This is a genomic window from Streptomyces sp. PTL18 (assembly GCF_059510295.1).
Genome location: NZ_JCAJZO010000001.1, coordinates 281,319 through 393,277, shown reverse-complemented (window position 1 = coordinate 393,277; position 111,959 = coordinate 281,319). Strand labels below are relative to the sequence as shown.

The 111,959-nt window shown below is 71.7% G+C and carries 104 protein-coding genes and 4 pseudogenes (2 of these 108 cut by a window edge); 63 read left to right on the top strand and 45 right to left on the bottom strand.

Going from position 1 to position 111,959, the window contains the following annotated elements:
- Positions 1 to 514: the 3' portion of an ATP-binding cassette domain-containing protein gene (locus AC5WS8_RS01855; protein ID WP_496101458.1), read on the top strand. The gene continues 449 nt to the left of window position 1, outside the view; the window shows 514 of its 963 coding nt (coding positions 450–963); its start codon lies off the left edge, out of view; the stop codon is at positions 512 to 514.
- Positions 511 to 1,329 carry an ABC transporter permease gene (locus AC5WS8_RS01850; RefSeq protein WP_496101457.1) on the top strand — a complete coding sequence of 273 codons (819 nt, stop codon included), beginning with the start codon at positions 511 to 513 and terminating at the stop codon, positions 1,327 to 1,329. Before AC5WS8_RS01855 ends, AC5WS8_RS01850 begins: the two co-directional genes overlap by 4 nt.
- Before the next feature lie 118 nt (positions 1,330 to 1,447).
- Here AC5WS8_RS01850 and AC5WS8_RS01845 read toward each other — a convergent pair whose 3' ends face one another.
- Together AC5WS8_RS01845 and AC5WS8_RS01840 are read right to left on the bottom strand one after the other, a co-directional pair.
- Positions 1,448 to 2,665 carry an acyltransferase family protein gene (locus AC5WS8_RS01845; RefSeq protein ID WP_496101456.1) on the bottom strand — a complete coding sequence of 406 codons (1,218 nt, stop codon included), beginning with the start codon at positions 2,663 to 2,665 and terminating at the stop codon, positions 1,448 to 1,450.
- A 128-nt stretch (positions 2,666 to 2,793) separates the two neighbouring features.
- Positions 2,794 to 3,747, bottom strand: coding sequence for an SGNH/GDSL hydrolase family protein (locus AC5WS8_RS01840; RefSeq protein WP_496101455.1), 954 nt, complete (start codon positions 3,745 to 3,747; stop codon positions 2,794 to 2,796).
- A gap of 217 nt (positions 3,748 to 3,964) precedes the next feature.
- Between AC5WS8_RS01840 and AC5WS8_RS01835 the strand changes: the two genes are divergently transcribed.
- The 5 genes from AC5WS8_RS01835 to AC5WS8_RS01815 all read left to right on the top strand — a co-directional run bounded on the left by AC5WS8_RS01835 (position 3,965) and on the right by AC5WS8_RS01815 (position 10,830).
- Complete coding sequence (locus tag AC5WS8_RS01835) at positions 3,965 to 4,402, top strand: Fur family transcriptional regulator (RefSeq protein ID WP_496101454.1); 438 nt, start codon at positions 3,965 to 3,967, stop codon at positions 4,400 to 4,402.
- 50 nt (positions 4,403 to 4,452) lie between these two features.
- On the top strand, positions 4,453 to 6,675 hold the full coding sequence (katG, locus tag AC5WS8_RS01830) for a catalase/peroxidase HPI (protein WP_496101453.1): 2,223 nt from the start codon (positions 4,453 to 4,455) through the stop codon (positions 6,673 to 6,675).
- 265 nt (positions 6,676 to 6,940) lie between these two features.
- Positions 6,941 to 9,016, top strand: coding sequence for a SpoIIE family protein phosphatase (locus tag AC5WS8_RS01825; RefSeq protein WP_496101452.1), 2,076 nt, complete (start codon positions 6,941 to 6,943; stop codon positions 9,014 to 9,016).
- Positions 9,017 to 9,431: 415 nt separating this feature from the next.
- Positions 9,432 to 10,022: a hemerythrin domain-containing protein gene (locus AC5WS8_RS01820; RefSeq protein WP_496101451.1), complete on the top strand. Its 591-nt coding sequence runs from the start codon at positions 9,432 to 9,434 to the stop codon at positions 10,020 to 10,022.
- Between the two features lie 244 nt (positions 10,023 to 10,266).
- Positions 10,267 to 10,830 carry a hemerythrin domain-containing protein gene (locus tag AC5WS8_RS01815; RefSeq protein WP_496101450.1) on the top strand — a complete coding sequence of 188 codons (564 nt, stop codon included), beginning with the start codon at positions 10,267 to 10,269 and terminating at the stop codon, positions 10,828 to 10,830.
- Between the two features lie 12 nt (positions 10,831 to 10,842).
- Here AC5WS8_RS01815 and AC5WS8_RS01810 read toward each other — a convergent pair whose 3' ends face one another.
- Both AC5WS8_RS01810 and ku read right to left on the bottom strand, forming a co-directional pair.
- Positions 10,843 to 11,214, bottom strand: coding sequence for an ANTAR domain-containing protein (locus AC5WS8_RS01810; RefSeq protein ID WP_496101449.1), 372 nt, complete (start codon positions 11,212 to 11,214; stop codon positions 10,843 to 10,845).
- A gap of 101 nt (positions 11,215 to 11,315) precedes the next feature.
- Positions 11,316 to 12,401 carry a non-homologous end joining protein Ku gene (gene ku / locus AC5WS8_RS01805; protein ID WP_496101448.1) on the bottom strand — a complete coding sequence of 362 codons (1,086 nt, stop codon included), beginning with the start codon at positions 12,399 to 12,401 and terminating at the stop codon, positions 11,316 to 11,318.
- Positions 12,402 to 12,647: 246 nt separating this feature from the next.
- On the opposite strand from ku, the gene AC5WS8_RS01800 reads away from it, so the two are divergent.
- From AC5WS8_RS01800 to AC5WS8_RS01790, 3 genes are all read left to right on the top strand, one after another.
- The gene (locus AC5WS8_RS01800; protein WP_496101447.1) at positions 12,648 to 13,853 is read left to right on the top strand and encodes an EfeM/EfeO family lipoprotein; all 1,206 of its coding nucleotides are present in this window, start codon (positions 12,648 to 12,650) and stop codon (positions 13,851 to 13,853) included.
- Positions 13,854 to 13,876: 23 nt separating this feature from the next.
- Positions 13,877 to 15,097: an iron uptake transporter deferrochelatase/peroxidase subunit gene (gene efeB / locus AC5WS8_RS01795; RefSeq protein WP_496101922.1), complete on the top strand. Its 1,221-nt coding sequence runs from the start codon at positions 13,877 to 13,879 to the stop codon at positions 15,095 to 15,097.
- Between the two features lie 227 nt (positions 15,098 to 15,324).
- Positions 15,325 to 17,136: a phospholipase C gene (locus tag AC5WS8_RS01790; RefSeq protein WP_496101446.1), complete on the top strand. Its 1,812-nt coding sequence runs from the start codon at positions 15,325 to 15,327 to the stop codon at positions 17,134 to 17,136.
- Between the two features lie 59 nt (positions 17,137 to 17,195).
- On the opposite strand, the gene AC5WS8_RS01785 is transcribed toward AC5WS8_RS01790, so the two are convergent.
- The gene (locus AC5WS8_RS01785) at positions 17,196 to 17,990 is read right to left on the bottom strand and encodes an inositol monophosphatase family protein (protein ID WP_496101445.1); all 795 of its coding nucleotides are present in this window, start codon (positions 17,988 to 17,990) and stop codon (positions 17,196 to 17,198) included.
- A gap of 103 nt (positions 17,991 to 18,093) precedes the next feature.
- Between AC5WS8_RS01785 and AC5WS8_RS01780 the strand changes: the two genes are divergently transcribed.
- The 3 genes from AC5WS8_RS01780 (at position 18,094) to AC5WS8_RS01770 (ending at position 20,787) form a co-directional block, all read left to right on the top strand.
- Positions 18,094 to 19,071 (top strand): AsnC family transcriptional regulator, encoded by a 978-nt coding sequence (locus AC5WS8_RS01780; protein ID WP_496101444.1) that lies wholly within the window; start codon positions 18,094 to 18,096, stop codon positions 19,069 to 19,071.
- 137 nt (positions 19,072 to 19,208) lie between these two features.
- A complete protein-coding gene (locus tag AC5WS8_RS01775) occupies positions 19,209 to 19,610 on the top strand; it encodes an SseB family protein (RefSeq protein ID WP_496101443.1) in 402 nt (133 codons plus the stop codon).
- Between the two features lie 91 nt (positions 19,611 to 19,701).
- Positions 19,702 to 20,787 carry a hypothetical protein gene (locus tag AC5WS8_RS01770; RefSeq protein WP_496101442.1) on the top strand — a complete coding sequence of 362 codons (1,086 nt, stop codon included), beginning with the start codon at positions 19,702 to 19,704 and terminating at the stop codon, positions 20,785 to 20,787.
- 29 nt (positions 20,788 to 20,816) lie between these two features.
- Here the strand turns inward: AC5WS8_RS01770 and AC5WS8_RS01765 are convergent, their stop codons facing one another.
- The 4 genes and pseudogenes from AC5WS8_RS01765 to AC5WS8_RS01750 form a co-directional block, all read right to left on the bottom strand.
- Positions 20,817 to 21,695, bottom strand: a complete 879-nt coding sequence (locus AC5WS8_RS01765) for an aldo/keto reductase (protein ID WP_496101441.1) — start codon at positions 21,693 to 21,695, stop codon at positions 20,817 to 20,819.
- Positions 21,696 to 21,901: 206 nt separating this feature from the next.
- A complete protein-coding gene (locus AC5WS8_RS01760; RefSeq protein WP_496101440.1) occupies positions 21,902 to 22,291 on the bottom strand; it encodes a MarR family transcriptional regulator in 390 nt (129 codons plus the stop codon).
- Between the two features lie 81 nt (positions 22,292 to 22,372).
- Complete coding sequence (locus AC5WS8_RS01755) at positions 22,373 to 22,732, bottom strand: VOC family protein (protein WP_496101439.1); 360 nt, start codon at positions 22,730 to 22,732, stop codon at positions 22,373 to 22,375.
- A gap of 155 nt (positions 22,733 to 22,887) precedes the next feature.
- Positions 22,888 to 23,091: pseudogene (locus AC5WS8_RS01750) on the bottom strand (substrate-binding domain-containing protein); the annotation flags it as partial.
- Between the two features lie 253 nt (positions 23,092 to 23,344).
- On the opposite strand from AC5WS8_RS01750, the gene AC5WS8_RS01745 reads away from it, so the two are divergent.
- From AC5WS8_RS01745 to AC5WS8_RS01685, 13 genes are all read left to right on the top strand, one after another.
- Positions 23,345 to 23,632 carry an ArsR/SmtB family transcription factor gene (locus tag AC5WS8_RS01745; protein WP_496101438.1) on the top strand — a complete coding sequence of 96 codons (288 nt, stop codon included), beginning with the start codon at positions 23,345 to 23,347 and terminating at the stop codon, positions 23,630 to 23,632.
- 167 nt (positions 23,633 to 23,799) lie between these two features.
- A complete protein-coding gene (locus AC5WS8_RS01740) occupies positions 23,800 to 24,762 on the top strand; it encodes an SMP-30/gluconolactonase/LRE family protein (RefSeq protein ID WP_496101437.1) in 963 nt (320 codons plus the stop codon).
- A 191-nt stretch (positions 24,763 to 24,953) separates the two neighbouring features.
- The gene (gene crcB, locus AC5WS8_RS01735) at positions 24,954 to 25,430 is read left to right on the top strand and encodes a fluoride efflux transporter CrcB (RefSeq protein WP_496101436.1); all 477 of its coding nucleotides are present in this window, start codon (positions 24,954 to 24,956) and stop codon (positions 25,428 to 25,430) included.
- Between the two features lie 34 nt (positions 25,431 to 25,464).
- Positions 25,465 to 25,839: a DUF190 domain-containing protein gene (locus tag AC5WS8_RS01730; RefSeq protein ID WP_496101435.1), complete on the top strand. Its 375-nt coding sequence runs from the start codon at positions 25,465 to 25,467 to the stop codon at positions 25,837 to 25,839.
- 9 nt (positions 25,840 to 25,848) lie between these two features.
- Complete coding sequence (gene crcB, locus AC5WS8_RS01725) at positions 25,849 to 26,217, top strand: fluoride efflux transporter CrcB (protein WP_496101434.1); 369 nt, start codon at positions 25,849 to 25,851, stop codon at positions 26,215 to 26,217.
- A gap of 90 nt (positions 26,218 to 26,307) precedes the next feature.
- Positions 26,308 to 27,141 carry an undecaprenyl-diphosphate phosphatase gene (locus AC5WS8_RS01720; RefSeq protein ID WP_496101433.1) on the top strand — a complete coding sequence of 278 codons (834 nt, stop codon included), beginning with the start codon at positions 26,308 to 26,310 and terminating at the stop codon, positions 27,139 to 27,141.
- Positions 27,142 to 27,338: 197 nt separating this feature from the next.
- Positions 27,339 to 28,016 (top strand): FadR/GntR family transcriptional regulator, encoded by a 678-nt coding sequence (locus tag AC5WS8_RS01715; protein ID WP_496101921.1) that lies wholly within the window; start codon positions 27,339 to 27,341, stop codon positions 28,014 to 28,016.
- A complete protein-coding gene (locus tag AC5WS8_RS01710; RefSeq protein ID WP_496101432.1) occupies positions 28,013 to 29,455 on the top strand; it encodes an amino acid permease in 1,443 nt (480 codons plus the stop codon). The genes AC5WS8_RS01715 and AC5WS8_RS01710 overlap by 4 nt, the downstream gene beginning before the upstream one ends.
- A gap of 11 nt (positions 29,456 to 29,466) precedes the next feature.
- Positions 29,467 to 30,480, top strand: a complete 1,014-nt coding sequence (locus AC5WS8_RS01705) for an asparaginase (RefSeq protein ID WP_496101920.1) — start codon at positions 29,467 to 29,469, stop codon at positions 30,478 to 30,480.
- Positions 30,481 to 30,529: 49 nt separating this feature from the next.
- Positions 30,530 to 31,942, top strand: coding sequence for an aspartate ammonia-lyase (aspA, locus tag AC5WS8_RS01700; protein ID WP_496101431.1), 1,413 nt, complete (start codon positions 30,530 to 30,532; stop codon positions 31,940 to 31,942).
- A 146-nt stretch (positions 31,943 to 32,088) separates the two neighbouring features.
- A complete protein-coding gene (locus AC5WS8_RS01695; protein WP_496101430.1) occupies positions 32,089 to 33,021 on the top strand; it encodes a glutaminase in 933 nt (310 codons plus the stop codon).
- Positions 33,022 to 33,143: 122 nt separating this feature from the next.
- Positions 33,144 to 34,532 (top strand): polyprenol phosphomannose-dependent alpha 1,6 mannosyltransferase MptB, encoded by a 1,389-nt coding sequence (gene mptB / locus AC5WS8_RS01690; RefSeq protein ID WP_496101429.1) that lies wholly within the window; start codon positions 33,144 to 33,146, stop codon positions 34,530 to 34,532.
- Entirely contained in the window at positions 34,529 to 35,896 is a 1,368-nt protein-coding gene (locus tag AC5WS8_RS01685) for a glycosyltransferase 87 family protein (protein ID WP_496101428.1), read from the top strand. The genes mptB and AC5WS8_RS01685 overlap by 4 nt, the downstream gene beginning before the upstream one ends.
- A gap of 83 nt (positions 35,897 to 35,979) precedes the next feature.
- Here the strand turns inward: AC5WS8_RS01685 and AC5WS8_RS01680 are convergent.
- From AC5WS8_RS01680 to AC5WS8_RS01670, 3 genes and pseudogenes are all read right to left on the bottom strand, one after another.
- A pseudogene (locus AC5WS8_RS01680) lies at positions 35,980 to 36,804 on the bottom strand (D-alanyl-D-alanine carboxypeptidase family protein); the annotation flags it as partial.
- 121 nt (positions 36,805 to 36,925) lie between these two features.
- Positions 36,926 to 38,062 (bottom strand): transcription termination factor Rho, encoded by a 1,137-nt coding sequence (gene rho, locus AC5WS8_RS01675; RefSeq protein ID WP_496101427.1) that lies wholly within the window; start codon positions 38,060 to 38,062, stop codon positions 36,926 to 36,928.
- A 295-nt stretch (positions 38,063 to 38,357) separates the two neighbouring features.
- A complete protein-coding gene (locus tag AC5WS8_RS01670; protein ID WP_496101426.1) occupies positions 38,358 to 39,020 on the bottom strand; it encodes a protein-L-isoaspartate(D-aspartate) O-methyltransferase in 663 nt (220 codons plus the stop codon).
- Positions 39,021 to 39,097: 77 nt separating this feature from the next.
- On the opposite strand from AC5WS8_RS01670, the gene AC5WS8_RS01665 reads away from it, so the two are divergent.
- Complete coding sequence (locus AC5WS8_RS01665; protein WP_496101919.1) at positions 39,098 to 39,823, top strand: class I SAM-dependent methyltransferase; 726 nt, start codon at positions 39,098 to 39,100, stop codon at positions 39,821 to 39,823.
- A gap of 38 nt (positions 39,824 to 39,861) precedes the next feature.
- On the opposite strand, the gene AC5WS8_RS01660 is transcribed toward AC5WS8_RS01665, so the two are convergent.
- Together AC5WS8_RS01660 and AC5WS8_RS01655 are read right to left on the bottom strand one after the other, a co-directional pair.
- Positions 39,862 to 40,827 (bottom strand): acetylxylan esterase, encoded by a 966-nt coding sequence (locus AC5WS8_RS01660; protein WP_496101425.1) that lies wholly within the window; start codon positions 40,825 to 40,827, stop codon positions 39,862 to 39,864.
- Positions 40,828 to 40,924: 97 nt separating this feature from the next.
- The gene (locus tag AC5WS8_RS01655) at positions 40,925 to 41,509 is read right to left on the bottom strand and encodes an Rv1733c family protein (protein ID WP_496101424.1); all 585 of its coding nucleotides are present in this window, start codon (positions 41,507 to 41,509) and stop codon (positions 40,925 to 40,927) included.
- A gap of 390 nt (positions 41,510 to 41,899) precedes the next feature.
- On the opposite strand from AC5WS8_RS01655, the gene AC5WS8_RS01650 reads away from it, so the two are divergent.
- Positions 41,900 to 42,268 (top strand): alcohol dehydrogenase catalytic domain-containing protein, encoded by a 369-nt coding sequence (locus AC5WS8_RS01650; protein WP_496101423.1) that lies wholly within the window; start codon positions 41,900 to 41,902, stop codon positions 42,266 to 42,268.
- Positions 42,265 to 42,975 carry a GNAT family N-acetyltransferase gene (locus tag AC5WS8_RS01645; RefSeq protein WP_496101422.1) on the top strand — a complete coding sequence of 237 codons (711 nt, stop codon included), beginning with the start codon at positions 42,265 to 42,267 and terminating at the stop codon, positions 42,973 to 42,975. The genes AC5WS8_RS01650 and AC5WS8_RS01645 overlap by 4 nt, the downstream gene beginning before the upstream one ends.
- 81 nt (positions 42,976 to 43,056) lie before the next feature.
- On the opposite strand, the gene AC5WS8_RS01640 is transcribed toward AC5WS8_RS01645, so the two are convergent.
- On the bottom strand, positions 43,057 to 43,476 hold the full coding sequence (locus tag AC5WS8_RS01640; RefSeq protein ID WP_496101918.1) for a MarR family winged helix-turn-helix transcriptional regulator: 420 nt from the start codon (positions 43,474 to 43,476) through the stop codon (positions 43,057 to 43,059).
- Positions 43,477 to 43,798: 322 nt separating this feature from the next.
- Here AC5WS8_RS01640 and AC5WS8_RS01635 point away from each other — a divergent pair, with 322 nt between their 5' ends.
- Positions 43,799 to 44,620 carry a putative protein N(5)-glutamine methyltransferase gene (locus AC5WS8_RS01635; RefSeq protein ID WP_496101421.1) on the top strand — a complete coding sequence of 274 codons (822 nt, stop codon included), beginning with the start codon at positions 43,799 to 43,801 and terminating at the stop codon, positions 44,618 to 44,620.
- Here the strand turns inward: AC5WS8_RS01635 and AC5WS8_RS01630 are convergent.
- Positions 44,577 to 45,392 carry an alpha/beta fold hydrolase gene (locus tag AC5WS8_RS01630; protein WP_496101420.1) on the bottom strand — a complete coding sequence of 272 codons (816 nt, stop codon included), beginning with the start codon at positions 45,390 to 45,392 and terminating at the stop codon, positions 44,577 to 44,579. The genes AC5WS8_RS01635 and AC5WS8_RS01630 overlap by 44 nt on opposite strands.
- Positions 45,393 to 45,450: 58 nt before the next feature.
- On the opposite strand from AC5WS8_RS01630, the gene AC5WS8_RS01625 reads away from it, so the two are divergent.
- The 3 genes from AC5WS8_RS01625 (at position 45,451) to AC5WS8_RS01615 (ending at position 48,612) form a co-directional block, all read left to right on the top strand.
- The gene (locus AC5WS8_RS01625; RefSeq protein ID WP_496101419.1) at positions 45,451 to 45,924 is read left to right on the top strand and encodes a MarR family winged helix-turn-helix transcriptional regulator; all 474 of its coding nucleotides are present in this window, start codon (positions 45,451 to 45,453) and stop codon (positions 45,922 to 45,924) included.
- 97 nt (positions 45,925 to 46,021) lie between these two features.
- Positions 46,022 to 48,037, top strand: a complete 2,016-nt coding sequence (locus tag AC5WS8_RS01620) for an FAD-dependent oxidoreductase (RefSeq protein ID WP_496101418.1) — start codon at positions 46,022 to 46,024, stop codon at positions 48,035 to 48,037.
- Between the two features lie 29 nt (positions 48,038 to 48,066).
- The gene (locus AC5WS8_RS01615) at positions 48,067 to 48,612 is read left to right on the top strand and encodes a PadR family transcriptional regulator (protein WP_496101417.1); all 546 of its coding nucleotides are present in this window, start codon (positions 48,067 to 48,069) and stop codon (positions 48,610 to 48,612) included.
- Between the two features lie 245 nt (positions 48,613 to 48,857).
- Here the strand turns inward: AC5WS8_RS01615 and AC5WS8_RS01610 are convergent, their stop codons facing one another.
- From AC5WS8_RS01610 to dhaK, 3 genes are all read right to left on the bottom strand, one after another.
- The gene (locus AC5WS8_RS01610) at positions 48,858 to 49,274 is read right to left on the bottom strand and encodes a PTS-dependent dihydroxyacetone kinase phosphotransferase subunit DhaM (RefSeq protein ID WP_496101416.1); all 417 of its coding nucleotides are present in this window, start codon (positions 49,272 to 49,274) and stop codon (positions 48,858 to 48,860) included.
- On the bottom strand, positions 49,267 to 49,866 hold the full coding sequence (dhaL, locus tag AC5WS8_RS01605) for a dihydroxyacetone kinase subunit DhaL (protein ID WP_496101415.1): 600 nt from the start codon (positions 49,864 to 49,866) through the stop codon (positions 49,267 to 49,269). The genes AC5WS8_RS01610 and dhaL overlap by 8 nt, the downstream gene beginning before the upstream one ends.
- Before the next feature lie 71 nt (positions 49,867 to 49,937).
- Positions 49,938 to 50,930 (bottom strand): dihydroxyacetone kinase subunit DhaK, encoded by a 993-nt coding sequence (dhaK, locus tag AC5WS8_RS01600; RefSeq protein WP_496101414.1) that lies wholly within the window; start codon positions 50,928 to 50,930, stop codon positions 49,938 to 49,940.
- Between dhaK and AC5WS8_RS01595 the strand changes: the two genes are divergently transcribed.
- Both AC5WS8_RS01595 and AC5WS8_RS01590 read left to right on the top strand, forming a co-directional pair.
- A complete protein-coding gene (locus AC5WS8_RS01595) occupies positions 50,914 to 51,126 on the top strand; it encodes a hypothetical protein (RefSeq protein ID WP_496101413.1) in 213 nt (70 codons plus the stop codon). The genes dhaK and AC5WS8_RS01595 overlap by 17 nt on opposite strands.
- Positions 51,127 to 51,296: 170 nt before the next feature.
- Complete coding sequence (locus tag AC5WS8_RS01590; protein ID WP_496101412.1) at positions 51,297 to 52,937, top strand: APC family permease; 1,641 nt, start codon at positions 51,297 to 51,299, stop codon at positions 52,935 to 52,937.
- Between the two features lie 78 nt (positions 52,938 to 53,015).
- Here the strand turns inward: AC5WS8_RS01590 and AC5WS8_RS01585 are convergent, their stop codons facing one another.
- Positions 53,016 to 53,294, bottom strand: a complete 279-nt coding sequence (locus tag AC5WS8_RS01585; RefSeq protein ID WP_496101411.1) for a beta-xylosidase family glycoside hydrolase — start codon at positions 53,292 to 53,294, stop codon at positions 53,016 to 53,018.
- Positions 53,295 to 53,402: 108 nt separating this feature from the next.
- The gene (locus tag AC5WS8_RS01580) at positions 53,403 to 53,600 is read right to left on the bottom strand and encodes a hypothetical protein (protein WP_496101410.1); all 198 of its coding nucleotides are present in this window, start codon (positions 53,598 to 53,600) and stop codon (positions 53,403 to 53,405) included.
- Here AC5WS8_RS01580 and AC5WS8_RS01575 point away from each other — a divergent pair.
- Positions 53,599 to 54,954 (top strand): NAD(P)/FAD-dependent oxidoreductase, encoded by a 1,356-nt coding sequence (locus AC5WS8_RS01575; protein WP_496101409.1) that lies wholly within the window; start codon positions 53,599 to 53,601, stop codon positions 54,952 to 54,954. The genes AC5WS8_RS01580 and AC5WS8_RS01575 overlap by 2 nt on opposite strands.
- 15 nt (positions 54,955 to 54,969) lie before the next feature.
- Here the strand turns inward: AC5WS8_RS01575 and AC5WS8_RS01570 are convergent, their stop codons facing one another.
- Positions 54,970 to 55,290, bottom strand: a complete 321-nt coding sequence (locus AC5WS8_RS01570; RefSeq protein ID WP_496101917.1) for a DUF8129 domain-containing protein — start codon at positions 55,288 to 55,290, stop codon at positions 54,970 to 54,972.
- Between the two features lie 91 nt (positions 55,291 to 55,381).
- The gene (locus AC5WS8_RS01565; RefSeq protein ID WP_496101408.1) at positions 55,382 to 55,786 is read right to left on the bottom strand and encodes a ChaB family protein; all 405 of its coding nucleotides are present in this window, start codon (positions 55,784 to 55,786) and stop codon (positions 55,382 to 55,384) included.
- A 124-nt stretch (positions 55,787 to 55,910) separates the two neighbouring features.
- On the opposite strand from AC5WS8_RS01565, the gene AC5WS8_RS01560 reads away from it, so the two are divergent.
- Complete coding sequence (locus AC5WS8_RS01560; RefSeq protein WP_496101407.1) at positions 55,911 to 56,297, top strand: four-helix bundle copper-binding protein; 387 nt, start codon at positions 55,911 to 55,913, stop codon at positions 56,295 to 56,297.
- 135 nt (positions 56,298 to 56,432) lie between these two features.
- A complete protein-coding gene (locus tag AC5WS8_RS01555) occupies positions 56,433 to 57,611 on the top strand; it encodes an acyl-CoA dehydrogenase family protein (RefSeq protein WP_496101406.1) in 1,179 nt (392 codons plus the stop codon).
- Positions 57,612 to 57,911: 300 nt separating this feature from the next.
- On the opposite strand, the gene AC5WS8_RS01550 is transcribed toward AC5WS8_RS01555, so the two are convergent.
- The 3 genes from AC5WS8_RS01550 to AC5WS8_RS01540 form a co-directional block, all read right to left on the bottom strand.
- The gene (locus AC5WS8_RS01550; protein WP_496101405.1) at positions 57,912 to 58,583 is read right to left on the bottom strand and encodes a response regulator; all 672 of its coding nucleotides are present in this window, start codon (positions 58,581 to 58,583) and stop codon (positions 57,912 to 57,914) included.
- On the bottom strand, positions 58,580 to 59,659 hold the full coding sequence (locus tag AC5WS8_RS01545; RefSeq protein ID WP_496101916.1) for a sensor histidine kinase: 1,080 nt from the start codon (positions 59,657 to 59,659) through the stop codon (positions 58,580 to 58,582). The genes AC5WS8_RS01550 and AC5WS8_RS01545 overlap by 4 nt, the downstream gene beginning before the upstream one ends.
- Before the next feature lie 103 nt (positions 59,660 to 59,762).
- Positions 59,763 to 60,359 carry a hypothetical protein gene (locus AC5WS8_RS01540; protein WP_496101404.1) on the bottom strand — a complete coding sequence of 199 codons (597 nt, stop codon included), beginning with the start codon at positions 60,357 to 60,359 and terminating at the stop codon, positions 59,763 to 59,765.
- 811 nt (positions 60,360 to 61,170) lie between these two features.
- Here AC5WS8_RS01540 and AC5WS8_RS01535 point away from each other — a divergent pair.
- From AC5WS8_RS01535 to AC5WS8_RS01525, 3 genes are all read left to right on the top strand, one after another.
- Positions 61,171 to 61,857: a VC0807 family protein gene (locus AC5WS8_RS01535; protein WP_496101403.1), complete on the top strand. Its 687-nt coding sequence runs from the start codon at positions 61,171 to 61,173 to the stop codon at positions 61,855 to 61,857.
- Positions 61,858 to 61,918: 61 nt separating this feature from the next.
- On the top strand, positions 61,919 to 62,149 hold the full coding sequence (locus tag AC5WS8_RS01530; RefSeq protein ID WP_496101915.1) for a ferredoxin: 231 nt from the start codon (positions 61,919 to 61,921) through the stop codon (positions 62,147 to 62,149).
- On the top strand, positions 62,149 to 63,180 hold the full coding sequence (locus AC5WS8_RS01525; RefSeq protein WP_496101402.1) for an NAD(P)/FAD-dependent oxidoreductase: 1,032 nt from the start codon (positions 62,149 to 62,151) through the stop codon (positions 63,178 to 63,180). Before AC5WS8_RS01530 ends, AC5WS8_RS01525 begins: the two co-directional genes overlap by 1 nt.
- A gap of 197 nt (positions 63,181 to 63,377) precedes the next feature.
- Here AC5WS8_RS01525 and AC5WS8_RS01520 read toward each other — a convergent pair whose 3' ends face one another.
- The 3 genes and pseudogenes from AC5WS8_RS01520 to AC5WS8_RS01510 all read right to left on the bottom strand — a co-directional run.
- The gene (locus tag AC5WS8_RS01520; RefSeq protein ID WP_496101401.1) at positions 63,378 to 64,397 is read right to left on the bottom strand and encodes a Gfo/Idh/MocA family protein; all 1,020 of its coding nucleotides are present in this window, start codon (positions 64,395 to 64,397) and stop codon (positions 63,378 to 63,380) included.
- A gap of 52 nt (positions 64,398 to 64,449) precedes the next feature.
- Positions 64,450 to 65,211, bottom strand: coding sequence for an SDR family oxidoreductase (locus tag AC5WS8_RS01515; RefSeq protein WP_496101400.1), 762 nt, complete (start codon positions 65,209 to 65,211; stop codon positions 64,450 to 64,452).
- Between the two features lie 11 nt (positions 65,212 to 65,222).
- Positions 65,223 to 65,360 (bottom strand): annotated as a pseudogene (locus AC5WS8_RS01510) (phytanoyl-CoA dioxygenase family protein); the annotation flags it as partial.
- A gap of 220 nt (positions 65,361 to 65,580) precedes the next feature.
- Between AC5WS8_RS01510 and AC5WS8_RS01505 the strand changes: the two are divergent.
- The 7 genes and pseudogenes from AC5WS8_RS01505 to AC5WS8_RS01475 all read left to right on the top strand — a co-directional run.
- Positions 65,581 to 65,832: pseudogene (locus AC5WS8_RS01505) on the top strand (LacI family transcriptional regulator); the annotation flags it as partial.
- Between the two features lie 168 nt (positions 65,833 to 66,000).
- Positions 66,001 to 66,426: a hypothetical protein gene (locus tag AC5WS8_RS01500; protein WP_496101399.1), complete on the top strand. Its 426-nt coding sequence runs from the start codon at positions 66,001 to 66,003 to the stop codon at positions 66,424 to 66,426.
- A gap of 258 nt (positions 66,427 to 66,684) precedes the next feature.
- Positions 66,685 to 67,572, top strand: coding sequence for an oxygenase MpaB family protein (locus AC5WS8_RS01495; RefSeq protein WP_496101914.1), 888 nt, complete (start codon positions 66,685 to 66,687; stop codon positions 67,570 to 67,572).
- 58 nt (positions 67,573 to 67,630) lie between these two features.
- Positions 67,631 to 69,241 carry a phytoene desaturase family protein gene (locus AC5WS8_RS01490; RefSeq protein ID WP_496101398.1) on the top strand — a complete coding sequence of 537 codons (1,611 nt, stop codon included), beginning with the start codon at positions 67,631 to 67,633 and terminating at the stop codon, positions 69,239 to 69,241.
- A 62-nt stretch (positions 69,242 to 69,303) separates the two neighbouring features.
- Positions 69,304 to 70,413, top strand: a complete 1,110-nt coding sequence (locus AC5WS8_RS01485) for a nitronate monooxygenase (RefSeq protein ID WP_496101397.1) — start codon at positions 69,304 to 69,306, stop codon at positions 70,411 to 70,413.
- Positions 70,410 to 71,960, top strand: a complete 1,551-nt coding sequence (locus AC5WS8_RS01480) for an acyl-CoA synthetase (protein WP_496101396.1) — start codon at positions 70,410 to 70,412, stop codon at positions 71,958 to 71,960. The genes AC5WS8_RS01485 and AC5WS8_RS01480 overlap by 4 nt, the downstream gene beginning before the upstream one ends.
- Before the next feature lie 70 nt (positions 71,961 to 72,030).
- A complete protein-coding gene (locus AC5WS8_RS01475; protein WP_496101395.1) occupies positions 72,031 to 73,527 on the top strand; it encodes an acyl-CoA synthetase in 1,497 nt (498 codons plus the stop codon).
- Between the two features lie 7 nt (positions 73,528 to 73,534).
- On the opposite strand, the gene paaK is transcribed toward AC5WS8_RS01475, so the two are convergent.
- Positions 73,535 to 74,830, bottom strand: coding sequence for a phenylacetate--CoA ligase PaaK (gene paaK, locus AC5WS8_RS01470; RefSeq protein ID WP_496101394.1), 1,296 nt, complete (start codon positions 74,828 to 74,830; stop codon positions 73,535 to 73,537).
- Positions 74,831 to 74,977: 147 nt separating this feature from the next.
- Here paaK and AC5WS8_RS01465 point away from each other — a divergent pair, with 147 nt between their 5' ends.
- Positions 74,978 to 75,823 (top strand): alpha/beta fold hydrolase, encoded by an 846-nt coding sequence (locus tag AC5WS8_RS01465; RefSeq protein ID WP_496101393.1) that lies wholly within the window; start codon positions 74,978 to 74,980, stop codon positions 75,821 to 75,823.
- 9 nt (positions 75,824 to 75,832) lie between these two features.
- Here AC5WS8_RS01465 and AC5WS8_RS01460 read toward each other — a convergent pair whose 3' ends face one another.
- The 7 genes from AC5WS8_RS01460 to AC5WS8_RS01430 all read right to left on the bottom strand — a co-directional run bounded on the left by AC5WS8_RS01460 (position 75,833) and on the right by AC5WS8_RS01430 (position 84,951).
- The gene (locus AC5WS8_RS01460) at positions 75,833 to 76,429 is read right to left on the bottom strand and encodes a GTP-binding protein (protein ID WP_496101392.1); all 597 of its coding nucleotides are present in this window, start codon (positions 76,427 to 76,429) and stop codon (positions 75,833 to 75,835) included.
- Entirely contained in the window at positions 76,410 to 76,784 is a 375-nt protein-coding gene (locus AC5WS8_RS01455; protein ID WP_496101391.1) for a DUF742 domain-containing protein, read from the bottom strand. The genes AC5WS8_RS01460 and AC5WS8_RS01455 overlap by 20 nt, the downstream gene beginning before the upstream one ends.
- The gene (locus AC5WS8_RS01450; protein ID WP_200419577.1) at positions 76,777 to 77,208 is read right to left on the bottom strand and encodes a roadblock/LC7 domain-containing protein; all 432 of its coding nucleotides are present in this window, start codon (positions 77,206 to 77,208) and stop codon (positions 76,777 to 76,779) included. Before AC5WS8_RS01450 ends, AC5WS8_RS01455 begins: the two co-directional genes overlap by 8 nt.
- A gap of 60 nt (positions 77,209 to 77,268) precedes the next feature.
- On the bottom strand, positions 77,269 to 79,947 hold the full coding sequence (locus AC5WS8_RS01445; protein ID WP_496101390.1) for a sensor histidine kinase: 2,679 nt from the start codon (positions 79,945 to 79,947) through the stop codon (positions 77,269 to 77,271).
- 240 nt (positions 79,948 to 80,187) lie between these two features.
- A complete protein-coding gene (locus AC5WS8_RS01440) occupies positions 80,188 to 81,372 on the bottom strand; it encodes an FAD-dependent oxidoreductase (protein ID WP_496101389.1) in 1,185 nt (394 codons plus the stop codon).
- Positions 81,373 to 81,439: 67 nt separating this feature from the next.
- Positions 81,440 to 82,978, bottom strand: a complete 1,539-nt coding sequence (locus AC5WS8_RS01435) for an amino acid adenylation domain-containing protein (protein ID WP_496101388.1) — start codon at positions 82,976 to 82,978, stop codon at positions 81,440 to 81,442.
- Positions 82,975 to 84,951, bottom strand: coding sequence for a beta-ketoacyl synthase N-terminal-like domain-containing protein (locus tag AC5WS8_RS01430; RefSeq protein WP_496101387.1), 1,977 nt, complete (start codon positions 84,949 to 84,951; stop codon positions 82,975 to 82,977). The genes AC5WS8_RS01435 and AC5WS8_RS01430 overlap by 4 nt, the downstream gene beginning before the upstream one ends.
- Before the next feature lie 819 nt (positions 84,952 to 85,770).
- Between AC5WS8_RS01430 and AC5WS8_RS01425 the strand changes: the two genes are divergently transcribed.
- Positions 85,771 to 86,799 (top strand): GAF domain-containing protein, encoded by a 1,029-nt coding sequence (locus AC5WS8_RS01425; protein ID WP_496101386.1) that lies wholly within the window; start codon positions 85,771 to 85,773, stop codon positions 86,797 to 86,799.
- A gap of 290 nt (positions 86,800 to 87,089) precedes the next feature.
- Here the strand turns inward: AC5WS8_RS01425 and AC5WS8_RS01420 are convergent, their stop codons facing one another.
- Positions 87,090 to 88,715, bottom strand: coding sequence for an acyl-CoA synthetase (locus AC5WS8_RS01420; protein ID WP_496101385.1), 1,626 nt, complete (start codon positions 88,713 to 88,715; stop codon positions 87,090 to 87,092).
- Between the two features lie 187 nt (positions 88,716 to 88,902).
- Here AC5WS8_RS01420 and AC5WS8_RS01415 point away from each other — a divergent pair, with 187 nt between their 5' ends.
- From AC5WS8_RS01415 to AC5WS8_RS01385, 7 genes are all read left to right on the top strand, one after another.
- Positions 88,903 to 89,703 (top strand): crotonase/enoyl-CoA hydratase family protein, encoded by an 801-nt coding sequence (locus AC5WS8_RS01415; RefSeq protein WP_496101913.1) that lies wholly within the window; start codon positions 88,903 to 88,905, stop codon positions 89,701 to 89,703.
- A gap of 21 nt (positions 89,704 to 89,724) precedes the next feature.
- Positions 89,725 to 90,666: a Zn-ribbon domain-containing OB-fold protein gene (locus AC5WS8_RS01410; protein WP_496101384.1), complete on the top strand. Its 942-nt coding sequence runs from the start codon at positions 89,725 to 89,727 to the stop codon at positions 90,664 to 90,666.
- On the top strand, positions 90,663 to 91,712 hold the full coding sequence (locus AC5WS8_RS01405) for a thiolase family protein (RefSeq protein WP_496101383.1): 1,050 nt from the start codon (positions 90,663 to 90,665) through the stop codon (positions 91,710 to 91,712). The genes AC5WS8_RS01410 and AC5WS8_RS01405 overlap by 4 nt, the downstream gene beginning before the upstream one ends.
- The gene (locus AC5WS8_RS01400) at positions 91,709 to 92,875 is read left to right on the top strand and encodes a thiolase family protein (protein WP_496101382.1); all 1,167 of its coding nucleotides are present in this window, start codon (positions 91,709 to 91,711) and stop codon (positions 92,873 to 92,875) included. Before AC5WS8_RS01405 ends, AC5WS8_RS01400 begins: the two co-directional genes overlap by 4 nt.
- An 83-nt stretch (positions 92,876 to 92,958) precedes the next feature.
- A complete protein-coding gene (locus tag AC5WS8_RS01395; protein WP_496101381.1) occupies positions 92,959 to 93,201 on the top strand; it encodes a DUF397 domain-containing protein in 243 nt (80 codons plus the stop codon).
- Positions 93,202 to 93,330: 129 nt separating this feature from the next.
- Complete coding sequence (locus AC5WS8_RS01390) at positions 93,331 to 94,239, top strand: universal stress protein (protein WP_496101380.1); 909 nt, start codon at positions 93,331 to 93,333, stop codon at positions 94,237 to 94,239.
- A gap of 153 nt (positions 94,240 to 94,392) precedes the next feature.
- Complete coding sequence (locus tag AC5WS8_RS01385) at positions 94,393 to 94,890, top strand: hypothetical protein (RefSeq protein ID WP_496101379.1); 498 nt, start codon at positions 94,393 to 94,395, stop codon at positions 94,888 to 94,890.
- A 170-nt stretch (positions 94,891 to 95,060) separates the two neighbouring features.
- Here the strand turns inward: AC5WS8_RS01385 and AC5WS8_RS01380 are convergent, their stop codons facing one another.
- Complete coding sequence (locus AC5WS8_RS01380; RefSeq protein ID WP_496101378.1) at positions 95,061 to 96,200, bottom strand: aminoglycoside phosphotransferase family protein; 1,140 nt, start codon at positions 96,198 to 96,200, stop codon at positions 95,061 to 95,063.
- A gap of 234 nt (positions 96,201 to 96,434) precedes the next feature.
- Here AC5WS8_RS01380 and AC5WS8_RS01375 point away from each other — a divergent pair, with 234 nt between their 5' ends.
- A complete protein-coding gene (locus AC5WS8_RS01375; protein ID WP_496101377.1) occupies positions 96,435 to 97,934 on the top strand; it encodes a DNA-binding protein NsdB in 1,500 nt (499 codons plus the stop codon).
- 99 nt (positions 97,935 to 98,033) lie between these two features.
- Here the strand turns inward: AC5WS8_RS01375 and AC5WS8_RS01370 are convergent, their stop codons facing one another.
- On the bottom strand, positions 98,034 to 99,431 hold the full coding sequence (locus AC5WS8_RS01370; RefSeq protein WP_496101376.1) for a PP2C family protein-serine/threonine phosphatase: 1,398 nt from the start codon (positions 99,429 to 99,431) through the stop codon (positions 98,034 to 98,036).
- A gap of 659 nt (positions 99,432 to 100,090) precedes the next feature.
- Here AC5WS8_RS01370 and AC5WS8_RS01365 point away from each other — a divergent pair.
- Both AC5WS8_RS01365 and AC5WS8_RS01360 read left to right on the top strand, forming a co-directional pair.
- Entirely contained in the window at positions 100,091 to 100,699 is a 609-nt protein-coding gene (locus tag AC5WS8_RS01365; RefSeq protein ID WP_496101375.1) for a hypothetical protein, read from the top strand.
- Between the two features lie 51 nt (positions 100,700 to 100,750).
- Positions 100,751 to 100,945, top strand: coding sequence for a hypothetical protein (locus tag AC5WS8_RS01360; RefSeq protein WP_496101374.1), 195 nt, complete (start codon positions 100,751 to 100,753; stop codon positions 100,943 to 100,945).
- 117 nt (positions 100,946 to 101,062) lie between these two features.
- Here the strand turns inward: AC5WS8_RS01360 and AC5WS8_RS01355 are convergent, their stop codons facing one another.
- The gene (locus AC5WS8_RS01355) at positions 101,063 to 102,160 is read right to left on the bottom strand and encodes a baeRF3 domain-containing protein (RefSeq protein WP_496101373.1); all 1,098 of its coding nucleotides are present in this window, start codon (positions 102,158 to 102,160) and stop codon (positions 101,063 to 101,065) included.
- A gap of 398 nt (positions 102,161 to 102,558) precedes the next feature.
- On the opposite strand from AC5WS8_RS01355, the gene asnB reads away from it, so the two are divergent.
- Entirely contained in the window at positions 102,559 to 104,400 is a 1,842-nt protein-coding gene (gene asnB / locus AC5WS8_RS01350; RefSeq protein ID WP_496101372.1) for an asparagine synthase (glutamine-hydrolyzing), read from the top strand.
- Between the two features lie 28 nt (positions 104,401 to 104,428).
- Here asnB and AC5WS8_RS01345 read toward each other — a convergent pair whose 3' ends face one another.
- Positions 104,429 to 105,997, bottom strand: coding sequence for an alpha/beta fold hydrolase (locus AC5WS8_RS01345; RefSeq protein ID WP_496101371.1), 1,569 nt, complete (start codon positions 105,995 to 105,997; stop codon positions 104,429 to 104,431).
- Positions 105,998 to 106,257: 260 nt separating this feature from the next.
- On the opposite strand from AC5WS8_RS01345, the gene AC5WS8_RS01340 reads away from it, so the two are divergent.
- Positions 106,258 to 106,890, top strand: coding sequence for a chaplin (locus tag AC5WS8_RS01340; protein ID WP_496101370.1), 633 nt, complete (start codon positions 106,258 to 106,260; stop codon positions 106,888 to 106,890).
- Positions 106,891 to 107,392: 502 nt separating this feature from the next.
- Here AC5WS8_RS01340 and AC5WS8_RS01335 read toward each other — a convergent pair.
- A complete protein-coding gene (locus tag AC5WS8_RS01335; RefSeq protein WP_496101369.1) occupies positions 107,393 to 107,656 on the bottom strand; it encodes a GlsB/YeaQ/YmgE family stress response membrane protein in 264 nt (87 codons plus the stop codon).
- 281 nt (positions 107,657 to 107,937) lie between these two features.
- On the opposite strand from AC5WS8_RS01335, the gene AC5WS8_RS01330 reads away from it, so the two are divergent.
- Complete coding sequence (locus AC5WS8_RS01330) at positions 107,938 to 109,398, top strand: hydrolase (protein ID WP_496101368.1); 1,461 nt, start codon at positions 107,938 to 107,940, stop codon at positions 109,396 to 109,398.
- Between the two features lie 431 nt (positions 109,399 to 109,829).
- Here AC5WS8_RS01330 and AC5WS8_RS01325 read toward each other — a convergent pair whose 3' ends face one another.
- Positions 109,830 to 111,206 (bottom strand): cryptochrome/photolyase family protein, encoded by a 1,377-nt coding sequence (locus AC5WS8_RS01325; RefSeq protein WP_496101367.1) that lies wholly within the window; start codon positions 111,204 to 111,206, stop codon positions 109,830 to 109,832.
- Between the two features lie 59 nt (positions 111,207 to 111,265).
- Positions 111,266 to 111,959: the end of an SDR family oxidoreductase gene (locus AC5WS8_RS01320; protein ID WP_496101366.1), read on the bottom strand. Its footprint extends 836 nt past the window's final position; 694 of the gene's 1,530 nt are visible here — the last part of the coding sequence; the start codon falls outside the window, past its right edge; its stop codon occupies positions 111,266 to 111,268.

Here is a 111,959-nt window from a genome sequence, read left to right as displayed (position 1 = left end):
CATGACGCTGGTGGGCAATCCGCGGATCATCTTCCTCGACGAGCCGACCACCGGCCTCGATCCGCGTTCCCGGCACACCACGTGGCAGATCATCCGCGAGCTCGTCACGGGCGGCGTCACCGTCTTGCTCACCACCCAGTACCTGGAGGAGGCCGACGAACTCGCCGACCGCATCGCCGTGCTCAACGACGGCAGGATCGCCGCCCAGGGCACCGTCGAGGAACTGAAGCGGCTGATCCCCGGCGGACACGTCCGACTCCGCTTCACCGACCCGCTCGCGTACCAGCACGCCGCCTCCGCCCTGAGCGAGGCCACCCGGGACGACGAATCCCTCGCCCTTCAGATCCCCAGCGACGGCAGCCAGCGCGAGCTGCGCTCGATCCTCGACTGGCTGGACTCGGCCGGTATCGAGGCCGACGAACTGACCGTGCACACCCCCGACCTCGACGACGTCTTCTTCGCCCTGACCGGCGGCACCGGCGTCACCGACCAGTCCGAGGAGACCGTCCGATGAGCACCCCCCTGGCTCCCGCCCGCACGACCCGGATCTCCCCGGCCGTACGCGACTGCGCCACGATGCTGCGCCGCAACCTCCTGCACGCCCGGCGCTACCCGTCCCTCACCCTGAACCTGCTGCTCACCCCGATCATGCTGCTGCTGCTCTTCGTCTACATCTTCGGCGACACCATGAGCGCGGGCATCGGCGGCGGCGGTCCGGACCGCTCCACGTACATCGCCTACATCGTCCCGGGCCTCCTGCTGATGACCATCGGCAGCACCGTGGTCGGCACAGCGGTCTCCGTCTCGAACGACATGACCGAGGGCATCATCGCCCGCTTCCGCACGATGGCGATCCACCGCGGCTCCGTGATCATCGGACACGTCATCGGCAGTGTGCTGCAGTCGGTCGTCAGCGTGGTCCTCGTCGGCGCCGTCGCCGTGGCCATCGGCTTCCGCTCCACCGATGCCACCGTCCTGGAGTGGCTCGCGGCGTTCGGACTGCTCGTGCTCTTCGCGACGGCGCTCACCTGGATCGCGGTCGGCATGGGCCTGGTCAGCCCGAACGCCGAGGCCGCCGGCAACAACGCGATGCCCCTGATCCTGCTGCCGCTCCTCTCCAGCGCATTCGTCCCCATCGACGCGATGCCGGGCTGGTTCCAGCCGATCGCCGAGTACCAGCCGTTCACCCCGGCCATCGAGACCCTGCGCGGCCTGCTGCTCGGCACCCGCATCGGCAACAACGGGTGGCTCGCCGTCGCCTGGTGCCTGGGCCTGGCGGTGCTCGGCCGGCTCTGGTCGACCTCGAAGTTCGACCGCGACCCGAAATAGCCGCCGTGACGACACGGGCGACCTCCCGCGACCGGTCCCACCCGAGGGCGGCGTACACCGACACCCTGTCGGCGTACGCCGCCCCGTTCGTGTGTGCCTTGTGGTGCGGAGGCAGCCGTCAGTCGGCTGCCGTGGCGGGAGCCTCGCGGGCGGGCGCGGCGGGATCCGGCCGGGCGGCCTTCGGGGCCGGTTGCGTGCGGGAGGAGCGGCGGCCGCGGAGCAGCAGCCGTCGCGCCGGGCATTCCACCGCCTCGTACAGCACCCAGGACAGGCCGAGGGACACGCTGAAGGCGAGAGCGGTGGTGCTCAGGGCCGTCGGCAGGCCGAAGCGGGGGGAGCTGCCGAGCAGGCTGGTGCCGGCCCGCAGCACCAGAAGATGGATCATGTAGAACGCGAACGACAGTTCCCCCAGGCGCACCAGCCGCCGGTGCCGCCACAGCGAGGGCAGACCACGCAGGTCGGCGACGGCGGCCGCCGGGATGAGCAGCGCGAACCCGACGAGGGTGCAGGCGGTGGCCGGGTACCCGCCGTCGGTGATCTGCGGGACCAGGAAGTAGCCGATGATCGCCAGGGCGAGTGAGGCCTCCAGGCCGGGACCGCGCCACCGTTCGAGCAGCACCAGCCGGGCGGTGGCCGCGCCGAGGACGAACTCGGGCAGGCGGGCGGCGGGGAAGGAGTAGAGCGACTGGTTCAGCCAGTCATGGGCGTCCGCCCGGGCGAGCACCAGAACCGCCAGTACGGATGCCCCGGCCAGTGCCGCCGACGCCCGCGCGCCGAGACGGCGCAGGACGACCGCCATCAGCGGGAAGGCGGCGTAGAAGAAGGCCTCGCAGGCCAGCGACCAGCTCACCGGGTTCAGAGTCTGCCACCAGGACTGCCGCCAGGAGTGGACCAGCAGCACGTTGGCCACTCCCTCGGCCGCCGTCGGTTTCGCCAGATGCGGCGGTGTGTAGACCATGAGCAGTGCGATCGCGGCGGTGACCAGATGAACCGGAAAGATGCGCGCGATGCGCCGCCGCCAGAAGGAGAGCGTGCGGTCCTTCGGCCGCGCCGTCCACATCAGAACGAAGCCGGACAGGATGAAGAAGAACGACACCCCCGTGCCGCCGGCATCGAACGCCCACGTCATGACACGACCGCCGGCGCCCCCGAAATAGCCGAAGTTGCGCACGTGCAGTCCGAAGACCAGCAGCGCGGCCATCCAGCGCAGGCCGGTGAGGGACGGCAGCGAGGGCGCCGGAGCGGAGGGAGGGACCTTTGTGCCGGGCTCGGTGGCGGCGGTCGCCGTTTGGGGCGCCGCCGTCGTGTCATCTACCGGGGGAGTGCGAACGGGCATGAAGGGGAACGTTGCCCGTTTGCCAGGTTTCATTCGGGGGCGGTTGGGAACGTCACACGGGCACGGACGATCCCCTTCTGTCGTGTGTCCGGATTCGCTTCAATCGCGGGACGAAGGGCGTCTTCCGCTCAGTGGTGTCGGCGTCCCTCGCTCAAGCGCTCGAGCAGGGCCCGCGCCATGGCCTGCTCGCCTTGGGCGTTGGGGTGTGCGGGGGCCGCGGGGGAGGCCGGCTGCAACGGCTCGATCCAGCGGTCCGCCGGGGCCTTGCACATGTCGTGGCCGCGCGTGGGCCCGTACGTGTCGACGTACTCCGCCCGATTCCATTCGGCCACCAGGCGGAGCATCAGATTCAGTCGCTTCTCGCTGTCCCTCAGATACGGGAAGTCCTGCGAGGCGAAGGGGACGGAGGGGTAGCAGCCGCTGCCGTCGTCGGGCAGGAGGTCGGGGTAGCCGACGACGAGCACCCGGGCGTGCGGTGCCCTGGCGTGCACGGCGCGCAGGACACGGTCCACCTTCGGCGCCGTCTGCACGACGGCGAGCGTCAACCGGTCGATCCCGGAAGAGGTGTAGGAGCGACGGCACGGATCTCCCGTCGGATCCTGGGAGCCCAGGCGGGCGCAGGTGGCGATGATGGAGCCGAAACCGATGTCGTTGCCGCCGATCTGGACCGTCACCAGGTCGGTGTCGCGCCGCACGGCGTTGAGTTGGGGCGCGTTGGTGCCCTGTGCCTTCCACATGTTCTCGGTCGTCGCTCCGCTGCAGCTGACGTCCTCGAACGTCCTCACCTCCCGCTCCACCGCCACGAGCGAGGGGTAGTTGTGGTCCGAGCGGGCGCAGCCGGCGTCCACCTGCCGGGGGATGGCGGGGCCGGAGGTGTAGGAGTCCCCGAGTGCCACGTACTGCGTGTCGCGGCCGGGTCCCGCGCCGTGTGCCGCGGCAGGTGCTGCCGGGGTGGCGAGGAGGGCGCAACCGCCGAGGGCCGCGCCCACGGCGAGCGGCCATCGGCGACGTCTCGCCCCTCCGCGTCCCGCCCCGGTGGCAGCGTGCGTGCCGTGCGCCGTGGAAAGCCCGGCGTGCGCCATGGAGGTCCTCCCCGTGAGGCCGGAACGGCGCGCGGAGCCCGCCTCGGCGGCGGCCGGCGCACGTTCGCCGGGGCCTGTATACCGTCCGCCGCGTCGCCGGGGCCAGGGGCGGGGAGCGATCACTTTGTGGCATGTTCGCTTCAGGCCCCGCGACGCACAAAACTTGGTTTGCTCGTTTTCTTGAACTCTTCGTGTTTGTGGGGGTAGGTTTGGCGCCATGACCGCATCCCAGACACCGACCCCCGCCGAGGAGCTGCGCGGTGCCGGCCTGCGGGTGACGGCGGCCCGCGTCGCGCTGCTCGAGACCGTCCGCGAAGGTGACCACCTGGGCGTCGAGGCGATCGCCTCCGGAGTGCGCGACCGCGTCGGGCACATCTCGCTTCAAGCCGTGTACGAGGCCCTCCACGCGCTCACCACGGCAGGGCTCATACGCCGTATCGAACCGGCGGGCAGCCCCGCCCGGTTCGAGGGACGCGTAGGCGACAACCACCACCACGTCGTGTGCCGGTCGTGCGGCGCCGTCGCCGACGTCGACTGCGCGGTCGGCGACGCGCCCTGCCTGACCGCGTCCGACGACCACGGCTTCTCGATCGACGAGGCCGAGGTCCTCTACTGGGGCGTGTGTTCCGCCTGTTCCACCGCTCGCAGTTCCTGAGTTCCCGAGTCCCCGAGCACCTTGATCCGCTCTCATCCGGAAGGATTGCCATGACTGAGAATCACGACGCAGTCGTCACAGACCCGAAGACGGAGGGCTCGGGCGGCTGCCCCGTCGCGCACGGACGCGCCCTGCACCCGACGCAGGGCGGCGGCAACCGCCAGTGGTGGCCGGAGCGGCTCAATCTGAAGATCCTTGCCAAGAACCCCGCCGTGGCCAATCCCCTCGGTGAGGAGTTCGACTACGCCGAGGCATTCGAGTCCCTGGACCTGGCGGCCGTGAAACGGGACATCGCCGAGGTGCTGACCAGCTCGCAGGACTGGTGGCCCGCCGACTTCGGCGACTACGGCCCGCTGATGGTCCGTATGGCGTGGCACAGCGCGGGCACCTACCGCATCAGCGACGGCCGCGGCGGCGCCGGTGCCGGGCAGCAGCGCTTCGCCCCGCTCAACAGCTGGCCCGACAACGGCAACCTCGACAAGGCCCGCCGCCTGCTGTGGCCGGTGAAGAAGAAGTACGGCCAGAGCATCTCCTGGGCCGACCTGATGATCCTCACGGGCAACGTCGCGCTGGAGCAGATGGGCTTCGAGCCCTTCGGCTTCGGCGGCGGCCGCGAGGACGTCTGGGAGCCGGAGGAGGACGTCTACTGGGGCCCCGAGACCACCTGGCTCGACGACCGGCGCTACACCGGCGACCGCGAGCTGGAGAACCCGCTCGGCGCTGTCCAGATGGGCCTGATCTACGTCAACCCGGAGGGCCCCAACGGCAACCCGGACCCGATCGCCGCGGCCCGCGACATCCGTGAGACGTTCCGCCGTATGGCGATGAACGACGAGGAGACCGTCGCGCTGATCGCCGGTGGCCACACCTTCGGCAAGACGCACGGCGCGGGCCCGGCGGACCACGTGGGCGCCGACCCCGAGGCCGCCACGATGGAGCAGCAGGGCCTGGGCTGGAAGAGCACCTACGGTACCGGCAAGGGCGGGGACGCCATCACCTCCGGCCTGGAGGTCACCTGGACCGCGACCCCGACCCAGTGGAGCAACGGGTTCTTCAAGAACCTCTTCGAGTACGAGTACGAGCTCGAACAGAGCCCGGCGGGCGCCCACCAGTGGGTGGCCAAGGACGCCCCGGAGATCATCCCCGACGCGCACGACTCGTCGAAGAAGCACCGGCCGAGGATGCTCACCACCGACCTGTCGCTGCGTTTCGACCCGATCTACGAGCCGATCTCCCGCCGCTTCTACGAGAACCCCGAGGAGTTCGCGGACGCGTTCGCCAGGGCCTGGTACAAGCTGACCCACCGCGACATGGGCCCGAAGTCGCTGTACCTCGGCCCCGAGGTCCCGGAGGAGACCCTGCTGTGGCAGGACCCGCTGCCGGAGCGCGAGGGCGAGCTGATCGACGACGCCGACATCGCGGCCCTGAAGGCCAAGCTGCTCGACTCGGGCCTCACCGTGTCCCAGCTGGTCGCCACCGCGTGGGCGTCGGCGTCCACCTTCCGCGGCAGCGACAAGCGCGGCGGTGCCAACGGCGCCCGCATCCGCCTCGAGCCGCAGCGGGGCTGGGAGGTCAACGAGCCCGACCAGCTGGCGCTGGTGCTGCGCACCCTCGAGGGCGTCCAGCAGGAGTTCAACGCCTCCTCCGGCGCCAAGAAGGTCTCCCTGGCCGACCTGATCGTCCTCGGCGGCGCCGCGGCCGTGGAGAAGGCCGCGAAGGAGGCCGGGTTCCAGGTCGAGGTGCCCTTCACCCCGGGGCGCGTCGACGCGACCGAGGAGCACACCGACGCGGAGTCCTTCGAGGCGCTGGAGCCGATCGCGGACGGCTTCCGCAACTACCTGGGCAAGGGCAACCGCCTGCCGGCCGAGTACCTGCTGCTCGACCGGGCGAACCTGCTCACCCTGAGCGCCCCCGAGATGACGGTCCTGGTCGGCGGTCTGCGCGTCCTGGGCGCCAACCACCAGGGGACGCAGCTCGGTGTCCTCACCAAGACGCCCGGCTCGCTGACGAACGACTTCTTCGTCAACCTGCTCGACCTGGGCACGACGTGGTCGGCGACCACCGAGGACCAGACCACGTTCGAGGGCCGTGACGCCGCCACGGGCGAGCTCAAGTGGGCAGGCAGCCGCGCCGACCTCGTCTTCGGGTCGAACTCGGAGCTGCGTGCGCTCGCAGAGGTCTACGCGAGCGACGACGCCAAGGAGAAGTTCGTGACGGACTTCGTCGCGGCGTGGGACAAGGTCATGAACCTCGACCGGTTCGACCTCGTCTGATTCTCGCGATCACGACGCCCGGGCAGGCCCACGCGGTCGGCCCGGGCGTCGTCCGTTTGCCGGCACCGCGTCCGCCTCTCCGAATTTTCCAGAAATTCCCACAAAGGCGAAATTCGGCTAATAATCGGTATAAATTGTTTGGGAGTGAGCGGGCGGAAAGGGGGCCTGGTCCATGTCCATGAGGCCCGATGTCCCGGGGCCATCCGGTGCGACCACGCTCTGCCCCCCGTGGCCGCCGGACCCGGACCTGTTCGGAGCGGCCCCGGTGATCTTCGCTTCCCTGGGCGGTCCCGGGCACATCGTGGAGACCGCGAACCCGGCGTTCTTCGACGTCGTCTGCGGCGGCCGGCGGCGGACCGGCGTGCCGATCGTCGAGCTGATGCCTGATCCGGCCGTGCAGGGGGTGATCGCCCGCATCCGGGAGGTGTACCGCACCGGCGTCCCCCACCGCACCCGCGACAAACGGCTGGTCCTCGGGAAGCCCGGGGCGGAACAGGAGAGGATCTTCGACCTCACCTACGAGCCCCGACGGGACGCCCAGGGCGCGATCGACGGGGTCGTGGTGGTCGCCATGGACACCACCGCCTACCGTGACACGCAGCTGCTGGCGGCGGAGCAGCGGGCCCTGCTCGAGCAGATCGCCCGCGAGGCACCGCTGCCGGAGATCCTCACCGGCATGGCCAGGGCCATCGAGGACCTCGCGCCGGGAACGCTCGTCTCGGTGCTGCTCGTCGACTCCGACGGCCGGCGGCTTCGGCACGGCACCGGACCGAGCCTGCCCGACTTCTACAACGAGGAGGTCGACGGGGTTCTGATCGGCGAGGGCCAGGGCGCCTGCGGCACGGCCGCGCACCGGCGAACGCCGGTGATCTGCGCCGACATCGCCACCGATCCGCTGTGGGCGGCGGAGTACCGGAGGCTGGCGAAGCGGGCCGGGGTCGGGGCCTGCTGGTCCACCCCGATCCTGAGCACGGACGACCGGTTGCTGGGCACGTTCGCCATGTACCATCGCGCGCCGAAGACCCCGGAACCGAAGGACCGGGCGCTCGGCGCCGCCTTCACACGCATCGCGGCGCTCGCCATCGAGCGGCACCAGACCGTGGCGGCGGGCCGTGCGGCGCGGGAGCGTGAGCGTTCGGCCCGTGAGGACCTGGCCTTCGTGCTGGACGCGAGCACCGCCATCGCGCGCGAGCAGCACTACACGAACAGCCTGCGGCGTCTGGCCCAGCTGACGGTCCCGGGCCTGGCGCAGCTGTGCGCCGTCTATGTGGCCGACGGCGGCCACCGCAGCCGGATCGCCTCCGCGGCCGCGACCCCGGCGGAGGAGGAGCTGCTCGTGGCGCCGGAGTGGTGCGAGGTGGTGGACCGTGTGGTCGCCCGCGTGCTGGCCTCCGGCACCACGGAGACCGGGTCCCTCGACCTCCGCCCGGGCGCGGAGTCCGGCGGAGGCGGCGCCGGTTATCTGTGCGTCCCGCTCACGGCCCGCGGAAGCACCTTCGGCGCCCTGGCGCTGCTGACCCTCGACCGGGACTGGGACGGCCACGTCGTCGCGCTGGCCGGGGAGCTCGCCGGCCGCGCGGCCCTGAGCGCGGACAACGCCCGCCAGTTCACCTACCGGGTCCGGCTCGCCCATGACCTCCAGGCCGGACTGCTGCCGCCGAAGCTGCCCCAGGTGCCGGGGGCGGACCTGGCGGCCTCCTACCATCCGGCCGGTGAGGGGCTCGACGTGGGCGGTGACTTCTACGACGTCTTCCCCCTGCCCGACGACCGCTGGGCCGTCATGATCGGCGATGTGTGCGGTCACGGAGCGGTGGCCGCCACCACGACGGGTATGGTGCGGCACACGGCACGTGCGGTCGCCCGGCTGCTGCGCGACCCCATGGCCGTGGTCGCCGCGATCAACGACGCCCTGGCCGAGCACACCGCGGGCCAGGACCTCTTCGTTTCGCTCGTCTACGGCGAGCTGCGGCACACCACCACCGGACAGGCGGTGACCCTGATGCGCGCCGGCCACGTGCCACCGCTCGTGCGCCGCGCCGACGGTGCCGTCGAGCGACTCGTGCCTCCCGGCCTGCTGCTCGGCCTCGGCTGGGACGGGGTGGGATCACCCGTACGTGTCGACCTGCACCCGGGCGACGGTCTGATCCTCGTCACGGACGGCATCACCGAAGCGCGGTCCCCGGACGGCGAGCTGTTCGGTGAGGAGCGGCTGGCCGACACGCTGACCAGGGTTCCGTCCACCGCCACCGCCCTGCTGGACTCCGTCACCACCGCCGTCGCGGCCTTCACGCACGGCACCTCCCTCGACGACCAGGCCGCGCTCGTCGTGACCGCCGTGTGACTGCTCCACGGCTCCCTGTGCTCCTGGGCGGCTCGTTCCGGTTCCGTGGCCTCCGCCTCGGTCGGTGGCCTGACGGCCGTGAACCACAGGGGCCCGAGGTGCCCCAGCTTGCCGTGGTGCTCGTCGAGGGGGCGTACTCGATGCGGCGGATCTCCACTCCCGGCTTCCGCGGTGGTGCCGATGTGCCGGCGATGGCGCCTCCCGTGTGCCGGTTCGCCCCGGGTGGCACGATCTTCCCCGGGCGCCGCGGGTCAAGAGGCGCGTCGCAACGGCAGCCGTTCCGCGTCACGGGGCGGCGTGAAGGCGGCGAGCGGGAAGATGCCCCGTGACGCGACCCATGCACCTTTCATCCCGTTTGTCCCGGGTGAGATGGGGTTACCCGCCCAGTGAACGACGCTCAGAGGAGGGCAGTGCCGTGAGCAACGCGACGATGGAACGCAGGGAAGCGGCGAGGCTTCCGGAAGGCGACGTGGTCCGCGTCCTGCTGGAGCAGCACGCACGTATCCGAGACCTGTTCGACGGCGTGAAGAGCGCGCGGGGCGAACAGAAGAAGCAGACCTTCGACGAGCTGAGGGCGCTGCTGGCGGTGCACGAGACCGCCGAGGAGCTGATTCTGCGCCCCACCGCGAAGAAGACGGCCGGTGAAGCCGAGGCCGACGCCCGCAACCACGAGGAGGAGGAAGCCAACAAGGTCCTCGCCGAGCTGGAGAAGATGGACGTCGCCAGCGCCGAGTTCGACGCGAAGTTCGCCGCTTTCGAGAAGTCCGTCATCGACCACGCCGAGCACGAGGAGCAGGAGGAGTTCCCCGCGGTCCGCAGCGGTTGCGACGAGGAGCAGCTCAAGAAGCTCGGGACCAGGTTCCAGATGGTCGAGAAGGTCGCACCGACCCATCCGCATCCCACGGCTGCGGGATCGCCCGCGGCCCAGTCGCTGACCGGCCCCTTCGCGTCCATGGTCGACCGGGTGAAGGACGCGATCTCCGGATCGTCCGGCCGAGGCACGTGAGCACGCCCTCGCACTGGGCACCGGCAGACGGGCGACGCCACCGTCGGCGGACACCGGCGGTGGCGTCGCCCTGTCGGCAGGCACCCTCAGAACTCCGCCCTACAGCAACTCCCGCTGGACCATGGCCGAACGCCGGCCCGACGGCGACACCCGGTTATCCGCCCGTCGACGGGGGCACCCGGTGTGCCGGGCGAGCCCTCGTGGGGTCGCCGTATCCAGCCGGATGCACAAGGAGGCGTTGGACATGGGTCATGGAGGGAACGTCATCAACGAGCTGGTGACGGACCATCGGGAAGTGGAGGAGCTCTTCGGCCGCATCGAGGCGCTGCCGCCCGGCGACAAGGACCGCAAGGTGTACGCCGACCAGGCCGTCATGGAGCTCGTGCGTCACTCGGTGGCCGAGGAGGCCTACCTCTACCCGGCCGTCCGCCAGTACCTGCCCGACGGGGACGCGGTGGCCGACAAGGAGATCGAGGACCACTCCAAGGCCGAACAGATCATGAAGGACCTGGAACGCCACGAGGCAGACGACCCGGAGTTCGACCGGCTCATCGGGATGCTCATGACCGAGATCCGGTCCCATGTGGCCGACGAGGAGGGAAACCTCTTCCCCAGGCTGGGCGAGACGGCTTCCGCCGAAGCCCTCGACGAACTGGGCGACAAGGTCCGGCGGGCGAAGCGGACGGCACCGACCCGCCCGCACCCCGCCGCCCCGGACAAGCCGCCGGCCAACAAGCTGCTCGCGCCCGGCGCCGGCCTAGTGGACCGTATCCGTGACGCGCTCACGGGGCGCGGCGAGAAGGACTGACCGGGGACCGGTTCACCGGCCGGTCCGGTCGGCGCGGGAGCGGATCTCGTACCGGCCGAGCGCCTGCCGCAGCTGGTCCAGCTCGGGGTCGGGCAGGGTGTCGCCCTGCGCGAACCTCAGGATGTGCTCGGCGACGACCCGCAGCTTGGTGTTCGTGTGCTGGGAGACGTCGCGCAGCACGCACCATGCCTCCTCCGGCGCGATCCGCCCCAGCACGGCCACGGCGCCCATCGCCTGGTCGATGGTGGCATGGGAGGCCACCGCCTGCCGCAGCTGCGCGTTCTCCTCGTGCAGCCGCTCGTTCTCCGTCGCCAGGTCGGCGGGGGAGAGCAGATGCGCGGGCGGGTGCGGAGGGTGCCGCTTGGATGTCGCGTGGAACGCCATGGTGTGCCCCTGGATGAACGAGTGGCCGCAGTTCCAGCTTCCCCCAGGTCGGCGCCGTGGACGACCCGGACGTGCGCTGTCCCCGTCGGCCGCGCTCGTGCTCAGGCGCTGCGCGGCCGACGGGCCGTCCTCTTCTCCGCGGTCCCCTTCGCCGCGGCCTTCTTCGCCGTGGCCCCCTTCGCCGCGGCCTTCTTCTGCGGGGTCTCCTTCTGAGCGGCCTCCTGCCCGGCGGTCCGCGCCGCGGTCTTCGTCCCGGCCTTCGCCGCGGTCTTCTTCGTGGTCTTCTTCGCGGCGGCTTTCTTCGCCGTGGTCCTCTCGGCCGGTTCCTTCTTCGCCGCCCGGCCGGCGGTGGCCTTCTTCTTCGGCAGCTCGTGGACCTCCGCCTCGGCGTCCGTCTCCTCGCCGCGGGAGGCCTTCGCCTGGGCCACGGACGCCTGGAGCGCGGTCATCAGGTCCAGCACCTTGCCGGGCCCTGCCTCCGGCTCCGGCATCTCGGGCGGCTCCTGCCCCTCACGTCGGGCCTCGATCACCTGCTCGAGCGCTTCGGTGTAGTGGTCGACGAAGTCGGGCCCCTCGAGGTCCTCCCGGGTCATGCGATCGATCAGGTGTTCTGCTTCGGTGATCTCGTCGTCGGAGAGCCGGACCGGCTGCGGAGCCAGCTCCCCCGGGTCGCGGATCTCGTCGGGCCAGTGCATCGCGTGCAGCACGATCGCCTCGTCCCGCACCCTCAGCAGCCCGAGCCTCTCCCGGCCGTGCCAGGCGAACTTCGCCACCGCGGCCTTCGACGTGCGCTCGAGCGCCTTGCGCAGCAGCGCGTACGGTTTCGCGGCGACCGCGCCGGACGCCTGCAGGTAGTAGCCCTCTCCGATGCGCAGGGGGTCGATCGACCCGGCCGGTACGAACGCGGTGATCTCGATGGCCTTCGCCGTCGGCAACGGCAGTTCACGCAGCTCCTCGTCGAGCACCGGCACGACCCGGTCCCGGGACAGCTCGTAGCCCTTGCCGATCTCCTCGGGCGGGACCTCGCGGCCCTCCAGCTCGCAGTACTTGCGCACCCGGACCCGGCCCATGTCCTCCACGTGGTACTGGTGGAAGCGGATGCTGTGGTCCTCGGTCGCGGGCACCACGTTGACCGGAATCGTGACCAGTCCGAAGCTGATCGCTCCCGACCAGATGCTGCGGGGCATCGCAGACCTCCGTGACATGCCCCGAGGGCACCAGCGTACGGGGGGTGCCGGCCCGAGGCCCGGTGAAGCGGTCCGCAGGACTGACGACGGCCGCGGCGAGCCCTCGGTGAACCGCGGCCGAACTCTTGGTGTCCGTCTCTGTCGCAGGGCTGTTCGGGCGTACGGTGCTGCCTAACATCAGGTGATCGCGCCCGCAACCGGGCGCGTCGGTACGTTCGCACGTCGTCCGGGGAGGCGCGGAGCAATATGCCGGTGCCCGACCTCACGTCACGGCGGGCCCGACTCTGGGCCGCGGGCGGAACCCTTCTCGCCCTGGCCCTGGTGGCGGCGCTGCTGGCCACGACCTTCGGCGGAGCCCGGCGCGCGCGGGCCGCCGCCGACGACGGGCTGCCGCACACCACCGTCGAGGTGTCACCGAGCGGCTGCGGCCGGGGCTGGAACCGGCCGGTCGCCGGGCTGCAGGTCTTCGATCTGCACAACACCTCCAGCGGCCCCGCCGAGGTCTATCTCGAGGACGCCCGCACCCGGGCCGTCCACGCCGAGATGGAGGGCCTCGCCCCGGGCACGACACGCGCGTTGACCGTGCGCCTCGGCAAGGGCTCCTACGCTTTCGTGTGCCTGCCGGACGACGCCGACGCGGTCACCGGTCCCACCGTCCGTATCGCCTCGGGACAGCCCGGGCCGGCGGCGGCCCCGGTCACCGAGCACGACCTGATCCCCCTGGCGATCGACTACCAGAAGTGGGTCGCGAGCGGTCTGGACGAGGTCGTGCAGCTGACCGGGCGGCTGAAGGACGCCGTCGACCGGGGCGACCTCGCCGGGGCTCGGGCCGCCTGGCTCCCGGCGCATCTGGAGTACGAACGACTGGGCGCGGCCTACGACGCCTTCGGCGACGCGGACAAACAGATCGACGCAACGGACGCAGGCCTGGCCGAAGGCGTCCACGACCCGTCCTTCACCGGCTTCCACCGCATCGAGTACGGCCTGTGGCACGACCGGACCACCGCCGCCCTGCGCGCCCCGGCGGACGCGCTCGTCAAGGCGGTCACGGCGCTGCGCGACAGCTGGGCCCAGGCCCGTATGGACCCGGCACAGCTGGGCCTGAGGGCCCACGAGATCCTGGAGAACACCGTGCAGTTCGAGCTGACCGGGCGAACCGACTACGGCAGCGGCAGCAACCTGGCAACCGCCCGCGCCAATCTCGACGGCGCCCGCGCCGTGCTCTCCCGGCTGCGCCCCCTGCTCGCCACCCGGTACCCGGACCTGTCCGGCCTCGACCGGGCGCTGGACCGCGCCCGGCGCACCCTGGACGGCTTCCACCACGGCGGCAGCTGGACGCCGCTCGACGGCCTGGACCGCACGCAGCGCGAGCAGGTCGACGCGGCCCTCGGCGACCTGGTCGAGCGGCTCGCCCCGGTGGCGACCCTCTGCGACCCGCGGAGGACGGTGTGAGCGCGTCCGCGGAGACGAACGGGGTGAACGGGGTCGGACGGCGCGGCTTCCTGCGCGGCGCCGCCCTCGCGGGGGCCGGACTCGCGACGGGCGGCGCGGCGGCCCCGGCCGCCACCGGCGGCACGAGTACGGCGCCCCTCGCGCCGTTCCACGGCGCCCACCAGCAGTCGCTGCTCGCCGCCCCGCGCCGGGTCACGGTGTTCACCGCCCTCGACGTGACCGCACGCAGCCGCGCGGACCTCGTCGACCTCCTGCGCGCCCTGACCGCCCGCGCCCGCTTCCTCGCCTCGGGCGGCACGCCCTCGCCCGTCGGGATCACCGGACCGCCCGCCGACTCCGGCATCCTCGGCGAGCGGCTGCCCTCCGGCGCACTGGCGGTGACCGTCGGCGTCGGCGCGTCCCTGTTCGACGACCGGTTCGGCCTCGCCGGTCACCGCCCGCGCAGGCTCACGACGATGCCGTCCTTCCCCGACGACGACCTCAGACCCGAGTGGTGCCACGGCGACCTCAGCCTCCAACTGCACGCCGACGACACGGACACCGTGCTGCACGCCCTGCGTGACATCGCCCGGCACACCCGCGGCGGCCTGCAGGTCCGCTGGCGCCTCGACGGATTCTCCAGCCCGCCCCGCCCCTCGGGCACACCACGCAACCTGATGGGCTTCAAGGACGGCACGGCCAACCCGGACCCGGCCGACGCCCGCGAGATGGACCGCCTGGTGTGGGTGGGCCGCGGCACGGGCGAACCGGAGTGGGCCGTCGGCGGCAGCTACCAGGTCGTCCGGCTGATCCGCATGCTCGTGGAGTTCTGGGACCGGGTCTCCCTCTCGGAGCAGGAGCGGATGTTCGGCCGGTCCCGCCGGACCGGCGCACCCCTGGACGGGAACGCCGAGCACGACACGCCCGACTACGCCGGTGACCCCAAGGGCGACGTCATCCCGCTGGACGCCCACATACGCCTGGCCAACCCGCGCACCGCGACCACGGCCGACCAGCGGATCCTGCGCCGCGCCTACAACTACGACGCGGGGATGGACAGCAACGGCAACCTCGACATGGGGCTGCTGTTCTGCTGCTACCAGCAGGACCTCGCCCGGCAGTTCGAGACCGTGCAGCACCGCCTCGCGGGCGAACCCCTCACCGACTACATCAAGCCATTCGGTGGGGGCTACTTCTTCGCGCTGCCCGGTGTGCGGGACGGCGACGACTGGTACGGACGGGAACTGCTGGGCGGGACGTCCTGAACCGTGTGGGCTGGTGACGGGTCCGTCCTGAACTCCTGTGCGCCTGCCGCCGGGTCAACAGTCGGTCAAGCTTTCCCTTTTCTTCCCTGACCCGGTGTTCACTTGACCGCCACCGCGCCTCCAGCATCGTGCCGTTCGTTGAGCAGAGCATCTCTGACCGTATGGCGCAATGACGTTCGTGGCCCGGAAGGTGAACCACCATGTCCAGCAGGGGAAGACGAGTAACCATGAGGAGCCTCGGCGCGCTCGCGGGCGCCGCCGCGCTCACTGCCCTGGGGGCGAACGCGCCCGCCTGGGCGGCCGTGCCGGACGGGACCCACTCCTCGACGGCCACGCCCATCAAGCACGTGGTCGTTTTGTTCGGCGAGAACATCTCCTTCGACCACTACTTCGCGACCTATCCGAAGGCCGCCAACACCGACGGCACGAAGTTCACGGCGTCGAAGAAGACCCCGAAGCACATCGACACCCTGGCGAACGCCGGGCTGCTGACGAAGAACCCCAACCAGTACGCGCCCAAGCGGCTCACCCCGTCCCAGGCCATGACCTGCGACCAGAACCACGGCTACGGGCCCGAGCAGTACGCGTACAACGGCGGGAAGAACGACCAGTTCGTCCAGAACACCGACTCCGGCAAGTGCTCCGGCACCCTCTTCGGCGAGCCGGGCCTGGTGATGGACTACTACGACGGCAACACCGTGACCGGGCTGTGGAACTACGCCCAGCACTACGCCCTCAACGACCGCTCCTACAGCTCGGTCTACGGCCCGTCCACGCCCGGCGCGCTCAACCTGGTCTCCGGTCAGACACACGGCGTCATCTCCGTGGACCCCGCCACCGGCACCGAGAACCCCAGGCAGACCACCACGCCGGACGCGTACACCGTCAAGTCGCCGGACGCCCAGGGCGTCGGCACGGTCGTCAACGACCCGGACCCGGCCTACGACGACTGCTCCGGCAAGGACCACACCAGCAAGAACGCGCTGGCCGCGATGCAGGGCCGGAACATCGGTGACGTGCTCAACTCCAAAAAGCTCACCTGGGGTTGGTTCCAGGGCGGATTCCGCCCGTCCACCGCCTGGGACGGCAAGCAGGGCGACTACGCCAAGTGCGACACCACGCACACCAACGTCGGCGGTGCCGCGGTCGTCGACTACAGCCCGCACCACTCGCCGTTCGAGTACTACAAGTCGACGTCCAACCCGCACCACCTGCCGCCGAAGAGCGTCGACGAGATCGGCCACAACGGGCAGGCGAACCACAACTACGACCTGACCGACTTCGACGCGGTCCTGAAGGCGGGCAAGCTGCCGGCGGTCAGCTTCCTCAAGGCCGCCGAGTACCAGGACGGTCACGCCGGCTACTCGGACCCGATCGACGAACAGCACTTCCTGGTGAACGAGATCAACGCGATCCAGAAGTCGCCGCAGTGGAAGTCGACCGCGGTCGTCATCGCCTACGACGACTCCGACGGCTGGTACGACCACGCGTACGCCAAGCCGCGCAACGGCTCCGCGGACACCTCGATCGGCTCCAACGGCAAGGCCACCGACAGCCCGGCCTGCCAGGCGGGTCCGGCCGCGTCGGGCGGCTACCAGGACCGCTGCGGCCCCGGCACCCGTCAGCCGCTGCTCGTGGTCTCCCCGTACAGCAAGGTCAACAAGGTCGACCACACGCAGACCGACCAGTCCTCCATCATCCGCTTCATCGAGGACAACTGGCACACCGGCCGGATCGGTGACCACTCCTTCGACGCCACCGCCGGTTCGCTGGCGAGGATGTTCGACTTCCGGCACCCCAACAACAAGCAGGTGCTGCTGAACGCCGACGGTTCCGTGCGGTCGGTCGGCCCGATCCACCCCGTGAAGGCCGTCGCCACCAGCATCACCCCCGGCCCGGCGATGCAGAACACGGCCGCGAGCACCAACGCCTCGTCGTTCCCGTCCGTCCCGGTGGGCATCGGGGTGGGCGCCCTCGTCGCTGCCGGTGCGACCGGCACCTTCCTCACCCTGCGCCGCAGGGACCGCGCGGGCGCCTGACCCGGCATCCCGGGCACACATGGGCGGTGGCCCCGGCGATCGGGGGCCACCGCCCGCACCTATCGGCCCCGGTGCCCGAGGATCTCCACCAACTGCCGGTGGAGTCCCGCCGGTGCCACGAGGAAGCTGTCGGATTCCGCGGTCCAGGGGCGGCCCCCGGTGTCGGTGACGAGGGCGCCGGCCTCGCGGGCCACCAGGGCGCCCGGGAGCAGATTCACGGCGTCGCGGCCGAACTGCCAGTAGGCGTCGAGGCGTCCGGCCGCCGTGTCGGCGATCTGCCACGAGGTGGGGCCCAGGTTGCGGATCGCACCCACGTGAGGCAGCAGGGCGGCCAGCGAGCGTCCGGCCTCCTCTGCCGCCTTCGGCTGCCGGGTGATGAAGGGGGGATGGCTGCCGGCCACGACGGCGGCTGCCGGGTCGGTCCTGGCCGACGCGGCGATCGGCCGCCCGTCGCGGGTGGCACCGCCACCGAGGGACGCCAGGTAGGTCTCGCCCAGCAGGGGAGCGTGCAGGGCGGCCGCCACGGGCTCGCCGTCCCGGACCAGCGCCAGGCTCACGCAGAACTGCGGCAGGTCCTGCAGGAACTGCACCGCTCCGTCCACGCAGTCGACCACCCACACCTCGCCGCCGGGCAGCGGGGCGAGGCCGTCCAGCTCCTCCGCCCAGGGGGCGCCGGGCCGCAGCACGTCCAGGTGCCGCCGCATCACGGCGACCGCCGGCTCCTCCAACGCCTCGAAGGACCGGGCGAGTTCCACGCGGGAGGCAGCGGGGGTCGGGCGGGGAGTGGCCGAGACCAGCGCGCCCACCTCCTGGACGGCGGCGGCCATGGGGGCGAGCAGATCCTCGTACGACATCTCGGGCTCCTTGCGTCGGTGCGTCGCTTCCCTGCGCAGATCCTCCGCACTGCCGGCCCCCCCGGGTCCCTCCACCGCGCCCGGGTGAGCGATACTGCCGTCCATGGCCCTCGAACCGGCTGATCCCGTACTCGACGAGCGCGACCAGCGGCTGATCGCGGCGCTTCAGTGCGACGGCCGGCTCACCGCCGAGCGGGCGGGTGAGGTCCTCTCGATGAGCCCGCGCACCGTGCACCGGCGCTGGCAGACCCTGTTCGCCGACGGCGTCTGCCGGGTCATCGCACTGCCCGCCCGGCCGGACTCCGTGGGCGCGCTGTTCCTGCGGATCCGAATGATCGGCAGCAGGCTCGACGCGCTCACCGCCGCGCTGGCGGCCCGTCCCGACGTCCCGTTCATCGACGTCTCGGCGTCCGGCGACGAGATCCTCGCCGTCTCCTGGACCCGCCCCGGCACCCGGGACCACCTGGTCTTCCGGGACCTGCCCGCCACCCGAGCCGTCACCTCCGTCGCGGCGGACACGGTCCTGCACGTGTTCGCGGAGGCCTCGGACTGGCGGCACGACGTCCTCAGCGACGCCGAACGCGCCGCGCTGACACCCCCGCGGCCACCGGGAGCCGCCACGGCGGGGCCGCCGGACGCCGTCGACCGTGACATCCTCGCCGCGCTGGAGGACGACGCCAGGGCACCGGCGGCTGCCGTCGCCGCGCGCACCGGACACCCGGACTCCACGGTCCGGCGCCGCATCGCCCGGCTCACCGGCGCCGGCCGGCTCCGCACCCATGTCGTGGTCGATCCGAAGCGGCTCGGGCTTCTCATCGACGCCAACCTGATGGTGCGGGTCGCACCCGGCCGCCTCCACGAGGTGGGACGCACGCTGGCCGGGCACCCCGCGGTGCACGGCGCCTTCGCCACCACCGGCGCGTCCAACCTGCACCTCGCGATCTGGGCACGGGACCTCGACGGCCTCTACCGGTTCGTCACGCGGGACCTCGGCGGCCTGGACGTCGACGGCGCCGAGACCGTGATCGTGGGCCACGCGGTCAAACGACCCGGGAAGGGGCTCGGCGGACGGGCCGGATGAGCCCCGCGCGAGGCGTCGGGCCGACACCTGACCGGCGCCTCATGCATGGCCGGGCGCGGGACGGGTACGCGAGGCGGGAGTGCGCCCGGAGCCGCTGGTTCCAGGGCATGCCCGCCCGTACAACCTGGGGATTTGCCATGGACATTCCGGACAAGAACCACCACCCGACCGCGGCCCAGTCGGCGCTGGACACCCTTGCGGTGGATGCCGGGGACGCGGAGGCGCTGGACACGCTGGCCGGGAGCGATGTGCTCGTCCCCGTGCCGGACGACGCCAGCGAGGAGGACGCCAACAACCCGAACACCGTCGCGCTGCCCGTCCTGGAGCAGCCGGACGGCGAACAGACCGTGCCGGTGTTCACCTCCGAGACCGAGATGGCGGACCTGCTGCCGTTCGTCTCCCGCTACCGCCTGGTGCCGCTCGGCGCACTCGCGTCCCAGTGGCCCACCAGCGACCTCACCCTCACCATCGACGCGGCCTCCCCGCACGGCCTGACCCTGAACTCGGACGGGGTCCGCACCCTGCTGGCGCGGCCGTAGGCCTGACCGCACGGCGGCGCCGGGGGCCACCCCCGGCGCCCCGGAGCACCGCGGTGCCCAGGCAGGCAGGGCGGCGGTCCACAATGACCGCATGAGATGGATCTCCGGCGTGGCCGGCGCGCTGGTGCTGGTGACCGTGCTTTCCAGCATCGTGCGCACCCTGGTGGTGCCGCGCGGGCTGTACTCCATTCTCGTGTACCGCCTGTGGTGGGCGCTGCGGCGGCTGCTGCGGCTGGCCGCGCCGAGGGGACGCTACGAGGACATCGACCGGGCGCAGACCTGGCTCGCCCCGCTGATCCTGATCGGCATGCTCGCCCTCTGGCTCGGTGGGGCGCTCGCGGGTTACGGCCTGCTGTTGCACTCCCTGTCCCCGCTGACCTGGAGCAACGCTTTCCGGGAGGCGGGCTCCAGTCTGTTCACGCTCGGCTTCGCCGGCGGCACGCGGCTGCGGCTGTCCGCGCTGGACTTCGTCGCGGCAGCCACCGGGCCCGTGGTCATCGCCCTGCAGATCGCCTACCTGCCCACCCTGTACGCCGCCTACAACCGCCGGGAACTGGAGGTCACCCTGCTGCAGTCCCGGGCCGGCGAGCCCGCCTGGGGCCCGGAGATCCTGGCCCGTCAGTGGCTCGTCGACACCGAGACCGCGCTGCCCGAGCTGTACCGCGCGTGGGAGCGGCTGGCCGCCGACATCGGCGAGAGCCACTCCACCTATCCGGTACTGATCTCGTTCCGCTCGCCGCGCCCGTACCGGAACTGGCTGGTCGGGATGCTCGCCGTCATGGACGCGGCGGCGATGCAGCTGTCCCTCGCGCCGCGCGCCGCCCCACCGGAGGCCCGCCTGGTGCTTCGGGCCGGGTTCACGGCCCTGCGCGACATCGCCCGCTCGCTGCGTTTCCCGTTCGAGGCGGACCCGGCGCCTGACACGCCGATCCACCTCCCGTTCACGGAGTTCGACGCGGCCGTGGCGATGCTGGAGGCGACGGGCTTCACGGCGGAGCGCACGGCGCGGGAGGCATGGCCGCACTTCCACGGCTGGCGGGTCAACTACGAGGCGATCGCCTACGAGCTGTGCCGCCGCTGCGACGCCGTACCGGCACTGTGGAGCGGTCCCCGGGACTTCGACTGCCCCGCGATCCCGCCGCGCCGCCCGGTGGACCGACGGCCTGCGGCGGGGTGAGCGCCGGCCCGCTGCGGGCCGCGGGTGGATCAGGCGCCGACGGAGCCGGCCAGCGCGGAGAACTCCTCGTCGGTGAGTGAGATCTCGGCGGCTGCGGCGTTCTGCTCCAGGTGCGAGACGCGCGAGGTGCCGGGGATGGGAAGCATCACCGGGGAGCGGCGCAGCAGCCAGGCGAGCGCGAGCTGTGCCGGGCTCGCGCCGTGCTCCTTGGCAGCGCTGTCCAACGGCCCGCCGGCACGGGCGAGTTCACCCGTGGCCATCGGGAACCAGGGGATGAAGGCCAGGTTCTCGCGCTCCGCGTATTCCAGCACGTCCTCGGCGCTGCGGTCGGCCAGGTTGTACAGGTTCTGCACCGAGACGATGTCCGCGATCTCGCGTGCCTGGCCGATCTGCTCGACGGAGACCTCGGACAGGCCGATGTGCCGCACCTTGCCCTCCTGTTGCAGCAGCACCAGTTCCCCGAGCTGCTCGGCCAGCGGCACCTTGGGATCGATACGGTGCAGCTGGAAGAGGTCGAGGCGTTCCACACCGAGGTGACGCAGACTCAGCTCCGCCTGCTGGCGCAGGTATTCGGGCCTGCCCACCGGACGCCAGTCGTCCGGCCCGGACCGCGTGAGACCGGCCTTGGTGGCGATGACGAGGTCGTCCGGGTAGGGGTGGAGCGCCTTGTGGATCAACCGCTCGCTGACGAAGGGCCCGTAGGAGTCGGCGGTGTCGATGAAGTTCACCCCGAGTTCCACCGCGCGCCGCAGCACACGCACGGCTTCGTCGGGGTTCTCGGGCTCGCCCCACACGCCGGGGCCGGTCAGTTGCATGGCTCCGTAGCCGAGCCGGTGGACGGGCAGGTCACCCCCGAGGGAGAAGGTGCCGGACGCCGCAGCGGGGCGGGAGACGGAGGGGCTGGTCATGATGGGTCCCTTCGGACGACGGGACGGGCGAGTGCGTCGTGGATGCCCGAGTGCTCGTACCCGCACCGCGTACCCGAGCGCCCGGCGGCCATGTGGCCGCAGCGTCTTCGCCCGGCTGTGCCGTGCCGTTCGCCGACGCATCCTCTGCTGTACCCCCATCGTGGTCCGTCGACGGCCGCGGCGCACCCCGATCGAAGGCCGGGGCCCTACGACGTGAGCATGCGGGCGAGGACCTCGCGTTGCAGCGGCAGGACCTCGGCGTGCAGCGCGCGGCCCTTCCCGGTCAGGGCGACCCAGACTCCGCGCCGGTCCTCCTCGCACACCGAGCGCCGCAGCAGACCGTCCTTCTCCAGCCGTCCGATCAGCCGGGACAGTGCGCTCTGGCTCAGATGGACGCGCTCGGCGAGGTTCTGCACCCGGCACTGGTCGCCGTGGGCGGGTGTCTCGGCGGCGAGGATGTCGAGGACCTCGAAATCGCTGGCGCCCAGGCCGTGGGGATGGAGAGCGCGGTCGATCTCGCACATGGTGCGTGCGTGCACCGACAGGATGTCCCGCCACCGGTCCTCGAGCCGGGCGCCGGCCGTCGTCACTGCCATACCCGCACGGTAACAGAAAAGCCCCTGTTCAATTACGCTGCAACTAGTGTGTGCGCAGGCACTTGGTGGAGGGCGAACCGGTTACTCGGCCGGGCCGGCGGGGTCCTGGAAGATGCCCACGAGGTTGCCGTCCGCGTCCCTCGCCGAGGCGATCAGCCTGCCGCCGCCGACGTCCTGGACGTCCTGCAGCACCTCGGCCCCGGCGTCCACCAGCGCCCCGAGCCGGGCCCTGATGTCGGACACCTGCCAGAAGGGCACCGCCCCGGTCAGCCCCTTGGCGTGTCCGTTGGGGTCGAGACCGATCTCCTGCCCGGCGACCCGGAACCCCACGTAGTACGGCTCGTCCACGTACGGTTCCGTCTCCAGCAGGGCGCTGAACAGGGACTTCGCCCGGGCCAGGTCCTTGACGGGGTAGACGACGGTCTTCAGGCCGGTGCTCATGGGTGCCTCCGTGGTGAGGGGGCCGGCGTCGTTCGCCGGTGGTTCCACGCTACGGCGGGGGAGCGGAGGTCGGCTTCTTCGAAACTGACCGGTCGCAGGGCAGGCGGCGCGGCGCCGTCCGCTGGGCCGGGCGGCGCACCCGTGCGACCGTGAGGTCACGCCGACTCGCGTCCGACCAGTTCCGTCGGCAGGATCACCGCCGCCGGCTCCTCGCCGCCGATCCGCGCCGGCAGGACGCGGACCATCTCGTTGCTGATCCGGTCCCACGGCTGACGGACGGTGGTGAGGGCCGGGCTGACCGCCGTGGCCGCGGGGGAGGCGTCGACACCGCCCACCGCCACGTCCTCGGGGACCCGGCGGTCCGGCACGGGGTGGTGGTTCGACAACGCGGTGGCGAACGTGCCCTGTTCGACTACGGCAACAAGGCCACACCGGCCATGAACTGGTTCCGCCACCGCTGAGGCACCTGTCGAGGAACGGCCCGGCCGTATGCGGTCGGGCCATTCCCGTCCAGGCGTCTTTTTTGCAACGCCAGTTCGGCCCGATAGGGGCTCGGCCCGGCACCGTCCGTCACGGCACAGTGGGACCAGAGGGCGGTACGGAAGGGACGAGATGCTGAAGAGACCCGCCGGAGACAGGCGGTTGCGGATCCTGGAGTGGCTGAAGGACCCGGGGGCCCACTTCCCGCCCCAACGGCACCCCGACCTCGCCGAGGACGGCGTCACCGCGGCCGCCATCGCCTGCAAGCTCGGCGTTCCCCGCTCGGTCGCCGAGTCCGACCTGCGCCTCCTGGCCGCCATCGGCCTCCTCCGCGCACGGCGAATCGGTCGCCGGACCCACTACCGCAGCGACGAGGTACGGATTGCCGAGGTGGCGCGGATGTTCGAGAAGAGTTGGTGAGCGCTCCTCCGTCGCGGCGGCTTCTGCTCCTTCCCCGGGCGTGGAAGCGAAGGCGTGGGAGACTCGGGCACGCGGCATGGTCCGATCCTCCCGAGGCGTACCGCAGTCCGGGCGTGCGGCTGCGAAGACGGACCGCCCCACGACAGTTCATCGAAGGGCAGGCGCACATGGACCGATCCACGGCTCTCGTCCCGATCCGTTACGTCGACGTCGGCGGCCGCGGGCCCGAAGACGTCGTCGCCGACGCCCGCGGTCGCGTGCTGACCGGTGTCGAGGACGGCCGCATCCTGCGCGTGGACGGACTCGCCGAGCCCGCGCGTACCCGTGTCGAGGTGCTCGCCGAGACCGGTGGCCGCCCCCTGGGTCTCGAACTCCTCCCGGACGGCGACCTGTTGGTGTGCGACGCGCACCGCGGACTGCTGCGCATCCACCTCCAGGACGGCACCGTGCGAGTCCTCGCCGACTCGGTGGCGGGGGAGCCCCTGCGGTTCTGCAGCAACGTCGTCGCCGTGTCCGACGGCACGCTGTACTTCACGGTGTCCAGCCGGTGCCACCCGTTCGAGCAGTGGGTCGGCGACATCGTCGGGCACACCGGAACGGGACGGCTGCTGCGGCTCGTCCCCGGCGCCGACGCTCCCGAGGTGCTCCTGGAGGGGCTCCAGTTCGCCAACGGCCTCGCGCCGTCCAAGGACGAGTCCTTCCTCGTCGTCGCCGAGACCGGAGCCCGGCGCCTCATCCGCTACCGGCTCACCGGGCCACGGGCCGGCCGCGCCGAGCCCTTCCTCGAGGACCTGCCGGGAATGCCGGACAACCTCTGGCGCGGAGGATCCGACGGGCCGATCTGGGTCGGGCTCGCCGGGCCCCGCGTCCCCGCTCTGGACCTGCTGCACCGCGCCACCCCGGTCGTGCGCCGCGCCGCCGCCCGGCTCGCGGTGCGCGTCCCGTACCGCCCGGCTGCCATGGCCGGTGCCCTCGCGGTCGACGACGACGGCCGCGTCCGCCGGCACCTCGTCCACCGCCCCTCCGGCTTCCGCATGGTCACCAGCGCCTGCGTCGCCGACGGCCGGCTCGTCCTCGGGAGCGTCTGGGAACGTGGCGTCGCCGTGTGCGAGCTGCCCGGCACCCCTTAGCGGGCGCTCGACCCCCGGGTGTGCGCGGTCGCGGTGCCCAGCGGTAATCTGTTCCCCGGCCGCGATCATGCCCCGCGGCGCGGCGGTGGGGCCCGCCGTACCCGAACCGCGGCAGTGCCGCCGCCAACGGTCCCTACTTGCGATGAGCGTGCCCGTCCGGCAGGGCCCCGGCGAGTAGGAGAAGTACGTCCATGCCAGTCCCGCACCCCAAGAGCGCCGACACGACCGGTGCCCCGTCCCCCGAGCCCGCGCGGCGGCCGTCGCCCTGGCACGGGCAGGGACCCGTCGTCGCGGTCGTCGCCCTCGGCGGCGGCATCGGTGCGACGGCCCGCTACGGCGCCTCGCTGCTGTGGGCCGCCCGGGCCGGGGAATTCCCCTGGACCACATTCGGGATCAACCTCGCCGGCTGCGCCGTGATCGGCGTCTTCATGGTCGTCATCACCGATGTGTGGGCGGCCCACCGGCTGGTGCGGCCCTTCTTCGGCACCGGTGTGCTCGGTGGCTTCACCACCTTCTCGACGTACGCCGTCGACATCCAGAAGCTGGTCGACGCGGGCCATCCGCGCGCCGCGCTCGCGTACCTGTTCGCGACCCTTCTCGGGGCCCTCGTCTCGGTCCGGCTCGCGATGCAGGCCACCCGTCGCCTCCTGGCGTGGCGGCAGCGATGAACGACACCACCGACCGGCGCCCGCGGAGGCGGCTATGACACGACTGACCGGCAGGGCCCTGAGACTGACCGTCTTCATCGGGGAGCACGACACGTGGCATCACAGGCCGCTCTACAGCGAGATCGTGCACCGGGCGCATGCCGCGGGCCTCGCCGGTGCGAGCGTCTTCCGCGGCATCGAGGGGTTCGGTGCCTCCTCGCTGATCCACACCTCCAGGCTTCTGTCGCTGAGCGAGGACCTGCCCGTGGCCGTCGTGATCGTCGACACCGAGGAACGGGTCCGCGCCTTCCTGCCCCGGCTGGACGAGCTCGTCACCGAAGGGCTGGTGACGCTCGACGACTGCGAGGTCATCCGGTATGTCGGACGCGGGGCGACCGGACGCGGGGACACCGGACGAGAGGACAGGTGAGAACTCGTTGTGAATTGGCTGCTGGTCATCGTCGGGGCCATGGCGGGCGCCCCCCTGCGCTACCTCACCGACCGTGCGGTCCAGGTCAGGCACGACACGGTCTTTCCGTGGGGCACCCTGGTGGTCAACGTGACGGGCTCACTGCTTCTCGGTCTGCTGACCGGGGCCGCCGCGGCCGGACACGTCTCCCCGCACGTGCAGCTGCTGCTCGGCACGGGGCTGTGCGGGGCCCTGACCACGTACTCGACGTTCTCGTACGAGACACTGCGGCTGACCGAGACCGGGGCCGGGTTCTACGCTGCCGCCAACGTCGTCGCCGGCGTGTCGGCGGGTCTCGGTGCGGCTTTTGCCGGGGCTCTGCTCGCCCAGGCCCTGTGACCTGGTCGGCGGCCGTCACCCGCGCGTAGTACAACTTCCTCAGCACCACTGTCTACAGCACTGTCGACCAACTCCTCAGAACTGGATCCCATGAGCGTCATCAACGTCGGTCAGGCCGCCGTCCTCGGAGTCGTCGAGGGATTGACCGAATTCCTCCCCGTGTCCTCGACCGGCCATCTCAAGATCACCGAGGGGCTGATGGGGATTCCCGTCGACGACCAGGCCGTCGTGGGCTTCTCGGCCGTCATCCAGGTCGGCGCGATCGCGGCCGTGCTCCTGTACTTCCTCAAGGACATCGTGCGGATCGTCTCGGCCTGGTGTCGGGGACTGTTCAACAAGCAGGAGCGGTACCACCACGACTACAAGTTCGCCTGGTGGGTGATCGCCGCCACGATCCCGATCGTCGTGGTCGGCCTGGCCGCCAAGCCGCTGATCGAGGGGCCGCTCGCCTCGCTGTGGGTGGTGGCGGGCTCGCTGATCGTCGGCAGTGCCGTGATGTGGTGCGCGGACCAGATGGGCCGGCACAAGCGCGGCGAGGACGACACCTCGTTCAAGGACGCGATGCTGGTCGGCAGCTCGCAGATCCTCGCCCTGCTCTTCCCGGGCTTCTCCCGCTCCGGCGCCACCATGTCGACCGCGCTCGTCCTGGACCTCGACCGGGTGGCCGCCACCCGCCTCTCGTTCTTCCTGGGCATCCCGGCCCTCACCGGCGCCGGCATCTACGAGCTGAAGGACGCCCTGGGTACGGGGGTCGGCGCCGCGCCGCTGGTCGTCGGTACGATCGTGTCGTTCGTGGTCGCCTACGCCTCGATCGCCTGGTTGCTGAAGTTCGTCGCCAAGCATTCCTTCAACGCCTTCGTGATCTACCGGATCGTCGTCGGCGTGGCGCTCTTCGGTCTGCTGGCCACCGGCAAGCTCAGCTGACCGACCGAGCCCCCTCCCGCGAGCGGCGCCCCAGCGGATCGCAGGGGGCCGGGAAGCCGATATTCAGGCGATCCGGCCCCCTGAAAGTTTCCTTACGCGACCCCCTTGACAGTCCCGTCCCGTTACCCGGAGGATCAACCCCCGTGAACCTGTCAGACAGCCAGACAGGTGGTCGGGGGCCGCGGCGCGTCAGCGCGATGGAAGCGGTCCTCACCCACCTTCGCGGCGCCATCGAGCGCGGCGAGTACGCGATCGGTGACAAGCTCCCCTCCGAGGCCGAGCTGTGCCGCACCCTCGAGGTCAGCCGCCCCGTGCTGCGCGAGGCCCTGCGGGCCCTGCAGACCATGGGCCTGACCGTGTCCCGGACCGGCAAGGGCACCTTCGTCGTCGCCGACGCCGTCGAGGACCCGACCTTCGGCGACTACGCGGCGAGCGACCTGCTGGAGGTGCGCCGCCACGTCGAGATCCCGGTCGCCGGGTACGCGGCGCAGCGCCGCACCCCGGAGAACCTGGACCACCTGGCCCATCTGCTGGACCGGATGGAGCGGGAGACGGACACCACCGCGTGGGTCGCGATGGACACCCTCTTCCACCTCGCCGTGGCCGAGGCCGCCCAGAACCCGGTCTTCCGCCGGGTCATCGAGGAGATCCGCGACGCACTGGCGCGTCAGTCGGCCTTCCTCAACGAACTGGGCGGCCGGCGTGAGCAGTCCAACCGGGAGCACCGGGCGATCGTCGAGGCGCTGATGGACGGTTCCGAAGACGACGCGGTGGCCGCCATGGCCCACCACCTCGACCGCGTCGAGACGACCCTCACCGACATCCTGCGCCCCCGGCGCACGGATCTCCCCACGGAAGGCGGACCAGAGGCGTGAGCGAACAGCACCTCAAAGAAGAGACGCGCCCATCGTCCGGTCACGTCGACGCCGGAGACGCGGGCTACAGCAAGTCCCTGAAGTCCCGGCACGTCAACATGATCGCCATCGGCGGTGCCATCGGCACCGGCCTCTTCCTCGGCGCCGGCGGCCGCCTCGCCGACGCCGGCCCGTCCCTCTTCATCGCGTACGCGGTCTGCGGCGTCTTCGCCTTCCTGGTGGTGCGCGCACTCGGCGAACTCGTCCTGTACCGGCCCTCGTCCGGCGCCTTCGTGTCCTACGCCCGGGAGTTCCTCGGGGAGAAGGGCGCCTACACCGCGGGCTGGATGTACTTCCTCAACTGGGCGACCACCGGCATCGCCGACATCACCGCCGTGGCCACCTACACCCACTACTGGGGCATGTTCTCCGACATCCCGCAGTGGGTGATAGCGCTCATCGCCCTGGCCGTGGTCCTCACCGTGAATCTGATCTCGGTGAAGATCTTCGGCGAACTGGAGTTCTGGTTCGCCATCGTCAAGGTCGGCGCGCTCGTGGTCTTCATGGCGATCGGCATCTTCCTGCTGGTCACCCAGCACAAGGTCGACGGCAGCGCCCCCGGCCCGTCCCTGATCACCGACCACGGCGGCGTCTTCCCCAACGGTGTGCTGCCGATGCTGCTGATCATCCAGGGCGTCGTCTTCGCCTACGCCTCCGTGGAACTGGTCGGTGTCGCCGCGGGGGAGACCGAGAACCCCGAGAAGATCATGCCGAAGGCGATCAACTCGATCATGTGGCGCGTGGGGCTGTTCTACGTCGGCTCGGTCGTGCTGCTGTCGATGCTGCTGCCCTGGAACAAGTACTCCGCAGGCCAGAGCCCCTTCGTGACGGTCCTGTCCCACATCGGTGTTCCGGCGGCCGGCGGCGTGATGAACCTCGTCGTGCTCACCGCGGCCATGTCCTCGCTCAACTCCGGCCTGTACTCCACCGGCCGCATCCTGCGCTCCATGGCGATGTCCGGCTCGGCGCCCAAGTTCACGGCGCGGATGAGCCGCAGCCAGGTCCCGTACGGCGGCATCCTGCTCACCAGCGGGATCTGCGTCCTCGGTGTCGGCCTGAACTTCGTGGTCCCGGCGGACGCGTTCGAGATCGTGCTGAACTTCGCGGCGATCGGCATTCTGTCCACCTGGGGCATGATCATGCTCTGTCACCTGCTCTTCTGGCGGAAGACGCAGCGGGGCGAGCTGTCCCGGCCCGGCTACCGCCTGCCCGGCTCCCCGTGGACCGAGATCGTCACACTCGGCTTCCTCGCCTCCGTGTTCGTCCTGATGTACGCCGACGGCGGCGCGGGCCGCACCACCGTGCTGTGCCTGCCGCTGATCGTCGCCGCCCTCGTCGCCGGCTGGTACGGCGTCCGCGGCCGGGTCGACCGCGGTGCATCCTCCAAGGTGAATGTGTGAACCACGCAGTGTTGTACGGAAGTCCGGTGGCCGGGGCTCCTGCGATCCGGGAGCCCCTGCACGCCCCAGTCGCCCACCTCGTGCGAGGTGGGGTCATAGAAGGCATCCACTACGGCTCGGTCGTCGTCCTCGGCGCCGACGGGAGCGTGGAGCTGCAACTCGGTGACATCGAGGCCGCCTTCTACCCGCGCTCGGCGCTCAAACCCGTCCAGGCGGCGGCCATGGTGCGCGCCGGGCTTCCGCTCGACGGGGAACTGCTGTCGCTGTCCGCGGCCAGCCACTCCGGAGAGGAGCGGCATCTGGCCGGCACCCGGCGGATCCTGGAGCTGGCCGGTGCCACGGCGGACGATCTCGGCAACGTCCCGGACCTGCCGTACGACCCGGTCGTGCGCGACGACTGGATCCGCGAAGGGCGCCTGCCCTCCCGGCTCGCCCAGAACTGTTCCGGAAAGCACGCGGCCATGCTGTACACCTGCAGGGTCAACGGCTGGCCGCTGGAGGGCTACCTCGACCCCGCACACCCCCTCCAGCAGGCCATCGCCGAGATCGTCGAGGACCTCACCGGCCAGGCGATCGCCCGGGTGACCGTCGACGGCTGCGGCGCGCCCCTGTTCTCCATATCGCTGCACGGTCTCGCCCGCGCCGCCGTCCGCATCACCACCGCGCCGGCCGGCACCCCGGAGGCGCGGGTGGCGGACGCCGTACGCGAGCACGCCGAGATGGCGTCCGGCTCCGGGCGCGACGTCGCCGCGCTGATGCGGGCCGTTCCCGGGCTGCTCGCCAAGGACGGCTTCGAGGGCGTCCAGGTCGCCGCGCTGCCCGACGGCCGTGCCGTCGCGGTGAAGATCGCCGACGGGGCGAACCGGGCACGGATCCCGGTCGCCGCCGCGGCCCTCGCCCGCGCCGGCGTGGACCCGGCGGTGCTCGCCGAGTTCGCGGGCGAACCGCTGCTCGGCGGGGGCGAGCCGGTCGGCAGCGTCCGGCCGGTCCGCGCGCTGGACCCCCTCGTCCGTACCCGCGCCTGACCGAACCCTCCACCTCGTTCGTCCACCTCCGAAAGAGGCCCGCACTGCCATGACCGCCGTAGCCCACCGCAGCGAGCACGACCTGCTCGGCCACCGCGACATACACGCCGAGGCGTACTGGGGCATCCACACCCTGCGCGCGAAGGAGAACTTCCCCATCACGGGGACGCCGATCGCCGCCTACCCGCATCTGATCGACGCTCTGGCCGCCGTCAAGGAGGCCGCCGCCCTGGCCAACGAGGAACTCGGCCTGCTGGAGCCGAAGAAGGCCGCCGCCGTCGTGGAGGCCTGCCGTGAGATCCGTGACGGCAAGCTGCACGACCAGTTCGTCGTCGACGTCATCCAGGGCGGTGCGGGCACCTCGACCAACATGAACGCCAACGAGGTGATCGCCAACCGGGCGCTGGAGTTGCTCGGGCACGCCCGGGGCGAGTACCGGTACCTGCACCCCAACGAGGACGTCAACCTGGGCCAGTCCACCAACGACGTCTATCCGACCGCCGTCAAGATCGCGACTGTGTACGCGGTGCGCGGGCTGCTGAAGGCGATGGCGGTGCTGCAGGACGCCTTCGCGGCCAAGGCGGTGGAGTTCCGTGACGTGCTGAAGATGGGCCGCACCCAGTTGCAGGACGCGGTGCCGATGACGCTGGGGCAGGAGTTCTCGGCGTACGCGGTGATGCTGGAGGAGGACCGCAGCCGGCTGGCGGAGGCGGCGGAGCTGATCCACGAGATCAATCTGGGCGCCACGGCGATCGGCACGGGCCTGAACGCTCCTGCCGGATACGCCGAGGCCGCACGCCGGCACCTGTCCGAGATCACCGGTCTAGCGCTGGTGACGGCGGTGAACCTGGTCGAAGCCACCCAGGACTGCGGGGCGTTCGTGCAGATGTCCGGTGTGCTCAAGCGGATCGCGGTCAAGCTCTCCAAGAGCTGCAACGACCTGCGGCTCTTGTCGTCCGGGCCGCGCGCGGGTCTGAACGAGATCAATCTGCCCCCGGTGCAGGCCGGTTCGAGCATCATGCCCGGCAAGGTCAACCCGGTCATCCCCGAGGTCGTCAACCAGGTCGCCTTCGAGGTGATCGGCAACGACGTCACCATCACCCTGGCCGCCGAGGCCGGCCAGCTCCAGCTCAACGCCTTCGAGCCGGTCATCCTGCACTCCCTCTCCGAGAGCATCACCCACCTGGAGCGCGCCTGCCTCACCCTGGCCGAGCGGTGCGTCGCGGGGATCACGGCCAACGAGAAGGAGCTGCGCGCGGCGGTGGAGAACTCCATCGGCCTGGTCACCGCCCTCAACCCGTACATCGGCTACGAGGCGGCCACCGGCATCGCCAAGGAGGCCCTCGCCACCGGGCGCGGAGTCGCCGAACTCGTCCTGGAGAAGGGCCTGCTGCCCGCCGAGCGGCTTCAGGCGCTGCTGCGACCCGAGGTGGTCGCGGGCAGCGGCTCCCCGGCGGTCTGACCCTCCGGTCGCCAGGGAGAACGGGCCTCGGGGCGGTGGTCGCCGGCTGCCGCCCCATCGGGGGGAGCAGCCTCCACCGGGTCGTAGGATCCCTCGCATGATCACGAGGTACGTCAGATGAGCGGTTCGTCCCGGGGAGCGGCACGATGGTGACCATGGCCCCGCCGCTGAACTTCCAGCCCGTGCTGGAACGCATCGCCGAAGAGATGGAGCAGCGCCCCGGTCGCGGCCGGGCCGCCGACTACATACCGGCGCTCGCCGCCCTGGACCCGCGCCGCTTCGGCATGGCCGTCGCCGAACCGGACGGCACGGTGTACGGGGTGGGGGAGTGGCGGCAGCCGTTCTCCACCCAGTCCATCACCAAGGTCTTCACCCTCGCCCTCGACCTCGCCCGCGAGGGTGACGCGCTGTGGGAGCACGTGGGGCGGGAGCCGTCCGGCAACCCGTTCAACTCCCTGGTCCAGCTGGAGTACGAGAACGGTATCCCGCGCAATCCCTTCATCAACGCGGGCGCCCTCGTCGTCACCGACCGGCTGCACACCCGCACCGGTGACGCGGCGCGCACCCTGCTCGACTTCCTGCGCGCCGAGAGCGGCAACCCCGGCCTCTCCTTCGACACGGAGGTCGCCGCCTCCGAGGCGACGCACGGCGACCGCAACGCCGCCCTCGCCCACTTCATGGCGTCCTACGGCAACATCGGCAACCCGGTGCCGGTACTGCTCGAACAGTACTTCCGGCAGTGCTCCCTCACCGCGTCCTGCGCGGACCTCGCCCTCGCCACCGGCTTCCTGGCCCGGCACGGCATCCGCGCCGACGGCACCCGGCTGCTGACCCGCAGCCAGGCCAAGCAGGTCAACGCCGTGATGCTGACCTGCGGCACGTACGACGCGGCGGGCGACTTCGCCTACCGGGTGGGCCTGCCCGGCAAGAGCGGCGTCGGCGGCGGGATCATCGCCGTCGTGCCCGGCTGCTGCACCCTGTGCGTGTGGAGCCCCGGCCTCGACGAACGCGGCAACTCCGTCGCGGGCGTCGCGGCACTCGACCGCTTCACCACGCTCACGGGGTTGTCCGTGTTCTGACCGGGACATCCGTGCCGTCCCGGGCCCGCCGATCACACGGCGGTCACACGCAGGCCGCCCCCGGGAGGGGCGGACGTTGCTTTCCGGCCACCCGGTGTTGACACGCTTCCCGAGTGTTGGCCATGGCTTTTCCCGTCGATCTCCGCCGCTGCCAGGCGCTCGGTCTGGCCGGTACCGCCTTTCTCGCACTGGGCGGTGAGACCGCCGGGGCCCTGCCGGTCGAGGACCTGGCCTCCCCCGAGTCCGGGCGCGCCGCGCTCGGACTGGTGGGGGTGTACTTCGGCGTGGTCCTGCTGATCGCCGCCTGGGCCCTGCTCGGCCGAGTGATCCGCGGGCCCGAACCGCCGACGCCGCGCGCCCTGCTGCTCGTCCTCGCCACCTGGGCGGCGCCGCTGCTGCTGGCCCCGCCGCTGTTCAGCCGGGACGTCTACAGCTATCTCGCCCAGGGCGCCATGGTCCACGCCCACCTCGACGTCTACGCCTACGGTCCCGCTCGGCTCGGCGGCCCCCTGGCAGACCAGGTGGCGCCCGTGTGGCGGGACACCGCGGCCCCCTACGGACCGGTCTTCCTCGTCGTCGCCTCCGCGCTGTCCGCACTGACCCGCGGCGAACTGCCGGCCGGGCTGCTCGGCATGCGGCTGGTGGCGCTGCTCGGCGTGGCGCTGATGGCGTTCGCGCTGCCGCGGCTCGCCAGGCACTGCGGCGCCGACCCGGCCGCCGCGCTGTGGCTCGGCGCCCTCAACCCGCTCGTCCTGCTGCACCTGGTCGCCGGCGCCCACAACGACGCCCTCATGCTCGGGCTGCTCGGCATGGGCCTGCTCGCCGCCCGCGGCCGGCTGCACGTCCTCGGCGTCGTTCTCGTCACGCTCGCCGCCCTGGTCAAGGCACCCGCCGCGCTCGGCCTGCTCGCCGCGATCGCGCTGCGCTGGCATGTCGGCCTCCTCCGGGCGACGGTGACGACCACGGTGGTCGCACTCGCCACCACCGTCGCGGCCACCGCCGTCGCCGGCACCGGATACGGCTGGATAGCGGCCCTGAAGACACCCGTCTCCCCGCACAACTGGTCACCCACCAGCGTCCTCGGCCGGGTCACGGGCCGCCTGCTCGACGGTCTCGGCAGCGACCTCGCACCCCTCGCGGAACCGGCCTGGCACACGGTCGGGGTCGCCGCGACCGCGATCACCGTGCTGGTCATCTGGGTGAGACTGCGTCCCGCCCCGGTCTACGCGCTCGGCCTGAGCCTCGCCGTCGTCGCCGTCCTGGGCCCGGCCATCCGCCCCTGGTACGCCCTGTGGGGGCTGTTCCTGATCGCCGCCGCGGCCCCCAGCACCTCCGTACGCCACCGGGTGGCCGCCGCCACCGCCGTCCTCGCCCTCGCCGTGCTGCCGAGCGGCCGTCCGCCCGACCTCGCCCAGGTGGTGCTGGCCGTCTCCGGCGGCGCGCTCGCCGTGGTCGTGCTGTGGCAGGCACACCAGGCGGCCCGGGCACCGATGCTGGGACGGGCCGCGTGAGACTTCCTCGCACCGAGAGGGGACGGCTCGCCCTCGTCCTCGGCCTCGCCGCCGCCGTGACCGTCTTCACCGCCACCGTGCCGCTGCTGCGCGGCTGGTTCGACCTGCGCGTCTACTACGGGACCGTGGACGCCTGGATGCACCACGGCGGCCGGATCTACGACTACCACGTGCCCGGCACGACGTACGGCTTCACGTATCCGCCGTTCGCCGCGTTCTGCATGCTCCCGATGGCGTTCGTCGGCCTGCACACGGCGATCGCGGTCGCCCTGCTGCTCAATCTGGCGGCCCTGGCCGCCGTGGTGTGGATCCTCATCGGACGCAAGCTGACCCGCCACGGCTGGTTCGGCTGGGGCCTGGCCGCCTGCACGCTGGCCCTGTTCGAACCCGTGCGCGACACCCTCAGTTTCGGGCAGGTGAACCTCCTGCTGCTGGCACTGGTGCTCACCGACGCCTGGCTGCTGTCCACCGGTCGCGGGCGCCGGGCCGGGGCCGGTATCGGGCTCGCGGCGGCCGTCAAGCTGACCCCGGCCGTCTTCATCGGTCTGCTGCTGCTCGCCCGCAGATGGCGCGCCGCCGCCGTGGCGATCGCCGTCGCGGGGGCCGCCACCCTGCTCGCGGCGTGGGCGGCGCCGGACGCCTCCCGCTTCTACTGGACCAGCGCCCTGTGGGACACCACCCGTGTCGGACGCCTCGACTACGTCTCCAACCAGTCCCTGCAGGGCGTCCTCGCCAGACTCGCCGCGCCGGACGATCCCAGCCGGACCGCCTGGGCGCTGATCGTCGTCCTGGTCCTCACGGTGTGGGCGTGGCGTACGCACCGCGCGCTGCGGACCGGGGACTGGCGGGCCGCCTTCGCCCTCACCGGGCTCACCGCCTGCCTGGTCTCCCCGATCACCTGGGTGCACCATCTGGTGTGGCTGCTGCCCTCGTTCGCGGTGCTGGTGCACGCACGTCGACTGCGCACCGCCGCCGTCCTGTACGCGGTGCTGTGCACCAGCGTGGTCTGGCTGTGGTTCGACGACGCGTCCGGGATCGACGGCTTCCTCGGCAGCAACACCTACACATGGATCACCCTCGGCCTGCTGCTCGGGCTGCCGGTCGGTCAGTCACGCCTCCGTCTGCCCAGCAGCCGCAGCGCCAGCGCGACCGTCGCGCCCGTACCCAGACCGACGGCGCCCGCGAGCGTCCCCGCCTCCGGCCAGTCGGACGAGCCGTCGTCCTCCTTGCGGAGCGCCGCCGTCGGCAGCGCGGTGGGGCCGGACCGCGCCACGCGCGAGCCCTTGGGCAGCAGCGATCCGACCGGCGTCACCCGCCCCGCGGCGTCGAATCCCCAGTCGAGCAGCGAGCGGGCCTCCTCGTAGACCGCGAGTCCTCCGCCCTCCTGAGGGTTCATCACCGTCACCACGAGGGTGCGCCCTCCGTGGCGGGCCGCGGCCACGAGCGTGTTGCCCGCGTTGCTGGTGTAGCCGTTCTTGATGCCGATCAGCCCCGGGTAGCGTCCGACACCGTCGGCACCGGTCAGCAGCCGGTTGGTGTTGCGGATCCCGTACGAGGCGCCGTCGCCGGGGAACGTCGACTCTCTCAGGGAGCAGTACCGGGCGAAGTCCGGGTTCCGCAGCCCGGCCCGTCCGAACACCGCGAGGTCGTACGCCGACGACACCTGCCCGGGAGCGTCGTACCCGTCCGGCGAGACCACCCGGGTGTCGAAGGCGCCGAGTTGCCGGGCTTTGGCCTGCATCCGGTGGACGGTGGTCCGCACACCGCCGTCCAGCGCGGCCAGCACATGCACCGCGTCGTTGCCCGAGTGCAGGAAGACCCCCTTCCACAGGTCGCTCACCCGGTAGGTGAGCCCCTCTTTGACGCCGACGAGGCTGCTGCCGGGCCCGACGTCCGCCAGCTCCCGCCCCGTGACGGTGTGCCGGGTGTCGGCGGGCAGCTCCGGCAGCACGGTGAGCGCGAAGAGCGTCTTGAGGGTGCTCGCGGGCGGCAGCGGACGGTGCGCGTCGTGCGCGGCGAGCACGTCACCGGTGTCGGCGTCGGCCACCAGCCACGACAGTGCCGACACGGAGGGGACCTCGGGGGCTCCCGGGCGTGGTCGCACCTGGGTCCCGGACTTGTACAGAAGAGGCTGCTGCGACGTCGCGGGCCGGGGAGCGTCGGAGTCGGCGCCCGTGCCTGCGGCGGCAGGGGGCGGCGCGAGGACCGACAGGCCGGCGGCGCCGAGAGCGCAGCAGGAGAGGAGGGCGCGAGAGGAGAATCCGATGCTCATACCGGACACCGTAGGAACGGTGCGCGGGCGTCCGCCCGGTCGGCGTGAGCCGAGTGGGGGGATCGTGCACCCGGATGCCTGACGCCGGGGCGTGCCCGGCCGGACGGATCAGCCCGTCCACTCAGCCGGCCGGCAGCGTCGGCTGGACCTGGCGCAGGAAGGCCGCGTTGTCGGGCGTCGCCCGCATCCGCTCCAGCAGCGTCTCCACGGCGGACTGCCCCGGTGACCGCAGCGCGCGCCGCAGCCCCCGTACGGCCGCCAACTCAAAGGGAGACAGCAGGAGTTCCTCACGCCGGGTGCCGGACGCGGGGATGTCCACGGCCGGGTGGATCCGGCGGGCGGCCAGAGCGCGGTCGAGGCGCAGCTCCATGTTCCCGGTGCTCTTCAGCTCCTCGAAGAAGAACTCGTCGGCCCGGGAGCCGGTGTCCACCAGGGCGGTGGCCAGGATGGTGAGCGAACCGCCCTCCTCGGCCAGACGGGCGGCGCCGAACAAGCGCTTCGGGCCGTGCAGGGCGGATGCGTCGACGCCGCCGCTGAGGGTGCGGCCACCGGAGGAGGCCGCGTTGTTGTGGGCGCGGCACAGCCGGGTCAGCGAGTCCAGCAGGACGACGACGTCCTGGCCCTGCTCGACCAGCCGCTTGGCGCGCTCGACGACCAGTTCGGCGAGCGCGATGTGCTGCTTCGGCGTCCGGTCGAACGTGGAGGCGTACACCTCGCCCCGCACCGAACGCCGCATGTCGGTGACCTCCTCGGGCCGCTCGTCGAGCAGCACCACCATCAGGTGGCATTCGGGGTGGTTGCCGGCGACGGCCGCGGCGATCTGCTGGAGCAGCACGGTCTTGCCGGTCTTGGGCGGGGCCACGATCAGCCCGCGCTGGCCCTTGCCGACGGGCGAGAGGAGGTCCATGACGCGTCCGCCCAGGCCCGACGCCGGGTGTTCGAGCCGCAGCCGCCCACGCGGGTGCAGCGGGGTGAGGTCGCGGAAGTGCGGACGACCGCGCAGTTCCTCGGGGGTTCGGCCGTTGACCAGCTCGACCTCGGTGAGGGAGCGCCCGGTACGGGTGCCGACGAGGGCGTCGCCCCTGCGCAGGCCGTGACGTCGGATCAGGGCGGGGGCGACGGGGAGGCCGGCGGGAGAGGCGAGGGAGCTCTCGGCGCGCAGGTGTCCCTTCCCGCCGGCGTCGATGTCGAGGACTCCGGTGACGGTCTGGGGCGTTCGCTCCTGCTGGATCGGAGGGTGTTCGAGTGTGGTGGTCATGGAGGGCCTTTCAGGAACGGCAGGAAGGAGGAGAAGAAGGGGGGGAGAGGCCGGGAGGCGGCGTGCTCACGCCTCGCCGCGGCGAGGAACGGCACCTCGGGTACGGCGTACGACGCGATGGTCGACGAGGTGGCGAAAGGGAAGCCGGTGCGCCGGTCGGCAACGACGGGCGGACGGCGAGTGGAGGGAAACAGGCACCGGCGCCCCGGACGGGGCGTACACAAGTGCTCACCGCACTGTAGCACTCGGCGGTTCTGCCGGGGAGAACGCGGACGGCACGCGATGTGTTCCGGCCTCAGGTGATCTCGGAGTCGTCCTGCGGAAAGCCGTACCGTCCCAGCAGCCGGACGAAGCAGGCCGCGGTCACGATCCGCCACTGCCGCAGCCCGGACGCCGTGCGCTCGAAGCACACCACCTGTTCGTGCCCGCCCGGCCCGACCGGCTGCACGAGGCGACCGGACGGCCGTAGCTGCGCGACCAGCGGCTCGGGCACCTCGGGGAACGCCGCCGAGACGATCACCGCGTCGTACGGGGCGCGGTCCGGCACGCCGCCGCTGCCGTCACCGACCCGCAGCTCCACGTTCCGCACGCCCTGCCCGGCCAGGTTGCCGCGCGCCTGCCGGGCGATGTCCGGCCGCATCTCGACGCTGACCACGTCGCCGGCCAGCCGGGCCAGCAGCGCGGTCTGGAAGCCCAGACCGGTACCGACCTCCAGGACGTGCTCGGTTCCGCCCAGCCCGAGACTCCCGATCATCACGGCCGACAGCGACGGCTGCGTGGTGACCTGCCCCTGCCCGATCGGAACGGGTACGTCCCGGTAGGCGGCGGCCCTCTGGGCGGCCGGGACGAACCGGGCCCGCGGCGTCGTCCGCACGGCCTCCAGCAGTCGCTCGTCACGGATCCCGACGGCTCGAAGCGCCCGCACGAGATCTTCGGGGCTGCCGGGTACCGAGTGCACGGTGGCTCACCTCACCCTCACCGCCAGCGTAGCCAGAACCCTCGGGCCCCGTGGAGGCCGGGCGTAAGCTGATGCGGATGTTCTCCCCGTACGGTCCCACCCTCCGCGAGCTGACCCTCCAGGCCCTGTCGTCGGTCGAGCGCGGCTACGACCTGCTCGCGCCCAAGTTCGACCACACCCCCTTCCGGACTCCGGCCGCAGTCCTGGACGCCGTCCGAGGGGAGCTGAGCGCGATGGGGCCCTTCGCACACGGGCTGGATTTGTGCTGCGGCACGGGCGCGGGCACGGAGGTGCTGCGCACGGTCTGCCGCGAGAGCGTCACCGGCGTCGACTTCAGCGCGGGCATGCTGGCCGTCGCACACGCACGCGTACGGTCCGACGGGCCGCCGCACATCGCCTGGGTGCGCGCCGACGCCCGCGCCCTGCCCTTCGGCTCCGTCTTCGACCTGGCGGTGAGCTTCGGGGCGTTCGGCCACTTCCTGCCGCGCGAGCTGCCCGGCCTGTTCGCCGAGGTGTACTCCGTGCTGCGGCCCGGCGGACGCTTCGTGTTCCCGGTCGGCGCGCCGCCGTCCCCGGCCTCCCCCTGGTACTGGGCGCTGCTCGGCTTCGACACCGCCATGAGGGTGCGCAACGCCCTGTGGCGGCCGCCGTTCGTCATGTACTACCGGACGTTCCGCTTCGGTGACGTCCGGCGCGAGCTGACCCGCGCCGGATTCACTGTGGAGCACCGGGCGCTGACGGACTTCGGCCACCGGCCCGACGGCAGCCCGCGCTGCCGGCTGATCGTGGCCACCCGGACCTGACCGGGCCCGGACGCGCCTTTGCCGGGTCCGCCGACCCGTCAGAAACGGGCCGGCAGCCAGCGCAGCTTGACCGCCTGCTGGTGGGCGCCGCCCCCCTCGTGGTCGTTGAAGTCGTACACCTCGATCGTCTTGTCCTCGTGCGCCCACGCGTTGAACGCGGCGAATACCGTCGACGGCGGGCACGTCTGGTCCTCCAGCGCCGCCGAGAACAGCGCGGGCGCCCGGCCGCGCGTGGCGAAGTGCACGCCGTCGAAGTAGGACAGGGTCCGCATCACCTGCTCGGTGCGGCCGCGGTGCGTCTTGAGGTAACCGCCGATCTCCCGGTACGGGTGGCGGTCCGTCGTCGTCGTGGCGCGTGGGAAGTCGCACAGGAACGGCACGTCCGGCGCGACGGCCACCAGGTCCGGTACGAGACCGCCGACCGCGATCGTGATGCCGCCGCCCTGGCTGCCGCCGACGGCCGCGGTACGGGAGGCGTCGGTCAGCGGATGCGCGCGGGCCGCCTCCACGGCGCGCACCCCGTCCGCGAACACCCGCCGGTAGTAGTAGCTTTCCGGCTCCTCGATGCCGCGCGTCATGAACCCGGGGTAGGACGGCGCGCTGCCCACGGGGTCCGGCGTCTCACCGCCGCCCCACCCGCTGCCCTGCCCCCGCGTGTCCATCACGAAGTGCGCGAATCCCGCCGACGCCCACAGCAGATGCTCGTGGGGGAGGGCGCGTCCGCCGCCGTAGCCGACGAACTCCACGACCGTCGGCAGCGGACCCTCCAGGAAGACCGGCACGGCCAGCCAGGCCTTCACCGGGTGACCGCCGAACCCGGCGAACGTCACGTCGTACACCTGGACCGTTTTCAGTCCCGACTCGACGGGCTCGAACCGGGCGTCCAGGTCGTGCTCCCGGACCTCCTGGAGCGTCTTCGCCCAGAACGCGTCGAAGTCCGTCGGCTCCACGGACGCGCTGCGGTACGTGCGGAGTTCGTCCACCGGCAGGTCGAACAGGGCCATGAAGGACCACCTTTGACGTCGGGTGCGGTGATCTCACCGTACGGTGGCCGTCACGCACCGGCCAGACCTTCCTTGGCCTCCTTGTGAATCCCCCCCGTCAGGCCGTCCGGCGCCCCCACTCCGGTCCCGTGCGGGCCCACTCGGCCCCCCACTCCGCCATGCGGTGCCGTTCGGCGACCCGCCTGATCACGGCGCGGGCCAGGAGCACCGTGGCGGCCATGCCGCCCGCGGCCCACACACCGGCCGACACGGCGTGCTGCCACACCGCGCCGTCACTGGGCGGCGGGGCGACCCCGCGATCCCCGGAGTCCACCCACACCGGCAGCCGGTCTCCGTTCCGCGAACCCGCCGGGACCTCCGCGATCGTGGTCAGCGTGCCCTTGCCCGGCTCGCTCCAGCGCACCTTCGCCGGGTACAGGGGCTGCCTCCCGCCCTGCGTCATGGGCGCCGCGCCGGGGGCGTCCTCGGCGAGCACCGCGGCCACCTGATGGCGTTCGGCGCGCTGGGCCACCTGCGTGGCGTGCCCCTGGTCGTACGCCCGCCGGCCCACGGCCATGCCGACCAGCGGCGCCCCGACGCACAGCAGCACGGCGACGACCAGCGCCGTCCACGCCTCGACGACATCACAACGGCGGCGCAGCGGATTGCGCTTCCAGCGCCAGCCGCGCACCCGGGTTCGCATCTCGACCTCCTTGCCGCCCTGCCCCGCCGACGAGTCGGTGCGCGACGGCGCTGCCACTCGGCGCGTGGCCCGGGGTGTCTCCCGCGACCGGGGCGACGCCGTCCACGACGGGACGCGTCCGACACGAAGCGGCTTGTGAAGCGGCTCTCATGCTCATTCTCCCTCCCGGGCCAGGTTCCCGGACCCGTGCCCGGGAAACCTGGCCCGCCACCGCGGTGAGAGCCCGCCGACCGCTCGCCGGGGCCGGTCACCGCATGCGTGCGGACTCTCCCGAACTCTCCCGGCGTCCGGGAATAGCCGGCCCCGTGATCTTCCTTGCTCTGTAATGGCCGGGACCGCCGGCTCCTTGCGACGGTGGGCCGACGGCAGCGAAGGAGAGTGAGTCAGGGCATGCCCCAGGCGTACGCGTACACCCGCCACGGCGGACCCGGGACGGAGACGGTCATCGGCGCCGACCGGCCGGGCCGCGGCCCCGTGCGGCTTCTCGTCGCCGTGCGCGCGGCGGGCGTCGCCCCGGTCGGCTTCGAGTTGCGCCCGGGCCTGCGACGCGCCGGCGACACCGGCACGCCGGAGTTCCCCGGGGTGTCCGGCAGCGAGCCCGCCGGCATCGTCGAGGAGGTCGGCGCGGGCGTGCCCGGACTCGCCCCCGGCCACGCGGCCTTCGGCGACACGGGGGCCGGGGGATACACCGAGTGCGCGGTGTTGCACGCGGCGGTGGCCGCGCACGTGCCGGACCGCCTGATCGAGGTCGCCGCATGAGCGACCACGTCCTCGACAACCCCACGCTCTCCTCGCTGACGGGCCCGCACGCCCGCTTCGCGGAGCGCCGGGGCCGCGTCCTGCGTTACCCCCTCGACGTGTCGCCGTGGGTGGGCCTGCCCGACGAGCCGGACGCCGACGACTGGGCCGACCTCGCGGCGCTCGCCGGCCCGGGCGCGGAGGCGCCGCTCGCCGGTTTCCGCGGGCGGGTCCCGGACGGCTGGGAGATCACCTTCGCCCTCGACGGCGTGCAGCTCGTCGACGACGGGATCGCCGCCGCGCCCGACCCGGAGGCCCTACGGCTCACCCCGGCCGACGTGCCGGAGATGCTGGACCTGGTGGCGCGCACCCGGCCCGGCCCCTTCCTGCCGCGCACCATCGAACTGGGCACCTACCTGGGCATCCGCCGGGGCGGGGCGCTGGTCGCCATGGCGGGCGAACGGCTCCACCCGCCCGGCTGGACCGAGATCAGCGCCGTGTGCACCGACCCGGCCTTCCGCGGGCAGGGCCTGGCCGGCCGACTGGTCCTGGCGGTCGCGCACGGCATCCGCGAGCGTGGTGAGACCCCGTTCCTGCACAGCGGCGCGGGCAACACCGACGCCCTACGCCTCTACGAGTCGCTCGGCTTCCGCCTGCGCCGCACGACGACGTTCCTGGCGGCGCGGGTTCCCGAGCGGCTGGGGGACCAGCAGGTGGTGGGGACCTGACATCAGTGGCGGAGATCCGCCAACAGGGCTGAGGGGGGTCGCCGCAGGCGGGCCCCTTCCCGTCGCTGCCGTCGCTCGCCGTCAGCGGGCAGCCGTGGCGGGCGGCCGAAACGGTGTGGCGGCCGCCGCCGTGTTGTAGCGCAGCAGGTAGGCCGCGAAGCGTTCCAGGTCCTCCCGTGGCCAGCCCGTGAGCCGCTCCCGGAACGCCTCCCGGCGGCTCTCCGTCACCTGGGCGAGGATCCGCGTACCCGCCTCCGTCAGCTGCAGCACCTGGACCCGGTGGTCGTCCGGATCCTGCCGCCGCTCGACCCACCCCGCTCGCTCCAGCGCGGCCACCTGCCGGCTGACCGTGGACTTGTCCAGCGCGTGGTGCGCCGCCAGATCGGTCGCCCGGCAGCCGCCGCTCTCCTCCAGGTGCCCGAGCAGTGTGTACGAGACGAGGGACAGCTCCGGGTGCATGCGTCCCGCCGAGGCCCGGGCACGCCGGGCGAACACCGTCATCTCGCGCTGAATGGTCTCGACGGCGGCTTCCGCCGCGGACGCGGCGGTGGTGCGCTCTGTCTGCACCGGACCTCCCTCGCACGCCGCAGTTGCAGAATACAACTGCGGTGGGGGCGGGCGTCCCGGCGGTCCGGGAGCTTCCGCGAACGTCCCTCCTGCTAGGGTGTCCGTCCTGGCCGCGGACCGTCCCGGCCGGTGTGACCGAGGAGGTGAGTCCCATTACCGCTGTGTCGGCTCGGGTGCTCTCCCACCTCAGGACGGCGCGGATCACCGCCGCCGGGTGAGGGCGCCGTTCGGTCCCCCGGAAGGCTGTCCCGGCTTCATGCCACCACTGTCACGTTCCCACGTTGTCTCCGTGCTGCGTTCCGCCGGCTGTGTCTTCGCCGAGGACGAGGCGGAGTTGATCCTTTCCACCGCCCGCACCCCCGACGAGGCCGCCCGCATGGTCGACCGGCGCGTCGCCGGGCTTCCCCTCGAACACGTCCTGGGCTGGGCGGAGTTCCACGGCCTGCGCATCGCGGTGGAGCCGGGCGTCTTCGTGCCCCGCCGCCGCACCGAGTTCCTCGTCGGACAGGCCCTCGCAGTCTCTCGCGGCGCCCGCCTGGTCGTGGACCTGTGCTGCGGCTCGGGTGCGGTCGGCGCGGCGCTGGCGGCCGGGCTCGACCGGCCCGAGCTCCACGCCGCCGACATCGACCCGGTGGCCGTCCGCTGTGCCCGTAGCAACGTCGCCGCGTACGGCGGCCGGGTCCACGAGGGCGATTTGTTCGCCGCCCTCCCGGACGAACTGCGCGGCCGTGTGGACGTCCTGACCGCCAACGTCCCCTACGTCCCCACGGGCGAGGTCGCGCTGCTCCCGCCGGAGGCCCGTGACCACGAGCCCCTGACCGCTCTGGACGGCGGCTTCGACGGACTGGAGGTGATGCGCCGGGTCACCGCGGAGGCCTCCGCGTGGCTGGCCCCCGGCGGCCGTCTGCTCGTCGAGGCGAGCGAACGCCAGGTCCCCTCCGCCCTCGAGGCGTTCACCCGCGGCGGTCTCGACGTCCGGCTCGCCGTCTCGGAGGAGTTGTGCGCCAACGTGCTGATCGGCACCCGCCGCTGGTCTAGGCGGCCGACGAGTCCAGGAACTCCCGGACGATCGCGTTGAAGGCGTCGGGCCGCTCCATGTTGGGGTAGTGCGCGGTGCCTTCCACGACCGTGGCCCGGCCGTGGGCGACGGTGCGGACCAGACGCTCGGCCATGCCGATGTGGTCGGGGGAGTCGATGCCGCCGTTGACGGCCAGTACGGGTACCTCGATCTTCGCCGCGCGGGCCCAGGTGTCGGTGATGCGGACCCAGAGGTCCGGCTCGCCGTCGCTGTGCTTGGTGATCGTCGTCCGGGCCATCTCCCGTACGCACCGGTCGACTTCGGGGTCGACGTCCTCGACCGTGCGCTGCGGGCCGTACGCGAACCGGGCGAACGCGTCCACGAAGGCGTCGATGTCGCCCGCGCCGAGCGCATGCCAGTACGCGGAGCTGACGGCCTGCGTCCACGGGTCCCGGAAGTCGGGCTCACTCGTGCCGACGCCGCTGACGACGAGGGCGCGGACGAGGTCCGGGTGCTCCAGGGCGGTGTCCACGGCGATCGCTCCGCCCATCGACAGCCCGACCAGGGTCGCGGGACCGGTGCCGAGGTGACGCAGCAGCGCGGCGAGGTCGTCGGTGTGGCGGAACGGGCGGGTCGCGTTCGCGGACGCCCCGTGGCCGCGCGCGTCCAGGGCGATCACCCGGTGGGTCCGCGCGAACACCGGGATCTGGGCGTCCCACATCCGGTGGTCGAGGAAGCCGCCGTGCAGCAGCACCAGTGGCGCCCCCGCACCCTCGTCGCGATACATCAGCCGGCCGTCGTCCGTCTCGAAGGTCTTCAGGGTCTCCGTCATGGCAACCAAGGTGTCAACTTCTGGAGACATTGACAACCCGGGTGTCATAATCGCCGGTGTGACCGATCAGAACACGCCACTTCCCCCGGATGCCCTCGCCCCCCGTCTCATGGAGGTGTTCGCCCTGGTGGGCCCCCTGTACCGGCGGGTGCAGCGCAAGGTGGAGCAGGCCGAGGCGATCGAGGGTGTCTCCGTCGGCGTACGCGCCGTTCTCGCCCTGCTCTGCGACCGCGGGCCCATGACCGTCCCGCAGATGGGGCGCGCTCAGGCCCTCAGCAGGCAGTTCGTGCAGCGGATGGTCAACGGGGCGGTGGCGCGCGGGCTGGTCGAGAGCCTCCCGAACCCCGCCCACAAGCGCTCCCCGCTGTTCCGGCTCACCGGCGAGGGCCGGGCGGTGATCGACGCCGTCACCGCCCGCGAACACGCCCTGCTGCGACAGGCGCGCGGCGACCTGACCGAAGCCGAGGTGCAGGCGTGTCTGCGGGTGCTGACCCGGATGCTCGACCTCTTCGACGACGTGGACGTGGACTAGCCGGCCGCTCCGAGAGGCTCCCCGTTTGTGCAACTAGTTGCACAAACTGCTGACCGTCGTCTACAACAGACGGACGACACGCCGCACGGAGGGCCCCATGAGCCGCTACCCGCACCTGCTGACCCCGCTCGACCTGGGCTTCACCACGCTGCCCAACCGTGTGCTCATGGGCTCGATGCACGTGGGCCTGGAAGAGGCCGAGCACGGCTTCGAACGCATGGCCGCGTTCTACGCCGAGCGGGCGCGCGGGGGAGTGGGGCTCATCGTCACCGGCGGCATCGCCCCCAACGAGGCCGGACGCCCGTACGAGGGCGGCGCCAAGCTCACCACCGAGGCGGAAGCCGAACAGCACCGCGTCATCACCGACGCCGTGCACCGCGAGGGCGGGCGGATCGCGATGCAGATCCTCCACTTCGGCCGCTACGCCTACCACCAGGACCTGGTCGCACCCAGTGCCCTCCAGGCGCCGATCAGCCCGTTCGTCCCGCACGCGCTCACCGACGCCGAGGTCGAGCAGACCATCGACGACTACGCCCGCGCCGCCCGCCTGGCCCGGCGAGCCGGATACGACGGCGTGGAGATCATGGGCTCCGAGGGTTACCTCATCAACGAGTTCATCGCAGGGGGCACCAACCGGCGCACCGACAGCTGGGGCGGCTCCTACGAGAACCGGACACGCTTCCCGCTCGAGATCGTGCGCCGCGTCCGCGAGGCGGTCGGCGAGGACTTCATCGTCGTCTACCGGCTCTCCATGCTGGATCTCGTCCCCGGCGGCTCGTCCCTGGAGGAGGTCGTCACCCTCGCCAAGGCGGTGGAGGCCGCCGGAGCCACGATCATCAACACGGGCATCGGCTGGCACGAGGCCCGCATCCCCACCATCGCCACCTCCGTGCCGCGCGGCGCGTACGCCTGGGTGACCAGGAAGGTCATGGGTGCCGTCTCGGTCCCGCTGGTGACGACCAACCGCATCAACACCCCGGAGCTGGCCGATCAGTTGATCGCCGAGGGGTACGCCGACATGGTGTCCATGGCCCGTCCGATGCTCGCCGACCCGGACTTCGTCGCCAAGGCCGCGGCCGGGCGGCCCGAGACCATCAACACCTGCATCGGCTGCAACCAGGCCTGCCTCGACCACACCTTCAGCGGACAGATCACCTCCTGCCTGGTCAACCCGCGCGCCTGCCACGAGACCGAACTCGTCCTCGCCCCGACCCGGCTGCGCAAGCGCGTCGCCGTCGTCGGCGCCGGCCCCGCCGGACTCGCCTGTGCCGTGTCCGCCGCCGAGCGCGGCCACGACGTCACGCTCTACGAGGCCGCGGGCGAGATCGGCGGCCAGCTCAACGTGGCCCGCAAGGTGCCGGGCAAGCAGGAGTTCGACGAGACCCTCCGCTACTTCCGCACCCGGCTCGACCTCCACGGTGTGGACGTCCGGCTGAACACCCCGGTCGCCGCCGGTGACCTCTCCGGATACGACGAGATCGTGGTGGCGACCGGCGTCAGCCCCCGCACGCCCGACATCCCCGGCATCGACCACCCCCGCGTCCTCGGCTACCTCGACGTGCTGCGGCACGGCGCGCCCGTCGGCGACCGCGTCGCGATCCTCGGCGCGGGCGGTATCGGGTTCGACGTCGCCGAGTACCTCACCGACGGCGGCGACAAGGCGAGCGAGGACCCGGCGACGTACTTCCGCCACTGGGGCGTCGACATGGACTACCGCGCTCCCGGCGGCCTCACCGCCCCCGAGCGGCCCGCTCCGCCGCGCACCGTCCACCTCCTGCAGCGCAAGACCTCGAAGGTCGGCGCCGGACTCGGCAGGACGACCGGGTGGATCCACCGCACCGAGCTGAGGCACCGGGGCGTGACCATGGTGCCGGGCGTCGGCTACGACCGGATCGACGACGCCGGACTGCACATCACCGTGGACGGCGTGAGCCGCCTCCTCGAGGTCGACACGATCGTCCTGTGCACCGGGCAGGAGCCACGCCGCGACCTGTACGAGGAGCTTCTGGCCGCGGGCCGCACCCCGCACCTCATCGGCGGCGCCGACGTGGCGGCCGAGCTGGACGCCAAGCGCGCGATCAAGCAGGGCACGGAGCTGGCGGCGGCGCTCTAGGCGCCGCGGCCGGTCCCTAGGATGGAGCCATGTCCCTGCCCCACGCGATCCTGACCGCCCTGCTGGAGAAGCCGTCGTCGGGGCTCGAACTGACCCGTCGGTTCGACCGGTCGATCGGCTACTTCTGGTCGGCCACCCACCAGCAGATCTATCGCGAGCTGGGACGCCTCGAGAACGACGGCCTGATCCGGGCCCTGCCCGCCGAGCAGCCGGCGCGCGGGCAGAAGAAGTCGTACGAGGTGCTGCCCGCCGGCTGCGCCGAACTCGCCCGCTGGACGGCCGCCTCCCAGGACCCGAAACCGCACCGGGACGTGCTGCTTCTGCGGCTGCGCGCCGCCGCCGTCGTCGGCACCGAGGGAATGGAGGCGGACCTGCGCCGCCATCTCGACCTGCACCGGCGCCAGTTGGCCGAGTACCGGGCGATCGAGCAACGCGACTTCGGGACCGGCCGTGACTCGGTGCGGGACCGCCTCCAGCACCTCGTGCTGCGGGCGGGCATCGACCTGGAGACCTTCTGGATCCAGTGGCTCACCCACGCCCTGGAGGAGTTCCAGAAGCTGCCCGCACCCGAATAGCGGATCCGCCGCACCCGGAAAGCCCAACCGGGGCCCGCGGACGGGGCGGCGTTGACCGAGGCGCGCCCGGGATACGTATGCTGGTGCCCGACGCGGCGTGAACTCGCTTGCCTTCGAGGGCAGTTCGTGCCGACGGCGCGGTCCGCTGTCGTCGCTGATTCCGCGCCGGCGAACGCGGCCGAGCGGCCGGGGCCCCGTTCCGCCCCGGCCCTCGGCCGCACCATTCCGACGATTCGGGCCTTCCCTCACTCCTTCCGGTAGGAGTACGCCTCCCTGGCCGCCGCCTCCACCGCCGCCAGGTCCGCGCCCGTCGACGCCGTGACCATCGCGGCGACCGCACCCTCCACGAACGGTGCGTCGACGGCCCGCGTGTTCGGCGGCAGCTCGTCGCCCTCCGCGAGCAGCGCCTTCACGGTGAGGACCGCGCTGCCCAGGTCCATGACGATCGCGACTCCCGCACCCCGGTCGACGGAGGCCGCCGCGGCGGCCACCAGCTCCGGGCTCGTTCCGAACCCGCCGTCCGCCGTGCCGCCCGCCGCGGCGACGGGCGCGGTGGCCCCGCCGCCCGACAGCGCCTTTGCCAGCGTGGCCACCGACTCGGCGACCGCCGGGCTGTGCGAGACGAGCACGATGCCGACCAGTTTCTCCGTGCTCTCACTCACCGGAGGCCTCCACGAGCGCGGCGATCAGCAGGGCGGAGGAGGTGGCGCCGGGATCCTGATGCCCGATGCTGCGCTCACCCAGATAGCTCGCCCGGCCCTTGCGGGCCTGCAACGGGATCGTCGCCACGGCACCCTCCTCGGCGGCTGCCGCCGCCGCCCGGAACGAGGCGGCGAGCGCGTCGACCGCGGGCACCAGGGCGTCGACCATGGTCTTGTCGCCGGGCGCGGCCCCGCCCAGCGCCATCACGGCGTCGACGCCCGCTCGCAGTGCCTCGGTCAGCTGCTCCTCGGTGACCTCGGCGGCGTCCCCGAGGGCCTTGCCGGTGCGGCGCAGCAACGTCCCGTACAGCGGGCCGGAGGCACCGCCGACCGTCGAGATCAGCTGACGGCCCGCGAGCTGGAGGACCGCTCCGGGCACCGCCGGCGCCTCCTTCTCCAGCGCGGCCGTGACCGTGCGGAAGCCGCGCTGCATATTGCTGCCGTGGTCCGCGTCGCCGATCGGCGAGTCGAGTGCGGTCAGCCGGTCGGCCTCGCGGTCGACGGACGCGGCGGCCGCCGTCATCCAACGGCGGAAGAAGTCGGCGTCGAGCACTGCATCTCCTTGCGTGATACGAACGGTGACCTCACTCGTCTGCCCCACGACCGGTCCGGCGGACAGGCCGCTCACCGGCCCCAGCGCAGCGCCGGTGTGCTCACCGGAGCGTCCCACAGCCGCAGCAGCTCCTCGTCGACCTGGCACAGGGTGACCGAGGCACCCGCCATGTCGAGGGAGGTCACATAGTTGCCGACCAGAGTGCGGGCCACCGCCACGCCACGCTCGGACAGCACCCGTTGCACCTCCGCGTGGTAGCCGTACAGCTCCAGCAGCGGGGTGGCGCCCATGCCGTTGACCAGGACCAGTACCGGGTTGCGCGGCTGGAGGTCGTCCAGGACGGCGTTCACCGAGAAGTCGGCGATCTCCCCCGCGGTCATCATCGGGCGCCGCTCGCGCCCCGGCTCGCCGTGGATGCCGATGCCCAACTCCAGCTCGCCCGGTGGCAGGTCGAAGGTGGGCGTGCCCTTGGCGGGTGTGGTGCAGGCACTGAGGGCGACACCGAAGCTGCGCGAGTTCTCGTTGACCTGCCGGGCGATGGACTGCACCCGCTCCAGCGGCTGCCCCTGGTCGGCCGCCGCCCCCGCGATCTTCTCCACGAACAGGGTTGCGCCGGTGCCGCGCCGGCCCGCCGTGTACAGGCTGTCGGTGACGGCGACGTCATCGTTGACCAGGACCTTCGCGACCTGGATGCCCTCGTCCTCGGCGAGTTCGGCCGCCATGTCGAAGTTCAGCACGTCACCCGTGTAGTTCTTGACGACGAACAGCACTCCGGCGCCGCTGTCCACGGCCGCCGCGGCACGGACCATCTGGTCGGGCACCGGGGAGGTGAACACCTCGCCGGGGCAGGCCGCCGACAGCATGCCGGGGCCCACGAAGCCGCCGTGCAGCGGTTCGTGGCCCGAACCGCCGCCGGAGACGAGCGCGACCTTTCCGGCGACCGGGGCATCACGCCGCACGATCACCCGGTTCTCCACGTCGACGGTCAGCTCGGGGTGCGCGGCCGCCATGCCCCGCAGCGCGTCGGCCACCACCGTCTCCGGGACATTGATCAACATCTTCATCGGAGCCCTCCTGCGTCCACTCGCTGTCGGCAGTATCGACGTTCGGAAGGCGGTGGTCACGTGGGCGGACGTTCTTGAGCGCGTCCCACCGAGCCGGGGCTGCGACGCACTGCTTGCCATGGGCATGACGCTCAACGAGGTCGAATATCTCGGCAAGTGTGACCTGTCTTACTTTCTTCTCGCATTCGAAGACTGAATACGGACATTCCGGAAGCCTCGCTGACCTGCGCAAAGCTCGAGTAAAAGAAATCCCCCTGGAAGGGTCAAATTTAAGGTGACGACCTTCTGTCGAACGGGTCTCTCTTCCTAGCCTGAGCCGCCAATTGCGCGTTAATTCCCTGTTCAGATAGTGAGAGGCCCCTTGACATGGTGAACCTGGACCATGCAGCCCCCGACGCCACCCGCGACCGGACCGGTCTGCGGCGGGACGTCGGCCTGATCGGACTGATGTGGGCCTCGGTGGGGTCCATCATCGGCTCCGGCTGGCTCTACGGCGCCAAGAACGCCGTCATGACGGCCGGCCCTGCGGCGACCATCTCGTGGGTGGTCGGCGCTGTCGCCATCGTCCTCCTCGCCCTCGTGCACGCCGAACTCGGCGGCATGTTCCCGGTGGCGGGCGGCACGGCACGCTATCCGCACTACGCCTTCGGCGGCCTGGCCGGCATGTCCTTCGGCTGGTTCTCCTGGCTGCAGGCGGCGACCGTGGCCCCCATCGAGGTCGAGGCCATGATCGGCTACCTCGGACACTGGCACTTCGCGCAGGGCCTCCAGCACGCCTCCGACGGCACCCTGACGGCCAGCGGTCTCGTCGTCGCCATCCTCCTGATGGCGGTCTTCGTCGCCGTCAACTTCCTCGGCGTCAAGGTCCTCGCGCACACCAACAGCGCGGCCACCTGGTGGAAGATCGCCGTCCCCCTGGCCGCGATCTTCATCGTCGCGATCGGCAACTTCCACCCGGGCAACTTCACCTCGGAGGGCTTCGCCCCGATGGGCGCCAAGGGTGTACTGGGCGCCATCAGCACCAGCGGCATCATCTTCGCCCTGCTGGGCTTCGAGCAGGCGATCCAGCTCGCCGGTGAGAGCCGCGACCCCAAGCGCGACCTGCCCCGTGCGACCCTCGGCTCCGTCGCGATCGGCGCGATCATCTACGTCCTGCTCCAGGTCGTGTTCATCGCCGCGCTGCCGCACAGCTCCTTCGCGCACGGCTGGGCCAAGCTCGCCTTCAAGGGCATCGAGGGTCCGTGGGCGGGCGTCGCCACGCTGGTCGGTCTCGGCTGGCTGGCCGTCGTGCTGTACGTCGACGCGGTGATCTCCCCGGCCGGCACCGGCCTCATCTACACCACCGCCACCTCCCGCGTCTCCTTCGGTCTCTCCAAGAACGGCTACGCGCCGAAGCTGTTCGAGAAGGTCGACGCCCGCGGCGTGCCGTGGGTCGGCCTGCTCCTCTCCTTCCTCACCGGAATCATCTGCTTCCTGCCCTTCCCGAGCTGGCAGAAGCTGGTCGGCTTCATCACCTCCGCGAGCGTCCTGATGTACGCGGGCGCCCCGCTGGCCTACGGCGTCTTCATCGACAAGCTGCCGGACCGCGAGCGCCCCTACCGCCTGCCCGGCGGCAAGGTGATCGCCCCGCTGTCCTTCGTGGTGGCCAACCTGATCATCTTCTGGTCCGGCTGGGACATCCTGTGGCGGCTCGGCGTGGCGATCGTCCTGGGCTACGTGCTGCTCGGCGGCTACGCCCTCTACGCCAACAACAAGGGTCTGCCCGACGCGCCCCGGATGGACTTCAAGGCCGCCCAGTGGCTGCCCGTCTACCTGCTGGGCCTGGGCCTGATCTCCTGGCAGGGCACCTTCGGCGGCCAGGGCAACCTCCCGCTGTGGTGGGACATCCTGGTCGTCGCCGCCTTCTCCCTGGTCATCTACTTCTGGGCCCGCGCCGTCGCCCCGCGCCCGGAGGAGATCCAGCGCAGCATCGACGAGGTCGTGGTCGTGGACGTGCCCACGCACTGACCCCTGCCGCCTGAGCGAACGGTGTCCCGTCGGCCGAGCCATGGCCGACGGGACACCGTCCGTTGCGCGGGGGCAGCCTCACCGGTGATGGGGTGTCAGCTCCGCTCCGCCCGGCTCCGCCACCCGGGGCGTGCAGGTGAGGCGGAAGCCGGTGAAGTCGGCGGTGAACGCCGCGTCGACCAGGTCACGGGCGCGGATGCCCGCGAACGCGCCCGTGAACCGCAGCCGGGAGCCGTGGTCGTCGGACAGCCGGCTCAAGTCGAGCGGCGAACCGACCGGTGTGCGCGTCCCCGCCCGCAGGAACCAGCAGGGGCGCGTCGTCCAGCTCGTACGGACCGGTGACGGTCCGCGCGCCACCCGCACCCCGTGCTGGAACCCGGTGCCTTCCTCCGGTCATGCGGTCCAGCTGCGTCAGGACGATCCCTGCGAAACGGTCCCCGCTCGCGCCGGTCAGCACGAGCCCCGTCAGGTCGAAGCGGCCAGCCAGGGGGCCAGGGCCCACTTGCCGAAGGATTTGGTGAAGTGGGCGACCATGCCGGACTGCTGCCAGGTGGAGTCGGCGCCGGACCGCCCGGAAGGGGCGGTGGTCGCAGGGGTGCGGATGTGGGCAGAGTTCCCTAGCGTGGCAGGGGTCGCAATCTCCCGCTGGGAGGGAATCCTCATGGCCGTGCCCCGCATCGTGATCATCGGCGGCGGATTCGCCGGGATGGAGACCGCGCGCCGACTGGAGCGGATCCTCAAACCCGCCGAGGCCGCAATCCGGCTCGTCGCCCCCTACAGCCACCAGCTCTATCTGCCTCTGCTGCCGCACGTCGCGTCGGGCATCCTGACCCCGCAGTCGGTGGCGGTCCCGCTGCGCCGGCTGCTGCACCGCACGCTCCTGGTGCCCGGCCAGGCCATCGGCGTCGACCCCTCCGCCAAGGCCCTGGTCGTGCACAAGATCAACGGCGAGACGGCCGTCGAGCACTACGACTACCTGGTGCTGACGCCCGGCAGCGTGACCCGGCAGTTCGACATCCCCGGCGTGGACCGGCACGCGGTGGGCATGAAGACGCTGGCGGAGGCGGCCTGGGTGCGCGACCACGTCATCTCCCAGCTCGACCTGGCCGCGGCCAGTTCCGACCCGGTCGAGCGCGAAACCCGGCTGCAGTTCGTGGTCGTCGGCGGCGGCTACGCGGGCACCGAGACGGCCGCTTATCTGCACCACCTCACCACCGCCGCCGTGAAGCGCTACCCGGGCCTGGACCCGGCCATGGTGAAATGGCACCTTGTCGACATCGCACCCACGCTCATGCCGGAACTCGGCGAACGGCTCGGCGCGAAGGCCCTCGCCATCCTCGAGCGGCGCGGCCTGCACGTCTCGCTCGGTGTCTCGGTCGCCGAGGCAACGGCGGACACCGTCACCCTCACCGACGGCCGCAAGCTGCGCTGCCACACCCTGATCTGGACCGCCGGGGTGGCGCCCAGCCCGCTGATCGCCACGCTGGACGCCGAGACCGACCGCGGCCGGCTGGTCGTCCGCGACGACCTGGCCGTGCCGGGCCTGGACGGCGTCTTCGCCCTCGGTGACGCCGCGGCGGTGCCCGACCTCGCCAAGGGCCCCGACGCCATCTGCCCGCCGACGGCCCAGCACGCCATGCGGCAGGGCTGGAGGGCCGCGAAGAACGTCGCGGCGGCGCTGCGCGGCGCACCGCCCAGCCCCTACCGGCATCGGGACCTGGGGCTCGTCGTCGACCTCGGGGGTGTCCAGGCCGTGTCGAAACCGCTCGGCGTGGAACTGACCGGCCTGCCCGCCCAGGTCGTCGCGCGCGGCTACCATGTGGGCGCCCTGCGCACGCTACCGGCCCGCCTGCGCACCCTGACGAACTGGACCCTGAACGCGATGGCGGGCTACGACTTCGTCCGGACCGGCTTCCAGGCCGGGCGTCCGGCCACGCTCAAGGACTTCGAGCGGACCGACGCCTACCTCACGCCCGACCTGATCGCCTCGCACACGGCGCCGAAGCCGGCCGACTGAGCCGGCCGACGCCGGTCAGGTGCGGTCGCCGTTCGGCCTGCCCGGCTGGTCGGGCGTCCCGTGCGGCGGCGGCCTCATGGGCTGCGGAGTGGCCGGGGACACCGGCGAGCCCCCACGGCTCCGGCTCGCTCCGGGTCCCGGGCCCCCGGTGTCACCGGACGTCGGCTCCGCGCCGGCGCGCAACTGCTCCGGCCGGGCCGTGAGCAGCTCGGTCACCGGGACACGGCCGGCGTGGTCACGCTCACGGGCGATGAGCTGTTCCACCTCGTACGCGTCCAGCGCGCGGATGCGGCTCTCCGGGCTGCCGAGCGGCAGTTCGTCGTCGGGCAGCGGCAGTACCGCGGCCGGACTCAGCCACGGATCCTCACTTCCCTCCGGGCGACTCCCTGTGGGCGGCGGCCCTACGCGGGAACGACATGGGAGGGGCTCACCGCGACCGTGCGGCCCGGGTACGCGAGCGGTTCTGCTTGCGGATCGCGTCCAGCAGCTCGGCCTTCGACATCCGGGACCGCCCGTCGATGCCCAGGCGCTGCGCGACGTGGTACAGGTGCTCCTTCGAGGCGTTCTCGTCGACGCCCTCGCCGCTGCGTCCGCCCTGCTGCCGGGGCCGCGCCGACCGGGGGTCGGAGGGGCCCTTGCGGCCGCCCTCCTTGCGCTCCCAGTGGTCGCCGACCTTCTCGAAGGTGTGCTTGAGCGCACCGTACGCCACCCGGTGCGCCCGCTCGCCCTCGCCGTACTGCTCGACCGCCGAGTCGTGCGCCTTGATCCAGGTGCGCTGCGCGTCCTGGGAGGAGCGCTCCAGCGTCGACGGCAGTTCCTGTCGTCCGGGCATGGATCCACCTCCTCGTCCCGTCGCTCCGTCGGTGCCCCCCGAGTGCCCCGGGGTCCGCCGGAAAAACGGGCAGAGCTCCCGCGAAGGCCGGTTTGACGAGGTCGCCATCGGCTACCCGCGCGGTGTGACAGCCACGACTTCGCACACGACTTCGCAACAGGATCCCGTCCGGTTCCTGGAAGATCGCTTCGCGTGCGCACAGGCGTGCACGGAGTGCGCGCGGGCCTGCGCGCTGCGCGCGAGTCTCGCCGAACCGGGCGGCACCCAGGTACAGGAACGTCTGCGGCGCAAGGGCATCATGTGCGCGGAGGTCTGCGACGCGACCTGCCGCGTGCTGTCCGCGTACGGCGACCAGCACGAGGGCGACATCCGCGGTCAGGTGACCTGGTGCCGGTCCGTCTGCCTGGACACCGCGCACGTCTTCGACGCGGACCCGGGTGGCGAGGAGGCGGCGCGGACCTGCCGCGCGGCCGCCCGGGCCTGTTCCGACTTCCTCGAGACGCTGGGCTGACGGATCCGCACACCGGATCCGATCGGGCCGGGCGCCCGCTGGGCGTTCCCCTTTCCTCGGCATTCCCAATTTCTGGAACACGTTCTACGGTGTGCGCCGTCAGGACCGACCGGCCCTGGGGAGCCTGGAGGCGCCGTGGATCTGGACTACACGCCCGAGCAGCAGCGGCTGCGCGACGAGCTGCGCGGGTACTTCGCGCGACTGGTGCCCGACGGCGCCCACGCCCGGCACACCGACCCGGCGGCACAGAAGCGGTTCTACCGCGACACCATCCGCCGCCTCGGCACCGACGGCTGGCTGGGCGTCGGCTGGCCGAAGGAGTACGGCGGGCGCGGGATGACCGCCATGGAGCAGTTCGTCTTCTTCGACGAGGCGGCCCAGGCGGGGGTGCCGCTGCCGCTGATGGCGCTCAACACGGTCGGTCCGACGCTCATGCGGTTCGGCACGGACGAGCAGAAGGAGTACTTCCTGCCGAGGATCCTCTCCGGGGAGGTCGACTTCGCGATCGGCTACAGCGAGCCCGGCGCCGGGACCGACCTCGCCTCGCTGAAGACCCGCGCGGTCCGCGACGGCGACACGTACGTCGTCAACGGGCAGAAGATCTGGACCACCAACGGCGACACCGCCGACTGGGTGTGGCTCGCCGTACGAACCGACCCCGATGCCCGGCCGCACAAGGGCATCACCATGCTGCTCGTACCGACCGGCGACCCGGGCTACTCCTGCACCCTCATCCGCACGCTCGCCGGGCACGACACCACCGCAAGCCACTACGAGAACGTCCGCGTCCCCGTCTCCCGACGCGTGGGCGAGGAGAACCACGGCTGGCGGCTGATCACCAACCAGCTCAACCACGAACGCGTCACCCTCGCCGCCCACGGCACCATGGCCGTGCGCGCACTGCACGACGTGCAGCGCTGGGCCATGGAGACCGAGCTCACCGACGGCCGCCGGGTGATCGACCTGCCCTGGGTGCGCCGCCGCCTGGCCCGGACGCACACGAAGCTGGACGCGATGAAGCTGCTGAACTGGCGGATGGTGAGCGCGGTCGAGGAGGGCACGCTCACCCCGCAGGACGCCTCCGCGGTCAAGGTCTACGGCTCGGAGGCCCGCCGTGACGCGTACGCCTGGCTGATGGAGATCGTGGCTGCAGCGGGGGCGCTGAAGGAGGGTTCCGCGGGCGCCGCGCTCCACGGCGAACTGGAGCGCGGCTACCGCTCGGCGGTGATCTTCACCTTCGGGGGCGGGAACAACGAGATCCAGCGCGAGATCATCTCCTGGATCGGCCTCGGCATGCCCCGCGTGCGCAGGTGACGGCCTGTGACGAAGCTTTTTAGTTGACGCAGAAGCGGGATGGCTGGCACTGAGCGTTTTCCAACTTCACGATGCCGAGGCGGGTCTTCTGTAACCGGGCGGCGCGATACCACGGCCCGCGGTTTCAGCGGCCCTGGATACGCTGTCTGGCGTCGGTCTTCGCTGTGCGTGTGGGGGTGGGTAGACAAGCAGATGAAGCCTCCACTGGAGATGGTTCTTCTTGGTCGAAAACCCATCTACCAGGGCATTCATCACACTGTCAGCCCAAGTACCAAGCTGTCGCGACAGGTTGGAAAAGCCTCACTGAGGGGGTTGTGGGGAGTTCTGGTTGCGTAGGGCGTAGCGGACGGCGTCGGCGCGGGAGTGGAAGCCGGCTTTGGTGAAGATGTTGTTGATGTGTGTCTTCACCGTGGCTTCGCTGATCACCAGCTTTGCCGCGATCTCCGGATTGCGCAGCCCTTCGCCGATCAATGCGAGGATCTCGCGTTCCCGTGCGGTCAGGTTGACGCCATCGTCCTGGGGCGGCGTGGCGGGGGTGGGCCGTGCCGTGAGGGCGAGCAGGCGGCGTTGCACCGCGGGGGCGAGCACAGTCTGGCCCTGGGCGGCGGCGCGCACGGCATGCAGGATCGTGGTGCGGTCGGCGTCCTTGGTGAGGTAGCCGCTCGCGCCGGCGTGCAGGGCTGCGAGGATCGACTTGTCGTCGTCGAAGGTGGTCAGAACGAGGACGATGGTGTCCGGTTCGGTGGCGTGGATCCGTCCTGTCGCCTCCACTCCGTCCATGACCGGCATGTTGAGGTCCATGAGCATCACGTCCGGGTGATGTTGCTTGGCGGCCTCGAGGGCTTCCGCGCCGTTGGTCGCGGTGGCCACGACGGTCACGTCCTCGGCGAGGCCGAGCATGACCGCGAGCGCCTCGCGGACGGTTGCTTGGTCGTCGACGACGACAAGGGTGATCGTATTGCTCTCGGTCATCGGGGCAGCTCCAGTTCCACCGTCCAGCCGCCCTCGCGGGTCGGCCCGGCTTGCAGGGTTCCACCAAGCAGAGCGGCGCGTTCCCGCATGCCGACGAGACCGACCCCGGTACCGCCGGCGAAACCGGAGCGCGCTGCCTCGGTCGCGGGCCCGTTGCGCACGGTCAGGGCGACGCGGTCTTCGGCGAAGGCCAGGTGTATGCAGCGCTGCGCACCGGACGCATACTTGGCCGCGTTGGTCAGCGCCTCCTGTGCTGCCCGGACCATCGCATGTGTCGCCTCAGCGCTGATTTCGCCGACCTCGCCGGCGGTCGTGAACTCGATGGCGTTGTGTTCGGCGAGTTGGCGCAGGGTGTCGGTCAGGGGCAGGGTGCCCTCGCGCAGCGCATGGACGGCGCGCCGGGTCTCACTGATACTGTCCACGGCGAGTGCACGGGCTCTGCGGATGGCAGCGGTGGCCTCGTCCTGACGTCCGCTGGCGCCCAGCGCGTCGGCCATGTCCAGCTGCAGCGCGATACCGGACAGCGAGTGGCCGAGCACATCATGGACCTCGCGGGCAATGCGACCGCGTTCGATCAGCGCCGCCTCCCGAGCTTCTGACTCCGTGGCCCGTTGTGCCTCCTCGGTCGCGCGCCGGGCGCTGCGCAGAGCGTCGAGTCGGTCCCGATTGGATATGCCGATGTACACGGGCAGACCCACGGTCAGCGTCACCCACCAGGGCCACTGCGGCGCGTTGGGCGCTAACAGTTCCAGGAGCCAGGTCGCACCGGCAGCCACGAGCGCACCAGCCACCGCGACGCTCACCGCGGTCTTGCGGGAGGCAAGCTTCACACCCGCCGCCCGGGCGGCGACGTAAGGGAAGAACGCCGCCGCCGTCGTTTCGTGCGCGAGAGGCAGCAGCAGCGAACTGAGCAGCATGTACGCACTCATCGCGACGACTTGCTGCCGGTTGCTCAGGCGCGTCCACGATGGCAGCGCGCCCACCGCTGTGATCGAGGCGAGGACGAACAGCGGCAGCGCGATCGCGGGGAACGGAATGCTGCTGTTGGACCATTGGGCGATGGTTCCGGCGATCATGGCGAACACGAGGAACGGCTGGATCAGTTGCTCGTCCTGGAATCGTTCGGGTGGAGCTGGTGGCTGGCGGCTGGTGGTGGTTTGGACGCGGGAGCTTTGATCGTCATCGGTGGTGGTTGTGGGGTTGTTCGGTGTGGGTGTTTTGCTGGGCGGGGGTGTGGTGGGTGAGGTGGTGCTGGAGGTGGTCGAGGAGGGGGGACATCTGGTGGGGGGTGCCGTTGTGGCCGGGACTCCACATGACGCGGTGGTTGTTGCGTAGGGCGCGGTAGAGGATGACGAGTCCTTCGGTAAGGATGCCGATGCCGAGGGTGAACAGCAGGCTGTTGCCGGCTATGCCGGTGTTTTTGGGCAGGTGGGTGTGCAGGGCAAGGCTGGCGCCGAGTTTGGCGGCCAGGTTGAGGATCCACAAGAGGAGGGTGGTGCCGGTGTAGCGGATGAAGGCGAGGCCGTCGTGGTGGGAGATGCGTACGCTTGCTCCGCGTAGGGCGCCCAGGAGGATGCTGATCGTGGCGGTGGCGACGAGGAAGGTCAGTGACAGGGGTGTTTTGATCTGTTCGGATGCGTCGTTCAGGCCGATCACGGTGAGGACGGCGGGCAGGACCAGCATCCGTTTGGCCTGTGCCGGCTCGCCGGTCAGCCGTCGGACCAGTAGGTAGCCGACTGCGGCCACGATCAGCACGATCTCTACGGAACCGCTCATTTCGACTGCCTCCGCCCGGCGTTGTGTGCGTTGCCGAGAAAGTTACGGTCGGCCTGTGGCGATGTCGTGCGGCGAGCGCTGTATCCCCGGGTGGAGATCCCTCTCCACCCCGGGTGGACACCGGCCCACCGAGCCTCGGCATCGCCGGCGCAATCCCGATCTCGAGCAGCACGAGCGCGGCGGCGGCGTACAGCGCCCCCCGGTATCCGCTGACCGCTGCCGCGAGCGCGGTGGCCGGGGCGGCGTCGGCCGGGTGTCCGGCGCCGACCGTGGCGAGGGCGGAGAGCGCGGCGACGCGACGTTGACGATGGTCATGTCCAGCGAGTTGCGCACCGCACAGCACGAGCAGCACCGTCGCCGTCGATCCGCTGCGGCGTTGCGTCCGTGCCAAGCCGGCCAGTGCCGCGGCGCCTTGCCCGCCGTAGGGTCGGCAACCGTCACATACCTCCCTGCCCGTTGCCGGCGATCAAGGCGGTTCCAGCGGATACACGTGTCGACCTCCGCGTCCTCAGGAATCCATTCCTCTCACCAGACGTGAGAGCGAAGGTGAAATCCCGTCGGTGAAATTGAGCCGTCCGCACAGTAGAGCCGCCACCGGTGCGATGTCCTGCAGCGAGGGCCGTACCTTGCGGTCGCCGGGTGGAGCGGCTTCTCCACCCGGATCCAGGGTGTCCGCCGCATGACGCTCACGGCTGCGAAACGTACTGTCGTCATCAATCGCGGGGGAAACGCACGCGGTTGCCGGCGAATTCATTTCCCGGCCAGGAATGCACTCGAAATGGTCTCACCACTCGAAGATTTTGGAGTCGACATGCCGCAGATCTCGTCCGCCCCGACCACCGCCGACAACCGATCCAGCGGACGGCGCCTCAACGCGACCGCGCGCGGGATGGCCTCCATGCTCTTCTACGACATCGGTCTTTCGGTGATCGCGTACTTCGTCGCCGAACTGCTCGGGGCGAGCAACTACGGGGCGCTGCTGGCCGGCACTGTCGCCTCCGGCCTGCGTGTGTGCTGGGTGGCGGTGCGTCAGCGGAGGGTCGATCCGTTCGCGGTGTTCCTTCTCGCCCTGTTCGGTGCGGGTCTCGCCTTGAGCTTCACCACCGGCGATCCCCGGTTCATCCTGGCCAAGGACGCGGCTATGTCCACCACCGCCGGACTGGTCCTGGTCATCAGCTGCCTCATCAAGCGCCCACTCGCCTATTACGCCGCCCTGCGCTTCGCCCGTTCGGCTGGGGGCGCACAGCACGAGGAGTTCCAGTCCACCGCGAAGTCCACCGCCATGCGGGCCCGGTGGTTCCGCGTCTCGCTGGTGTGGGGGGTCTCGCTGCTGGTCGACGCCGGCCTGCGCATCGCTGCCGTCTACCTGCTGCCGATCGGGGTCGCCTCCAACGTCTCGCAGGTGCTCATGGTCGCTGTCTACACCCTGCTGTTCGTGTGGACCATCGTCTCGGCGAGGAAGACGGAAGCCGCAATGCGAGCTCAGGCCCGGGCATGACCAACTCAACAGCGACCAGCACGGTAAATGAGAAGGCGATCATGCGAGTTTCCTTGTCGACCTGAACCGCTGCCAGAGCTACGGCCAGTGCGTATACGCGGCGCCGCAGGTGTTCCGGTTCCGGGGTGTGGAGTCACTGGAGTACGACCACGTGCCGGATGCGGAGTCCGACCGGGCCGTGGAACGGGCCGCGCGGGCCTGCCCGGTCCAGGCCATCACGCTGGGCCGGGTGACCGAGGCCCACACCGCGGCAGAGCCCGGTCGCCACGCCCCCGACGGGGCGGTGCGGTGATGGCCGTACCGAACGGACGGATCGTCATCGTCGGCGCGTCACTCGCAGGCCTGCGCACCGCGGAGTCGCTGCGGGCGGGCGGGTTCACCGGCGAGCTGGTATTGATCGGCGACGAGCCGTACGAACCCTACGACAGGCCCCCGCTGTCCAAGACGGTGCTGTCGGGGTGGATCAGGACCGACCGACTGCTGCTGCCCAGAACACAGGAACTGCACGCACGCTGGCTGCTCGGCGTCGCCGCGACCGGGCTGAACCCGACCGCCCGCGAGGTGCGCCTGGCCGACGGCCGCGCCATCGGTTTCGACGCTCTGGTCATCGCGACGGGAACGCGGGCTCGCCCCTGGCCGATCGCCGACCAAGCCCACCTGCGCGGTGTGCACCTGCTGCGAGGCCGCGCCGACGCCGACCGGCTACTGGCCGATCTCACCGCCGGGCCGCGCCGGGTGCTCGTCATAGGCGGCGGTTTCACCGGCTCGGAGGTGGCTTCCAGCTGCCACGACCTCGGCCTGCCGGTGACCGTGACCCAGCGCGGCCCCGCACCGATGGCGAGCGCACTCGGCGCCGTCGTTGGAGCGGCCATCGCAACGCGGCAGCGGGCGCACGGAATCGATCTGCGGGTGCGTACGACCGTCACCGCACTCGACGGTGACGCCGAGGGCCGGCTGCGGCGAGCTCACCTGTCCGACGGAGATGTCGTCGAGGCCGATGTCGCCGTCGTCGCCACGGGTTCGCTCCGCAACACCGAATGGCTGGCCGGCAGCGGGCTCGCCGCCGACACCGGCGGCGTCGACTGCGACACCGCCTGCCGTGCCCTCGACGCGGGCGGCGCCGTCGTTCCCCACGTGTATGTCGCGGGTGACGTGGCCCGCTGGCGGCATCCGCACTTCGACGCCGAACCACAGGCGCTGGAACACTGGGGCAACGCCATCGACCAGGCCGAGGTCGCCGCCCACAACCTCACTCACCCGCCGGCGGCCCTGCGGCGCAACACGGCACTGCCCGTTCGGGGGCAAGCGCGCCCTCCACACTGACGTCCCGGATCCCGATGCGGTGTGGCTGTTTGGTGATGCGGTCGTAAGCGCGCTCTGTTCGCGGCGGACGGTGAACGGGTGGCGGATCGAGACGCCTCGGAGCCCCGGGGCCTGCGGCGGCGGAACTGCGGAACTTCCTCAGCGAGGTGCCCGCTGGCCGCTCCCAGCAGCCCGATCCGCAGCGGCTCGCCCATGCCTCACTCCACCCCGTCCATGCCGTGGCGCACCTCGTCCATCCGCACCGGTCGGTGCTCGGCCAGCGACAGCGTGCAGGCCTCGGCGATCCAGCTCGCCTCGATGGCGTCGGCCACCGTACACGGTGAGGGCCTCGTGCCCGCCACCACCTCGGTGAACGCGGCGAGTTCGGCGCGGTAGGCGTTCGCGAAGCGGTCCATGAAGAAGTGGTGCGGGGCACCGGCCGGGAAGGTGGCGCCCGGTTCGACGGACCGCAGCGGCAGCTTGTCCTCCAGGCCCACGGCGATGCTGTCCTTCATACCGTGCAGCTCCAGACGCACGTCGTAACCGCGCGCGTTGTGCCGGGAGTTGGAGATCACCGCCAGGGTGCCGTCGTCCAGGGTGAGGAGCGCTGAGGCGGTGTCGACATCGCCGGCGGCCGCGATGTACTCGGCACCGCGGTTGCCGCCGGCCGCGTAGACCTCGGTGACCTCCCGCCCGGTCACCCAGCGTACGATGTCGAAGTCGTGCACCGAGCAGTCGCGGAAGATGCCCCCGGAGACCGCGATGTAGGCCTCCGGCGGTGGCGCCGGGTCCAGGGTGGTGGAGCGCACGGTGTGCAGCGGTCCGAGGGCACCGGCGAGGACCGCCTCGCGCGCGGCGACACAGCCCGCGTCGAAGCGCCGGTTGTACCCGATGTGCACCTCGACGCCGCTGTCCCGCACCGCACGCAGCACGGCCAGACTCTCCTCGACGGATTTCGCCACCGGCTTCTCGCAGAAGACGGGGACGCCCGCCCGGGCGGCGGCGAGGATCAGCTCCGGATGGGCGTCCGTGGCGGCGGCGATCACGACGCCGTCCACCCCTGCGGCGAACAGCGCCTGAGGAGAGTCGACCGCCCTCGCCCCGAAGCGCTCCGCCGCCGACGCGGCGGCCGCGGCCACGGGATCGGTGACCACCAGGGAGTCCACCGCGTCCAGTGCGGCGAGGGTGGCGGCGTGGAAGGCGCCGATCCGGCCGAGGCCGAGAATGCCGATACGCATGGGAAGTTGCTCCAATGAGGAAGGTGATGTGGGGGGAGCCGACGGGCGAGGTTCAGTCGAGCCCGCCGAAGACGTTCTGGTCCCAGTCGATGATCGAACCGGTCACCACGCCGCTGCGGTCGGAGAGCAGGAAGACGACGAAGTCGGCGATCTCGTCGACCTGTCCGAGCCTGCCCATCGGCACCGCCTCGGCCGCCTTCTCGCGCCAGTCGTCATCGGCGCCGTGGAAGGCGCGCTGGATCGCGTCCTCGCCCTCGGTGTCCGTCCACCCGATGTTCAGGCCGTTGACCCGGACGCGGTCCCAGCGGTGCGCGTGCGCCGCGTTGCGGGTGAGCCCCATCAGACCGGCCTTGGCGGCGACGTACGGGGCGAGGAACGGCTGCCCGCCGTGGGCCGAGGAGGTGATGATGTTGACGATGGTGCCGGGCGCCCCGCGGTCCACCATGTTCCGCACGGCCGCCTGCATCGCGAAGAACGGCGCCCGCAGATTGATCGCGACGTGCGCGTCGAAGAGATCCGGCGTGGTGTCCAGCAGCGAACCGCGCGAGGTCAGCCCGGCCGCGTTCACCAGGCAGTCGATCCTGCCGCACAGTTCCACGGCCTGCTCCACGCTGCCGCGCGCCGCCGCCGGATCCGTGAGGTCCGCCCGTACGAAGACGGCCCCGGCCTCCTTCGCGAACTCCTCGCCGACGTCGGCCCTGCGTCCGGTGAAGACCACGCGCGCCCCTTCGCGCACGGCCGCCCGGACGATCCCGGCGCCGACACCCTGGCTTCCCCCGTTGACCAGGACGACCTTGTCCTCCAGCAGTCCCATGCGATTCCCTCTCAGACCCGGCGGCGCCCGGCGCCCGCTCGCAGTTCCTGCCGCAGTCGCTGCGGGCTCCAGCCCTCGGCCGCGGCCCGCCTCACGGTGTCCGCCTGGGACGGCGGTGCCGGCCCGTCGACCGGCGGGTCCGGATCCAGCAGCCAGAGCCCGGGGCCCGTGGCGGTGAGAGACATCGCGGAGTCCTTTCGTCGTGCCGTCGTCTCCGCCAGTCTTGTGAACCCGGTCCCCTCAATCAATGATCAGAAGCCCATCAAAAAACCATCATCGACCAGGGCCGGTCCTCAGGATCGGCGCCCGCCCCCACGACTTCCCGGAACAGCCATGGGACACCCGTACACGATCCGCGACACCGCCCGTCAGGCCTTTTCGGCGCTCGGCCGTGCCCCGGCCGTCTTCATCGCCCACGACCTCGACCAGGACAACAACGTGCGCCTGCTGCGGGAGCGCCGCATCTCCGCCGTACTCCACCACGACCTGCGCCAGGACATGCGTCGCGGCTGCCAGACGGTCATGCGGGCGCACGGGGCACTCCCCGAGGAGGGGCTACGACTTCCGTCGCCGATCCAGGTCGTCACGCCGTTCAACCTGCCGCCCGGGGCGGCGACCTAGGGGTGAGGGAGCCGACGCGTCTCAGAACTGGCATCCGGCATCATAACCCTCAAAGATCACGTAACATCCAGATCGGAAATCGATCAACTTCCGTAGTCACCCGCTCAGTTGGAGACTCCTCCAACGCCTCGACCAAGGGTGACCGCGCAAGGGGGAAGGAACACAACGATGCAGTCATCCACTCTCCGGCGACGTCTCGCCGGCACGGCGGCCACCGCTCTCCTGGTCGGTGCGGGCGTCCTGGTGGGCGCGCCGTCAGCGGCGGCGAAGGCCAACCTGCTGGCCATCGACAAGGTGTCGCTCCATGCCCCGGGCCTGCAGGTGAAGGTCACCTACTCCTGCGACCCCGGCATGGACCACGAGCTCGTGGCCAACGCGACGACCCTCCGCGACAGCCACGACGAGTCGATCGCCGCGGGCACCATCAAGAAGGACAAGCTCGTCTGCGACTACGACAGCCACGTCGCGCAGGTCGCACTGCGCCCGGCCGTGGGGTCGCACTTCGAGAAGGGGGACAAGGTCAAGGTCACCGTCTTCTACTTCGACAACGACGGGTTCAGCTACGCCAACGAGGAGACCGTCGCCGTTCTGTGAGACGGCCCTCGCCCCGGCAGGCGGCACACGGGGTGCCCGGGAAACCGGCCCGCACTGTCGTCCGCCGGGGCTCCGGGGGCCTTGCACCGTGAGCGTCCACCCAGGTCGCGCGGCCTGGGCGGGCATGGTGCGAAGACCCCTGAGCCCGGGGGCCGATCCCCCGGAGGACGGACTGCCCCGCCGCACGGTGCTCGGCACGGCCGATCCGGTCGCCGATCCAGTTGCCGAGGCGGCGCACCGCGGTGCGCCGGCGGGTTGATGGAGCCCGGCGGGCACGGTCACACTGGCCGGGTGGACGCGGATCCGGGGTTCTACGGGCCCTCCTCGGTGACCTGGCAGATGCACGCCGACCCCATGATGTGGGTCGCCGGCATCCGCGCGCTCTACCTTCAGGCCCTGCACCCGCCCACCGTGCGCGGCGTCCTGCAGAACTCCGACTTCCGCCGCGACGCCTGGGGCCGGCTGATGCGCACCGCCAACTTCGTCGGGACGACGACGTACGGCACCACCGAGGCCGCCGAGCGGCTGGCGGCGCGGGTACGGAAGATCCACGGCAGGCTCGGCGCCACCGACCCCGGCACGGGCGAGCGGTACGCCCTCGACGACCCCGGGCTGCTGCTGTGGGTGCACTGCGCCGAGATCGGCTCCTACCTCGACGTCCTGCGCCGCTCGGGGTTCCCGCTCACCGACGCCGCTGCCGACCGGTACATCCGGGAGAACCGGGCCGCCGCCGCCCTGGTCGGACTCGACCCCGGGCAGGTCCCCGCGGACCGGGGGGAGTTGGCCGCGTACTTCGAGAAGGTGCGGCCCGAACTCGCCGCAGGACCCGAGGCCCGGGAGGTGGACGACTTCCTGCGGCGCCCGCCGACCCACCCGCTGCTGTTCCCGGCGCGCGCCCTGCTGTGGCGGCGCGTCGCCGACCTCGCGTACGCCGCCCTGCCCCCGTACGCCCACGAACTCTACGGCCGCCCGGCCCCGGGCCCCCAGACCGTCACCCGGCGGCTGCGCCTGGCCGGCACCTTGCTGCGCCGCATCCCGGCACGCGTGCGCTGGCAACTGCCCCCGAAGCACGTTCTGCGCGCCGTGGCCCGGCTCGGCCCCGGCGCGCGGCCCGTACCGTACAAGGCGGGCGGACACGTCGGCTGAGTGGGCGGCGCCCGGCCCGTCTCTGGCCGATCCGGATCATCGCGTGCTACGAAGAAGCATGCCTGCACCCGAAGGACACGAAGCGCACCCAAGACACGGGGAGTACGACGCCGTGATCGTCGGCGGCGGTCACAACGGCCTCGTGGCCGCCGCCTACCTCTCCCGGGCCGGGCGTTCCGTGCTCGTGCTGGAGCGGCTGGACCACACCGGCGGCGCCGCCGTGTCCACGCGTCCCTTCGACGGGGTCGACGCGCGGCTGTCGCGCTACTCCTACCTGGTCAGCCTGCTGCCCCGGAAGATCGTGCGGGACCTGGAGCTGGACTTCCGCGTGCGGGCACGCACCGTCTCCTCGTACACGCCCGTGGAGCGCGGCGGACGCCCCACCGGGCTGCTCGTCGGCGGTGGCGAGCGGCGCACCCGGGAGGCGTTCGCCCGGCTCACCGGCTCCGACCACGAGTTCGAGGCCTGGCAGCGCTTCTACGGCATGACCGGGCACGTGGCCCAGCGAGTGTTCCCGACGCTCACCGAGCCGCTCCCCACCCGCGACGACCTGCGCCGCCGCATCGACGACGAGGAGGCGTGGCACGCCCTGTTCGAGGAGCCGATCGGCGCCGCGATCGAGGCCCGCTTCACCGACGACCTGGTCCGCGGAGTCGTCCTCACCGACGCGCTCATCGGCACCTTCGCCGACGCCCACGACGACTCCCTCAAGCAGAACCGCTGCTTCCTCTACCACGTCATCGGTGGCGGCACCGGCGCCTGGGACGTCCCCGTCGGCGGCATGGGCGCCCTCACCGACGCGCTCGCGACGGCGGCGCGCGCCGCCGGTGCGGTGATCGCCACCGGGCGCGAGGCGGTACGGATCGACACCGACGGGCGCACCGCGGAGGTCACCTACCGCAGCCCGGACGGCGAGCGCACCGTCTCCGCCCGGCACGTCCTGGTGAACGCCTCCCCGCAGGAGCTGGCCCACCTCACCGGAGACACTCCGCCGGCCCCGGCCGAGGGCGCCCAGCTCAAGGTGAACATGCTGCTCACCCGGCTGCCCGCGCTGCGCGACAGCGCCGTCGACCCTCGTGAGGCGTTCTCCGGCACCTTCCACATCGCCGAGGGATACGGGCAACTGGCCGCCGCCCACGCCCAGGCCGCCGCAGGCTCACTGCCCACCGCACCGCCGTCCGAGATCTACTGCCACTCGCTCACCGATCCCAGCATCCTCGGCCCCGACCTCGTCGCACGCGGCTACCAGACCCTCACCCTCTTCGGCCTGCACACCCCCGCGCGGCTCTTCGAGGAGAACAACGACGCCGTACGGGAGGAACTGCTGAAGTCGACGCTGGCGCAGCTGGACGCCCACCTCGCCGAGCCGGTCGAGAACTGCCTGGCCGTCGACGCGGAGGGACGCCCCTGCATCGAGGCCAGGTCCCCGCTCGACCTGGAGCGCGACCTGCGGCTGCCCGGCGGCAACATCTTCCACCGCGAACTTGCCTGGCCGTATGCCGAGGAGGGCACCGGCCGCTGGGGTGTGGAGACCCGGCATGCGAACGTCCTGCTGTGCGGCGCGGGCGCGGTGCGCGGCGGCGGAGTGAGCGGCGTGCCCGGGCACAACGCGGCGATGGCGGTGCTCGAGGACCTCGGGGAGCCGCGGCCGAAAACCGGAGCACCCTAAAAACCTGACGGGCCATCAGAAAACCTCTTCCGTCCTCTCGGCCGCTGCGGCATCCTGCGCCCATGCAGACGGAGCTGAGCAAGCAACTCGGAATCGAGCACGCCCTCTTCGGGTTCACGCCGTTTCCCGCCGTCGCCGCGGCGATCAGCCGGGCCGGCGGTTTCGGCGTGCTCGGCGCGGTCCGCTACACCGCACCCGACGACCTCAAGCGCGACCTCGACTGGGTCGACGCGCACGTCGACGGCCGCCCCTACGGACTGGACGTCGTCATGCCCGCCAAGAAGGTGGAGGGCGTGACGGAGGCCGATGTCGAGGCGATGATCCCGGAAGGACACCGGCAGTTCGTCAGGGACACCCTGGCCGCGCACGGGGTGCCCGAACTCTCCGAGGGCGACGCGTCGGGCTGGCGGATCACCGGCTGGATGGAACAGGTCGCCCGCAGACAGCTCGACGTGGCCTTCGACCACCCGATCAGGCTGCTCGCCAACGCTCTCGGCTCCCCGCCCGCCGACGTCGTCGAACGCGCCCACTCCCAGGGCGTCGCGGTCGCCGCGCTCGCCGGCAGCGCCCGGCACGCCCGCAAGCACCAGGAGGCCGGCATCGACATCGTGGTCGCGCAAGGATACGAGGCCGGCGGCCACACCGGCGAGATCGCCACCATGGTGCTCACGCCGGAAGTGGTCGACGCCGTCGACCCGTTGCCGGTACTGGCCGCCGGCGGCATCGGCAGCGGACAGCAGGTCGCCGCCGCCCTCGCACTCGGCGCACAGGGCGTCTGGCTCGGCTCGATCTGGCTGACCACCACCGAGGCCGAACTCCCCTCACCCGTCCTCGTCCGCAAGCTGCTGGCCGCCGGCTCGGGCGACACGGTCCGCTCCCGGGCGCTGACCGGCAAACCGGCCCGGCAGCTGCGTACCACGTGGACGGACGCCTGGGACGACCCGCAGGGCCCGGGCGCCCTGCCCATGCCGCTGCAGGGCCTGCTGGTCGCCGAGGCGATCACCCGCATCCAGAAGTACGAGGTGGAGCCGCTGCTCGGCACGCCCGTCGGTCAGATCGTCGGCCGTATGACCGGCGAACGCAGCGTCCAGACCGTCGTCGACGACCTCACCCGCGGCTTCGAGAGGGCCGTCGACCGCATCAACCGGATCGCCGGAAGGAGCCAGCAATGAGCCAGGCCGCCATCGGTTTCTGGGCGCAGGCAGCGGCGGACCCCGAACGTACCGTCCTCATCGCGCCCGACGGGTCGGAGTGGACCGCCGGACGGCTGCTCGCCGCCGCCAACCAGCTGGTGCACGGGCTGCGTGCCGCCGGGCTGCGCACCGGCGACTCCTTCGCCGTCGTCCTGCCCAACGGGGCGGAGTTCCTCACCGCCTATCTGGCCGCCACCCAGGCCGGTCTCTACCTCGTCCCCGTCAACCACCACCTCGTCGGGCCGGAGATCGCCTGGATCGTCTCCGACTCCGGCGCCAAGGTGATCGTCGCGCACCAGCGGTTCGCCGACGCGGCACGCGCCGCCGCCGACGAGGCCGCGCTGCCGGTCACCCACCGGTACTCCGTCGGCGCGGTCGAGGGCTTCCGGCCGTACGCCGAGCTCCTCGACGGGCAGCCCGAGTCGGTGCCCGGCGACCGCACCCTCGGCTGGGTCATGAACTACACCTCGGGCACCACGGGCCGTCCCCGCGGCATCCGCCGCCCGCTGCCCGGAAAACCGCCCGAGGAGGCCTACCTGGGCGGCTTCCTCGGCATCTTCGGCATCCAGCCCCACGACGACAACGTCCACCTCGTCTGCTCGCCGCTGTACCACACGGCCGTGCTCCAGTTCGCGGGCGCGTCCCTGCACATCGGGCACCGGCTGGTCGTGATGGACAAGTGGACGCCCGAGGAGATGCTCCGCCTCATCGACGCCCACCGCTGCACGCACACACACATGGTGCCGACCCAGTTCCACCGCCTGCTCGCCCTGCCCGACGAGGTGAAGGCCCGCTACGACGTGACGTCCATGCGGCACGCCATCCACGGCGCCGCCCCGTGCCCGGACCATGTGAAGCGGGCGATGATCGAGTGGTGGGGCACGTGCGTGGAGGAGTACTACGCGGCCAGCGAGGGCGGCGGCGCCTTCGCGAGTGCCGAGGACTGGCTGAAGAAGCCCGGCACAGTCGGCAAGGCGTGGCCCATCAGCGAACTCGCCGTCTTCGACGACGACGGAAACCGTCTGCCGCCCGGCGAACTCGGCACCGTCTACATGAGGATGAGCACCGGCGGCTTCTCGTACCACAGGGACGAGGCCAAGACGCGCAAGAACCGCATCGGCGACTTCTTCACCGTCGGAGACCTCGGCCACCTCGACGAGGACGGCTATCTCTTCCTGCGCGACCGCAAGATCGACCTGATCATCTCCGGCGGCGTCAACATCTACCCGGCCGAGATCGAGGCCGCGCTGCTCACCCACCCCGCCGTCGCCGACGCGGCCGCCTTCGGCATCCCGCACGACGACTGGGGGGAGGAGGTCAAGGCCGTCGTCGAACCGGCCCCGGGCCACGACCCCGGCCCGGCGCTCGCCACGGACATCCTCGACCACTGCGCACGCCGACTCGCCGGGTACAAGCGGCCCAGGAGCGTCGAATTCATCGCGTCGATGCCCCGCGACCCCAACGGCAAGCTGTACAAACGGCGGCTGCGCGAACCGTACTGGGAAGGCCGTACCCGCCCCGTGTGACCGCTGCTTGACCTGCCTGCCGTGCGCGGCGAGGATCGCGCCAGGGCCCGGGGACAGGGAGGAGCGGGACATGACGGCGGGACGTGGCGTCACGGTCGACGGCACGCTGCGGCGCAGCGCTCGGCGCACCCCGGCGCGGGTGGCGGTCCACTACGGCGACCGGTCGTGGACCTACGCGGAACTCGACGACGCCGTCTCGCGCGCCGCCCGGGTGCTGCGGGAGGCCGGGCTCGCCCCCGGCGACCGGGTCGGCGCACTGGGCCACAACTCCGACGCCTATCTGATCGCCTTCCTGGCCTGCGCCCGCGCCGGGCTGGTGCACGTCCCGGTGAACCAGAACCTGACCGGCGACGACCTGGCGTACATCGTCGGCCAGTCCGGCTGCTCACTCGTCCTCGCGGACCCGGACCTCGCGGGCGATCTGCCGGACGGCGTACCTCGGCTGCCCCTGCGCGACGCGGACGACTCGCTGCTCGCGCGGCTGGCCGCGGCGGTGCCGTACGACGGCGGGGAACCGCGCGCCGAGGACCTGGTGCAGTTGCTGTACACGTCCGGCACGACCGCGCTGCCCAAGGGGGCGATGATGACCCACCGCGCCCTGGTGCACGAGTACCTGAGCGCGATCACCGCCCTCGACCTGAGCGCGGGCGACCGGCCCGTGCACGCCCTGCCGCTCTACCACTCGGCGCAGATGCACGTCTTCCTGCTGCCCTACCTCGCCGTCGGCGCCGAGAACGTCATCCTGGACGCGCCCGACGGCGACCGGCTCTTCGACCTCGTCGAGGCGGGCCGCGCCGACAGCCTGTTCGCGCCGCCCACCGTGTGGATCGGCCTGGCGAACCGCCCTGACTTCGCCACCCGCGACCTGAGCGGGCTGCGCAAGGCGTACTACGGCGCCTCGATCATGCCGGTGCCCGTCCTGGAGCGCCTGAAGGAGCGGTTGCCGAAGCTCGCGTTCTACAACTGCTTCGGACAGAGCGAGATCGGCCCGCTCGCCATGGTCCTCGGGCCCTGCGAGCACAAGGGCCGCATGGACTCGTGCGGACGCCCGGTGCTGTTCGTGGAGGCGAGGCTCGTCGACGGGTCGGGCAGGGAGGTGCCCGACGGGGAGCGGGGCGAAATCGTCTACCGGTCACCGCAGTTGTGCGAGGGCTACTGGAACAAGCCGGAGGAGAGCGCCGAGGCGTTCCGCGACGGCTGGTTCCACTCCGGTGACCTCGCCGTGCGGGACGCCGACGGGTACTTCACCATCGTCGACCGGGTCAGGGACGTCATCAACTCCGGTGGTGTACTGGTCGCTTCCCGGCAGGTCGAGGACGCCCTGTACACCCACGAACAGGTCGCCGAGGCCGCGGTCGTCGGACTGCCCGACGAGCGGTGGATCGAGGCGGTCACGGCGGTCGTCGTACCGCGCGGAGAGGTGACCGAGGCCGAGCTGATCGCCCACGTACGCGAGAGGCTGCCGCACTTCAAGGCGCCGAAGCGGGTGCTGTTCGTGGACGAGCTGCCGCGCAACGCGAGCGGGAAGATCCTCAAGCGGGAGCTGCGGGACCGGTTCGGCGGCTGAGGACGCGTCAGCGCGGCCGCAGGTCCACGATGCGCCGGATCTTGCCCACGGACCGCTCCAGCGACTCCGGTTCGACGATCTCGACCCCCACCGACACACCGATCCCGTCCTTCACGGCCGCGGCGATGGCGAGCGCCGCCGCCTCACGCTGCTCCGGGGTGGCGCCGGGGCGGGCCTCGGCCCGCACCGTCAGCGCGTCCAGCCGACCCTCCCGGGTGAGCCGGAGCTGGAAGTGCGGTGCCACGCCCGGGGCGCGCAGCACGATCTCCTCGATCTGCGTGGGGAAGAGGTTGACGCCCCGCAGGATGACCATGTCGTCGCTGCGCCCGGTGACCTTCTCGATGCGCCGGAAGACTCGCGCGGTGCCGGGCAGCAGCCGGGTCAGGTCCCGCGTACGGTACCGGATCACGGGCATGGCCTCCTTGGTGAGGGAGGTGAAGACCAGTTCGCCCTCCTCACCGTCCGGCAGCACCTCGCCCGTGACCGGGTCGACGACCTCGGGGTAGAAGTGGTCCTCCCACACATGGAGCCCGTCCTTGGTCTCGACGCACTCCTGCGCCACACCCGGACCGATCACCTCCGACAGGCCGTAGATGTCGACCGCGTCGATCGCGAACCGCTCCTCGATCTCGCGCCGCATCTCCTCGGTCCACGGCTCGGCTCCGAAGATGCCGACCCGCAGCGAGGTGGTGCGCGGATCGACGCCCTGGCGCTCGAACTCGTCCAGGAGGGTGAGCATGTACGAGGGGGTGACCATGATGACGTCGGGCCCGAGGTCCTGGATCAGCTGCACCTGGCGGGCCGTCATGCCACCGGAGGCGGGGATCACCGTGCAGCCGAGGCGTTCGGCGCCGTAGTGGGCGCCGAGGCCGCCGGTGAACAGGCCGTAGCCGTACGCCACGTGCACCGTGTCACCGGGCCGGCCGCCCGCCGCGCGGATGGACCGGGCCACCATGTCCGCCCACGTCGACAGGTCGCCCTCGGTGTACCCGACGACCGTGGGCCGTCCGGTGGTGCCGCTGGAGGCGTGGATACGGCGGATCCGCTCCCTGGGGACGGCGAACATGCCGTACGGGTAGTGCTCCCTGAGGTCCGTCTTCACGGTGAACGGGAACCGGGCGAGATCCGCGAGCGTACGGCAGTCCTCCGGCCGCACTCCCGCCTTGTCGAAGGACTCCCGGTAGAAGGGCACGTGCTCGTAGGCATGCCGCAGCGAGGCCCGCAACCGCTCCAGCTGCAGGGCGCGCAGCGCCTGAGCGTCGAGCCGTTCTCCCGCGTCCAGCAGGCCCTGAGCGTGCGCCATGGAGATGCCTCCCGACAAACGTGGCAAACCGGTCAACCGATCATTCGGTAGTTGTCGAGGATCAGTAATCCAGCGCACCCGGCCGGAGGCAAGAGGCCGGCCGGAACTTTCTTGCGGCGAGTCCGCTTCACCGCGAAGATCAGGTACATGCCGACCTTCGACGCGTACGACGGGACCCGACTCGCCTACCACCTGCGCGGAGGAGGGGAACCGCTCGTCGTACTGCCCGGCGGGCCGATGCGCGCCTCCGCGTACCTCGGGGACCTCGGCGGGCTCGACCGCCGCCGGCGGCTCGTGCTGCTCGATCTGCGCGGGACCGGGGACTCGGCCGTGCCGGCGGATCCGGACACATACCGCTGCGACCGGCTCGTCGACGACGTGGAGGCGCTGCGCGAGCACCTCGGACTCGAGCGCATGGACATCCTCGCGCACTCGGCGGGCGGCAGCCTCGCCCTGCTCCACGCGGCCCGGTTCCCCGAACGTGTCGCCCGGCTCGCCCTGATCACCGTCACCCCCTGGGCGCTCGGCATGCCCGCCACGGCCGAGGACCGGCTCGAGGCGGCACGGCTGCGCGAGGGCGAGCCCTGGTTCGCGAAGGCCTTCCCCGCGTTCGAGGCCTGGCTGAAGGGTGAGGGCGACTTCGACCCGGTGTTCATACCCTTCTTCTACGGGAGGTGGGACGCGGCGGCACAGGAGCACGTGGCGGACCGGGCGGGGCAGGCCAATGACGCGGCGGCCGACGTCTTCCTCGCCGACGCGGCGTTCGACCCGCCCGCCACCCTGGCCGCGCTCGCCCGGCTGACCGCACCGGTCCTCGTGTACGCCGGCGAACTCGACGGCGGCCCTCGGCCCGATCTCGCCCGCCGCCTCACCGAGCTTCTTCCCCGCGCCGAGGTCACGGTCCAGCCGGGCGCCGGGCACTACCCGTGGCTGGACGACCCCGAGCACTTCGCGACCCGGGTGGGCGCCTTCCTCGCGGGCCGAACGGGCTGACCTCGGCTGTCAGCGGCCCGCCGGAGAGGCCAGACGGGCCGCCGCCCGGGCCCGGGCCGCCTCCAGGACCGCCAGCAGAACCGCCTTGCTGGAGTTGCGGTCCCGTACGTCGCACAGGAGCACCGGTGTGGACGCGTCCAGGTCCAGCGCCGCCCGGACCTGCTCCGCCGTGCAGTCCCGGCGCCCGTCGAAGCAGTTGACCCCCACCGCGAAGGGGATCTCCCGCGCCTCGAAGAAGTCGATCGAGGCGAACGAGGCGTCCAGCCGGCGCGTGTCGGCGAGCACGACCGCTGCCAGCGCGCCCGTCGCCAGGTCGTCCCACATGAACCAGAACCGGTCCTGCCCGGGTGTGCCGAACAGGTACAGCACCAGCTCCGGCGCAATGGTGATCCGGCCGAAGTCCATGGCGACCGTGGTCGACGACTTGCCCTCCACCCCGGTCAGGTCGTCGACCCCCAGGCTCGCCTCGGTCATGCGCTCCTCGGTCTCCAGCGGGGGCACCTCGCTGACCGAGCCCACCATGGTGGTCTTGCCCACGCCGAAACCGCCCGCGATGAGGATCTTCAGCGCGGTGGGCATGACCGGCTCAGAGCTGACGGATACCATCCATCACCCTTTCGATGATTTCCACACTCGGCTGCTCGTCCTGCCCGGGCGGCGACTGGACGATGATGAGCGAGGCGTTGAGCAGATCCCCGCACAGGATCTTCACCACGCTCACGGGCAGGTCCAGATGCGCGGCGATCTCGGCGACCGCCACCGCGCGGTCCCGGCACAGCTCGAGGATCTGGACCGACTCCGGCTCCAGGTACTCGTACTCGAACTCAGCCTCGGACCGCGCGACGACCAGCGTGATCAGTGTGAACGTGTGCTGACTGTGGCGGGTGCGCCCGCCCGTGATGGCGTACGGCCGTAAATGCCGCCCGGCCTCCGCACCGTCGAGCCACCGCGGTTCACGCATCCTGAATAAGACCGCCGGACGATGTCTGGACGCGAGGCGCGGCGCTCATGTATTGGCCGACCTGCTTGACGAGCGTGCCCATCTCGAACGCCATCATCCCCACATCCACTTCCTCCGAGGCGATCGCGGCCAGCCGGGCGCCCCTGCCCGCGGCCGTGACGAACAGGAACGCCCTCTCCATCTGGATGACCGTCTGCTGGACCTCCCCGCCGTGGAAGTGGCGCGCGGCGCCCCGGGCCAGGCTGTGCATGCCCGACCCCACCGCGGACAGGTGCTCGGCGTCGTCGCGGCGCAGGTCCTTCGACTTGCCGATGAGGAGCCCGTCCCCGGACAGCACGATGGCACAGCGGATCTCCGGGATCCGGTCCACCAGGCCGTCGAGGAGCCAGTCCAGCTGCGGCCCGGGATGTACCTGCTCAGTCATTGCTCAACGTTCCCTCACAGTCGATTGGCACCGGGGTCCCCCTGAATCGTGCGGCCGGCCCTACGCACCGGCCGGTCCGTCCGGATCGGACGTCCGGGCCCGCTTCAGCCCCTGCTGAATGGCGATCATCGCGCGCGCCGAAGCCTCCGGGGAGATGACACCGTCGTCCTCCTCACCCTCGGGCCGGCCCTGAGTCTGTGCGGCCTCCCTGCGCAACTGCTGCGCGAGGCTGGCTCCCCGGGTCCGCTGCGGCAGCACCGGGGGCGTCGTCAGCCGGTGCGCCGCACCGGGCGCGGGCGCCTGCCCGGCGGGCGCGGTGCGCCCCGCCGCGGGCTCACGGCCGGGCGGCGGCCCGGCCTGGGGGCGGTCCTGCTCCGGCGGACGCCCGGCCCGGGGTCGCTCCTGTCCCGGCGGCGGCCCGGCCTGCGGCCCGCCGTACCCGGACTGCGGCCCGCCGTACTGCGACGGCCGCCCGGTGGGCTCGGTCGGCGGCCCGGTGTACCCGGACCCCGCCGCGGAGGCCGCAGCCCGTGGCGCCGGGGCCTGCTGCGGGGTGGCCCACCGGTCCGGGCCGGACGGGGGCACGGGGTGTTCCGACACGGGCGGCAACAGACCTGCACCTCCGTACTCGGGGAAGCCGCTGTGATCCGCGATGCGGGAGTGCGTGAGCACGTCCGCCGCCGCGACCGCCGACGCGGCCACGCTCCCGGCCGCTCCCACAGCCGCGCCCGCGAGCGCCCTGTCCTCGGCCCGGGGCTCGCTCCGCAGCACGTTGCCGGCCGCCGCGGCCGCCGACCTGAGCTGGTCGAGGACCGGCGACTGGAGCTCCTCCAGCAGCTCCGAGGGCAACAGCACGACGACGAGCGTGCCGCCGTAGACGGACTCGCGCAGCTCCACGTTGATCCTGTGCCGCTCGGCCAGCCGGGCGACCACGAAGTGGCCGAGACGCGGGTCCTCGCCCAGGGACGTCATGTCCAGCTTGGGCGGGTGGGCGAGCAGTTCGTTGGCGTCCGCCATCTTGTCGGGCGGTATACCGAGTCCGTGGTCCTCGACATGGATGGCCAGCCCCTTGGCCACCTTGGTGGCGCTCACGAACACCTGGGTGTCCGGCGGGGAGAAGCTCGTGCCGTTCTCGATCAGCTCGGCGAGCAGGTGCGTGACGTCCGCCACGGCCCGGCCCGCGAGGGCGACACGCCGCTCGGCGGGCACGTTCTTCACCTTCACGCGCGTGTACTGCTCGGTCTCCGCGACCGCACTGCGCATCACGTCGGTGATGGAGACGGGCGCGGTCATCCGGCGGCTCGGCGGGGAACCGCTGAGGATCACCAGGTTCTCCGCGTGCCGTCGCACACGGGTCGCGAGGTGGTCGACCTTGAAGATGTCCTTCAGCAGGTCGGAGTCCTCGTGCTTGCGCTCCAGGTCGTCCAGGAGCGAGATCAGACGGTGGATCAGGATCTGGGTGCGGCGGATGAGCTGTGCGAAGACCTTCTCGGTCCCCTCGCGGCCCCTGGACTGACGCATCGCGGTGTCCGCGGCGACCCGGCCCAGCCGGTCGATGGCCCCGGCCAGCCGCTCCAGCTCGTCGCCGGCCTGGTGGCCCTGCGGGCCGAGGACGGCCGGGTCCACGTGCTCGCCGCGCTCGATACGGGCCAGCAACCGGGGCAGGGTGCGGGACAGTTCCTCGGCCCGCGCCTCGAGTTCGGACACCCGGCCCAGCGTGGCGCTACGGGCGCGCAGCGCGAGAACGGCACCGCCGGCCAGCGCGGCCAGGGTGGCGGCGGTGCCCAGGAGCATGCCGAGCAGCAGTTCGTCGGCCCGGTGCGAGGCGTCGTCCGCAAGCCCCCGCACGGAGTCCGCGCCCAGCGACTGGAGATCACCCAGAACACCGCTCGCGGTGTCGGGCCACGTCGAGGCCTTCGAAGGCAGTGTCGTGCCCTGGGCGGACGCCACGGAATCGCCGAGCGTGCCCAGCGTCGTCCACTGGGCGCCGCCGGTGACCTGCGCATAGCCCGCGGCCGCCCCGTCGGGCAGGTCACGGGCGGTCAGGCCGGTGCTGAACTCCCGCTGGAGCGCCAGGTATTCCGCGAACTGGGCGCGGGTCGTCGCCGGTATGCGCCCGGAGGGCAGCACACCGGACAGCAGGGCGTCCTGGCGCGAGAGCATTTCCGTGATCTGCACCAGGGAGACGGTGGCGGAGCCGCCCCGCGCCAGGGCGCCGTTGTCGCTGCGGACGGCGGCGGTCACCAGTGACACGCCCTGGGAGATGGTGTCGGTGAAGTACTGGAAGGTGTCGGCCGCGGACAGCGTGCGGGCGTCCATCGCCCGTCGGCGGTCGGACAGCGCGGCCAGCGCGTCCTCGAGCGACTTCGCCCGGCGTCGAAGCGCCGCCGTGTCCAGGCCCGAGGAGTCACGGTAGGCGGTGAGGGCGGTGTCGGTCTTCTTCCGGGCGGCCTCGAGGTCACCGCGGGCGGCGCCCGCGCGACCCGCCTGCCAGACGGCGGTCAGTCGGCGCTCGTTCTGCAGGGCCGAGAGCACGGCCTGGGCAGGCCGGGCGGCGGACGTGTCGTGGTCCGCGTCGGCCTGCAACTGGACGTGCTCGTCGACGAGACCGGCCGCCGTGTACCCCCACAGTCCGGTCAGACAGACGGCGGGCACGACGAAGGGCAGGACGAACGAGAATCGGAGAGATCTGCGCGGGGCGGACCGATGACGCGTCCGCCGGTCGCGGGTGCCTGGCATCTGATTCCTCGTACGGCAGCGAAGCACTGGTTCGGTTGGGACGGTGCGAGTGCCGGATTGCGTCCGGCGCGGCGGCTTGACCTCACCGTCGTCGAAAGTCGGCGATCAGTCTGAACCGTATCAGGATCATGCAGCAGCGTCAGCTTCCGCTTAGGGCAACTAACGGCTTGTACAAGCCAGTTGCCAGGCCCGTCGCAGGCTTTGGCTGCTGTCGCCGCCGGGGCGGACGCGGGGGGACAATCAGAGCAGAGCCAGAAGTCTGGGTGTATAGAGGGCGCGCGCCGTCTCGATTCCGGCCACCATGTCGAAGTAGATGGCGGTCAGTTCCGCATCCCTCTGCACGGCGCGCAGCAGGGACAGCCGCTGTTCGTGCGGTGTGAGTTGAGCCACGCCGAGGGTGGACTCGTAGCCCGGGGTGAGCGCTTCGTCCCGTTCCTTGGCGAATTCCCCGAGGGCGGCGTCGAGTCCGGACGGGTCGCCGCCGAGCCGGCCCTCCAGCCGGCGGGTCAGAGCGTCGGCCTGGAGGAACGCGTCACTGATCCCGCGCGCGGTGATGGAGTCCTTGTGGTGCCCCGCGTCGCCCACCAGGACCCAGCCGGGCCCGGCCGCCTGCCGGAAGAAGTTCTGCTGGTCACCGGTGCCCCTCAGTCGCTCCAGGGGCTCCCTGCCGGCCAGCCGCTCGTACAGGGCGGGAGCGGTGGTGCGGATCTGGTCGAGGTAGGCCCGCCGGGCGTCGGTGCGGACCTCCTCGAAGCGGGACTGCGGGAAGTAGGCGAGGACCAGCGTCGCCTCGTCGTGGGTGGCCACGGCCGCGACCCAGCTGCCCGGCCTCTCGTGCAGCTCCAGGGTCGCCGGGACATCCGCCCAGTACGTGTAGTAGGCACAGGTCAGCCGGGGGGACTCGACCGTGTACGGCGCCTGCGCGAGCCGGGCGACGGTGGAGCGCATACCGTCCGCGCCGATCACCAGATGCGCGCGTTCGGTGAGGGAGCGCTCCCCGGATGTTCCCTCCACCCCCACGACCCGTCCGCCCGAGTCGTGCAGCAGTCCCGTGACCCGGCAGTGGTGGCGCACCTCGACGCCCGCCGCGGCCGCCGCCTCCACCAGGAGTGCGTCCAGGACCTGGCGCCGCGGCGCGAACGCCGCCCGCTGCCCTTCCACGCCCCGGGAGCACCCCTCGAGGCGGATGTCGGCGACCTGGTAGACCACGCGGTCCAGGGGCGGGCACCCGGAGGCCCGTACCGCGTCCAGCAGCCCCCAGCGGGCGAGCGCCGCCACTCCCGGCTGGTGGATGAGATGGGTGGAGAGGGTGTCCGTCCCGGAGGGCGCCCTGTCGAGCAGGAGTACCCGGTATCCCGCGCGACCGAGCAGCATGGCGGTGGACGCACCGGCGCAACGGGCGCCTACCACGATGGCGTCGTACATCTGGGTTGCCTCACAACAGACGTCGGGGGAGGGGGCGTTGTGGTGCCGTGACCCGGACGGGCGTGCATCAGCGGGAGCGTCCGAGGTCGTCGAGCAGGGCCCGCCGGTCGATCTTGCCATTGGCGTTCAGCGGCAGTTGATCGAGGACGGCGATCCGGCGGGGCAGCATGTACGGCGGCAGCCGCTCGCCCAGCGCCGCGAACAGCCCGTCGGACGTACAGCCGTCTCCGCTCACCGCGGCATACAGCTCCGGCTCGCCGTCGGGCGCGGGCACCGCGAGGACGACCGCGTCCCGTACCCCCGCCTGCTGCCGCACCATGGCCTCGATCTCCCCGAGTTCGATCCGGTACCCGCGGATCTTCACCTGGTGGTCGGTGCGCCCGAGGTGGACCAGCTGCCCGTTGCGCATCGCCACCCGGTCCCCGGTGCGGTACCAGTGCCGCTCGGTGAGCGGCCCGTCGCCGCCGGGCCGTCCGTCCGGGTCCAGGAAGCGTCCGGCGTTGTTCGTCGGGTCGAGGTAGCCGGGGAACCGCAACGGTCCGCGCACGCACAGCTCTCCGCTGTCCGCGGGCCGGCCGTCCTCGCCGACCAGCAGCAGGTCGAGGACCGGATAGCCGGTGCCGATCGGGGCCGTCCCGTTCGGGGTGTCGGGCCACTTCGCCGGGTCGTCCGGGAACCGGTACGCCGTGCAGGAGATGGTGAGTTCGGTCGGCCCGTAGAGCACCTCCAGACGGCTGCCGGGTGCGGCGGCCCGCCACTGACGGGCCGCCTCCAGGGTGAGCGGTTCACCGCCGAAGACGCTCCACCGCAGGGTGGGCATGCTGCCGGGCTCCAGCGTGCCGAGGCGGGAGGCGAAGGAGATCAGCGACGGAACCGAGAACCAGTGGGTCAGACGCAGGGAGTTGACGGTCTTCACCGGGGACAGCAGCTGGCTGCGGCGCGGTACCACGAGAGTACCGCCGCCCGCCCAGGCGACGAAAAGGTCGTGCACAGAGCCGTCGAAGGTCAGCTCGAAGCACTGCGACAGCCGGCTGCCGGGCGCGATGTCGTACCGCGGCGCGACCTGGGCGAGGTAGGCGGCGATGTTGCGGTGCCGGATCGGTACGCCCTTGGGGGTGCCGGTCGATCCGGACGTGAAGATGACGTACGCGATGTCGTCGGGGCCCGTCGGCGGACACGGCAGTTCGGGTGCCGGCTCCCGGGTCGGCGCCGCGAGTTCGTCGGGCCCCACGGTGAGGACGGGCACCCCCAGGCCGGTGCCCGCGCCGGCGGTGTCCGCCAGTACGACCTCCGCCTCGGCGGCCTTCACGATCTCGGCCGTACGGGACGGGGGGTGCTCGGGGTTGAGGGGGACGACGGTCGCGCCGGCCCGCAGGATGGCGAGATAGCCGGCGTACGCGGTCACCGAACGGTTCGCCAGCAGACCCACCCGGCGCGGCGGGGTGCCGCCCGCCGAGAGGACGAGCCGGGCGGCCAGCCGCTCCGCCAGGTCGCGCAGGTGCGCGTAGGTGAGCCGGTACTCGCCCACCTCGAGCGCGACGGCGTCTTCCCCGTAGGCGTCGGCGGAGCGGGCGAACCAGGCGTACGCGGTCTCCGGGTGGCTCATCGGGCGGCCGCCTCGAGTTCGCGCGTCCAGCGGCGCAGCTCGCCCACGGTGCGCAGCCTGCCGAACTCCTCTGGGTCGACCTCCTGGCTGGACCGCTTGGCCAACTCGACGATGATCCGCAGTTTGGCCAGCGAGTCGATGCCGATGTCGGTGAGCGTGGAGGTGTCGTCGAATCCGGTGCGGGCGTGCTCGCGCAGCACCCAGGACGCCAGGTCGCCGCGGTCGTCGTCGTGCTCCTCGCCGGGCCAGTACCGCTTGGTCTGCCACGGGTAGGTGGGCAGCGGGACGAAGTGGCCCGGCCCGCCGAACACCGCTTCCCAGTCCACGTCCTCACCCCGGCGGTAGCGCTCGGCGACGGCCGACAGCGGTCTGCCGCCCAGGGCCGGGGACCCGGTGAGTGCCGCCACGAGTTCCTCGTGGCTCGCCCCGACGACCGCGAGGCGGTGCTCGTGATGCTGCCGGCGGGTGGCCGCGCTGTAGCAGATGTCCCGCACGGGGTACGCGGCCCCGGCACCGCCGGGGGAGAGGTACGCCGCGTACGACCGGGCGAGCGCCTCCAGGGCGGCGGGGCCGCGCGCGGAGAGCACCAGGACGTACGGTGTGGGGCCCGTGGTCCGGGCGGAGGGCGCCGGATCGCGCGGGGGGCGGGGCGCGGCGGGTGCTTCGGCGGGAGCGGGGCTGCGGATCACCACGTGCGCGTTGAGCGCCGAGGAGCCCTGCCCCGAGACCCCGGCGACGGCGGGCCGGCCCGTCTCGGGCAGGTCGACCAGCCCGGTCGGCACCACCAGCGGCAGGTCGTCCCAGGCCACCTCGGGGTTCGGCGCGGTCAGGTGCAGGCTCGCGGGCACCTGACCGCGCTCCAGGCAGAGCACCGCCTTGATCAGTCCGGCCAGGCCGCCCGCGGCCTCCGCGTGCCCGGTGTTCGTCTTGACCGAGCCGACCAGCAGCGGCCGGCCGGCCGGGCGCCCCTCGCCCAGGACCCGCCCCAGCGCGGTGAGTTCCAGGGGGTCGAGCGAAGGCGAGCCGGAGCCGTGCGCCTCGACGTAGTCGACGTCCGCGGGATCGATCCCGGCGTCCTCGTACGCCCAGCGCAGCACGTCGATCTGGCCCTCGAGCGAGGGGTTGAGCACCGAGTCGCTGGTGCGGCCGTCGTTGCCGACGGCGCTGCCCTGGATGACGGCGCGCACGCGGTCGCCGTCTGCCACGGCGTCCGCCAGGCGCTTGAGGACGACGACCGCCACGGCGTCGCTCGGGGCGTGGCCGTCGGCGCTCGCGTCGCCGAACTTGCTGCGTCCGTCGGCGGCCATGCCGCCGGCCTGGGTCATCACCAGGCCCTCGTCCGGGCGGAGGGCGAGGTTCACCCCCGCGGCCAGGGCCAGGGGGCTCTCCCGGGCGCGCAGGCTCTGCACGGCCTGGTGGACGGCGACCAGTGAGGACGAGCAGGCCGTGTCCACGACCATGCTGGGGCCGCGGAAGTCGAAGGTGTGGGAGATCCGGGCGGACAGCAGCGAGCGGAAGTTGTTCAGCTGTGCCGCGGTCGCCCCGTCCGGGCCCTGGCGCAGGGCCGACTCCAGGTAGTCCGCACGGGCGTTGCCCACGAACACCCCGGTCCGGCTGCCGGCCAGCAGGTCGGGCCGCTGCCCCGCGTCCTCCAGGGCCTCCCAGGCCGTCATCAGCAACAGCCGCTGCTGCGGGTCGAGTTCCACCGCCTCGGTGGCGGACATCCCGAAGAACTCGGCGTCGAAGTCGGCGATGTGGTCCAGGTAGCCCGCGCGGCGGCTGGCTATGCGGCCCGGTCCGGGGGCGGGGGAGTGGAGGGCGTCCACGTCGTAACGTTCCGGAGGGGTCTCACTGGTGGCGTCCGTACCGTCCCGCAGGAGGGTCCACAGCTCGTCGGGCCCCGACGCGCCGGGAAGCCGGCAGCCCACGCCGATCACCGCCACGGCCCGGGCGTCCGCGTCCGACCTGTTCATGCCGTTACTCCTTCGATGTTCGCCACTGTCCATGGGAGTTGGCGCAGTTGACCTCGCCGCAGGGCCTTGCGGCCGCTGACGCGGCATCACGTCATTACCGAGGGCGACGCGGTGGACGCACCATCGCGTCCGACGCCGCCGTACCGCCAGGCCCCCGTCTCCGGGCGGAAGGAACGGTCCGCTCAGGAGCCCGGTACGCCGTCGTACCGGGCCCGTCCGTCGGACAGGAGAGCTTCTCGGGCAGATGGGTGCCCTTTGGTCAGGGCGGGACAGCCGGCCGTCAGGAGCGGTGTGTATCTTGGCGGGAAACCGCGCATCGCGCCCTGGCCGAAACGGCGCAGTCGCTGTCTCTCGTGACGGGCGGTCCGCAGTTCGAACCGTACTTGCCCCACGCTGCTGTGCCCTCTCTCGCAGGTGCATCGCACAGACCCATTACACACGGGCCGCACCAGCGGCGACATGTCCCGTCCGTCACAGCCCACAGGAATCCGAACCAAGGTTCGATCATCACATGGGAGTTCGGACAGAATCCGGCGACGTCGAAAACCGGCCCGTCGCACGATTGTCGTACGCAGGATCGTTTCCGCTCGATGGGCGCTCAAGGAATGGCGGGAAGTGATCGCCGGAGGTTGAAACCTGGAAATATTTGGACAGAATCCCGGTTTGGGCATCTGGACGTCCTCGCGTGGGCACAGGAGACGCGCAGGCACTCCGGCCACCTATGATGGGTTCGCGAGGCGATGTGCGTGAGCCAAGTGATGCGGAAATCAGCGGGTGGGGCGGTCCGCGGCAGTCAGGATTCTGCTTTCATCTGATCTCATGGATCCCCTCTCTCCTGACCACGCCCGGCTCGCGGGTGAGCAACGGAAGCTACGACTGCAGGTTCTCGGCCTCAATACCGTCGAGGCGGAAGCCACGTTCGACCGTGTCGCGCGGCTGGCAGCCAGTTTCACCCAGTCACCTCTGGCCATGGTCAACTTCATCAACGACGAGCGGCAGATGTTCCGGGGCATGTACGTGCCCACCGCGTCGCCCGACGACAAGGTGAACCCCGACGGCGGCGGGATCGCCTTCGACCTCAGCAACCTCTCCCGGGAGGCGCCCGGCGACTACGGCTTCTGCCCCCATGTGGTGGCCCAGGGCTCCCAACTGGCCCTGGAAGACGTCTTCGACTACCCCCGCTTCAAGGGCAACCCCCTCGTCAACGACCTGGGCGTGCGTTCCTACCTCGGCACGCCGCTGCGCGACAACACGGGCATGATCCTGGGCACCGTGTGTGTCGCCGACTTCCAGCCCCGGTCCTGGGACCGCGGCCTGCGCGAGGGCATGCAGGAACTCACCCAGACCCTGCTGTCCGACTTCAAGCTGCGCGACAGCCTGCTGGCCCAGCAGCAGGAGCTGTTCGCCGTGTTCGACGGTGCGCCCTTCCCCATCATGCTCACCGAGGGCCCCAACCACCTTCTGCGCTACGCCAACGCCAAGCAGGGTGCGGCCTTCGGCATGGTCCCGCAGTTCAGCCCCGGCCGGATGGTGCTGCCCGGCCTGGAGGCCATAGGTGTCTTCAACGCGATGGACGACGCCTACCGCACCGGGCAGCCCACCACACTGTCCCAGGTGTCCCTCACCACGTACGACGATCCACGGCCGCAGGAGTTCACCTTCCTGTGCACGCCGGTGCGTACGTCGCCCGGCGCGCCGATCAGCGGTGTCCTGACGGTCGCCATGGCCAGCACCGGGCAGGCCTACCCCGGATCCGAACAGCAGGCCTTCGCCGCCAACGTCCAGGAGCGTTTCGAGCGGCTGGGCGCGATGCCGGACCACCGGGAGAGCGCCGGCTACCGCAACTGACCACCCTTGGCGCCGCTCGCCCAGGGCTCGGGTTCCTGAACTGCCCGAGCCCTGGGGTCGTGGCGGCGCGCGCCGGCGGAAACGGCGGGACACCCCTTGGGGCGTGTTTCGAAGTCCCGCACAACGCCCATGGCGCACGGCACGCTCCCCCAAGCCCTTCGAGCAGCGCGGACCCCACTCGCCGCACCGGCAGAAACCCCAACTACCCCCAGTACAAGGGATTTCGTCCGGTACGCCGAGAGCACGCACCGGACACCGCGGCCGCCGCAGCGGACCTTCGAAACCCCCTTCTAGGCGGAGCGGTCCGCCGCCGCCGCCACCTCCCTGGCCCAGCGGTAGTCCGCCTTGCCGCTGGGTGAGCGCCGGATGACGTCCGTGACCACCAGCCGGCGCGGGATCTTGTAGCCCGCGAGCCGGGTCCGGCAGTGGGCCTGGATCTCCTCCAGGGAGGGACATGCCGCGCCTCGGCGCGCCTGCACCACCGCCGTCACGCGGTTGCCCCACGTCGCGTCCGGCACCCCGGCGACCAGCGCGTCGTACACGTCCGGGTGTGACTTGAGCGCCTGTTCGACCTCTTCCGGGTAGACCTTCTCGCCGCCGGTGTTGATGCACTGCGAGCCACGCCCCAGGACGGTGACGACGCCCTCCTCGTCCACCGTCGCCATGTCGCCGAGCAGCACCCAGCGCTCGCCGTCCTTCTCGAAGAACGTCTCCGCCGTCTTCCGCGGGTCGTTGTAGTACCCGAGCGGTACGTGGCCGCATTGGGCGATGCGGCCCACCTCGCCGGCCGGCACCGGTTCGTGGGTGACCGGATCCACGACCCGGGTACGGTTGTTGACCCGGATGCGGAAGCCACGGTCCGGGCCGGAGTCGGGGGTCGCGGTGCCGTTGAAGCCGGACTCCGAGGAGCCGAAGTTGTTCAGCAGCACGGCGTTCGGGACGAGCGCCTGGAACTGTGCGCGCACGGTCTCCGACATGATCGCGCCGGATGACGACACGCTGAACAGGGACGAGCAGTCGGTGCCCTTCATCGGCCCGCTCAGCGCGTCGATCAGCGGCCGCAGCATCGCGTCGCCCACCAGCGACACACTGGTGACCTTCTCCTTCTCGATCGTCCGCAGCACTTCCTCCGGCACGAACTTGCGGTGCAGCACGACCCGCTGCCCGAAGTTGAACCCGATGAACGCCGTGAGCGTCGACGTGCCGTGCATCAGCGGGGGAGTGGGGAAGAAGGTGATGCCGTCGCCTCCGGCCGTGACCCGCTCGGCCAGTTCCTCCGGCTTGCCGACCGGTTCGCCCGTCGGGGCGCCGCCGCCCAGGCCGGAGAAGAACAGGTCCTCCTGCCGCCACATCACACCCTTGGGCATGCCGGTCGTGCCACCGGTGTAGATGATGAACTGGTCGTCACCCGAGCGGGGTGGAAACCCCCGCGCATGCGAACCGGCGGCCTCGGCCTCGGCGAAGTCCACCACGGGCAGTGCGGCAGTGTCCGGCGCGGGGGCCCCCACCCGCACCAGGTGCCGCAGCCTCTCCGCACCCGGCAGCGCCGCCGCGACCCGGTCGGTGAACTCCGCGTCGAAGACCAGCGCGACCAGGTCCGCGTCCCGGTAGAGGTACAGCAACTCCTCGTGGACGTAGCGGTAGTTGACGTTGACCGGAACGATCCGGGCCTTGAGGCAGCCCAGTACCGTCTGCAGGTACTCGACACCGTTGTACAGATGCAGCCCCAGGTGTTCACCCGGGCGTATCCCCGCGTCCAGCAGGTGGTGCCCGATGCGGTTGGCCGCCCGGTCCAGCTCCGCGTACGTGAGACGGCGCTCCGCACCCGTGCCGGGATGGTCGACGTACACGAGCGCCTCGCGGTCCGCAGCCGCGTCGACGACCGACTCGAACAGGTCGGCAAGGTTGTACTCCACCGCTCCTCCTGATGCCGGGTCCGCACCGCGAACACGGACACATCCGACGGTTCGCCGGTCATCAGAGCAAAGCCCGGCGCAACTGTGAAGGGTGCTCGGCGAAGAAATCTGACTGACTGTCAGAAAACTCTTGTCCTTGCCCCAGCCCTCCTGCAACCTGTTCTCGTTCAGCGGACGGGAGGAAGCGATGGGTGGGACGGAACACCTCACCGTGCAGCGCGAAGGCGCCACACTCGTGCTCACGCTCAACAGGCCCGAGGCCAGGAACGCGCTCTCGTTGCCGATGCTGGTGGGGCTCTACGACGGATGGACCGAGGCCGACGAGGACGATGCCGTCCGCTCGATCGTGCTCACCGGCGCGGGCGGCTCCTTCTGCGCCGGGATGGATCTCAAGGCCCTGGCCGGCAACGGCATGGAGGGACCGCGGTACCGGGAGCGGCTCGACGCCGACCCCGATCTGCACTGGAAGGCGATGCTGCGCCACCACCGCCCCCGCAAACCGGTGATCGCCGCCGTCGAGGGCCCCTGTGTGGCGGGCGGCACCGAGATCCTCCAGGGCACCGACATCCGGGTGGCGGCCGACTCCGCGACCTTCGGTCTCTTCGAGGTCCGGCGCGGCCTGTTCCCGATCGGAGGCTCCACGGTCCGCCTCCAGCGCCAGATCCCGCGCACCCACGCCCTGGAGATGCTGCTGACCGGGCGCCCCTACTCCGCCCACGAGGCCGCCGCCATAGGGCTCGTCGGCCATGTCGTGCCCGACGGCGCGGCCCTCGCCAAAGCCCTCGAGATCGCCGAACGGATCAACGGCTGCGGACCGCTGGCCGTCGAGGCCGTCAAAGCCGCCGTGTACGAGACCGCCGAGATGACGGAGACCGACGGGCTCGCCGTCGAACTCGCACGCGGCCGGCCGGTCTTCGACACCGCGGACGCCAGGGAAGGCGCCCGCGCCTTCGCGGAGAAACGCCCGCCCGTCTACAAGCGCGCCTGACCAGCGAAGGAGTCCGCAAGGATGCCCGGAGTCCTCAAAGCCCCGCTCACCGTCGAGTTCCCCTTCACCCGCTCCCTCGGCCCCGTCCAGAGCGCCTTCCTCACCGGCCTGCGCGAACGCGTCGTCCTAGGAGTGAGGACCGGCGACGGCCGTACCCTCGTCCCGCCCGTCGAGTACGACCCCGTCACCGCCGAGGAGATCCGCGACCTGGTCGAGGTCGCCCCCACCGGCACGGTCACCACCTGGGCCTGGAACCACGAGCCCCGCCGGGGCCAGCCCCTTGCCACCCCCTTCGCATGGGTACTGGTGAGGCTCGACGGCGCCGACACCGCCCTGCTGCACGCCCTCGACGTCCCCGGCCCCGACGCCGTCCACACCGGCCTGCGCGTACGCATCCGCTGGGCCGGGGAACGTTCCGGCGCCATCACGGACATCGCCTGCTTCGAGCCGCACGACGGCGAACCGGCCCGGCCGGCCGGCCACCACGGCGGGTTCGAGGACGCGATCAGCGGCATCGTCGCCCCCGCCCGCCTCGACTACTCCTACGCGCCGGGCCGCGCCCAGTCCGCCCACCTGGCCGCCCTCGCCGAGCAGCGCATCGTCGGTGAACGCTGCCCGACGTGCCGCAAGGTGTACGTCCCACCGCGCGGCGCCTGCCCCACCTGCGGTGTCGCCACACACGAACAGGTCGAAGTGGGTCCCCGCGGCACGGTCACCACCTTCTGCATCGTCAACATCAAGGCGAAGAACCTCGACATCGAAGTCCCCTACGTCTACGCGCACATCGCCCTCGACGGGGCCGACCTCGCGCTGCACGGCCGTATCGGCGGCATCCCCTACGACCAGGTGCGCATGGGTCTGCGCGTCGAACCGGTGTGGACCCGAGGGGCGCGCCACCCCGACCACTACCGTCCCACCGGCGAACCGGACGCCGACTACGACTCGTACAAGGAGCTGTTGTGAGCCGCGAGATCGCCGTCGTCGCCTTCGCCCAGACCGTCCACCGGCGCACCAGCGACGACCTATCCGAGGTGGAGATGCTCATCCCGGTCCTGCACCAGGTGCTGGAGCGAACCGGACTGAAGACCGGCGACATCGGCTTCACCTGCTCCGGTTCCAGTGACTACCTGGCAGGCCGAGCCTTCTCCTTCACCCTCGCCCTGGACGGGGTGGGCGCCTGGCCGCCGATCCCCGAATCGCACGTCGAGATGGACGGCGCCTGGGCGCTGTACGAGGCGTGGACGAAACTGCTCACCGGTGACGCCGACACCGCGCTGGTCTACTCCTACGGCAAGTCCTCACCCGGCTCCGTACGGGACGTGCTGACCCGGCAGCTCGACCCGTACTACGTCGCCCCCCTGTGGCCCGACTCCGTGGCCCTGGCCGCCCTCCAGGCACAGGCGCTCATCGACGCCGGCGAGACCGACGAACCCGCACTGGCCGCCGTCGCCGCCCGCAACCGCGCGGCAGCGGGCACCAACCCCCATGCGCAGCTCCGGGGTGCGGCACCACAGGGTGACTACCTCGTACGGCCCTTGCGCACCGGGGACTGCCCGCCGATCGGTGACGGAGCCGCCGCCGTGATCCTCGCGGCGGGCGAGCGGGCCCGGGAGCTGTGCGCACGGCCCGCCTGGATCCGGGGCATCGACCACCGGATCGAGGCGCACGGGCTCGGCGTCCGCGACCTGACGGACTCGCCGTCCACACGACTCGCCGCCGAGAAGGCCCGTGCCTTCGAACGGCCCGTCGACACCGCCGAGGTGCACGCGCCCTTCACCTCCCAGGAGGTGGTCCTGCGCAAGGCGCTCCGCCTCGACGACAGCGTCACCGTCAACCCTTCCGGGGGAGCCCTGGCCGCCCACCCGATCATGGCCGCCGGGCTGATCCGCGTCGGCGAGGCCGCCGTCCGCATCCACCGCGGGGAGTCCGACCGCGCCCTCGCCCACGCCACCTCCGGGCCGTGTCTGCAACAGAACCTGGTCGCCGTACTCGAAGGGGATCCGCGATGAGCAAGGAACCCGTGGCCGTCGTGGGCATCGGACAGACCCGGCACGTGGCCGCGCGCCGGGACGTGTCGATCGCCGGGCTGGTGCGGGAAGCCGCCGGACGCGCCCTGCGGGACGCCGAGTTGACGTGGACGGACATCGAGGCCGTCGTCATCGGCAAGGCGCCCGACTTCTTCGAGGGCGTGATGATGCCGGAGCTGTACCTCGCCGACGCCCTCGGCGCCGTCGGGAAGCCCATGCTGCGGGTGCACACGGCCGGTTCGGTCGGCGGCTCCACCGCGCTCGTCGCCGCGAACCTGGTCGCGGCCCGGGTCCACCGCACCGTCCTGACCCTGGCCTTCGAAAAGCAGTCCGAGTCCAACGCCATGTGGGGCCTGTCGCTCCCCATCCCCTTCCAGCAGCCGCTGCTGGCCGGCGCGGGCGGCTTCTTCGCGCCGCACGTACGGGCGTACATGCGGCGCAGCGGGGCCCCCGACACCGTCGGCTCGCTGGTCGCGTACAAGGACCGGCGCAACGCGCTCAAGAACCCGTACGCGCATCTGCACGAGCACGACATCACGCTGGAGAAGGTGCAGTCCTCACCCATGCTGTGGGACCCGATCCGCTACTCCGAGACCTGCCCCTCCTCCGACGGCGCCTGCGCGATGGTGCTCACCGACCGCGCCGGGGCGGCCCGTTCGCCCCGGCCGCCCGCCTGGATGCTCGGCGGCGCCATGCGCAGCGAGCCGACCCTCTTCGCGGGCAAGGACTTCGTGTCGCCCCGGGCCGGGAAGGACTGCGCCGCCGACGTCTACCGGCAGGCCGGGATCGCCGACCCGCGCCGGGAGATCGACGCGGCCGAGATCTACGTGCCGTTCTCCTGGTACGAACCGATGTGGCTGGAGAACCTCGGTTTCGCCGATGAGGGCGAGGGCTGGAAGCTCACCGAGTCCGGGGTGACCGAACTCGACGGAGACCTCCCCGTCAACATGTCGGGCGGTGTGCTGTCCGCCAACCCCATCGGCGCCTCCGGCATGATCCGCTTCGCGGAGGCGGCGCTCCAGGTGCGCGGGCAGGCCGGGGAACACCAGGTGGACGGGGCCCGCCGGGTGCTCGGGCACGCCTACGGCGGCGGGTCGCAGTTCTTCTCCGTCTGGCTGGTCGGCGACCGCCCGCCGAGCTCGTGAGCGCATCGCCCTCACGTGCCCTGTCGGCCGTGCGATGCGATCGCTAGGCTGGCCGCGGACGACGAACCGGGAGGAGCACGGACGTGGCCGAGAGCACCATCCAGCAGCACCCGTTCGCGGGCTGGGAGAAGCCGGAACTGGACCTCAGCAACGCCGAGTGGCAGTCCAGCAGCCGAGGGCTCGGGGATGTCGAGATCGCCTTCGTGGAGGGCTTCATCGCGATGCGCAACAGCGGCCGCCCCGAGAGCCCGTCCCTGATCTTCACCCCCGCGGAGTGGGGTGCGTTCGTGTCGGGGGCGCGGGAGGGGGAGTTCGACCTCACCTGAGTCCTCGCCCGCCGACCCCTCGCCCGCTCCCGAATCCCCGGACACGCGGCCGGTGAACCCGCCCCGGGGCCGTCCTCTGCGTCAGGCTGGCCCCGGAGGGAACACCCGCGTCCCGGAGGCGAGGATTCCATGAGCACCGAGCCGGTCATCGCGGCCGTCGACGGATCGGACGACAGCCTGCGCGCCCTGGACTGGGCGCTGACCGCCGCACGGCTGCGCGAGGCACCGCTGCGCGTGGTCCATGTGCGCCAGTACGGGCCCTGGGCACAGCCCGGCGCCCTGGTCCCCGGCCCCCCGCCGCCGGCCGAGGACCCGGTGCTGGAGGAGATCAGGTCGCGTCTGGACATCAGGACCGACCGTCCGGTCACCGATTACCTCGCGGTGGACGGCTTCCCGGCCGTGGTCCTGCCCGAACTCGGAGCCGACGCCCAGCTGATGGTGCTCGGCTCCCGGGGCCGCGGCGGTTTCGCGAGTCTGCTGCTCGGCTCCACGAGCCTGGCCGCCGCACGCGACACCGCGTGCCCGGTGGTCGTGGTGTCCTGCCCGGGCCGCGAGGTGCATGAAGGGCCGCCCGTACCGCCCGGGCGCCGCGTGGTCGCCGGTCTGCACGTCGACAGTCCCGCCGAGGCCACCCTCTCCTTCGCCTTCGCGGAGGCGGCCCGCCGCGAGGCCCGGCTGCACGTGATCGCCACCCACCCCTGGCCCCCGTTGGAGATCTGGCCGGCGCCCGGCGAGCTCATGTCCCCGGCCGTCGACGAGGACGCCGTCGAGGAGGAGGTCCGCACACTGGCAGCGGCCCTCCTGGCCCCCCACCACGAACGGCACCCGGACGTGCCGACGGACCTCTCCACGCCCCCCGGCGACGCGGCGGCCCACCTCGTCGCGGCGTCCCGGGGCGCCGAACTGGTCGTGGTGGGCCGCCACCGCCGCCGGCTCCTCGCCCCCGCCCGCATGCTCGGCTCGGTGACCCAGGCGGTCCTGCTGCACGCGGCGAGCCCCGTCGCGGTGATCCCGCCCCTCGTGGAACCCGCCGGATGACCGGGCGCACGGGTACCGCCCGGGGCTCCTTGTGGCATGATCATGTCGCGAGTGCATACCACGGCACGATGACCGGCTCACGCTCCCGCGAAGCCTGATCGGCTCGGCCAGGGTGCGGGACCGGTTTCGCGGCCGGGCACGTACCATTGCGGCATGTCCTTCCTCCGCCGCCGCAGTGCCACCCCCGCCGGGCCCGACTTCGACGTACTGGCCATGGATCCGGGTGACTGGCCGGGCAATCTCGGTGCCGGTCTGCTGCCCGCGCCCGACGGCAGCTGCCAGGGCGTCTTCCTGCGCTACGACCTCTTCGGCGGCCGCGGCCCCGCGATGATCATCGGTAATCTGCCGGAGGGCTCCCCGGCCCGCGACGTCGCCGAGGGCGAGGTCCCCTTCGAGGTGGCACAACTCCTGCTCGCGCTGGAGAACGACGAGGAGATCACCGTCGTCGGCAGCGAGGACATCCCGGTGATGCAGGGCGACAACCTCCTCATCGTGCGCCGCCTCAAGCTCTCCGAGAGCCGGATCTCCTGCGTCCAGTTCGACCGCAGCGACGGCGTCCTGGTGACCATCGCCGCCTGGGACCGCCCCATCACCGACGACCTGTACGCACTGCTGAAGCCCCTGCCCGCGGAGCTGTTCCAGCAGGGCTGACACGCCGGGAACGCCCCGGAGGGCCGGCCCCCGTGGCGGTTTCCGGCGGTCGTTGCAACACGCGGTTGCTCGTCCGGCCGGGAGACCCGCCGAGAGGCCCCTGGGGGGCGGACACGACGAAGGTCCGCGGTGCGCCGCTGTCAAGAGCGCACCGCGGACCCACGTCCCCGTCAGCGAGTACCGACCGCCGCGCGTACGGCGCGCCGGGCCATCTGGCAGTCGTCGTGCAGCCGCCGCAGCAGCAACCGCTGCTCCTCGCCGGACGGCGCTGCACCCGGGTGGGTCACTCCCGGTGCCGCCGGGGTCGTGTCGCGCATCGACCGCTGCACGGCCGTCTCGTACGTGCGGATCTCCCGGGTCAGGACGAGCATCAGGTTCACCAGGAACGCGTCGCGCGACGCCGGCCCCGCCGACTGTGCGATCTGGCTGATCTGGCGCCGTGCCACGGGGGCGTCACCGAGGACGGCCCACAGCGTCGCCAGGTCGTAGCCGGGCAGATACCAGCCCGCGTGCTCCCAGTCCAGCAGGACCGGACCGGCCGGTGAGAGCAGGATGTTCGACAACAGGGCGTCGCCGTGGCAGAACTGGCCCATGCCCTGCCGACCCGCCGACTGGGCGATGCCGTGCAGCAGCTTCTGCAGATCGCCCAGGTCCCGGTCCGTGAGCAGCCCCAGATCATGGAAGCGTGAGATCCGCTCCGCGTAGTCCAGCGGCGCGTCGAACGTGCCCGCCGGGGGACGCCAGGCGTTCAGCCGGCAGATCGCGCCCAGGGCCGCCCGGATGTCCGCGCGCGGTGGAGCCTCCACCGGGTGCCGCTGCAGCGCGGCCACCCGGCCCGGCATCCGCTCGATCACCAGGGTGCAGTTGTCCGGGTCCGCCGCGATCAGCCGTGGCACCCGCACCGGGGGGCGGTGCCGGACGAACGACCGGTATGCCGCTATTTCGTGCCGCAGCCGGTCGGACCAGATCGGGGACTGGTCCAGTAAACACTTGGCCACGGCCGTACTGCGTCCCGTCGTGCCGACGAGGAGCACGGAGCGGCCGCTGCGGCGCAGCACCTGCACCGGGGTGAACTCCGGGCAGATGCGGTGCACCGAGGCGAGCGCCGTGCGCAACTGCGCGCCCTGGGGGTCTGACAAGTCGATTCTCCCGCTGAGCGGCTGGGTGCCGGCGCCCGGGGCGCGCCGCGTCCTGCCGGCGCCGAGTACGGGGGCCGCCGGTCGCGCGGGCTCGAGATAGGGGCCGCCGACGCCCGGGCGGGGGCGCAGCGACCGGGGCGGAGCGGACACGGAGGACGATGCTGCGTACATGGGTGAGACAGATCCCTTCGTGTGCCTGCGAGTTACGCGCCGGCCCGGCCCGGTCGCCGCAGGCGCACCCTGGGGAATGTCCCTGCGGCGACCGGGTCGGGGTGGCGCGTTCCTACCTGACACCCGATGGGCCCTGGCACACCATCTGGCGCACCCTGGCGAACCCTGGCGAATAGTCCCGCTGCAACTGACAGCGGGCTACTGTCAACTCAGCCGAGAACCTGGGGGCTTGATGTGAGCGGACAACCCAACACCCGCCTCGCGGACCTGTTCGGCCTGACCGGCTGGTCCAAGGGCGAACTCGCGAGGATGGTCAACCGGAAGGCGGCGGCCATGGGCCACCCCCAGCTGGCGACCGACACCTCCCGGGTGCGGCGTTGGATCGACATGGGGGAGATCCCGCGCGATCCGGTGCCACGGGTGCTGGCGGCGCTGTTCACCGAGCGACTCGGCCGTGTCGTGACCATCGAGGACCTCGGTCTGGTCCGGCACGGGCGCCCGGGGAGACGGCGTGACGAAGGGAGTGCGACGCACCCCGACGGAGTGCCATGGGCGCCCGAGCGGACGGCTGCGGTCCTCACCGAATTCACGGGAATGGACCTCATGCTCAACCGACGCGGCTTGGTGGGCGCGGGTGCCGCGCTCGCCGCAGGATCCGCACTCAGCAGCGCCATGCACGACTGGCTGCGCACCGATCCGGCCCTGGCGGCCGACGCCCCCCGCTACGACGACCCCCTGCACGCCGACCCCGCCGGGTACGACCGCTACGAGGCCGCCCCCATCGGGTCGCAGGAGGTCGAGGAGCTGGAGCGCTCGGTGGAGGTGTTCCGGGCCTGGGACGCGGCCCGCGGCGGCGGCCTGCAGCGCAAGGCGGTCGTGGGACAGCTCAACGAGGTGGGGGGCATGCTCGCCTACCGCCACCCCGACCACCTCCAGCGCCGCCTGTGGGGCGTCGCCGCCAACCTCGCCGTCCTCGCGGGCTGGATGTCGCACGACATCGGCCTGGAGCCCACGGCCCAGAAGTACTTCGTCATCGCCGCGCACGCGGCCCGTGAGGGCGGCGACCGGCCCCGCGCCGGGGAGGCGCTCTCGCGCGCGGCCCGGCAGATGGTGCATCTCGGCCGTCCCGACGATGCCCTGGACCTGATGCACCTCGCCAGGTCGGGCTCCGGCGACGAGGTGCTGCCGCGCACCAAGGCCATGCTCTGCACCATCGAGGCCTGGGCGCAGGCGTCGATGGGAAAGGGAGGGGCCATGCGGCGCACTCTCGGCGAGGCGGAGGACCTGTTCGTCTCCGACAAGGGGGACGTGCCCCCGCCGAGCTGGATGCAGATGTTCGACGAGGCGGACCTGCACGGCATGCAGGCCCTGGCCTACCGCACCCTCGCCGAACACGAGCCCACTGCGGCCGTCATCGCGCAGCGCCACGCGAAGGAGGCGCTGGAGTTGCGCGGAGCCGGCCGGGACCGGTCGAAGATCTTCGACCACATCTCCATGGCGTCCGCCTGCTTCATCGCCGACGATCCCGAACAGGCCGACCGGTACGCCCGCCTGGCCCTGACGTCGATGGGGTCGAACTCCTCCCAGCGCACCTGGGACCGCCTGCGTGAGATGTACCGGCTCACCGCGCAGTACTCGAGCTACCCGAAGATCCAGGACCTGCGTGAGGAGATCGAACAGGCGCTCCCGAAAGGGGTGTCGAAGCCGAAGGGCGTCAACTGGGCGCGGGCATAGTGGCCCTGTGTGTCCATGTCGGCAACAGGGCGACGGACCACAGGGCGGGGCCGTCCCGACCTCTTTCGCCCCGCCCTGATCTCCGATCCGTCCTGAGCGTCAGCAGACCACCCTGGCTACGAGCACGCACGCGTCGTCCTCGCGCCCGCTCTCGCCGAACTCCTCCACGACCGTCCGCACGCAGTCCTCGGCCGTGCGGTCCCCGCCGAGGCGCGGAGCCAGGTCGAGCAGCCTGTGGACGGCGTCCGTGCCGTTGTGCCGCGGGACCAGCCCGTCGGTGTACAGGAGCAGCAGGTCGCCTTCCTGGAGGGTCTCCTCGGCCTGCCCGTAGGCGGCTTCGTACCGCGCCCCGAGCAGGATGCCCTCGGGTGCCGCCAGCGCGCGCCCCGTCCCGTCGCGGAACAGCAGCGGGGCGGGGCGCCCTGCCTGCGCCCAGCTCAGGGTGCGTGTGGCGGGCCGGAAGCGGCAGCACACCGCGCCGCCCGGAGTGGGCTGGTCCGAGGCGTCCAGGAGCTGGTTGAGCCAGCCCAGCAGCCGGCCGGGCGCGGTGCCGGCCATGGCCATGCCGCGCAGGGCACCGATCAGGGTCGCCGTGCCGGAGGCCACGGTCGCACCGTGTCCGGTGAGGTCGCCGGCGCCGAGCAGCGTGTCCCCGTCGGGGAGGTCGAACGCGTCGTACCAGTGGCCGCCGATCGACGCGCTCCGGGACGCGGCAAGATGGCGGGCGGCCAGGTCCAGGGTGCCGGTGCCCTGTCGCGAGAGCCGCAGCGAGCCACGCCGCGGAGGCAGCACGGCCTCCTGGAGTTCGGCCGCGAGCCGGTGCTCGGTCCGGGCCCGGTGGTGCTGGATCGCGTCGCCGGTCTCACGCACCGTCCGCCGGCAGCGGCGCAGTTCGCTCACGTCTCGCAGCACGGCCCACATCGAGGCGGTGCTGCCGTCGGCGTCGAGAACGGGCTCGCCCATCATGTGCACCGTGCGGATCTCGCCGTCGCGGTGCCGGATCCGGAACTCCCCGTCGATGGGCTTGCCGTCGACCAGGCAGTCCGTCACCATCGCCGTCAGCAGCGGCCGGTCCTCGTGGGGCACCAGTGAGGGCAGTTCGTCGAGGGTGAGCGCGGGGGACGAAGGGTCGCGGCCGAGGATCTGGTACAGCTCGCCCGACCACCTGGCCTCGTCGGTCAGCAGATCCCACTCCGCGCTGCCGACCCGGCTGAGCAGGGAGCCGGCGGACGGTGTGGGCGGGGCCCCGGCGGTCGCGGGTGGCGGTCCTTCGCGCAGCTGTGCCAAGTGGGCGTCGAGGTCGTTGAGTTGGTGCAGCGCCAGGTCGCACAGTGCCCGCTGCCACCGGCCCTCGGGGCCCGTGCCGTCCGCGGGCGCCTCGCGCCGTACGGTGTCCAGCTCGCCGCGCAGCCGCCGGGTCTGCGAGATGAGCGCGTCGACCGGGCCGCGGCCGGGGGGCGGCGCGGGGGGGCGGTCCGCGGAGAGATGGGGTGGCATGACGCGCTCCGATGCGGGGACGGTTCGACCAGGTCCGGCGGAAGGGCCGTTACGACTGTGGCACAGCCGACGACGGGGCGTAAGGGATTTGGCAACACCCGATACGGTGGTGCTTCTGACATATGCCAAAGGCTTGCGGAAGGGGTGGTCGGAGCCGTTGACGGCGTCGTTTCGCCGAGCAAGTCGTAGGCGGCGTACGCCCCTTGATGTTCGCGATGCGGACGAAAGGCCGTACGCGTGTGCGAATAATGGATGCGTGTGCGACTCCGCTGGCGTCGTCAGCGACCATCGCCCCCCGTACAGCTCGGGGCACGGCCCGAGGGTGACCGCCTCCCGGGCGCCGCTCTGCTGTGCCCGCACACCCCGCCTCGGCGACCACGGTGGCCGCGTAGCCGTCCCGTGCACAGCGGCCGGTGACCCGCCCCTGCCGGGTGGCGTCGACCCGGGCCTGGACCCCACCTGCGTGAGGCGCCGGCCGAGCCGGGACTCCGCCTCCACCACGCGCAAGGCGCCGGAGAGTCCTGGATGGGGCTCCTGCTCGAGCGGAGCCGAGAGCCTGGGGGAGGAGCTGCCAGGGCGTTCGGGTAACGCGGCGTGGGTTCCCCCCGCTCTATCGGCCTGGGGAAAATTTCTGAGGCCCGTCTGGTTCACTGAGGCACATGGGGATCGGGGCACTCATCACACAGACGCGACGGCTGGCGGCACACGAGGGGCGGTGGATGGCGAGCCTCGGGCTGTGGGTGGCTCGGCGCTCGCACGGGGTCGGGCACGCGGACATCGCTGTCGGGTACGCGCGTGCTCAGGCGCCGACGGCGTACGGGCTGGTCTTCGTGTTCGTGGTCGAGACGGTCGGGGTGTCCTTCATGCTCGCCGCGTATCCGGTCGCCCACCTGGTCATGCTGCTTCTCGACCTCTACACGGTGTTTCTGCTCTTGGGGCTGCACGCCGCCGCCGTCACACGCCCACACGTCGTGGGGCCGGGCGGGCTGCGGGTTCGGCGCGGTGCACGGCTCGATCTGCGGATACCCCTGGAACGGATCGCGTCCGCCCGTTACGACCTCCGCTTCCCGGACGCGAACAAGTCCGAGGACGGTGTGCTGGACGTGGCCATCGCCTCGCAGACCTCGATCACTATTGAGCTGACCCAACCAGTCACCACCGTAAGCCTGTTGGGGCGGCGCGCGGAGGTTCATACGGTCCGCTGCCACGCCGACGAACCGCAGACCGCCGTCGCGGCGATCAGGAAGCTGCTGCCGATGGACAGCTGACAGTGCCGACACTGTCACCGCGGTCGGCCCTGCGGAACTGCGGACCGTGACATGGGACGGGCCGGACGAGTTGGGGGCAAGCGCAGGCAGACCACGATCAAGGCGACCACGTTCAGTGACGGCCAGGGCCGCCTCCCGTTGTCCGGTGTCGTCCGGCCGGGCCGCATGCATGATCAGACGGCGGTCCGCAGCGACGGCATCGCGGAGCAGTTCCGCCACCGTCCTGGCCGCACCATCGTCTGCTGATCAACCACCCGCCGAACGCAAGGCCAGCCCCCGAACTCAACTCCCCCGAGGTCGTAAGAGCTCGTGGGAGTGCGGTGCCGGGCCGCGCGACCTGGGCGGGCACAGCGCAAGGACCCCTCAGTAGCGGAGCACCCCGGCGATCCCCTGGGCGTCGCCCAGCGTGCCGTCCGGGACGAAGCGCACGTCGGCGCCGGTGTCCAGGCAGCGCTCCACGATCTCGTCCACGATGTCCTCGCGGGCGTCCAGGTCGCCGCTCTCGGCCGGCACCAGATGGTCGCCGCTGTCGGCGCGGACCGTGACGTGGTAGTTCTCCTCGACCGCCAGGAGCCGGATACGCCCGTCGGAGGCGTTCTGCCAGACCTCGTCGACACCGGCGGCGAACGCCTTGTGGCCGCGCGCCGACTCCAGCTCACGGCTGACCGTGTCGATGTTCCTGCGTTCCTCGGCGGCGATCACCGGCTGGACGGCCTGCCACACGGTCTCGGGAGTGCCGTGGGCGAGACCGCCGTGCGGTACCTGGACCGTGTCCCCGGCGACCGGGCCGAGCTCGTCCAGAACGGACAACGCGGCCTGCTCGCCGGTGACGTACAGGGGGCGCGGGTACCGGCGCAGGACCTTGCCCATCGCGGTGCCGGCCTCGCGCAGGAAGTGGCGTGTCCCCTCGTCGCGGAACGTGCTCGGCATGTCGCCGATCTGCATCCGGCGCTCGGCGTCGAAGTTCTCCCGGCTCCGGGTCAGCGGGAAGCCGCCGATGTGCTCCTGCTCGACGTGGCCGGCACCGCCGCTCCACAGCGTCACCCGGTCGGCCGAGACCGCGAGCACCCAGAACGGCCGCTCGGCGACCTGTGCGGCCACCAGGTTGCGGGTCAGGAACGTGTCGGCCAGCAGCACACGCTCCGGCACCGTGCGGGCCAGCGACCAGACCCGGTGCTCGCCCGGCGCCGCGAAGATGACCAGCCCGTCCTCGGCGTGCGCGAGGTCGACCTCGGCGAGCGCCCGGTCGAGCTGGTCGGCGACGTCGATACGGCGTTCCCTGGGGACCGCCGCGTCGGCCTCGAGTTGCTTCTTGGCGTCGGCCAGCGCGTTGCGCAGCCTGACCCGGTCCTCCGCGTGCTCGGTCGCGCGGCGGTGCGTCGGCGTCAGCACCGACACCGCGGGGTAGGGCCGCGGCCGGCGCAGTTCCGCGAGAGTCGTGGGACTGAGGGCGTGCTCCATATGAGCACCTTAGGACCGAATCGCCTGTCGGGCATTCGGGGCACCTGTGTGCGGAGTGATTACCGTGACGATCGGCCCCCGGTGGCGGCGCCCTGTGGGCCGATGGGACGGCCCAACTGGCGGGACCGGGATGTTGGGAAACTTTTTGCCCATGGCCGAGATCTGGCGGCAGCGTCCCCGGGCCAGGCGGATCGGCGCGTCCGCGGGACGTAAAACGCGGCTGAAAGCAGGAGGGAGAGGAGTCCGGCCGGGGTGCGGACGCGTTGACCGCCTGCGGCCACTGGCACACGCTCGACATATAGCTGCTTGATACAACTGCTTTGTCGGGGTGAGGGTCGGTCCTTGCGAAGCCGCAGGTGAACGGGCTGTTCCCGGCGATCGGACGTGGGAGGCAACACATGTGCGGCATCACCGGATGGGTTTCCTACGACCGTGATCTGCGGACCGAGACCGCGACAGTGGACGCGATGACGCAGACCATGGCCTGCCGGGGCCCCGACGACAGCGGCACCTGGATCGACGGTCCCGCCGCGCTCGGCCACCGCAGGCTCGCGATCATCGACCTGCCCGGTGGACGTCAGCCGATGACCGCCGAGACCCCGGACGGCACCGTCGTGCTCGTCTACTCCGGCGAGACCTACAACTTCACCGAGCTGCGCCGTGAGCTGACCGCCCGGGGCCACCGTTTCGCCACCGACTCCGACACCGAGGTCGTGCTGCGTGCCTACCTGGAATGGGGCGACGGGCTCGCCGAGCGCCTCAACGGCATGTACGCCTTCGCCCTTTGGGACGGCCGTCGCGACGCACTCGTGATGATCCGCGACCGCATGGGCATCAAGCCCTTCTACTACCACCCGACCTCCGACGGCGTCCTCTTCGGCTCGGAACCCAAGGCGATCCTCGCCAACCCGCTGGCCCCGGCCCGGGTGCGCCTCGACGGGCTGAGGGAGCTGTTCGCGCTGGTCAAGACGCCCGGGCACGCCGTCTGGGACGGCATGCGCGAGGTGGAGCCCGGCACCGTCGTCACCGTCGACCGGGAGGGCGTGCACCGGCGCGTCTACTGGCGGTTGGAGACCCGGCCGCACACCGACGACCGCGACACCACCATCGCCACCGTCCGCTCGCTGCTCGAGGACATCGTGCGCCGCCAGCTGGTCGCCGACGTGCCGCGCTGCACCCTGCTGTCGGGCGGCCTCGACTCCTCCGCGATGACCGCGCTGGCCGCCCGGCAACTGGCCCTGCACGGCGAGAAGGTGCGCAGCTTCGCGGTGGACTTCGTCGGACAGACCGACCACTTCGTCGCCGACGAACTGCGTGCCACGCCCGACACGCCGTTCGTGCACGACGTGGCCCGCGCCTGCGCCACCGACCACCAGGACATCGTGCTCGGCTCCCGGGCCCTCGCCGACCCCGGCGTACGCGCCAAAGTCATCCGCGCCCGCGACCTGCCCATGGGCTTCGGTGACCTGGACACCTCCCTCTACCTGCTCTTCCAGGCGATCCGCGAACACTCCACCGTCGCGCTGTCCGGAGAGTCCGCCGACGAGGTCTTCGGCGGCTACCAGCAGTTCTTCGACGAGGAGGCCCGCCGCGCCGACACCTTCCCCTGGCTGGTCCGCCGCGGCCGGGACTGGGGAGAGGACGCCGACGTCCTGCGCACCGACCTCACCGAGGCACTCGACCTTCCGGCGTACATCGCCGACGGCTACCGCACAGCGGTCACCGACATCGCGCGCCTGGTGGGCGAGAGCGACTTCGAGTACCGGATGCGGCAGATCTGCCACCTGCACCTGACCCGCTTCGTGCGGGTCCTGCTCGACCGCAAGGACCGTGCGAGCATGGCGGTCGGCCTGGAGGTGCGGGTGCCGTTCTGCGACCATCGGCTCGTCGAGTACGTCTACAACACGCCCTGGGCGCTGAAGTCCTTCGACGGACGGGAGAAGAGCCTGCTGCGGGAGGCGACCGCGGACCTGATCCCGAAGTCCGTGTACGACAGGGTCAAGAGCCCCTACCCCTCCACCCAGGACCCCGAGTACGCCGTCGCCCTCCAGGAGCACGCCAAGGACCTCCTCGCCCGCCCCTCCCACCCCGTCTTCGACCTGGTCGACCACGAACGCCTGCGCCACGCCGCCCACCGCGACACCCCGCAGATCACCCAGGCCTCGCGTCGCGGCCTGGAACGGGCCCTGGACCTGGCCCTCTGGCTGGACCTCTACACCCCCGAGGTCACCCTCACCTGAGTTGCGGGCCGCGGCTTCCGAGCCCGGCTCAGGGGGGCGGTTCCGGGCCGCAGGAGCTGCCGTTCGGCGGCAGTTCGCCGTACAGCAGGAACGAGTCGACCTTGTCGTGCACGCACCGCGAGTTCCCGTAACCGGTGTGCCCCTCGCCCCTGTTGTCGAGCACCACCGCCGAGGAGCCGAGGCGCCGCGCGGTCTCCAAGGTCCAGCGGTACGGGGTCGCCGGGTCCCCCCGGGTGCCGACGAGCAGCATCTTCGCGGTACGGACGTCCCTGACCTTCTCGCGGATGAAATCGGTCCCCCTGGGCCGCCCGTAGCACATCAGCACCTGGGTGAGCCGGTGCCGTCCGAAGACCGGCGAGGCCTTCTCGTACGGGCCGCGCAGCCGGGCGATGTCCTCGGTGATCCGGTCGGCGCCCGGCCGGTCCGGGTCGTCCGCGCAGTCGATCGCCGTCAGCGCGGCGGGGAAGTTGTCGGCGGGCACGTCCTCCGGGTCGACGAGCCGGCCGCCCGACCGGGGACCGCCGGGCACGCCCGCGCCGCCGGCGGTGAATCGCGCGAGCCCGCTCGGATCGCCCTCCAGTACCAGCCGGGACAGCGCCTGCTCCAGCGACGGCCACAGCCGCTCGCTGAACAGGGCCTGCCCGATCGCGCCGGCCAGGTCCTGCCCCGTGAACGGCAGGCCCAGCTCGGTGGGCACCGGGTCCTTGTCCAGTGCCTCGACGAGCTGGACGACCTGCCGCCGGGCCGAGCGGGCGTCCCGTCCGAACGGGCAGGCCACGTCCCTGACGCACCAGCCCAGGAAGTCCTCCAGCGCCCTCTGCTGCCCGCGCGCGGCGGCCAGCCCCTGCTCGGTCAGCGGTTCGGTGAGCGTGTCCACTCCGTCGAGCACCATCCGGCCCACCTTCTGCGGAAACTGCGCCGCGTACACGGCGCCCAGCCGGGTGCCGTAGGAGAAGCCGAGGTAGTTCAGCCTGCTGTCGCCGAGGGCCTGGCGCATCACGTCGAGGTCGCGTGAGGCGTTGACGGTGCCCATGTGCGCGAGCACCGGCCCGGAGTGCCGGGTGCACCGCTCGGCCGTCCGGCGCACCTGTTCCAGGGCGGCCCGCGGGTCGCTCGCGTCGGCGGGGCGGTCCGTGGCGTCCGGGTCCTCGTCCGTGCCCGCGCCGCAGCTGACGGGAGAGGACCGCCCGACGCCCCGCGGATCGAACGTCACGACGTCGTGGCCTTTCGTGAGCAGCGAGAACTCCCGTCCGTTGACGGCGAGTCGGGGGATTCCCGCACCGCCGGGGCCGCCGAAGTCCAGCAGTACGGAACCCCGGGACCTGCCGGTCGCCCGGTAGCGGGCCATCGCGAGGTCGAGCGTCCCGGCGCCGGGACGGGCGTAGTCGAGCGGCACCGTCACCTTTCCGCACTGCAGGTCCCTGGGCATGCCGTCGCCGCGGCAGGCGGACCAGGTGATCCTCTGGCGGTAGAAGCGCGACAGGTCGGGGCTCTTCTCGGCCGGGGCCGCCCCCGGCAGCGCCGCACCCAGCAGGGCCAGCACCGCGGTCGTGGCCGCCGCCGCGGCGCGCCCGTGGCATGGTCGCGTGCACAGCATGGTGCCTCCCGGGACGCCCGGCTGCGGTTCCTGCGGACCCCTGCGATCACCATAGGCGGGCCCTGCGGAGCGCGCCTGCGGACAGGCGGAAGGGACGGTGGTGCCGTACCCTGCGCCGGCGCGCGGCGGCGGTCTCACCAGTTCGACGACCGAGCCACTCGATGGAGTGAAAGGCAGATAAGCCATAACTCGGATGGTTCGTCCGCGTTTTACGGGGTGCGGGCGAGTGCTCGCGACCATGTCTGGAAGGCAGGGAACCTATGAATCGGGTCACCCGGAATGGTTTGATCGCCGTGGCCGCCGCCTCGGGGGCGATGGCCGTGGCGCTGCCGGCGCACGCGGACTCCGCGGCGGACGGCGCCGCGGCGGGTTCGCCCGGGCTGATCTCCGGCAGCACCCTCCAGGTCCCGGTGCACGTGCCGGTCAACGTGTGCGGCAACACCGTGGACGTCCTGGGGCTGCTGAACCCGGCGGCGGGAAACGCCTGCGGGAACGGGGGCGCGGGCCCGTCCCGCGTCGGGCGGCGACAGGTGCCCGTGGGCGGCGCCTCCGCGCACGCCGCCGGAAAGGATTCCTCCGGCGTGCTCGCGGGCAACGGCCTGCACCTCCCGGTCGACCTCCCGGTGAACGTCACCGGCAACTCGGTCGGCGTGGCCGGGGCCGGCAACGCGTCGGTGGGCAACTCCTCCACCAACACCTCGAGCACCGCCCGCCCCGCCGTACCGCCGAAGGCGCACACCCCCGTGCGGACGCCGCGGACCGCCCGGTATGCGGCGGTCAGCCTCGCGCACACGGGCGCGGACGCGACCCTGCCCGCGCTCGCGGGAAGCGGGGCCCTGCTGCTCGGCGGGACGCTGCTGTACCGGCGCTTTCGGTCGTCGGCGACCCGCTAGCGGACCCGAGCGCGTCGAGGAGGCCCCGGCGTACAGGCCGGCGGCGGGGTCTGCGGCACCGCCGCGCCGGGCGCGCGGTTCGCCGGTCCGTGGGGCGGTGGCACGGCCGAGGACCGGCGGGGAGGCGGAATCCACCGCGCTCTCGTCGCCCACCGTGCGCACCGTCGCGGACCGCGGCTACCGCTGCCTCCCGGTCGGCGCCTCCGATCGGAGGCGCCCCCTCCTCCACCGCCTCGGCTTCGACCCTGAGCACGACTACGCCCTACGTGGACGAGCCCCGGTCGGCGGGAGACGTCGTCCGCCCTGGCCGAAAGCGCGACACCGCACGGGCCGTGGCAGCCGCCCGCGAGTCCGGCCGGGGGAGCCGGCGGCCCATGAGCTGTCGCTGATCACGCGTGAGAGGCCGGCCGGGCGTGACGCACGGCCCGGTCGGCCTCATCGGGTCGCATCGGACGGCATCCGCGGGGCGTGCACCCCGGGACGGACGTTCGGCGACGTTCCTTCAGTGGGCCGTCTTGGCCCGGTCCAGTGCGGCGACGCCCACCGCGGCGAGAGCGATCTGGATGAGCCACTCGATCCAGTCGACGCCGTTGGTGTCGGAGACGCCGAACGCATTGGCGATCGCCGCGCCGATCAGCGCGGCCACGATGCCGACGACGATCGTCCACAGGATGCCGATGTGCTGGCGTCCGGGGACGACGAGCCGCCCCAGGACGCCGATGATGAGCCCGATGACGATGGCACTGATGATGCCCGAGATCTCCATCTCCGCCCCTCTTTGTGAAGTTCCTGTTGTATGACATGTGCCCGCCCTGTGCGGCATCAGTCCTTTCCTCTTCAACCCACGGTCAACGGAGGGTCAATCCTCGGTCTGCCGGGAGGGCGTTCGCGTGGTCAGCCCCCGTCATGTCATGTACCGTTCAACAGTCCGTCGTACGGGCGGCGTATGAAGGAACTCTACGCGCGCAGACCCGTAGCGGAACCTCTACGCGCGCAGACTGGCACCCGCACCGCTCCTCTCCCCAACTCCCCATGGAGGTCAGCCGGATGCTCGGACTCACCAGACCCCGCCGCAGACTTGCCACGGTCCTCACCGTGTGCGGCCTGCTCGCGACGGGCACCGCCGTCCAGGCCACCACGGCCGCGACCGAGGCCCACGCGGCCACCCCGCACCGCGTCCTGTTCGACAACGCACACGCGGAGACCGCCGGCAACGCCGACTGGATCATCTCCACCAGCCAGCCCGACCCCCTCGGCGAGGACGCCTCCCCGTCCGCCGAGACGGACTGGACCGGAGCCCTCTCCTCCTGGGGCGTCGCCCTGCAGGGGACGGGCAACTACAGCCTCAAGACCCTGCCGTCGGGCTCCGGCCTCAGCTACGGCGGCTCCTCCGCGCTGGACCTGAAGAACTTCGACACCCTGGTCCTGCCCGAACCGAACACCCTCTTCACCACCGCCGAGAAGACGGCGATCATGAACTTCGTCAAGAACGGCGGAGGTCTGTTCATGATCTCCGATCACACCGGCGCCGACCGCAACAACGACGGCTATGACGCGGTCCGGATCCTGAACGACCTGATGACCAACAACAGCGTCGACTCCGCCGACCCGTTCGGCTTCTCGATCGACTCGCTGAACATCACCTCCGGCTACCCCGCCGCGATCAGCGACGGCACCGACCCGGTCCTGCACGGCTCCTTCGGCACCGTCACCAAGAGCCTCATCGCCAACGGCACCACCGCCACCCTCAAGCCCTCCGACAACTCCTCCGTCAAGGGCCTGCTCTACCGCAGCGGCTACTCGGGCAACACCGGGGCCTTCTTCCTGACCAGCACCTTCGGCAGCGGCCGCGTCGCCTTCTGGGGCGACAGCTCGCCCATCGACGACGGCACCGGCCAGTCCGGCAACACCCTGTACGACGGCTGGAACGACTCCGGCGCCACCAACGCCGCCCTGGCCCTGAACGCCACCGAGTGGCTCTCCGGGGCGGGCGGCAGCAGCGGCGGGGGAACCGGCGGCGGTGGCTCCACCTCCTGCACCGCCGCCCAGCTCCTCGGCAACAACGGCTTCGAGTCCGGCAACACCACCTGGAGCGCCACCAGCGGCGTCATCACCAATTCCGGCGGCGAGTCGCCCCGCACGGGCTCGTACTACGCCTGGCTGGACGGCTACGGCTCCGCGCACACCGACACCCTCTCCCAGACGGTGACCATCCCGTCCGCCTGCACCTCCGCCGCCCTGAGCTTCTACCTGCACGTCGACACGGCGGAAACCACCACCAGCACGGCCTACGACACGCTCAAGGTCCAGGTCCTCGGCAGCTCAGGCACCGTCCTGAGCACCCTGGCGACGTACTCCAACCTCGATGCCGCAAGCGGCTACACCCAGCGCAGCTTCGACCTCGCGAGCTACGCCGGACAGACCATCACCCTCAAGTTCACCGGCACCGAGGGATCCACCCTCCAGACGTCGTTCGTCCTCGACGACACGGCGCTCAGCGTGAGCTGAGCGAGGTGTACGGGGGGCGGACCCGCCCGAGGGGCCACCCCCCGTAGCGACTCCCCGGGCCGCCCGACGACCTGCGCGACCCCCGACCGCCGCGAACGCCCAAGGGACGCGGCCCCGTGACACCGCGGACGTCCACCCCGGCCGTCACCCACGCACTGACGGCTCGGACCATCGCACCGGTGTGCGGGCCCACGGCACCTCCGACGACGGAGCCCGCCGCCCGGCGGGCGTGCCACGACGATCCGTCGCGAAGACGCCGGGAGGCCGGTCCGAGGCTGCGGACCGGCCTCCCGTCCGCGGCCGCGGACCGGTCGACGGGTTCCCGTCACGGGCGAGGTGGGCTCTTCGCCGCCGCGCCCGCGCAGAGGACACCCCGCACCACGGCGAGTGCGCCGATGACGGTGCTGCGGGCTCTGCGGGGCTGGAAGACTTCACTCCAGTCCGCGGGCCCGTCTGAACCGGGCCAGGCCCTCGGACAGGTCGACAATCGGATCCGGGTAGGCGGAGCACGCGCTCCGCTCCCGGCCCCGCAGTCGCCATGGCTCGTGCACCGAGGCCCCGCCGAGCCCGGCGAGTTCCGGCACCCAGCGGCGGACGTACGCGCCGTCCGGGTCGTGCCGCCGGGCCTGGACGACGGGGTTCAGGACCCGGTTGGGCCGAGTGTCGGTGCCTGTTCCGGCGATCCACTGCCAGTTGAGCTGGTTGCTGGCGACATCGCCGTCGACCAGGAGCCGCAGGAAGTGGCGGGCCCCGACGCGCCAGTCCACGTACAGGGTCTTGGTGAGGAAGCCGGCGGCCAGCAGCCGGGACCGGCCCGGCATCCAGCCTTCGTGCCACAGCTGCCGCATCGCGGCGTCGATCACCGGATAGCCCGTACGGCCTTCCCGCCACGCCTCGACGTCCGCGCGTGCCGCGCGTTCGGGCCGCCAGCGGTCTCCTCGCGCGCGGTAGTCGGCGGTGGCCGCGCCCGGCCGCGCTGCGAGCACCTGACGGTGGAAGTCCCGCCACGCCAGCTGCCGTACGAAGGCCTCGGCACCCGGGCCGCCCGCCTGCCGCACCCGGTGGACCACCTCGACGGGGGAGAGGGTGCCGAAGTGCAGATGGGGTGACAGCCGGGAGGTCGCGTCGGCCGCCAGGTCGTCCTGCCGGTCCCCGTAGGAGGCGAGACCACCGCGCAGCCACGCCGTGAGCCGCTTTCTGCCCTCCGTCTCACCACCGGCGGGCAGCCCTTCCGGGACCGCTGTACGTGGTTCCCGTACGGGAAGCTCCTCCGATCCGGCACCGTCCGGCACCCGTACGGCACGCGGCGCGCCGAAGCCGTCGCGCAGCGGCTGCCCGGACCACCGCCGGAAGTACGGGGTGAAGACGGCGAAGTGGTCGGAAGCGACCGGAGTCACGGCACCCGGCGGCACGACGGTGTTCACGGTGTCGTGCACGAGCAGCCGGCACCGCACGGTCTCCAGTTCCCGCCGCAGCCGTGCCTCCCGGCGCTGCGCGTAGGCGCTGACGTCCGCCGCCAGGTGCACCTCTGACGCGCCCACCTCGGTGACCGCCCGGCACACCTCGTCGACCACGTCCCCGGAGCGGACGACGAGACGTCCGCCCCGGGCGCGCAGGCCCGCGTCGAGGTCGTGCAGACAGTCGGCGAGGAACGCCAGCCGGTTGGGAACTGCGAACCCGGCGGCCGCCACTCCCCGGTCGCGTACGAAGAGGGGAACCACCTGGCCGGAGCGGGCCAGGGCGGCCCGTAGCGGTGGGTGGTCGTGCAGACGCAGGTCGGAGGTGAACAGGACGACCGAGACGTTCATGAAGCGAACTCCGGGAAAGAGTGGGTCGGCCGCGGGCCCGCTCCGGGGCGGCGCGGACATCACGGGGAGGAGGGAGGCTTCGCCCGATCGGTGTCCGGGGTCCTGGCGGCGGCCCGTGCGATGTTGCGTGCCATACCGCCGAACACGAGGGCGTGAAAGGGTGAGACAGCCCACCAGTAGGCGTGGCCGAGCAGTCCGTGCGGATGGAACAGGGCCCGCTGGCGGTACCGGGTCCGCCCGCTCTCGTCCTGCTCGGCGTACAGCTCCAGCCAGGCGAGGCCCGGCAGTCGCATCTCGGCCCGCAGGCGCAGCAGATGCCCGGGTTCGATTTCCTCGACCCGCCAGAAGTCCAGTGAGTCACCGGCCCGTAGACGCTGCGCGTCACGTCGTCCCCTGCGCAGTCCGACGCCTCCGACCAGCCGGTCGAGCCGGCCCCGTGCCGCCCAGGCCAGGGGGAAGGAGTACCACCCGTTCTCGCCACCGATGCCTTCGACGACTCGCCAGAGGGCCTCGCGTGGGGCGTCGACCGTCAGTTCGCGCCGGTCCGTGTAGAGGCTGCCGCCCGCCCAGTCGGGGTCGGTCGGGAGCGGATCGCTGGGCGCGCCGGGCGGCGAGGCCGACGACCAGCGGGTGGCGACCTGGGCGTCCCGCACCCGCTGCAGGGCCAGCCGGACCGCCTCGTCGAATCCGATCGGGCCCGACGCGGGGACGGGGACGTACCGCTCGATGTCGCGGTCGCGGCAGACGACCTCA

Coding starts and splice junctions, on each gene's coding strand:
- AC5WS8_RS01370 (WP_496101376.1), bottom strand. CDS start 99,431: ATGCCACCCCATCTCTCCGCGGACCGCCCCCCCGCGCCGCCCCCCGGC.
- AC5WS8_RS01800 (WP_496101447.1), top strand. CDS start 12,648: ATGCCGGTGCCCGACCTCACGTCACGGCGGGCCCGACTCTGGGCCGCG.
- katG (WP_496101453.1), top strand. CDS start 4,453: ATGACTGAGAATCACGACGCAGTCGTCACAGACCCGAAGACGGAGGGC.
- AC5WS8_RS01485 (WP_496101397.1), top strand. CDS start 69,304: ATGCAGACGGAGCTGAGCAAGCAACTCGGAATCGAGCACGCCCTCTTC.
- AC5WS8_RS01765 (WP_496101441.1), bottom strand. CDS start 21,695: ATGACCAGCCCCTCCGTCTCCCGCCCCGCTGCGGCGTCCGGCACCTTC.
- AC5WS8_RS01780 (WP_496101444.1), top strand. CDS start 18,094: ATGGCCCTCGAACCGGCTGATCCCGTACTCGACGAGCGCGACCAGCGG.
- rho (WP_496101427.1), bottom strand. CDS start 38,062: ATGACCACCACACTCGAACACCCTCCGATCCAGCAGGAGCGAACGCCC.
- AC5WS8_RS01715 (WP_496101921.1), top strand. CDS start 27,339: ATGGAAGCGGTCCTCACCCACCTTCGCGGCGCCATCGAGCGCGGCGAG.
- AC5WS8_RS01535 (WP_496101403.1), top strand. CDS start 61,171: ATGCCGCAGATCTCGTCCGCCCCGACCACCGCCGACAACCGATCCAGC.
- AC5WS8_RS01790 (WP_496101446.1), top strand. CDS start 15,325: ATGAGGAGCCTCGGCGCGCTCGCGGGCGCCGCCGCGCTCACTGCCCTG.
- AC5WS8_RS01640 (WP_496101918.1), bottom strand. CDS start 43,476: ATGACGGTGTTCGCCCGGCGTGCCCGGGCCTCGGCGGGACGCATGCAC.
- AC5WS8_RS01745 (WP_496101438.1), top strand. CDS start 23,345: ATGCTGAAGAGACCCGCCGGAGACAGGCGGTTGCGGATCCTGGAGTGG.
- AC5WS8_RS01665 (WP_496101919.1), top strand. CDS start 39,098: ATGTTCTCCCCGTACGGTCCCACCCTCCGCGAGCTGACCCTCCAGGCC.
- AC5WS8_RS01850 (WP_496101457.1), top strand. CDS start 511: ATGAGCACCCCCCTGGCTCCCGCCCGCACGACCCGGATCTCCCCGGCC.
- crcB (WP_496101436.1), top strand. CDS start 24,954: ATGCCAGTCCCGCACCCCAAGAGCGCCGACACGACCGGTGCCCCGTCC.
- AC5WS8_RS01815 (WP_496101450.1), top strand. CDS start 10,267: ATGGGTCATGGAGGGAACGTCATCAACGAGCTGGTGACGGACCATCGG.
- AC5WS8_RS01565 (WP_496101408.1), bottom strand. CDS start 55,786: ATGCCCGGACGACAGGAACTGCCGTCGACGCTGGAGCGCTCCTCCCAG.
- AC5WS8_RS01435 (WP_496101388.1), bottom strand. CDS start 82,978: ATGAGCCACCCGGAGACCGCGTACGCCTGGTTCGCCCGCTCCGCCGAC.
- AC5WS8_RS01635 (WP_496101421.1), top strand. CDS start 43,799: ATGCCACCACTGTCACGTTCCCACGTTGTCTCCGTGCTGCGTTCCGCC.
- AC5WS8_RS01615 (WP_496101417.1), top strand. CDS start 48,067: ATGTCCCTGCCCCACGCGATCCTGACCGCCCTGCTGGAGAAGCCGTCG.
- aspA (WP_496101431.1), top strand. CDS start 30,530: ATGACCGCCGTAGCCCACCGCAGCGAGCACGACCTGCTCGGCCACCGC.
- AC5WS8_RS01440 (WP_496101389.1), bottom strand. CDS start 81,372: ATGTACGACGCCATCGTGGTAGGCGCCCGTTGCGCCGGTGCGTCCACC.
- AC5WS8_RS01385 (WP_496101379.1), top strand. CDS start 94,393: ATGTCCTTCCTCCGCCGCCGCAGTGCCACCCCCGCCGGGCCCGACTTC.
- AC5WS8_RS01655 (WP_496101424.1), bottom strand. CDS start 41,509: ATGCGAACCCGGGTGCGCGGCTGGCGCTGGAAGCGCAATCCGCTGCGC.
- AC5WS8_RS01525 (WP_496101402.1), top strand. CDS start 62,149: ATGGCCGTACCGAACGGACGGATCGTCATCGTCGGCGCGTCACTCGCA.
- AC5WS8_RS01835 (WP_496101454.1), top strand. CDS start 3,965: ATGACCGCATCCCAGACACCGACCCCCGCCGAGGAGCTGCGCGGTGCC.
- AC5WS8_RS01360 (WP_496101374.1), top strand. CDS start 100,751: ATGGGACGGGCCGGACGAGTTGGGGGCAAGCGCAGGCAGACCACGATC.
- AC5WS8_RS01770 (WP_496101442.1), top strand. CDS start 19,702: ATGAGATGGATCTCCGGCGTGGCCGGCGCGCTGGTGCTGGTGACCGTG.
- AC5WS8_RS01645 (WP_496101422.1), top strand. CDS start 42,265: ATGAGCGACCACGTCCTCGACAACCCCACGCTCTCCTCGCTGACGGGC.
- AC5WS8_RS01410 (WP_496101384.1), top strand. CDS start 89,725: ATGCCCGGAGTCCTCAAAGCCCCGCTCACCGTCGAGTTCCCCTTCACC.
- AC5WS8_RS01490 (WP_496101398.1), top strand. CDS start 67,631: ATGCCTGCACCCGAAGGACACGAAGCGCACCCAAGACACGGGGAGTAC.
- AC5WS8_RS01540 (WP_496101404.1), bottom strand. CDS start 60,359: ATGAGCGGTTCCGTAGAGATCGTGCTGATCGTGGCCGCAGTCGGCTAC.
- AC5WS8_RS01400 (WP_496101382.1), top strand. CDS start 91,709: ATGAGCAAGGAACCCGTGGCCGTCGTGGGCATCGGACAGACCCGGCAC.
- AC5WS8_RS01620 (WP_496101418.1), top strand. CDS start 46,022: ATGAGCCGCTACCCGCACCTGCTGACCCCGCTCGACCTGGGCTTCACC.
- AC5WS8_RS01475 (WP_496101395.1), top strand. CDS start 72,031: ATGACGGCGGGACGTGGCGTCACGGTCGACGGCACGCTGCGGCGCAGC.
- AC5WS8_RS01445 (WP_496101390.1), bottom strand. CDS start 79,947: ATGCCAGGCACCCGCGACCGGCGGACGCGTCATCGGTCCGCCCCGCGC.
- AC5WS8_RS01455 (WP_496101391.1), bottom strand. CDS start 76,784: ATGCGTGAACCGCGGTGGCTCGACGGTGCGGAGGCCGGGCGGCATTTA.
- AC5WS8_RS01330 (WP_496101368.1), top strand. CDS start 107,938: ATGCTCGGACTCACCAGACCCCGCCGCAGACTTGCCACGGTCCTCACC.
- AC5WS8_RS01390 (WP_496101380.1), top strand. CDS start 93,331: ATGAGCACCGAGCCGGTCATCGCGGCCGTCGACGGATCGGACGACAGC.
- AC5WS8_RS01660 (WP_496101425.1), bottom strand. CDS start 40,827: ATGGCCCTGTTCGACCTGCCGGTGGACGAACTCCGCACGTACCGCAGC.
- AC5WS8_RS01515 (WP_496101400.1), bottom strand. CDS start 65,211: ATGGGACTGCTGGAGGACAAGGTCGTCCTGGTCAACGGGGGAAGCCAG.
- AC5WS8_RS01695 (WP_496101430.1), top strand. CDS start 32,089: ATGGTGACCATGGCCCCGCCGCTGAACTTCCAGCCCGTGCTGGAACGC.
- AC5WS8_RS01355 (WP_496101373.1), bottom strand. CDS start 102,160: ATGGAGCACGCCCTCAGTCCCACGACTCTCGCGGAACTGCGCCGGCCG.
- AC5WS8_RS01840 (WP_496101455.1), bottom strand. CDS start 3,747: ATGGCGCACGCCGGGCTTTCCACGGCGCACGGCACGCACGCTGCCACC.
- AC5WS8_RS01810 (WP_496101449.1), bottom strand. CDS start 11,214: ATGGCGTTCCACGCGACATCCAAGCGGCACCCTCCGCACCCGCCCGCG.
- AC5WS8_RS01425 (WP_496101386.1), top strand. CDS start 85,771: ATGGATCCCCTCTCTCCTGACCACGCCCGGCTCGCGGGTGAGCAACGG.
- AC5WS8_RS01545 (WP_496101916.1), bottom strand. CDS start 59,659: ATGATCGCCGGAACCATCGCCCAATGGTCCAACAGCAGCATTCCGTTC.
- paaK (WP_496101394.1), bottom strand. CDS start 74,830: ATGGCGCACGCTCAGGGCCTGCTGGACGCGGGAGAACGGCTCGACGCT.
- AC5WS8_RS01590 (WP_496101412.1), top strand. CDS start 51,297: ATGGTGAACCTGGACCATGCAGCCCCCGACGCCACCCGCGACCGGACC.
- AC5WS8_RS01495 (WP_496101914.1), top strand. CDS start 66,685: ATGGAGCCCGGCGGGCACGGTCACACTGGCCGGGTGGACGCGGATCCG.
- mptB (WP_496101429.1), top strand. CDS start 33,144: ATGGCTTTTCCCGTCGATCTCCGCCGCTGCCAGGCGCTCGGTCTGGCC.
- AC5WS8_RS01465 (WP_496101393.1), top strand. CDS start 74,978: ATGCCGACCTTCGACGCGTACGACGGGACCCGACTCGCCTACCACCTG.
- AC5WS8_RS01365 (WP_496101375.1), top strand. CDS start 100,091: ATGGGGATCGGGGCACTCATCACACAGACGCGACGGCTGGCGGCACAC.
- AC5WS8_RS01500 (WP_496101399.1), top strand. CDS start 66,001: ATGCAGTCATCCACTCTCCGGCGACGTCTCGCCGGCACGGCGGCCACC.
- AC5WS8_RS01755 (WP_496101439.1), bottom strand. CDS start 22,732: ATGAGCACCGGCCTGAAGACCGTCGTCTACCCCGTCAAGGACCTGGCC.
- AC5WS8_RS01785 (WP_496101445.1), bottom strand. CDS start 17,990: ATGTCGTACGAGGATCTGCTCGCCCCCATGGCCGCCGCCGTCCAGGAG.
- AC5WS8_RS01720 (WP_496101433.1), top strand. CDS start 26,308: ATGAGCGTCATCAACGTCGGTCAGGCCGCCGTCCTCGGAGTCGTCGAG.
- AC5WS8_RS01345 (WP_496101371.1), bottom strand. CDS start 105,997: ATGCTGTGCACGCGACCATGCCACGGGCGCGCCGCGGCGGCGGCCACG.
- AC5WS8_RS01380 (WP_496101378.1), bottom strand. CDS start 96,200: ATGTACGCAGCATCGTCCTCCGTGTCCGCTCCGCCCCGGTCGCTGCGC.
- AC5WS8_RS01760 (WP_496101440.1), bottom strand. CDS start 22,291: ATGGCAGTGACGACGGCCGGCGCCCGGCTCGAGGACCGGTGGCGGGAC.
- AC5WS8_RS01580 (WP_496101410.1), bottom strand. CDS start 53,600: ATGAGGATTCCCTCCCAGCGGGAGATTGCGACCCCTGCCACGCTAGGG.
- AC5WS8_RS01550 (WP_496101405.1), bottom strand. CDS start 58,583: ATGACCGAGAGCAATACGATCACCCTTGTCGTCGTCGACGACCAAGCA.
- AC5WS8_RS01340 (WP_496101370.1), top strand. CDS start 106,258: ATGAATCGGGTCACCCGGAATGGTTTGATCGCCGTGGCCGCCGCCTCG.
- AC5WS8_RS01845 (WP_496101456.1), bottom strand. CDS start 2,665: ATGCCCGTTCGCACTCCCCCGGTAGATGACACGACGGCGGCGCCCCAA.
- AC5WS8_RS01460 (WP_496101392.1), bottom strand. CDS start 76,429: ATGGTATCCGTCAGCTCTGAGCCGGTCATGCCCACCGCGCTGAAGATC.
- AC5WS8_RS01520 (WP_496101401.1), bottom strand. CDS start 64,397: ATGCGTATCGGCATTCTCGGCCTCGGCCGGATCGGCGCCTTCCACGCC.
- ku (WP_496101448.1), bottom strand. CDS start 12,401: ATGCCCCGCAGCATCTGGTCGGGAGCGATCAGCTTCGGACTGGTCACG.
- AC5WS8_RS01775 (WP_496101443.1), top strand. CDS start 19,209: ATGGACATTCCGGACAAGAACCACCACCCGACCGCGGCCCAGTCGGCG.
- AC5WS8_RS01450 (WP_200419577.1), bottom strand. CDS start 77,208: ATGACTGAGCAGGTACATCCCGGGCCGCAGCTGGACTGGCTCCTCGAC.
- dhaK (WP_496101414.1), bottom strand. CDS start 50,930: ATGAAGATGTTGATCAATGTCCCGGAGACGGTGGTGGCCGACGCGCTG.
- AC5WS8_RS01430 (WP_496101387.1), bottom strand. CDS start 84,951: ATGAACAGGTCGGACGCGGACGCCCGGGCCGTGGCGGTGATCGGCGTG.
- AC5WS8_RS01730 (WP_496101435.1), top strand. CDS start 25,465: ATGACACGACTGACCGGCAGGGCCCTGAGACTGACCGTCTTCATCGGG.
- AC5WS8_RS01480 (WP_496101396.1), top strand. CDS start 70,410: ATGAGCCAGGCCGCCATCGGTTTCTGGGCGCAGGCAGCGGCGGACCCC.
- asnB (WP_496101372.1), top strand. CDS start 102,559: ATGTGCGGCATCACCGGATGGGTTTCCTACGACCGTGATCTGCGGACC.
- AC5WS8_RS01415 (WP_496101913.1), top strand. CDS start 88,903: ATGGGTGGGACGGAACACCTCACCGTGCAGCGCGAAGGCGCCACACTC.
- AC5WS8_RS01630 (WP_496101420.1), bottom strand. CDS start 45,392: ATGACGGAGACCCTGAAGACCTTCGAGACGGACGACGGCCGGCTGATG.
- AC5WS8_RS01740 (WP_496101437.1), top strand. CDS start 23,800: ATGGACCGATCCACGGCTCTCGTCCCGATCCGTTACGTCGACGTCGGC.
- AC5WS8_RS01650 (WP_496101423.1), top strand. CDS start 41,900: ATGCCCCAGGCGTACGCGTACACCCGCCACGGCGGACCCGGGACGGAG.
- AC5WS8_RS01575 (WP_496101409.1), top strand. CDS start 53,599: ATGGCCGTGCCCCGCATCGTGATCATCGGCGGCGGATTCGCCGGGATG.
- AC5WS8_RS01325 (WP_496101367.1), bottom strand. CDS start 111,206: ATGAACGTCTCGGTCGTCCTGTTCACCTCCGACCTGCGTCTGCACGAC.
- AC5WS8_RS01335 (WP_496101369.1), bottom strand. CDS start 107,656: ATGGAGATCTCGGGCATCATCAGTGCCATCGTCATCGGGCTCATCATC.